Source organism: Rhodanobacter sp. A1T4 (assembly GCF_014207185.1).
Classification (GTDB): domain Bacteria; phylum Pseudomonadota; class Gammaproteobacteria; order Xanthomonadales; family Rhodanobacteraceae; genus Rhodanobacter.
In genome coordinates this window covers 1-115,343 of record NZ_JACHCP010000011.1, presented here as the reverse complement: position 1 = coordinate 115,343, position 115,343 = coordinate 1, and the positions used below count along the sequence as shown (strand labels likewise).

106 protein-coding genes, 1 tRNA gene, 1 pseudogene and 1 riboswitch are annotated in these 115,343 nt (G+C 57.9%); of the genes and pseudogenes, 48 read left to right on the top strand and 60 right to left on the bottom strand.

Annotation, left to right across the window (positions count from 1 at the left end; all coding sequences use genetic code 11):
* Window positions 1-24: 24 nt before the first annotated feature.
* The 5 genes from HDE80_RS19950 to HDE80_RS19930 all read right to left on the bottom strand — a co-directional run bounded on the left by HDE80_RS19950 (window position 25) and on the right by HDE80_RS19930 (window position 3,826).
* Window positions 25-210: a CsbD family protein gene (locus HDE80_RS19950; RefSeq protein ID WP_184673772.1), complete on the bottom strand. Its 186-nt coding sequence runs from the start codon at window positions 208-210 to the stop codon at window positions 25-27.
* 458 nt (window positions 211-668) lie between these two features.
* Window positions 669-1,985, bottom strand: a complete 1,317-nt coding sequence (locus HDE80_RS19945; RefSeq protein WP_184673770.1) for a sorbosone dehydrogenase family protein — start codon at window positions 1,983-1,985, stop codon at window positions 669-671.
* On the bottom strand, window positions 1,978-2,421 hold the full coding sequence (locus HDE80_RS19940; RefSeq protein WP_184673768.1) for a hypothetical protein: 444 nt from the start codon (window positions 2,419-2,421) through the stop codon (window positions 1,978-1,980). The genes HDE80_RS19945 and HDE80_RS19940 overlap by 8 nt, the downstream gene beginning before the upstream one ends.
* A gap of 123 nt (window positions 2,422-2,544) precedes the next feature.
* Window positions 2,545-3,057, bottom strand: coding sequence for a DUF4142 domain-containing protein (locus tag HDE80_RS19935; RefSeq protein WP_184673766.1), 513 nt, complete (start codon window positions 3,055-3,057; stop codon window positions 2,545-2,547).
* Window positions 3,058-3,409: 352 nt separating this feature from the next.
* A complete protein-coding gene (locus HDE80_RS19930) occupies window positions 3,410-3,826 on the bottom strand; it encodes a hypothetical protein (protein WP_184673764.1) in 417 nt (138 codons plus the stop codon).
* A gap of 346 nt (window positions 3,827-4,172) precedes the next feature.
* On the opposite strand from HDE80_RS19930, the gene HDE80_RS19925 reads away from it, so the two are divergent.
* Window positions 4,173-4,616: a hypothetical protein gene (locus HDE80_RS19925; RefSeq protein WP_255483994.1), complete on the top strand. Its 444-nt coding sequence runs from the start codon at window positions 4,173-4,175 to the stop codon at window positions 4,614-4,616.
* A 151-nt stretch (window positions 4,617-4,767) separates the two neighbouring features.
* Here the strand turns inward: HDE80_RS19925 and HDE80_RS19920 are convergent, their stop codons facing one another.
* The 5 genes from HDE80_RS19920 to HDE80_RS19900 all read right to left on the bottom strand — a co-directional run bounded on the left by HDE80_RS19920 (window position 4,768) and on the right by HDE80_RS19900 (window position 9,602).
* Window positions 4,768-5,178: a host attachment family protein gene (locus HDE80_RS19920; RefSeq protein ID WP_184673760.1), complete on the bottom strand. Its 411-nt coding sequence runs from the start codon at window positions 5,176-5,178 to the stop codon at window positions 4,768-4,770.
* Window positions 5,179-5,273: 95 nt separating this feature from the next.
* Window positions 5,274-5,462 (bottom strand): hypothetical protein, encoded by a 189-nt coding sequence (locus tag HDE80_RS19915; RefSeq protein WP_184673758.1) that lies wholly within the window; start codon window positions 5,460-5,462, stop codon window positions 5,274-5,276.
* A gap of 188 nt (window positions 5,463-5,650) precedes the next feature.
* Window positions 5,651-5,938: a hypothetical protein gene (locus HDE80_RS19910; RefSeq protein WP_221437735.1), complete on the bottom strand. Its 288-nt coding sequence runs from the start codon at window positions 5,936-5,938 to the stop codon at window positions 5,651-5,653.
* 161 nt (window positions 5,939-6,099) lie between these two features.
* Window positions 6,100-6,462: a response regulator gene (locus tag HDE80_RS19905; RefSeq protein ID WP_184673754.1), complete on the bottom strand. Its 363-nt coding sequence runs from the start codon at window positions 6,460-6,462 to the stop codon at window positions 6,100-6,102.
* The gene (locus HDE80_RS19900) at window positions 6,459-9,602 is read right to left on the bottom strand and encodes a chemotaxis protein CheB (RefSeq protein ID WP_184673752.1); all 3,144 of its coding nucleotides are present in this window, start codon (window positions 9,600-9,602) and stop codon (window positions 6,459-6,461) included. Before HDE80_RS19900 ends, HDE80_RS19905 begins: the two co-directional genes overlap by 4 nt.
* A 330-nt stretch (window positions 9,603-9,932) precedes the next feature.
* Here HDE80_RS19900 and HDE80_RS19895 point away from each other — a divergent pair, with 330 nt between their 5' ends.
* From HDE80_RS19895 to HDE80_RS19875, 5 genes are all read left to right on the top strand, one after another.
* Window positions 9,933-11,450: an efflux transporter outer membrane subunit gene (locus tag HDE80_RS19895; protein ID WP_184673750.1), complete on the top strand. Its 1,518-nt coding sequence runs from the start codon at window positions 9,933-9,935 to the stop codon at window positions 11,448-11,450.
* The gene (locus HDE80_RS19890) at window positions 11,447-12,904 is read left to right on the top strand and encodes an efflux RND transporter periplasmic adaptor subunit (RefSeq protein WP_184673748.1); all 1,458 of its coding nucleotides are present in this window, start codon (window positions 11,447-11,449) and stop codon (window positions 12,902-12,904) included. The genes HDE80_RS19895 and HDE80_RS19890 overlap by 4 nt, the downstream gene beginning before the upstream one ends.
* A gap of 3 nt (window positions 12,905-12,907) precedes the next feature.
* Window positions 12,908-14,455, top strand: coding sequence for a DHA2 family efflux MFS transporter permease subunit (locus tag HDE80_RS19885; protein ID WP_345776483.1), 1,548 nt, complete (start codon window positions 12,908-12,910; stop codon window positions 14,453-14,455).
* A gap of 403 nt (window positions 14,456-14,858) precedes the next feature.
* Window positions 14,859-17,252, top strand: coding sequence for a phosphoketolase family protein (locus tag HDE80_RS19880; protein ID WP_184673747.1), 2,394 nt, complete (start codon window positions 14,859-14,861; stop codon window positions 17,250-17,252).
* On the top strand, window positions 17,252-18,370 hold the full coding sequence (locus tag HDE80_RS19875) for an acetate kinase (RefSeq protein WP_184673745.1): 1,119 nt from the start codon (window positions 17,252-17,254) through the stop codon (window positions 18,368-18,370). Before HDE80_RS19880 ends, HDE80_RS19875 begins: the two co-directional genes overlap by 1 nt.
* Window positions 18,371-18,576: 206 nt before the next feature.
* On the opposite strand, the gene HDE80_RS19870 is transcribed toward HDE80_RS19875, so the two are convergent.
* The 5 genes from HDE80_RS19870 to lexA all read right to left on the bottom strand — a co-directional run bounded on the left by HDE80_RS19870 (window position 18,577) and on the right by lexA (window position 24,983).
* Window positions 18,577-19,059: a DUF6496 domain-containing protein gene (locus HDE80_RS19870; protein WP_184673743.1), complete on the bottom strand. Its 483-nt coding sequence runs from the start codon at window positions 19,057-19,059 to the stop codon at window positions 18,577-18,579.
* A 193-nt stretch (window positions 19,060-19,252) separates the two neighbouring features.
* Entirely contained in the window at window positions 19,253-22,333 is a 3,081-nt protein-coding gene (locus HDE80_RS19865) for an error-prone DNA polymerase (protein WP_184673741.1), read from the bottom strand.
* A complete protein-coding gene (locus tag HDE80_RS19860) occupies window positions 22,330-23,730 on the bottom strand; it encodes a DNA polymerase Y family protein (protein ID WP_184673739.1) in 1,401 nt (466 codons plus the stop codon). The genes HDE80_RS19865 and HDE80_RS19860 overlap by 4 nt, the downstream gene beginning before the upstream one ends.
* 9 nt (window positions 23,731-23,739) lie before the next feature.
* A complete protein-coding gene (gene imuA, locus HDE80_RS19855; protein ID WP_184673737.1) occupies window positions 23,740-24,363 on the bottom strand; it encodes a translesion DNA synthesis-associated protein ImuA in 624 nt (207 codons plus the stop codon).
* Window positions 24,363-24,983, bottom strand: coding sequence for a transcriptional repressor LexA (lexA, locus tag HDE80_RS19850; protein WP_184673735.1), 621 nt, complete (start codon window positions 24,981-24,983; stop codon window positions 24,363-24,365). Before lexA ends, imuA begins: the two co-directional genes overlap by 1 nt.
* 260 nt (window positions 24,984-25,243) lie before the next feature.
* Here lexA and HDE80_RS19845 point away from each other — a divergent pair.
* From HDE80_RS19845 to HDE80_RS19820, 6 genes and pseudogenes are all read left to right on the top strand, one after another.
* Window positions 25,244-27,595: pseudogene (locus HDE80_RS19845) on the top strand (DEAD/DEAH box helicase); the annotation flags it as partial.
* Window positions 27,592-28,419 carry a ribonuclease H-like domain-containing protein gene (locus tag HDE80_RS19840; RefSeq protein ID WP_184673731.1) on the top strand — a complete coding sequence of 276 codons (828 nt, stop codon included), beginning with the start codon at window positions 27,592-27,594 and terminating at the stop codon, window positions 28,417-28,419. The pseudogene HDE80_RS19845 and the gene HDE80_RS19840, both read left to right, overlap by 4 nt.
* A gap of 132 nt (window positions 28,420-28,551) precedes the next feature.
* Window positions 28,552-29,157, top strand: a complete 606-nt coding sequence (locus tag HDE80_RS19835; RefSeq protein ID WP_184673728.1) for an NAD(P)H-dependent oxidoreductase — start codon at window positions 28,552-28,554, stop codon at window positions 29,155-29,157.
* A gap of 57 nt (window positions 29,158-29,214) precedes the next feature.
* On the top strand, window positions 29,215-29,415 hold the full coding sequence (locus HDE80_RS19830; RefSeq protein WP_184673726.1) for a hypothetical protein: 201 nt from the start codon (window positions 29,215-29,217) through the stop codon (window positions 29,413-29,415).
* A gap of 85 nt (window positions 29,416-29,500) precedes the next feature.
* The gene (locus HDE80_RS19825) at window positions 29,501-30,136 is read left to right on the top strand and encodes a GIY-YIG nuclease family protein (protein ID WP_184673724.1); all 636 of its coding nucleotides are present in this window, start codon (window positions 29,501-29,503) and stop codon (window positions 30,134-30,136) included.
* Window positions 30,137-30,166: 30 nt separating this feature from the next.
* Entirely contained in the window at window positions 30,167-30,766 is a 600-nt protein-coding gene (locus tag HDE80_RS19820; protein ID WP_221437733.1) for an alpha-ketoglutarate-dependent dioxygenase AlkB, read from the top strand.
* A gap of 8 nt (window positions 30,767-30,774) precedes the next feature.
* Here HDE80_RS19820 and HDE80_RS19815 read toward each other — a convergent pair whose 3' ends face one another.
* Entirely contained in the window at window positions 30,775-31,758 is a 984-nt protein-coding gene (locus HDE80_RS19815) for an SDR family oxidoreductase (protein ID WP_255483992.1), read from the bottom strand.
* 285 nt (window positions 31,759-32,043) lie between these two features.
* A complete protein-coding gene (locus HDE80_RS19810; RefSeq protein WP_184673722.1) occupies window positions 32,044-32,190 on the bottom strand; it encodes a hypothetical protein in 147 nt (48 codons plus the stop codon).
* Between the two features lie 356 nt (window positions 32,191-32,546).
* On the opposite strand from HDE80_RS19810, the gene HDE80_RS22285 reads away from it, so the two are divergent.
* A complete protein-coding gene (locus tag HDE80_RS22285) occupies window positions 32,547-32,816 on the top strand; it encodes a hypothetical protein (RefSeq protein ID WP_184673720.1) in 270 nt (89 codons plus the stop codon).
* A complete protein-coding gene (ligD, locus tag HDE80_RS19800) occupies window positions 32,813-35,374 on the top strand; it encodes a DNA ligase D (RefSeq protein ID WP_184673718.1) in 2,562 nt (853 codons plus the stop codon). The genes HDE80_RS22285 and ligD overlap by 4 nt, the downstream gene beginning before the upstream one ends.
* Window positions 35,375-35,383: 9 nt before the next feature.
* Here ligD and HDE80_RS19795 read toward each other — a convergent pair whose 3' ends face one another.
* On the bottom strand, window positions 35,384-36,316 hold the full coding sequence (locus tag HDE80_RS19795; protein WP_184673716.1) for a Ku protein: 933 nt from the start codon (window positions 36,314-36,316) through the stop codon (window positions 35,384-35,386).
* A gap of 1,045 nt (window positions 36,317-37,361) precedes the next feature.
* On the opposite strand from HDE80_RS19795, the gene HDE80_RS19790 reads away from it, so the two are divergent.
* On the top strand, window positions 37,362-38,501 hold the full coding sequence (locus HDE80_RS19790) for a glutathione-independent formaldehyde dehydrogenase (protein WP_184673715.1): 1,140 nt from the start codon (window positions 37,362-37,364) through the stop codon (window positions 38,499-38,501).
* 53 nt (window positions 38,502-38,554) lie between these two features.
* Window positions 38,555-38,767 (top strand): DUF3606 domain-containing protein, encoded by a 213-nt coding sequence (locus HDE80_RS19785; RefSeq protein ID WP_184673713.1) that lies wholly within the window; start codon window positions 38,555-38,557, stop codon window positions 38,765-38,767.
* 297 nt (window positions 38,768-39,064) lie between these two features.
* On the opposite strand, the gene HDE80_RS19780 is transcribed toward HDE80_RS19785, so the two are convergent.
* The 4 genes from HDE80_RS19780 to HDE80_RS19765 all read right to left on the bottom strand — a co-directional run bounded on the left by HDE80_RS19780 (window position 39,065) and on the right by HDE80_RS19765 (window position 41,826).
* Window positions 39,065-39,910, bottom strand: a complete 846-nt coding sequence (locus HDE80_RS19780; RefSeq protein WP_184673711.1) for an autotransporter outer membrane beta-barrel domain-containing protein — start codon at window positions 39,908-39,910, stop codon at window positions 39,065-39,067.
* Between the two features lie 209 nt (window positions 39,911-40,119).
* Window positions 40,120-40,989 carry a DUF72 domain-containing protein gene (locus HDE80_RS19775; protein ID WP_184673709.1) on the bottom strand — a complete coding sequence of 290 codons (870 nt, stop codon included), beginning with the start codon at window positions 40,987-40,989 and terminating at the stop codon, window positions 40,120-40,122.
* A gap of 231 nt (window positions 40,990-41,220) precedes the next feature.
* Complete coding sequence (locus HDE80_RS19770; protein WP_184673707.1) at window positions 41,221-41,445, bottom strand: hypothetical protein; 225 nt, start codon at window positions 41,443-41,445, stop codon at window positions 41,221-41,223.
* Window positions 41,446-41,517: 72 nt separating this feature from the next.
* Window positions 41,518-41,826, bottom strand: coding sequence for a DUF3247 family protein (locus HDE80_RS19765; RefSeq protein WP_184673705.1), 309 nt, complete (start codon window positions 41,824-41,826; stop codon window positions 41,518-41,520).
* A 492-nt stretch (window positions 41,827-42,318) separates the two neighbouring features.
* Between HDE80_RS19765 and HDE80_RS19760 the strand changes: the two genes are divergently transcribed.
* Window positions 42,319-42,540 carry a hypothetical protein gene (locus HDE80_RS19760; RefSeq protein ID WP_184673703.1) on the top strand — a complete coding sequence of 74 codons (222 nt, stop codon included), beginning with the start codon at window positions 42,319-42,321 and terminating at the stop codon, window positions 42,538-42,540.
* A gap of 67 nt (window positions 42,541-42,607) precedes the next feature.
* Here the strand turns inward: HDE80_RS19760 and HDE80_RS19755 are convergent, their stop codons facing one another.
* Together HDE80_RS19755 and HDE80_RS19750 are read right to left on the bottom strand one after the other, a co-directional pair.
* A complete protein-coding gene (locus HDE80_RS19755) occupies window positions 42,608-43,327 on the bottom strand; it encodes a response regulator (protein WP_184673701.1) in 720 nt (239 codons plus the stop codon).
* Between the two features lie 330 nt (window positions 43,328-43,657).
* On the bottom strand, window positions 43,658-43,840 hold the full coding sequence (locus tag HDE80_RS19750; protein WP_184673699.1) for a hypothetical protein: 183 nt from the start codon (window positions 43,838-43,840) through the stop codon (window positions 43,658-43,660).
* Window positions 43,841-43,908: 68 nt separating this feature from the next.
* Between HDE80_RS19750 and HDE80_RS19745 the strand changes: the two genes are divergently transcribed.
* Window positions 43,909-44,223 (top strand): DUF3761 domain-containing protein, encoded by a 315-nt coding sequence (locus HDE80_RS19745; protein ID WP_221437731.1) that lies wholly within the window; start codon window positions 43,909-43,911, stop codon window positions 44,221-44,223.
* A gap of 36 nt (window positions 44,224-44,259) precedes the next feature.
* On the opposite strand, the gene HDE80_RS19740 is transcribed toward HDE80_RS19745, so the two are convergent.
* Window positions 44,260-44,445 (bottom strand): hypothetical protein, encoded by a 186-nt coding sequence (locus tag HDE80_RS19740; RefSeq protein WP_184673697.1) that lies wholly within the window; start codon window positions 44,443-44,445, stop codon window positions 44,260-44,262.
* Between the two features lie 363 nt (window positions 44,446-44,808).
* On the opposite strand from HDE80_RS19740, the gene HDE80_RS19735 reads away from it, so the two are divergent.
* Complete coding sequence (locus tag HDE80_RS19735) at window positions 44,809-45,186, top strand: response regulator (protein ID WP_184673696.1); 378 nt, start codon at window positions 44,809-44,811, stop codon at window positions 45,184-45,186.
* Window positions 45,187-45,994: 808 nt separating this feature from the next.
* Window positions 45,995-46,369 carry a hypothetical protein gene (locus HDE80_RS19730; RefSeq protein ID WP_184673694.1) on the top strand — a complete coding sequence of 125 codons (375 nt, stop codon included), beginning with the start codon at window positions 45,995-45,997 and terminating at the stop codon, window positions 46,367-46,369.
* A 262-nt stretch (window positions 46,370-46,631) separates the two neighbouring features.
* On the opposite strand, the gene HDE80_RS19725 is transcribed toward HDE80_RS19730, so the two are convergent.
* The 3 genes from HDE80_RS19725 to HDE80_RS19715 all read right to left on the bottom strand — a co-directional run bounded on the left by HDE80_RS19725 (window position 46,632) and on the right by HDE80_RS19715 (window position 49,096).
* A complete protein-coding gene (locus HDE80_RS19725) occupies window positions 46,632-47,471 on the bottom strand; it encodes an alpha/beta hydrolase (RefSeq protein WP_255483990.1) in 840 nt (279 codons plus the stop codon).
* Between the two features lie 280 nt (window positions 47,472-47,751).
* Window positions 47,752-48,186 (bottom strand): nuclear transport factor 2 family protein, encoded by a 435-nt coding sequence (locus tag HDE80_RS19720; RefSeq protein WP_184673690.1) that lies wholly within the window; start codon window positions 48,184-48,186, stop codon window positions 47,752-47,754.
* Window positions 48,187-48,256: 70 nt separating this feature from the next.
* A complete protein-coding gene (locus tag HDE80_RS19715; RefSeq protein ID WP_184673688.1) occupies window positions 48,257-49,096 on the bottom strand; it encodes an NmrA family NAD(P)-binding protein in 840 nt (279 codons plus the stop codon).
* Window positions 49,097-49,198: 102 nt separating this feature from the next.
* Here HDE80_RS19715 and HDE80_RS19710 point away from each other — a divergent pair, with 102 nt between their 5' ends.
* Window positions 49,199-50,122 (top strand): AraC family transcriptional regulator, encoded by a 924-nt coding sequence (locus HDE80_RS19710; protein ID WP_184673686.1) that lies wholly within the window; start codon window positions 49,199-49,201, stop codon window positions 50,120-50,122.
* A 904-nt stretch (window positions 50,123-51,026) separates the two neighbouring features.
* Window positions 51,027-51,512 (top strand): JAB domain-containing protein, encoded by a 486-nt coding sequence (locus HDE80_RS19705; RefSeq protein WP_184673684.1) that lies wholly within the window; start codon window positions 51,027-51,029, stop codon window positions 51,510-51,512.
* Window positions 51,513-51,635: 123 nt separating this feature from the next.
* Here the strand turns inward: HDE80_RS19705 and HDE80_RS19700 are convergent, their stop codons facing one another.
* Window positions 51,636-51,914: a helix-turn-helix transcriptional regulator gene (locus HDE80_RS19700; RefSeq protein WP_184673827.1), complete on the bottom strand. Its 279-nt coding sequence runs from the start codon at window positions 51,912-51,914 to the stop codon at window positions 51,636-51,638.
* 268 nt (window positions 51,915-52,182) lie between these two features.
* On the opposite strand from HDE80_RS19700, the gene HDE80_RS19695 reads away from it, so the two are divergent.
* Together HDE80_RS19695 and HDE80_RS19690 are read left to right on the top strand one after the other, a co-directional pair.
* A complete protein-coding gene (locus HDE80_RS19695) occupies window positions 52,183-53,220 on the top strand; it encodes a toxin-antitoxin system YwqK family antitoxin (RefSeq protein WP_184673682.1) in 1,038 nt (345 codons plus the stop codon).
* A 126-nt stretch (window positions 53,221-53,346) separates the two neighbouring features.
* Window positions 53,347-54,588: a hypothetical protein gene (locus tag HDE80_RS19690; RefSeq protein ID WP_184673680.1), complete on the top strand. Its 1,242-nt coding sequence runs from the start codon at window positions 53,347-53,349 to the stop codon at window positions 54,586-54,588.
* A gap of 434 nt (window positions 54,589-55,022) precedes the next feature.
* Here HDE80_RS19690 and HDE80_RS19685 read toward each other — a convergent pair whose 3' ends face one another.
* Window positions 55,023-55,781, bottom strand: coding sequence for a hypothetical protein (locus HDE80_RS19685; RefSeq protein WP_255483986.1), 759 nt, complete (start codon window positions 55,779-55,781; stop codon window positions 55,023-55,025).
* Window positions 55,782-56,661: 880 nt separating this feature from the next.
* Here HDE80_RS19685 and HDE80_RS19680 point away from each other — a divergent pair.
* Complete coding sequence (locus HDE80_RS19680; protein WP_184673678.1) at window positions 56,662-57,495, top strand: hypothetical protein; 834 nt, start codon at window positions 56,662-56,664, stop codon at window positions 57,493-57,495.
* A gap of 64 nt (window positions 57,496-57,559) precedes the next feature.
* Here HDE80_RS19680 and HDE80_RS19675 read toward each other — a convergent pair whose 3' ends face one another.
* Window positions 57,560-58,663, bottom strand: a complete 1,104-nt coding sequence (locus HDE80_RS19675) for an inovirus-type Gp2 protein (protein WP_184673676.1) — start codon at window positions 58,661-58,663, stop codon at window positions 57,560-57,562.
* 507 nt (window positions 58,664-59,170) lie between these two features.
* Window positions 59,171-59,416, bottom strand: coding sequence for a helix-turn-helix domain-containing protein (locus HDE80_RS19670; protein ID WP_255483985.1), 246 nt, complete (start codon window positions 59,414-59,416; stop codon window positions 59,171-59,173).
* Between the two features lie 1,062 nt (window positions 59,417-60,478).
* On the opposite strand from HDE80_RS19670, the gene HDE80_RS19665 reads away from it, so the two are divergent.
* Complete coding sequence (locus HDE80_RS19665) at window positions 60,479-61,957, top strand: YfjI family protein (protein WP_184673674.1); 1,479 nt, start codon at window positions 60,479-60,481, stop codon at window positions 61,955-61,957.
* 250 nt (window positions 61,958-62,207) lie between these two features.
* Here HDE80_RS19665 and HDE80_RS19660 read toward each other — a convergent pair whose 3' ends face one another.
* The 9 genes from HDE80_RS19660 to HDE80_RS19620 form a co-directional block, all read right to left on the bottom strand.
* Window positions 62,208-62,450: a hypothetical protein gene (locus tag HDE80_RS19660; RefSeq protein WP_184673673.1), complete on the bottom strand. Its 243-nt coding sequence runs from the start codon at window positions 62,448-62,450 to the stop codon at window positions 62,208-62,210.
* A gap of 443 nt (window positions 62,451-62,893) precedes the next feature.
* A tRNA-Ser gene (locus HDE80_RS19655) sits at window positions 62,894-62,986 on the bottom strand.
* A 73-nt stretch (window positions 62,987-63,059) separates the two neighbouring features.
* Window positions 63,060-63,263 carry a carbon storage regulator CsrA gene (gene csrA / locus HDE80_RS19650; RefSeq protein WP_184601337.1) on the bottom strand — a complete coding sequence of 68 codons (204 nt, stop codon included), beginning with the start codon at window positions 63,261-63,263 and terminating at the stop codon, window positions 63,060-63,062.
* Window positions 63,264-63,536: 273 nt separating this feature from the next.
* Window positions 63,537-66,164, bottom strand: coding sequence for an alanine--tRNA ligase (gene alaS, locus HDE80_RS19645; RefSeq protein ID WP_184673672.1), 2,628 nt, complete (start codon window positions 66,162-66,164; stop codon window positions 63,537-63,539).
* 85 nt (window positions 66,165-66,249) lie between these two features.
* On the bottom strand, window positions 66,250-66,750 hold the full coding sequence (locus HDE80_RS19640) for a regulatory protein RecX (protein ID WP_184673671.1): 501 nt from the start codon (window positions 66,748-66,750) through the stop codon (window positions 66,250-66,252).
* A 3-nt stretch (window positions 66,751-66,753) separates the two neighbouring features.
* Window positions 66,754-66,930: a hypothetical protein gene (locus HDE80_RS19635; protein ID WP_184673670.1), complete on the bottom strand. Its 177-nt coding sequence runs from the start codon at window positions 66,928-66,930 to the stop codon at window positions 66,754-66,756.
* 11 nt (window positions 66,931-66,941) lie between these two features.
* Window positions 66,942-67,490 carry a sulfur transferase domain-containing protein gene (locus tag HDE80_RS19630; protein WP_184673669.1) on the bottom strand — a complete coding sequence of 183 codons (549 nt, stop codon included), beginning with the start codon at window positions 67,488-67,490 and terminating at the stop codon, window positions 66,942-66,944.
* Window positions 67,491-67,512: 22 nt separating this feature from the next.
* Window positions 67,513-68,547 (bottom strand): recombinase RecA, encoded by a 1,035-nt coding sequence (gene recA, locus HDE80_RS19625; RefSeq protein ID WP_184673668.1) that lies wholly within the window; start codon window positions 68,545-68,547, stop codon window positions 67,513-67,515.
* Between the two features lie 152 nt (window positions 68,548-68,699).
* Entirely contained in the window at window positions 68,700-69,197 is a 498-nt protein-coding gene (locus HDE80_RS19620; protein WP_184673667.1) for a CinA family protein, read from the bottom strand.
* A 208-nt stretch (window positions 69,198-69,405) separates the two neighbouring features.
* Between HDE80_RS19620 and HDE80_RS19615 the strand changes: the two genes are divergently transcribed.
* From HDE80_RS19615 to katG, 11 genes are all read left to right on the top strand, one after another.
* Window positions 69,406-70,512: a calcium:proton antiporter gene (locus tag HDE80_RS19615; protein WP_184673664.1), complete on the top strand. Its 1,107-nt coding sequence runs from the start codon at window positions 69,406-69,408 to the stop codon at window positions 70,510-70,512.
* 150 nt (window positions 70,513-70,662) lie between these two features.
* Complete coding sequence (mutS, locus tag HDE80_RS19610) at window positions 70,663-73,338, top strand: DNA mismatch repair protein MutS (protein WP_184673663.1); 2,676 nt, start codon at window positions 70,663-70,665, stop codon at window positions 73,336-73,338.
* A 33-nt stretch (window positions 73,339-73,371) separates the two neighbouring features.
* Entirely contained in the window at window positions 73,372-74,277 is a 906-nt protein-coding gene (locus HDE80_RS19605; RefSeq protein ID WP_184673661.1) for an urease accessory protein UreD, read from the top strand.
* A 50-nt stretch (window positions 74,278-74,327) separates the two neighbouring features.
* Window positions 74,328-74,630, top strand: coding sequence for an urease subunit gamma (gene ureA, locus HDE80_RS19600; protein WP_184673660.1), 303 nt, complete (start codon window positions 74,328-74,330; stop codon window positions 74,628-74,630).
* 100 nt (window positions 74,631-74,730) lie between these two features.
* Entirely contained in the window at window positions 74,731-75,069 is a 339-nt protein-coding gene (locus HDE80_RS19595) for an urease subunit beta (protein WP_345776482.1), read from the top strand.
* Window positions 75,066-76,769: an urease subunit alpha gene (gene ureC, locus HDE80_RS19590; protein WP_184673659.1), complete on the top strand. Its 1,704-nt coding sequence runs from the start codon at window positions 75,066-75,068 to the stop codon at window positions 76,767-76,769. The genes HDE80_RS19595 and ureC overlap by 4 nt, the downstream gene beginning before the upstream one ends.
* A 62-nt stretch (window positions 76,770-76,831) precedes the next feature.
* A complete protein-coding gene (locus HDE80_RS19585) occupies window positions 76,832-77,362 on the top strand; it encodes a GNAT family N-acetyltransferase (RefSeq protein ID WP_184673658.1) in 531 nt (176 codons plus the stop codon).
* Between the two features lie 34 nt (window positions 77,363-77,396).
* Window positions 77,397-77,921, top strand: coding sequence for an urease accessory protein UreE (gene ureE, locus HDE80_RS19580; protein WP_255483984.1), 525 nt, complete (start codon window positions 77,397-77,399; stop codon window positions 77,919-77,921).
* The gene (locus HDE80_RS19575; protein ID WP_184673657.1) at window positions 77,911-78,609 is read left to right on the top strand and encodes an urease accessory UreF family protein; all 699 of its coding nucleotides are present in this window, start codon (window positions 77,911-77,913) and stop codon (window positions 78,607-78,609) included. Before ureE ends, HDE80_RS19575 begins: the two co-directional genes overlap by 11 nt.
* Window positions 78,606-79,271, top strand: a complete 666-nt coding sequence (gene ureG / locus HDE80_RS19570; RefSeq protein ID WP_184601349.1) for an urease accessory protein UreG — start codon at window positions 78,606-78,608, stop codon at window positions 79,269-79,271. The genes HDE80_RS19575 and ureG overlap by 4 nt, the downstream gene beginning before the upstream one ends.
* 523 nt (window positions 79,272-79,794) lie before the next feature.
* Window positions 79,795-82,050 (top strand): catalase/peroxidase HPI, encoded by a 2,256-nt coding sequence (katG, locus tag HDE80_RS19565; protein ID WP_184673656.1) that lies wholly within the window; start codon window positions 79,795-79,797, stop codon window positions 82,048-82,050.
* A 163-nt stretch (window positions 82,051-82,213) separates the two neighbouring features.
* Here the strand turns inward: katG and HDE80_RS19560 are convergent, their stop codons facing one another.
* Both HDE80_RS19560 and HDE80_RS19555 read right to left on the bottom strand, forming a co-directional pair.
* A complete protein-coding gene (locus HDE80_RS19560) occupies window positions 82,214-82,840 on the bottom strand; it encodes a response regulator (RefSeq protein ID WP_184673655.1) in 627 nt (208 codons plus the stop codon).
* A 111-nt stretch (window positions 82,841-82,951) separates the two neighbouring features.
* Window positions 82,952-83,332: a S4 domain-containing protein gene (locus tag HDE80_RS19555; protein ID WP_184601353.1), complete on the bottom strand. Its 381-nt coding sequence runs from the start codon at window positions 83,330-83,332 to the stop codon at window positions 82,952-82,954.
* 68 nt (window positions 83,333-83,400) lie between these two features.
* Between HDE80_RS19555 and HDE80_RS19550 the strand changes: the two genes are divergently transcribed.
* Window positions 83,401-83,676, top strand: coding sequence for a hypothetical protein (locus tag HDE80_RS19550; RefSeq protein ID WP_184673654.1), 276 nt, complete (start codon window positions 83,401-83,403; stop codon window positions 83,674-83,676).
* A gap of 38 nt (window positions 83,677-83,714) precedes the next feature.
* On the opposite strand, the gene HDE80_RS19545 is transcribed toward HDE80_RS19550, so the two are convergent.
* Both HDE80_RS19545 and HDE80_RS19540 read right to left on the bottom strand, forming a co-directional pair.
* Entirely contained in the window at window positions 83,715-84,281 is a 567-nt protein-coding gene (locus tag HDE80_RS19545) for a response regulator (RefSeq protein ID WP_184673652.1), read from the bottom strand.
* A 72-nt stretch (window positions 84,282-84,353) separates the two neighbouring features.
* Window positions 84,354-85,256, bottom strand: a complete 903-nt coding sequence (locus HDE80_RS19540) for an AEC family transporter (RefSeq protein ID WP_184673650.1) — start codon at window positions 85,254-85,256, stop codon at window positions 84,354-84,356.
* A gap of 130 nt (window positions 85,257-85,386) precedes the next feature.
* On the opposite strand from HDE80_RS19540, the gene HDE80_RS19535 reads away from it, so the two are divergent.
* From HDE80_RS19535 to pnuC, 3 genes are all read left to right on the top strand, one after another.
* Window positions 85,387-86,523, top strand: a complete 1,137-nt coding sequence (locus tag HDE80_RS19535) for a phosphotransferase (RefSeq protein WP_184673648.1) — start codon at window positions 85,387-85,389, stop codon at window positions 86,521-86,523.
* Window positions 86,524-86,554: 31 nt separating this feature from the next.
* Window positions 86,555-86,651: riboswitch (TPP riboswitch) on the top strand.
* Window positions 86,652-86,711: 60 nt separating this feature from the next.
* Window positions 86,712-88,907 (top strand): TonB-dependent siderophore receptor, encoded by a 2,196-nt coding sequence (locus HDE80_RS19530; protein WP_184673647.1) that lies wholly within the window; start codon window positions 86,712-86,714, stop codon window positions 88,905-88,907.
* 16 nt (window positions 88,908-88,923) lie between these two features.
* Window positions 88,924-89,511, top strand: coding sequence for a nicotinamide riboside transporter PnuC (gene pnuC / locus HDE80_RS19525; protein WP_184673822.1), 588 nt, complete (start codon window positions 88,924-88,926; stop codon window positions 89,509-89,511).
* Window positions 89,512-89,617: 106 nt separating this feature from the next.
* Here pnuC and HDE80_RS19520 read toward each other — a convergent pair whose 3' ends face one another.
* From HDE80_RS19520 to HDE80_RS19510, 3 genes are all read right to left on the bottom strand, one after another.
* Entirely contained in the window at window positions 89,618-90,193 is a 576-nt protein-coding gene (locus HDE80_RS19520; RefSeq protein WP_184601359.1) for a hypothetical protein, read from the bottom strand.
* A 73-nt stretch (window positions 90,194-90,266) separates the two neighbouring features.
* Window positions 90,267-91,871, bottom strand: a complete 1,605-nt coding sequence (locus HDE80_RS19515) for a DUF2235 domain-containing protein (protein WP_184673645.1) — start codon at window positions 91,869-91,871, stop codon at window positions 90,267-90,269.
* 15 nt (window positions 91,872-91,886) lie between these two features.
* Window positions 91,887-92,414 (bottom strand): hypothetical protein, encoded by a 528-nt coding sequence (locus tag HDE80_RS19510; RefSeq protein WP_255483983.1) that lies wholly within the window; start codon window positions 92,412-92,414, stop codon window positions 91,887-91,889.
* Between the two features lie 321 nt (window positions 92,415-92,735).
* On the opposite strand from HDE80_RS19510, the gene cynS reads away from it, so the two are divergent.
* Window positions 92,736-93,242, top strand: coding sequence for a cyanase (gene cynS, locus HDE80_RS19505; protein WP_221437740.1), 507 nt, complete (start codon window positions 92,736-92,738; stop codon window positions 93,240-93,242).
* Window positions 93,243-93,475: 233 nt separating this feature from the next.
* On the opposite strand, the gene HDE80_RS19500 is transcribed toward cynS, so the two are convergent.
* The 3 genes from HDE80_RS19500 to HDE80_RS19490 form a co-directional block, all read right to left on the bottom strand.
* Window positions 93,476-94,984, bottom strand: a complete 1,509-nt coding sequence (locus HDE80_RS19500) for a SulP family inorganic anion transporter (protein WP_184673643.1) — start codon at window positions 94,982-94,984, stop codon at window positions 93,476-93,478.
* A gap of 9 nt (window positions 94,985-94,993) precedes the next feature.
* Window positions 94,994-95,677 carry a carbonic anhydrase gene (locus HDE80_RS19495; RefSeq protein ID WP_184601364.1) on the bottom strand — a complete coding sequence of 228 codons (684 nt, stop codon included), beginning with the start codon at window positions 95,675-95,677 and terminating at the stop codon, window positions 94,994-94,996.
* Between the two features lie 137 nt (window positions 95,678-95,814).
* Window positions 95,815-96,150: a hypothetical protein gene (locus tag HDE80_RS19490; protein WP_184673641.1), complete on the bottom strand. Its 336-nt coding sequence runs from the start codon at window positions 96,148-96,150 to the stop codon at window positions 95,815-95,817.
* A 51-nt stretch (window positions 96,151-96,201) separates the two neighbouring features.
* On the opposite strand from HDE80_RS19490, the gene HDE80_RS19485 reads away from it, so the two are divergent.
* Complete coding sequence (locus tag HDE80_RS19485) at window positions 96,202-96,378, top strand: hypothetical protein (protein WP_184673639.1); 177 nt, start codon at window positions 96,202-96,204, stop codon at window positions 96,376-96,378.
* Window positions 96,379-96,419: 41 nt separating this feature from the next.
* On the opposite strand, the gene HDE80_RS19480 is transcribed toward HDE80_RS19485, so the two are convergent.
* Window positions 96,420-96,824 (bottom strand): DoxX family protein, encoded by a 405-nt coding sequence (locus tag HDE80_RS19480; protein WP_184673637.1) that lies wholly within the window; start codon window positions 96,822-96,824, stop codon window positions 96,420-96,422.
* A 317-nt stretch (window positions 96,825-97,141) separates the two neighbouring features.
* On the opposite strand from HDE80_RS19480, the gene HDE80_RS19475 reads away from it, so the two are divergent.
* Both HDE80_RS19475 and HDE80_RS19470 read left to right on the top strand, forming a co-directional pair.
* Window positions 97,142-97,774: a DUF4124 domain-containing protein gene (locus tag HDE80_RS19475; protein WP_184673635.1), complete on the top strand. Its 633-nt coding sequence runs from the start codon at window positions 97,142-97,144 to the stop codon at window positions 97,772-97,774.
* A 266-nt stretch (window positions 97,775-98,040) separates the two neighbouring features.
* The gene (locus tag HDE80_RS19470) at window positions 98,041-100,440 is read left to right on the top strand and encodes a glucose/quinate/shikimate family membrane-bound PQQ-dependent dehydrogenase (RefSeq protein WP_184673634.1); all 2,400 of its coding nucleotides are present in this window, start codon (window positions 98,041-98,043) and stop codon (window positions 100,438-100,440) included.
* Window positions 100,441-100,555: 115 nt separating this feature from the next.
* Here the strand turns inward: HDE80_RS19470 and HDE80_RS19465 are convergent, their stop codons facing one another.
* Complete coding sequence (locus HDE80_RS19465; RefSeq protein WP_184601368.1) at window positions 100,556-100,990, bottom strand: helix-turn-helix domain-containing protein; 435 nt, start codon at window positions 100,988-100,990, stop codon at window positions 100,556-100,558.
* Between the two features lie 83 nt (window positions 100,991-101,073).
* Between HDE80_RS19465 and HDE80_RS19460 the strand changes: the two genes are divergently transcribed.
* Window positions 101,074-101,937 carry an SDR family oxidoreductase gene (locus HDE80_RS19460; protein WP_184673632.1) on the top strand — a complete coding sequence of 288 codons (864 nt, stop codon included), beginning with the start codon at window positions 101,074-101,076 and terminating at the stop codon, window positions 101,935-101,937.
* 105 nt (window positions 101,938-102,042) lie between these two features.
* Here HDE80_RS19460 and HDE80_RS19455 read toward each other — a convergent pair whose 3' ends face one another.
* The 6 genes from HDE80_RS19455 to HDE80_RS19430 all read right to left on the bottom strand — a co-directional run bounded on the left by HDE80_RS19455 (window position 102,043) and on the right by HDE80_RS19430 (window position 110,168).
* Entirely contained in the window at window positions 102,043-103,062 is a 1,020-nt protein-coding gene (locus HDE80_RS19455; protein ID WP_184673630.1) for a GYF domain-containing protein, read from the bottom strand.
* The gene (locus tag HDE80_RS19450) at window positions 103,062-103,883 is read right to left on the bottom strand and encodes an RDD family protein (RefSeq protein ID WP_184673622.1); all 822 of its coding nucleotides are present in this window, start codon (window positions 103,881-103,883) and stop codon (window positions 103,062-103,064) included. The genes HDE80_RS19455 and HDE80_RS19450 overlap by 1 nt, the downstream gene beginning before the upstream one ends.
* A 190-nt stretch (window positions 103,884-104,073) precedes the next feature.
* Entirely contained in the window at window positions 104,074-105,873 is a 1,800-nt protein-coding gene (locus HDE80_RS19445; RefSeq protein WP_184673815.1) for a DUF885 domain-containing protein, read from the bottom strand.
* Between the two features lie 202 nt (window positions 105,874-106,075).
* Window positions 106,076-107,440, bottom strand: a complete 1,365-nt coding sequence (locus HDE80_RS19440; RefSeq protein WP_221437729.1) for a dipeptidase — start codon at window positions 107,438-107,440, stop codon at window positions 106,076-106,078.
* A gap of 92 nt (window positions 107,441-107,532) precedes the next feature.
* Complete coding sequence (locus HDE80_RS19435; RefSeq protein ID WP_184673620.1) at window positions 107,533-108,339, bottom strand: isocitrate lyase/phosphoenolpyruvate mutase family protein; 807 nt, start codon at window positions 108,337-108,339, stop codon at window positions 107,533-107,535.
* A 671-nt stretch (window positions 108,340-109,010) separates the two neighbouring features.
* The gene (locus HDE80_RS19430; protein ID WP_184673618.1) at window positions 109,011-110,168 is read right to left on the bottom strand and encodes a GGDEF domain-containing protein; all 1,158 of its coding nucleotides are present in this window, start codon (window positions 110,166-110,168) and stop codon (window positions 109,011-109,013) included.
* Between the two features lie 423 nt (window positions 110,169-110,591).
* Here HDE80_RS19430 and HDE80_RS19425 point away from each other — a divergent pair, with 423 nt between their 5' ends.
* Window positions 110,592-112,340: an alkaline phosphatase family protein gene (locus HDE80_RS19425; protein ID WP_184673616.1), complete on the top strand. Its 1,749-nt coding sequence runs from the start codon at window positions 110,592-110,594 to the stop codon at window positions 112,338-112,340.
* A 180-nt stretch (window positions 112,341-112,520) separates the two neighbouring features.
* Window positions 112,521-113,957 carry a cytochrome c peroxidase gene (locus HDE80_RS19420; protein ID WP_221437728.1) on the top strand — a complete coding sequence of 479 codons (1,437 nt, stop codon included), beginning with the start codon at window positions 112,521-112,523 and terminating at the stop codon, window positions 113,955-113,957.
* Between the two features lie 265 nt (window positions 113,958-114,222).
* Here HDE80_RS19420 and HDE80_RS19415 read toward each other — a convergent pair whose 3' ends face one another.
* Window positions 114,223-115,044, bottom strand: coding sequence for an isocitrate lyase/phosphoenolpyruvate mutase family protein (locus tag HDE80_RS19415; protein ID WP_184673615.1), 822 nt, complete (start codon window positions 115,042-115,044; stop codon window positions 114,223-114,225).
* Window positions 115,045-115,343 lie beyond the last annotated feature (299 nt).

Here is a 115,343-nt window from a genome sequence, read left to right as displayed (position 1 = left end):
TTTCTTTGGATGCTTCGCATGAAATCAGTGCTTTTTGGCTGCATCACGCTCTTTGTCTGCGGCTTTACCAGCGGCGTTCTGAACCTTGCCGGCGTTCTTCTCGATGTTGCCGGCCGCTTCTTTGGTTTTATTGCCAGTCACCTTGCCAATCCCTTCTTTAACGGCACCTTTGACTTCGTGCTTCGTGCCTTCGGTTCTATTCTTGTCCATCGTGCGGATCCTAGGAGTTGCCGCAACGTTGCGGCAACTTGTTATAGGCACGCGACAGTCGTGCTGACGTGAACTTTAGGCCAAAAAATGTCGATTTCTGGAAGCGGCAAATCACCGGCTTACTGTGTAACGATTGCAGCGCCGCTCTCCATCATGCGTCGCTATGCACGTCATTGTTCAATGGTCGATCCGCATCGCTGTTACGGACGATGTTTCCGTCGCAATGTGAGGTCCCGCTTAACCCGGATCTCGAGAAGCTTCTACGCCGACGTTTCGCTTCAGATCGCTCTTGGTTCGTTTGATCCGTTCGTCGGCGATCTCAATAACATCCAATCGATCACAATTTGGTACTAATCCAGTGACTCGGCATGACAAAATAATCGAGGCTAATATCTTCTCTTCCAATGCACTTTTAACCGGATGATGCAACGTGGACCATTGCCGGACCCCAGTCGGCCTTAGCGCTTGTCTGTGGTCACGCGCCATACGGTGTTGCCGACATCGTCCGCGATCAGTAAGGCACCTTCTTTATCCTGTACCAGCCCGACCGGCGCGCCGTAGAGCTTTGATTCGTCGTCCGAGTAGAAGCCCGTAACCACAGGCTGAGGAATGCCAACCGGCTTACCCTGCTGGAAGGCCACAAAGACGACGGCGTAACCGCTCAGTGGTGAGCGATCCCAGCTGCCATGTTCACTAATAAACGCACCGTTGTGATACTTACCCGGCAAGGCGTTGTTGCTAGACATCAGCAGACCCAGTGGGGCGACATGCGAGCCGATCGCGTAATCCGGCTTGATCGCCTTTTTGACGAGGTCCGGCCTCTGCGGCATCACACGGGTATCAACGTGCTGGCCGTAATAACCGTAGGGCCAGCCATAGAAGCCGCCTTCCTGGATGGCGGTTAGATAGTCCGGCACCAAGTCGGCACCGATCTCATCGCGTTCGTTGGCGATCGCCCAGAGCTTGCCGGTCTGCGGCTCCCACTGGAGCCCTGTCGGATTGCGTAGACCTGAGGCATAGATACGACTGGCGCCGGTAACGACATCAACCTCAAGCACATCAGCACGTCGATATTCCACCTCCAGCCCGTTCTCAGTGATGTTGCTGTTGGAGCCGATACCGACATACAACTTCTTGCCATCGGGACTCGCCAGCAGTGGCTTAGTCCAATGGTGATTGATCGTGTTCGGCAGGTCCGTGAACGCCTCGGCGGGTGTCGTTATCTGCGTTTCCCCCGTCATGTAGGGAAACTTCACAATGCCGTCGGTGTTGGCGACATAGAGAGAATCACCAATCAGCTGTACACCGAAGGGCGAGTTCAGATTCTCGAGAAAGATATGTTTCTCCCATTCGCCAGTTGCGCCGCTTTTGCGTAGAAGCGTGATTCTGTTGCCGCCCTTGGCACCTTTACCTGAGCGATTCTTGATTAGGCCGGCAATCCATTGCTTAGGCGTCGTTACCGGTTCCGTGCCAGGGCTATTGGATTCCACCACGAGTATGTCGTCGTTGGGGAGCACGTAGAGCTGGCGGGGGTGTTTCAAACCGCTGGCGATCTCTTCGATCTTCAATCCAGCCGCCACCTTAGGCGCCTGCCCTTGTTTCCAACCTACGCCGTCGGGAACTTGCATGGGTGGCTTCAGGAAGTTCTGAGCCTTGGGTAGTGAGGGATCACTGCCCGACTGCTGCGCCTGATTCAGTGACGCCTTTTCGTCGCACCCAGCCAGAATAGACACGAGTGCCAACGTGAGCACGCTGCGGTAGATGATCTTATTCACGGATGAAATCTCTCGGTGCGTCGCGCTGCAAAGCGATGACGATGTGGCCGATGGCTAGCAGGATGACGGTGCAGGCCGAGAGCCAGACGCCCTCGGGAATCACGCCGTAAGCATCGCGGCTATGCACGAATGCATTGAAGATCGCCGCGACAATGCCCAACAGGTTGAGCCAGAAGTCGAGCTTGTCGGAGCGCGTGGCAAAACCGCGAGGGGTCATCCAAACCTGCACTAGATTGATTAGACGCGGGATGACCGCAAACAGCAGGCCGATCGCGATGAGCCAGGCGGCACTTTTTCCCCACAGCACCACGGCCGTACGTGCATAGATGATGTCGAAGACTAACGCGGCGACAAAAAATCCGAACGGGATCGGATTGAGAAGTCCGTAGAGGGCTCTCACGACGACAGAGCGACGCGGTGCGGGGTGGGAGCTCATGGGCTGTTGCTCTCTATGAAGGGCGGAAAGTGCTACAGAAATTTTCTGGATAAAAAACTCAGCACGCTAGGCGCTTTGTTTCCTCTAGATCCAATCAAACGTCGCAATCATGGCTTGCTGCGATCAGAGTTTTTTCGCCATCGTCATATGTTGCTGGAGTGTGGGCAATGTCTGCGAAGCAAACGCCTTTAAATCGTCGTTCTTGCCCGCCGTGGCCTCTTTCTTGAAAAGCGCAATCGTCTCGCGGTGATCTTTCAACATCATGGCGCTATATGTTTTATCGAAGGCTGGGCCATTCAGCGTCTCAAGCTGCGCCAACTCCTTTTGTTGCATCGGCATAGGCGCGGTGGATGGCGTGAATCCATCCTTCTGAGCGATGGAGGAAAGCATGTCGCCAGCTTTGGTGTGGTCAGTCACCATGGTCGAGGCGAAGCTCTTAATGGCGGCGGACTGTGCGTGGGAATCAGCCAACTGGCTTGCCTGGATTTCTGTCATGCCTCCCGCCGATGCTTTGGCGACAAACATGGTGTCCTGCTTCGACGAAGCGGCTGCACCTGTCTGCGCCATTACTAAGGGGCTGAGCACCAAAGCGCCAACCGTCGCCAAGGTTCCCACTAGCTTATTTTTAATTTGCATTAGCATGTCTCCAGCATTATTTGAGATTGCATCGTGAGCGCGAGACCGTGATGGCTCAGTGTGGGTGGTCGATTAAAAACACCGCCTGGCAAACCGCCAAGACTTTGGGCATCGAATATCTAACGTCCGTCCCCGCCTATCGCTTAGCTTGTCTATATCGATCTAGCGAAGCGTTAGAACACTCATCACTGACCCCTCACAGGGCGTTCATTGCTTAAGTCGCGTAATGCATCGGCGCTTGTTGATAAAAGAGATTTAAGCGCAGGATAAAGCGATGCGGATGCGCCTCCGTACCGCCTCACTGAAGGCGCTTTCTCGGAGGATGAACCATGCATTCAATCAAACCAGTACTTCAATCGATGGCTATCTGTTGCGCTCTTATTTCGGGAGCGGCGTTTGCGCAATCGACGCCACCCACATCGCCACAAACACCCCCATCAACAACCAATGGCAGCATGCAGCAGGACTCAATGAAGAGCGGTAATTCGATGTCCAGCGATAGCATGAAAAAAGATAGCGCGAAGCCGATGAAACACAAAAAATCAACGAACCAGGGTTCCATGAGCAACGGTTCCATGAAAAGTGGCGATTCCATGAAATCCGATGATTCAATGAAGAGCAAGGATTCCATGGGCAATCCCACTTCAAGCAGCTCCACACATTGAGTGATTAAGGTGCGCAGGTACTGTGCATCGAAGCAAAAGGCGCTCTCGGGCGCCTTTCTATTTGCAGGAAATCTCGGCGCGCAGTCGCAGCGCCAAATTTTCATTTATTGACGCCCAAGCCGATTCAGTGATCTTCATTGTCGTCAAAACGATTGTCTCAACGCACGCTTGTCGGGACCATCAGTTGTCTGAAGTGTTTACAGGTTTCTGCATCAGCGTACGCAGGAATAGTCGGCAGTGCTGAGTTGGCGCAAAAAGCCCGACGCAGCTATTCGGTCGAGGGCAGATGCGGAGGTTACAGACGACTATCTCCGGACTGGCGCCGAAACAATCCTATGAACTTGAGTGAGCTGCTTAAATCAGGCATGCGGTGAGATGGCAGCCACAGGAGCACATCATGAAACCCGTTGCGTATTCAGTACACCCGATCTAAAAACAGCAAGAGCTGCGATGAATGCGGCGCGTGGGGCAAATATACCCGACAAGGATATTTCGCTCGTGGCCCGCGACGACATCGAGCTGGAAAAGATTCCCGACCACCGATTGACCGACCACCACGATTCTAGTCCCGGTGCCTTGCGTGGTGTGACGCTGGGCGTAGGCAGCGGCTTGCTGCTGGGTTTGATAGCCATAGCCGTGCCGCCGCTGGGATTGACTATCGCGGTTGTCGGCGCGATGGCTGTGGTCGGTGCGGCCATGGGCGCCTGGACCGGTGCACTGGTAGGAATGAATGTACCCGACTCCATCAGCCGCAAGTTTGAGGACGAAATCGCTTCCGGACGCATCCTGGTGGTACTTGATGGCGAGCAGGTTCCACTAGACGCGGCCACCTCAGCGATCGTCAGCACGGATGCGGTGGCACTGCCTTTCAGTACACCTACGGCAATGACCTGATCGTTTCGCTACTCGCCCGTTTGGCAATGGCAGACTCACTCAACCAGCTACTTCGCCACTAAGCTTTGAAGCATGAGTAGCAGACCTAGGATGCGGCATGAAAACATTTCGCCAGCATTGAGGAAAAGAGCTAAAGAATGTGGTGTCTTGGTTAATCGTTTGCTTTCAGGATTTTCTCGATATCCTCCAAGGTCGAGTTGGTAAGCGTCTTAGCAAATTCGCCGATGATGCGCTTGGTTGTTTCGACATGGAGCTGTGGCCGAATCTCGCCCAACGTCTTCGGGTCCGCAATCAAGAACAGATGCTCGAACTCTTGCTTTAGTGCATCCGCATTGAGGCGATGGACAAGTTGCTTAGCAAAGGTCGCTTCATCGTTCTGCTCAGGGCTTTCCTCAGGCGGCCGATGACCCGAGGGTCCTTGCCCCTGCTCGTCAATAGCTTCGAACTTCATGATGTCTTCCTGCATCAAGCGAAGTGCGTCTTGTTTGCCAACGTTTTTGAATAAGCGGGCATGCGTGCCATCGGCCACGACGACCCAAGTACCAGCGGGAATCCTGCGCATCGATATCTCCTTATGATTGGCGGCGCAGCAAAAGCGTTGCGCTACTTTCCCGACCTTAGCGATCGATGCGTGACAGCTTTGGTAACAGATCATCGCTAGTGAAAATCTCTCGACCGTGTGTCGAGCGATCCGAGTAAATGGGTCAGATCGTGCAAGTGATGAGCGATCAAGTGGCAAACGCCCTCCTGCACTTCCCACTGCCCGTCGATGGCCAGCAGTTGGGATTTCAGCAAGACGCGACGCTGCCGTTTGGCAATCGTGCGCCACACCACGACATTGACCATGCCGTGCTCGTCCTCGATGGGTCACGAAGGTAATCTCGCTGGCCGTTTGGGAACGTCGACGCATGGCCGCCGGCAATACACGCGGTCATGCTTTGCCATGAGAGCTCATAAACCGAACCACGCTCAGCGATTTTCAGAAGCTCAAAGGTGCATATATAGCTGGCACACGTCGAGATAAACGAGAATCGTCAGCTTATCGCGCCAATTTTCGTCATCGCCTGCCGTAATGACTCGAGCGCATACGGCTTAATCACGCGCGGCGCGTGCTGATAGCGCGCGGGAATATTCCTTTCGGCCGCGCCGGTTGCCACAATGTAAGGAATGCCGCGTTGCGTCAGAGTGTCGATTACCTCGTATGCCATCGCGCCACGAAGATCTAGGTCAACGATCGCCACGTCGCTGTCCGAGCTAATAGCGGCCCGTAATGCGCTATCGATATTACCTACGCAGGCTTCGACAACGAAGCCAAGTTGCATGACCGCATCGCTCAACGCGCCGGCAAGCAGAAAGTCATCTTCGCAGATGAAAACCTTTGGACTACGTATGCTCACATCGACACCGGTGACTTCATAAATTCAGTCTATCTTCAATATCGAGGTTTTAGTCAATATTTTTTTGCATCTCAGAATCGAGAACGTTAAACACTTATCAGCTTTTCCAGCGCCTGCATCAACGTATTCAGTCGAAAAGGTTTTTCGAGCTTGGTGTACTCAGAATAGGCTGGCGGCAATTGGTCAGGGTTATACCCGGTCAGCACACATACGGAGACCTGCAAAGAGTCCAACGACGGAAGCAGCGCCTCAGTAGTCGTGGTCGCAAGCCGATAATCGATCAATGCGATATTGGGCGTCGCGGTTTCCAGCAGCGCCAATGCCTCGCTCACCGTCGCCACTGGGCCAAGTACCCGATAGCCCTTCGATTCGAGAGCAAACTCGAGGGTAGTGGCGATCATCAGCTCATCTTCCACCACCATGACCAGTAGCTGCTGGTCATGGTTCACGGGGTGCTACCTTTATTCAAAGCAGCTTGGGCCAGACGGGGGATGTCTAGCGAAACTATCAGACCGTCCGGGGTGAAGTCCAACACGCTTTTGCCGTCGAGTTCATAGGCAAGCTGGCGTTCAATGAGGATCGAACCGAATCCGCGCCGCGTGGCCGGTACCACCGTAGGTCCACCCTTTTCCTGCCAGCGAACGGCGATGGCTGCATTCGGCGATTCCATAAGTTTCCAGCTCACCGCGACCATGCCTTCATCGTTGGAGAGCGCACCGTGCTTCAGTGCATTGGTCGCCAACTCGTGTACCACCATACCCAGCGCCAGCGCCTCGCGAGGTAGAAGTTTCACCGGTGGCCCAGTCAGCACATAACGGTTCGGACTGCCGATTACACTGAGTTCCTCGCGAAATAGCTCGCTGAGCGACATGTAAGACCAATCGGTTTCGGTGAGCAACTTGTACGTGCGCGCCATCGAATGCAATCGATCGAGAAAATGGTCGAGCGATCCGTCTGTGTTGGCCGATTGCAATGTCTGGGTCGCCATAGCACTCACCACGGCCAGCATGTTGCGCACGCGATGATTAAGCTCGCCAATCATCGTCTTGTGACGCGCGTCGGCCTCGGCAAGCGGAGTGATGTCGACAAACGTCATTACCACTCCGCCACGCTCATCAGCTGCGCCATAAGGAAGCAGCGACATCAGATAATGCCTTTGACTGTCCTTGCGACTGACGGATATTTCGGCGGGTTTTCCTTTCATCAATGCAGTTTGAAGGCTCTCCAGCATGTTGACGTCGCTCAGCTGATGTGACAGATCCGTAATCAGCCGACCGCGATCCGTGGGAATAAGCGTAAATATTTCGGTCGCCGCCGGAGTGAAGCTGCGAATCGCTAAATCCTTATCTAAAAAAACAGTAGCAATGCGCGTGCTCTCCAGCAAACCGCGCAGATCGGCATTAGATTGGTCCAGCGCCGCTACGTGATGGGACATCTCGGTGTTGATGGTCTGCATTTCCTCGTTCACAGACTGCAGTTCTTCCTTCGAGGTTTCTAACTCTTCGTTCGACGACTGCAGTTCCTCGTTGACCGACATCAACTCTTCGTTGGATACGCGTAGTTCTTCGATCGCCGTTTCGAACTCCTCGTAGGTCGACTGCAGTTGTTCGCGCGCGTCGTGTAGTTCGTGCTGTAGCTGTTCGGTGTTCTGCGAGTCGCCACGGAATGGCAGATCAGGCGGAGTGGTAACCGCGCCATGATCATGGAATAGCACTAGGTATAGAGGCGCATTGTCCTGATCAAACGGTTCAATACTTATCTGAATACGGCGCTGGCCCTCATCGGAATGCACCGCAGCTTCCGGCAGATGGACCAGTAATTGGGTTTCCACCGCTTCGTGTAGACCACGTCGAAGCAGCAGCCGAAGCTCTTTGCGCGCATTGTTCAACAGATTCTTGCTCGGCGCACCAGGTGCAAACTCGAGAAAGTTGCCGGTACGTCCGGAATAGAACAGTGCGTCCCCTTGTCCGTTGACCAGCACATACGGCGGTGCATGTGCCGTCAGAATGCGCGCCTCGATTTGCGTACGCAGCGACTTACTCGACATGTCATTCCAGCCTGTTTCGAAATGTCGAGGAATTGTGGGACCCAAGCCCTTCGCCAACAATGGCGCCGGCGCATGCGGCGTTGCGCTAGGCAACCGGCGAAAAACGCGGTGCTCGCGACTGATCGGCGTAAACAAAGTGCTGTGCCGGGTTGCGCCTTCAGCCACGCCGACGAATAAAAATCCCTCGGGCCGCAAGGCATAATGCAGAATCGGCAGGATGCGATCCTGAAATTCAGCGGCGAGATATATAAGCAGGTTGCGACAAGAGACTAGGTCAATGCGCGAAAACGGCGGGTCACGCAGTGCGTTGTGATCAGAAAAAGTGACTATCTCGCGCAACGACTTCTGAACCGTAAAGTAGCGGCGATCCTCGACGAAGAAGTTTCCACGACGCTCTGCGGTGACACCCTCTAGCAATACCGACGGGTAGCGGCCCTTGCGTGCGATGGCAAGCGCCCGCCCGTCAATATCCGAAGCAAACACGCGAATGTCTGGCGACTTGCGCCCTAAGCGCTGGGCATGTTCCAGCAACAGCATGCCAAGCGAGTAGGCCTCTTCACCGGTGGCACAGCCTGGCACCCAGACCCGTACTTCGTCGTTTTCACTCTTGCCTTCGAAAAGCAGTGGAACAATCTGCTGTTCGAGCATGGCGAACGCCGCAGAGTCACGAAAGAAACTGGTCACGCTGATCAACAGGTCGTGGAATAACAGTGTCACCTCCGTCGGCGTGTGCTTCAGGCAATCAAGATAGCTGTCCAGCGACTCGATCTGTAGCACCTGCATACGACGCTGCACACGACGGAAAAACGTATTTGATTTGTAACCACTGAAATCGTGACCGACCTGTATCTGCAGCAACGCGCATATTTCCTGACGAATACCATCGTTCAGCGCGTCCGACTTAGTCAGTCCGCTTCCCGATGCGTTTTCCATCGAAGCGATCAAGCTCGACAGCCGTGTCGCGATATCTTCCACCGGCAGTTGTAGATCGACGACTCCTGTTGCCATTGCGCTTCGCGGCATACCGGAAAACATCGGCACTGACCCATCCTCGCCCTGCGCAATCGTCAAACCGCCTCGCTCCTTGATCGCTTTCAGTCCCAGCGCACCATCGGCCCCGGTGCCCGATAACACCACGCCGATGGCGTTTTCCGCATAGTCTTCCGCCAACGAATTGAACAATCGATCCACTGCTGAAGGGAGCCGCTCAATGACATTGATCGGTGAAAGCTGCAACTTTTTGTCCTTGACCGAAAGCACCTGCCCTGGGGTTATGACGTAGATCGTGCCCGTTTCAATCGGCATATCCTGTTCGGCGCGCAGAACACGCAGCGTCGTTCGTCGTGAAAGGATCTCTGGCAGTTGGCTTTCACGGTGCGCGGAAAGATGCATGGCGATTACGAAGGCAACATTGACATCGAGTAGCGCCGCATCAAAACGCCCGTGATCGAAAAAGCCACTCAATGCCTCGACGCCACCGGCAGAGGCACCAATTCCAACGACCACGGTGGCGGAACTGATCGATGGGGTCGATATAGACATGAAGTCCTTAGGGATTGACTGCGCGGTTTATTCGATAGTGAATTTGGTAGCTACCACATCGATGTTACGGCACTACACACCCTTTGCCGCGAAGATCGTGCGAATACAACAAGTTGTTTATAGAGTTTGTTTGGGCCTCGCTGATTCGGATTCGGATTCGGCGAATGCTTTTTCAGACGTTGATTCCAATCTATTTGATGACGTCTATCTCGATGAGGCCACCGCAGCGCAGGCTGCCATCACGCTTTGCCGACATTTTTCGATTTAGTTTCGCACTTCGGCCTGCTACTGCGGCGCCATCGAATCCCCCGCTCTCATGCCGGAATTTAAATGGCCCGCTCTCTCGAGGTATCTGTAAATCGCTTGAGAAGTTTTGGAGCGTTTATAGCAGCAACAGTATTTCTCGTGACGGGATGCGCGCCTGCGGTGAGGCCAGCGGCCTTCACGCCACGCGACGAGGTTCCTCTGGCTGGTCTGCCCACCGGTCTGCGAGGTTGGCCCCAGTCCTCTTGGTGGAAAATATACAACGACCACCAACTGGACCGGTTAGTCGATCTGGCCATGAGAGGAGCGCCCGATCTTGAGGTGGCTGAAGCACGTTATCGAAGCGCCGAACGCGCCATTGACGTACAGAGAGCCCAGCTAAATCCGCAAGCAAAAGGATATGTTGACGCGGCTCATGGATATAGTGACGCCGGTTTGCAAGGACAGGTTCCAAGCCCAGGCGGATCAGGGACGAACCAAGGCATTCAACTGAAGCCCGGCAGCAGCTATAGCAACACGGGCGTTGCCGCCGCATTGCTAACCTGGGATCTGGACCTTTGGGGCAAGCAAAAGGCCGCAGTCGCTGCAGCGGTAGGTCAGGCCAATGCCGCTAGAGCAGATCGAGCCACGGCGGAAAATTCCTTGCAGTACAACCTGGTCTCCACTTACTTCAATTGGCAGGCGACGCAGGCAAGACTTGCGGTCGCGGGCGAATCGGAAAGATCGGCAACTACCTATAGAACACTGGTAGAAGCGCGTGTACACGCCGGCCTAGACGATCCGCAACTGCTCGACACGGCGGATTCTCAACTCGCACAACAAAGGGGCAATGTTGCGATGCTTTCCGGGTCGAGCGAACTCGACATTGCTCAGATGGCCGCCATTGCAGGCGTTTCGCCTCAGGAAATAGGCCATCTTCGCGCCCTGCCCTTACCTGCAGTAAGCAGCCAACTGCCGGGCGGTGCGCGGCTCGGACTCATTGCGCGACGTCCGGACATTGTTTCGGCGCGATGGCAAATCGAAGCCGCTGCGCACGGCATCGACGAAGCTCGTGCTGCCTATTATCCCGATGTCAGCCTGATGGGTCTGGGAGGCTATCTGCGAGCCTATCCCAACTTGGGTTCGGGCACGCGAACCGATTTGACATTGGGCAGCATCGGGCCGTCTATCTCATTGCCCATCTTTTCGGGTGGCCGATTGAAAGCCGAATTTGAAACGAGTCAGGTGCAACTCGATACCGCGGTGGCCAACTACAACCGAGCCGTTGTGCAAGCCGCGCACGACGTAGCCCAGCAAATTCTCACGCTCCAGCAACTCGACGCGGAGCGCGTCCAACAAGATCGTGAATTGCTAGACAGCTCATCACAACTTCGTCGTACCGGCCAGCGGCGCAAAGAAGGCATTGAAGATGATCGCACCTATCTGAACGCACAAATGCAACGAGACCAGAAAATCGACGCGCAACTTCAGCTGCAAGGTCAACAGCTGGCGACTGATCTCTCCCTGATTCATGCCTTGGGCGGCGGCTATCGCGCCGACTATGTGCCTCCCGTAACTGCTGTCGCGAAGGACAATTCACGATGACAATGGCCGACGACGACGACACAAAGGGCGGACCTGACAGCGACGCGCCGCCGCAGCAATATCGATATCGCTTCAAGTATTTGCACAAATACGGCGACGCAGCGCCGGGTTCTGATGGCCACGGTGAAACTGACGCCCAGCAGCCAGAAGACGATCCGGCCAAAGGCGATTCGAACGAGAACGATGTGGGAGACGGTAAGGAAGCCGACGACAAGAAGGACGACGACAAAAATAAAGATGGTGACGGCGACAAGAAAAAAAGCCCGGAAGAAAAGCGCAAGGAGAAGAAAAAGAAGATCTTGGTGATGTCGATCATTGCGGCAGTTTTCGTGCTGGCCGCGCTGACATGGCTGCTGCTCTATATCTTCGTTTTCAGTCAGCGTGAAACGACCGACGATTCCTACGTCAAAGGCGACATGGTGACGATCTCTTCGCGCGTCGCCGGTACCGTCGTGGAATTCACGGCTGAGGAGACCGATCGCGTGCACGCCGGTCAGGTGCTTGTTCGGCTCGATCCGGCCGATGCCGAGGTGGCTTTGATGAATGCGCAAGGTCAGCTTGCGCAGGCCGTTCGGGAAGCCGAGACAAACATTCAAAAGGCCAAAGAGGCCGATGCCGCCGTCGCTCAGCGCCGAGCGCAATACCAGAACCAGCGCGACGACTACGCGCGGCGACATCCTCTCCTCGATCTGCACGCCGTGGCCAAAGAAGACGTTGACAACAGTCGCAAGCAGACCGAAGCCGCTCTCGCGGCCCTGCAGCAGGCACAGAGCCAGGCGGCCGGTGCGCATGCGCAGGTCGACGGCGTCGAAGTCCGTGATGTACCTGCGGTTGTTCAAGCACGATCATCATTCCGCAACGCCTGGATCAACAGCGGTCGTAACGCCATCGTGTCACCCATCGACGGTTATGCGGCACGTCGCCAAGTGCAAGTGGGTCAGCGTGTGCAGGCTGGGCAAGATCTTCTGACGATCGTCCCGCTTTCCGATCTTTGGGTAGACGCCAATTTCAAGGAGACCCAACTTGAACATATCCGCATCGGCCAGCCAGTAAAGATCACCACGGATATCTATTCGGACATGACCTACCACGGCAAGGTGGTGGGGTTAAACGCTGGCACGGGTAGCGCGTTTTCGTTGCTGCCCGCCGAAAACGCGACGGGTAACTGGATCAAAGTGGTACAGCGATTGCCCGTGCGAATTGCGCTGAATCCAGATGATCTTAGACGCCATCCGTTGCGGATCGGCTTATCCGCCGACGTGAATGTCGATACCCATGACCGAGATGGCAGCGTACTGGTTACTCAAACCCGTGAAAAACCGCTTGCCAGCACGGACGTATACGAGCGTGAGGTAAAGAATGCCGACTCCCACGCCGAAGCCATCATTCGGGCAAACATGATTCCGACACCGCCGTCCAGCACCGCAGCAGATCGTTCCGACCGTAATCGCTGAACCGTGGCCAAGCCATCCTCTCAAACAAGCAACGCAAAGCCTCTGGCCGGAGGTGCGCTTGTTTTACTAACCGCGGCGGTCGCGCTGGCTACCTTCATGGAGGTGCTGGACATCTCTATCGTCAATGTGTCTGTGTACACGATTTCCGGAAACCTTGGCGTAAGTCGTACCGAGGGTACGATTGCCATCAGCGCCTACTCCATGGCCAGTGCTGTCATGCAGCCGTTGACGGGATGGATAGCGAAACGATTTGGCGAGGTGCGGACGTTCTGTATTTCCATTTTACTTTTTGCGGTCTTTTCGATCATGTGCGGCTTGTCCGTGAGCATGCCCATGCTGATAGTGTTTCGCCTTTTGCAGGGCGCCGTTTCCGGTCCCATGGTTCCGCTTTCACAAACGCTTTTGCTGAACAACTATCCGGTCGCCAGACGTTCGATAGCCATGGCACTGTGGGCGATGACTGTCGTGGTCGCACCCGTCTTCGGGCCCATTCTCGGCGGATGGATTACGGACAACTACAGTTGGTCGTGGATCTTTTTTATCAACGTTCCCGTAGGCCTATTTGCCGTCACAGTTACATTTTTCTTATTACGTGGTCGGGAAAGCAAGACATCCCGCATCCCTATCGATGGGTTGGGACTCTTTCTGCTCGCCGTCGGCATCGGGTGCCTTCAATTCATGCTCGACAACGGCAACGATTACGACTGGTTTTCGTCAAACATGATATTGACGCTTGGCATCGTCGCGGCGGTTTGTTTGACGTTTCTGATTGCGTGGGAATTGATGCATGACAATCCCGTGATCAATCTCAAATTATTCAAACAACGTAACTTCACTGTGGGCGTGACTTGTCTGTCATTAGGCATGTTCGCCTTTTTTGGGGGTACCGTCGTGTTGCCGACCTGGGTCCAAGAGGTCATGAATTACACAGCGACTTGGGCAGGTTTTGCCGTGGCCCCGGTTGGTCTTCTGGCCATCTTTCTGTCACCGCTAGTTGGCGTTTTCCAGAACAAAGTTGATCTGCGAATACTCAATTCAGTCGGCTTTGCGATCTTCTGTGCATGTTCGTTCTGGATGGCGGGCTTCGACACGAACGCCTCTTATTGGCATCTGGCAATGCCTCGACTGGTCATGGGCGCAGGCATCGCGCTGTTTTTTGTACCAGTCAATCAAATCATTCTCTCTGGCTTGCCCGATAGCGAAGTTGCGAGTGCCTCGGGCATGGCAAATTTTTTCCGCACAATCGCCAGCAGCGTTGCCACTGCTGTCAGCACCACGATGTATACCCAGCGCAGCACGTATCACCACTCAATCCTGACAGCGAACATCGACGCTGGCAGTCGAACGACGATGGAATACTTGGATAAGCTCAAGCCGCTCGGGCTGCAGGGTCAAACCGCCGCCGCTGCCATGAATCAAGTGGTCAACATGCAGGCCGCCACTCTAGCCGTCAATGATGTTTTCTGGGTGTTTGGGTTGATCTTCGGTGTCGCGATGATTGTAATCTGGTTTGCCAAGCCACCGTTCAATTCCGGTGGCCCGGGCGGCTAATCGTAGGAACGATTCGCTAACTTAAATCGCCAGCGCGATAACACGCCGAAATTAAGCGTCATCGATTCCAAAGTTTGGGCTCTTAGTGGACTTCCTAATTGTCGTTATCGCTTCGTCTGATCATGTACACGTTCACGCCGCGCTCGCTCCCATGCGACATCCCCTTCATGCGCGCTACTCAATGATGTAGGCGATGTCCGCACCAAGGCTATTCAAGTCAAATGTCCTGGTGACTAAAGAAGACAACGATGCTTACCAAAAGGTGATCGATAGCGACGTTCACTTTCGCTACGCCATCGACATGAGCTCGCTGAAAAAGCTTCTTAACAGTTGACGAGCGATCGGTGTCAATGGATTAAACAAACAGGCAGTGACAGGGTGTTAAAGCAACAGCTCTCCTTCAATGAGCTCGCAACGGAACTCAACGATGAAAGCGATAAATTCGTCTCTACGAACTCGTATGCACCGGTACTGGTGCGCTGCCAACTATCTGACCGTTGGCCAGATCTATCTTAAGGACAATCCCCTACTGGCGAAGCCGCTGACGCTTGAGCACATCAAGCCGCGATTGCTGGGGCACTGGGGCACGACAGTCGGCCTGAATTTCATTTACACCCATTTGAATCGCGCCATCTGCCAGTTCGATTTAAACGTGGTTTTCATTGCTGGCCCGGGGCATGGCGGCCCAGGTTTAGTAGCGCACACTTATCTGGAAGGCTCATACAGTGAAATTTATCCGCGAGTCGAACGCAACGCGGCGGGGATGAGGCAGTTGTTTCGCCAATTTTCCTGGCCTTACGGTATTCCGAGCCATGCCGCCCCCGACACTCCTGGATCGATTCATGAAGGCGGCGAGCTTGGTTATTCGCTCTCCCATGCGTATGGCGCTGCGTTCGACAATCCCGATCTGATTGTTGCTTGCGTTGTTGGCGACGGCGAAGCGGAGACAGGTCCGTTAGCCACAAGTTGGCATTCCAATAAATTTCTCAACCCGAAGCGCGATGGAGCCGTGCTTCCAATTCTTCATCTCAACGGTTACAAAATCGCCAATCCCACCTTGCTCGCTCGCATCAGTGAAACAGAGTTATTGCAGCTCTTCCAAGGCTATGGCTATGAACCTATCGTCGTGGCAGGCGACGACCCGATGAAAATGCACGACGCCTTCGCCGAAGCCCTGGACAAGGCAATAACGAAGATTCGACATATTCAGCGTGACGCTAGAAATACCGATGATCCCGCGACACGCCCCTTCTGGCCGTTGATTATTTTGCGCTCCCCCAAAGGGTGGACCGGTCCAAAGCGTGTCGATGGATTACCCGTAGAAGGCAGTTGGCGATCACACCAAGTTCCTATCGCACATCTGGAGAAGAAATCGCATCTCAAAGCGTTGGAAAAGTGGATGCGTAGCTATTCACCCAAAACACTTTTTGATGCAGATGGTCGATTGTCGGCAGAGCTTCAAGAGCTCGCGCCCAAGGGGCATCGTCGCATGGGAATGAATCCTCATGCGAACGGCGGCTATCTGATGACGCCATTGGTACTGGCGGACTTCCGGTCCCACGCCGTGCCGGTTGAAAATCCAGGGGACCAGAAGGCCGAAGCGACGAAGATCCTAGGTACCTGGCTGCGCGACGTGATGCGATTGAATGAGGCCACAGCGAACTTTCGTCTATTCGGTCCGGACGAAACCGCGTCGAATCGGCTCGACGCGGTGTATGAGGCGACTCAAAAGACATGGATGGCTGAAACCGTCGAAACAGATACGGATTTAGCAACAACAGGCCGTGTCATGGAAGTTCTGAGTGAGCACCAGTGCCAAGGCTGGCTCGAAGGGTACCTGCTGACGGGGCGACATGGACTTTTCAATTGCTATGAAGCCTTCATCCATATCATCGACTCGATGTTCAACCAGCACGCAAAATGGTTGAAGGTGACGCGTTCCATGCCGTGGCGACCGCATCTGGCATCGCTTAATTATTTGCTGTCATCCCACGTTTGGCATCAGGATCACAATGGCTTTTCGCATCAGGATCCCGGCTTCATTGATCATGCCGCCAACAAGACCTCCGCTGTGGTCCGAATCTATCTTCCCCCGGATGCTAACTGCCTTCTTTACGTTGCAGACCACTGCCTGCGCAGCCGTCACCTCATCAATGTGATAGTTGCGGGCAAGCAACCCGACTGGCAGTGGTTGAACATCGAGGACGCTTCAGCGCATTGCGCGGCCGGCGCTGGCGTCTGGCGTTGGGCAAGCACGGACTCAGAAGATCCTGAGCTCGTCATGGCCTGCGCTGGCGATGCCCCTACGGTCGAGGTACTCGCTGCGGTAATGCTGTTGCGCACTTACGAACCTGATCTACGTATCCGCGTAGTCAACGTGGTTGATCTACTGATTCTTCAACCCACAAGCGATCAGCCCCACGGGCTGGATGATGACCAGTTCGACCGCCTTTTTACCAAAGACAAGCCGGTCATTTTTGCCTTCCATGGTTATCCCGGTATCGTGCATCGATTGACCTATCGCCGAGACAACCACGAAAACATCCATGTTCGTGGTTATCGCGATGAGGGCACAACGACGACCGCGTTGGACATGATGGTGAAAAATCACATGGACCGCTTCCAGCTGGCGCTCGACGCGGTTGAACGAGTCCCACGGCTGAAAGGACATATCGAGGCCGCGCAACAACGCTATTGGGCCGATATCGAACGACACCATCTCTATGTCAGCGAAAACGGAATCGACCTTCCCGAAATTGTGAACTGGCAGTGGGAGCCATCAAAGGCAAACCACTGATGAAACCGCATAGGGAAAAAAACGGGATCATTATTTGCCTCAATGTCGGCTCCAGTTCCCTAAAGTTTTCCATTTATCGATCGGATTCAGGGGCATTGGGCGAAATTGGGTCGGGTACGGTCGACAGTGACGAAACAGGGCCGGCTCGACTGTCCTTCGACTATTTTCAAGGACGGAAACCGTCGATCAAGCAAAGGTCCGTATCCGGTTCTGCAGTTGCCGCACTTCGAGAACTCGCTGCGTCTGAAGATCAGATCATCGCTGTTGGGCATCGCCTTGTGCATGGGGGTCTGACGATCCGCGATCACCTCAAGTTATCACCGGACGTCATTGCAGCACTTAGGCGCGCGACGCCGTTTGCGCCACTGCACCTGCCTCCATCGCTTGACCTGATCGATGAATGCTTAGATAGCTTTCCCGGAATCCCACAAGTCGGCTGCCTTGACACGACCTTTCATAAGGACCTACCTCCTCTCGCGGCGACCCTTCCGCTCCCGAAGCAGATTCGAGATATCGGCCTGCGTCGCTTTGGTTTTCACGGTCTGTCTTGTGAGTCGGTCCTGAAACAACTTGAAAAGCAACCGGTGAGAAGATTAGTGGTAGCGCATCTAGGCGGAGGCTCTAGCGTCACAGCAATCACGAACGGACATTCGGTGGACACGTCCATGAGCCTTACGCCGATGGGCGGAGCCATTATGAGTCACCGACCCGGCGATCTCGATCCAGGCATACTTTTTTATCTACTACGCGAAAAGTATTACGACCTGGATGCGCTGGAAGACCTGCTAGAGCATCAGGCGGGAGTTGCCGGCGTATCGCAAACCAACGGTGATATGCGCGACCTTCAAAACGCGTCTGATCGTGGCGATGCCTATGCAAAGCTCGCACTGGACATGTTTGTACGTTCTATCGCCAAGCAGATTGCAGGGATGTGCGTCGTGCTCGGTGGTATCGACCTGTTGGTGTTCACCGGTGGTGTGGGCGAGCACGCTACCGCCGTGCGGGAGCGCATCGTTCAAATGATCGAGTCGTCACTGGGCTCGCCAAGCCAAATGGTGCTCCCTTCTCAGGAAAACGAGCGCATTGCATTCCACACACTTAACCTGATTGAATCCTGACTGTTTGAGAACTGATGCCTCACACCCATCTCATCTTTCTACCGCGCGCGGTCGGCGCTTGCGCCACCCACTCGTATCGAATGGGTATATTCCTGCGGCTATCCAAATCGACGACACTTTGTTAGCCGGTCACTACTCAGAGCGGAAGCCCAATCCGCGCCGCTGCAAAAAACGTAGAGTCGAAGCATCTTTTTCGCTATGAGCACTTACTTTTTTCTCGAATGAGCAGCCTTTTTTGCTGCGGCTGATCGGCCTGCCGCGCCTTTTGTATGTGCCGCCTTTTTCGCTGCCGTAGAGCGCGACGCGGCGGATCGTTTGGCGCTAGCCTTTTTGCTTTGCGAACTCAACGCCTTCTTGGTCGCTGCATGCCCTCCCTCGTTCTTGAGCGCGGCGCTCGACGCTTTGGATCGCTTCGAAGAGGTCTTATGAGTGTGATCTGCTGCTTTTTCGTCTGTTGCGGCCTTTTTTTTCGTCGCCTTACTCGCCGATTTTTTTACCGGGGCTTTAATTCCAGCGCGTCTCGCTTTGGACAAGCCTATGGCGATAGCTTGCTTGGCCGACCGCGCCCCGTGCTTGCCTTTTTTTACGTGTTCAATTTCTTCATGTACATATTCACTGGCTTGTGTGCTCGCTGCTTTTCCCTGCTTCTTATCTTTGCTTGCGGCTGCTTGTGTGCGTTTCTCCGGCATGTTGTTCTCCTCGTTGAGTGGCGCTCGGATTTAGCTCGCACGCTTGTCTACGAACCGTCAAGCCGACGCCTTCATCAAAAGAGATATGTTGGTAAGACTAAGCGCTTCGTTCTTCATCGCTCTGAAAATATTTATTAAAGACTAGAAACCGAGCCGCATGAATCATCTACGCGTTCGCATCATTGCTGCGCATTCAATGAAAATCTCTCGATCGTGTGTCGAGCGATCCGAGCAAGTGGGACAGATCGCGCAAGTAATGGGCGATCAAGTGGCAGACGCCATCCTGGACTTCCCACTGCCCGTCGATCGCCAGCAGTTGGGATTCCAGCAGGACGCGTCGCTGCCGTTCAGCAATCGTGCGCCACACCACGACGTTGACCATGCCGTGCTCATCCTCAATGGTCACGAAGGTGATTCCGCTGGCCGTTTGGGGACGTTGGCGCATGGTCACCATACCAGCGATACGCACATGGCTTTTATCCGGACGCATGCGCAGTGCCTTCGAATCGGTGCAACGTGCTGCCTTCAATCGCGCACGAATTTGGTGCAGCGGGTGTGGTCCCAAGCTCAGTCCGGTACGCGCATAGTCCGCCAAAGTGTTTTCCGCTTGGCTTGGTGCGGGCAACACAATCACCCGCTCCTCAGGACTGGCGTTACCAAATAACGGCAACTGCGCCTCCACCCCGGTGGTCGCCCATCGCGCACGATGACGATGACCGGCCAACCCGCGCAGCGCGGAGGCGTCGGCCAATCGCTCCTGATGGGGCTTGTCCAACTGAGCACGTGCGCACAGGTCGGGAATGTCATCGAACGCTCGCTGTTGTCGGGCCGCTTCAATGCGCCGCGCGACGTCTTCGCGAAAGCCGCGCACCTGCCGGAAGCCCAGTCGAATAAGCGGCGAGCCATCGGTCTGCCGAGGATCCTTTTCCAACGTGCAATCCCAGTCGCTGTAACGCACATCCACGGGATGAACACGAATACGATGTCGCTGCGCATCCTGGACGATCTGACTCGCCGAGTAAAAACCCATCGGTTGGCTGTTCAACAGTGCACAGGCGAATGCGGCGGGTTCATGTGCTTTGAGCCAGCACGAGGCATACACGATGCCGGCAAAACTGGCGGAGTGCGACTCGGGAAAACCGTAGGAACCGAAGCCCTTGATCTGCTCGAACAGCTGCGCCGCAAATTCGGCCGTATAGCCGCGTTCGACCATGCCGGTCATGATGCGTTCGCGGTGTTTTTCCATGCCACCGTGACGCTTCCACGCGGCCATCGCGCGTCGCAACTGATCGGCTTCGCCAGGCGTATAGCCGGCCGCCACGATCGCCAGCTTCATCACCTGTTCCTGGAACAGCGGTACACCTAACGTGCGCTCGAAAACTTCTTTCAGGTCGTCGGAGGGATACGTCACAGGTTCTTCGCCGCGCCTCCGCCGCAGATACGGATGCACCATATCGCCTTGAATAGGGCCGGGTCGCACAATGGCCACCTGGATCACCAGATCGTAGAACCTCTCGGGGCGATGCCGTGGCAACATCGCCATCTGCGCCCGGCTCTCGATCTGAAAAACGCCCAGGGTGTCAGCGCGCTGGATCATTTCATACGTCTGGGGATCTTCCGGCGGCAGCGTTGCCATCGTGTAGTCCTGCCCGCGATGGCTGCGCAACAGGTTCAGACATTTACGAACGCAGGTCAGCATGCCCAAGGCCAGGCAATCGACCTTGAGCAGCTTCATGGTGTCCAGATCGTCCTTGTCCCACTGAAGGATCGTGCGATCAGGCATCGCCGCGTTTTCTATCGGCACCAATTCGCTCAATGGCGCATCGGCGATCACAAAACCGCCCACATGCTGCGACAGATGCCGCGGTTTGTTCAACAATTCGCCGGTAAGCCGAAGGACCCGACGGATCACGGCACTGCCGGGATCAAAGCCACGCTCGCGAAGAAGGTCGTCGATATCCGCCTCACCATCCCACCAAGCAAACACGCAGCTGAGCTGGTTCACCTGATCCAACGGCAGCCCCAAAGTCTTGGCCACATCGCGCACCGCACTCTTGCCGCGATAGCAAATGACGGTGGCGGCCAGCGCTGCCCGGTCACGGCCGTATTTGGCATAGATGTATTGAATGACTTCTTCGCGCCGTTCGTGCTCGAAGTCGATATCGATGTCCGGCGGTTCGTTGCGCTCTTTGCTGATGAAGCGTTCGACCAGCAGGTTCATGCGCGCTGGGTCCACTTCGGTCACACCCAGCACAAAGCAGATCACGGAATTGGCCGCCGATCCCCTGCCCTGACACAGAATGCCGACGCTTCGTGCGAAGCGCACGATGTCTTGAACGGTCAGGAAATACGATTCGTAATGAAGGTCCTCGATAAGGGCGAGCTCGTGTTCAATCTGCAGGCGCACCTTTTCAGTCGCACCCTCAGGCCATCGCCAGTGCGTGCCTGCCTCGGTTAACTGACGCAACCAGCTGATGCCTGTGTGTCCCTCAGGAACCAGTTCGGCGGGGTAGCGGTAGCGCAACTCGGCGAGCGTAAAGGTGCAGCGCGCGGCGATGATCGCGCTCTCCGCTAACAGCGCTTCGGGGTAGATCGACGCCAGCTTCGGCAAAGCACGCAGGTGCCGTTCACCGTTGCGCGCCAGCACGGCGCCCGCTTCGGCAATCGGCAGGCGGTGGCGAATCGCGGTGAGGGTATGTTGCAGCGCCAAGCGCTTGCGGATATGCATGTGAACATCGCCCGTCGCCACCATAGGCAGGTTCAGCACATGACTGAGGCGTTCGAGCTCGCGCAGCCGCTTGGCATCATCGGGGCCATGATGGAGTTCAACCGCCAGCCATGCGCGATCCCCAAATCGATCGCGTACCCAACGCCCCTGCTCCACCACTAGCTCGGCATCGGGCACCCACACGATCAACGTGCCGGGCAGTCCGTTGTCGAGATCCGCGCAATGCAATCGATACGTGCCTTTTTCAGAAGCACGCCGTCCCGTAGTGATGAGCTGACACAGCGAGGTATAGCCCTGCTTGGTCTCGCATAACACAACAATCTTGGGGCCATCGAGCAACTGGATTTCGCTCCCGACGATGAGCGGTATCCCGGTATCGCGTGACGCCTCGAATGCTCGCACGATGCCCGCCAGTGAACACTCGTCGGTGATGGCCAACGCGCTGTAGCCACACGCCTTGGCACGCTCAAACAACTCGCGCGCACTCGACGCGCCACGTCCGAACGAAAAGTCGGACAGGCAGTGCAGTTCCGCATACGTGCTCACGCAAACCAGCCGTGGATCATCCAGCCGACTTGCTCCCCCGGCGGGCAAAATGCCCACGCCTGTTGGCCCTGTGCGGTCTCGACCACGTAGTAATCGCGGCACACCTCACCGTCGTCCCACCACCCCGTTTCGAGCCGTTCGGGTCCCGATAAAATCAGGGGAGCCATGCCACGCAGCGGAATGGGTCGATCAAGCAACCAGGTGGGGCGCGGATGCGCTTCAAGGGCCACATTCGCCGTCGCGGCGACCTGCTGTGCTCGCTCCGGTCGTGGGTCGGTCGTGCTCCCCAGTTGGTAGACCGCCGAGTCTCCCAGGCGAGCACGTAGCCTCTCACGCAATTGCGCCATGGGCAGCGCGTTCGCGGGACGTTCGTCAAACAGGTCTCGGCCGGTCGGGACGAACGCGGGCAAATCACGTGCGATCAAACGCAACGCGATCACCGGCTCCGGTAGCACCACGTGTTCCAGTCGACCTCGCGCAAATTCAAACAACAGGCCGGCATCGCGCTCGGCGGCGAGTAAGCCGACCGGCACATCGGTGTAGCGTCCATCACGGTGTTCAAGCCGCAACAGAAACCGCTGGACGCCGCCATCGCGACCGGCCAAATACGCCGCCAGGTCAGCCGTCATACGGCGCACAGGAAAGACCAGCATCGCCTGGTTTTCCACGTCATGAAGTAACTCGACGCGCAGATCAAACACATCCGGCGGTCGGAAGTTTTCCAGTCCCGACGGGATGTCACCGGTCAGACGATCCAGCGTCGCTAAGAGTTCGGCACCGAAACGTCGGCGAAGGCCATCACGCGGAAGCGCCATGAGTTGGCCAAGGGTTCGAATCCCCATCCCCGGCAAGCTGGCGGCGGATGCGGGGAGACGACTTTTGAGGATGGGCACGTGGCGAAGCGCACGCCGCATAACGTCGGCCGTCAACACCGCTTGCCCATCGCTCACACCGGCCAGGACATAGGCCGTATGCGGTGTCGGTGCAGCGGCAATGCGGTGGCGAAAACCTAAATCCGTGAGGTCCGCACGTAGCAGCGATTCGAGTCGGGGCCATGGGCCAAACAGCCCCATACTTTTGCTGACCTCGAGCACGATGGCATGAGGCAGCAAGCAAACCTCGGAGCTGTAACGGTAAGCGATGGCTGCGAGAAACCGATGCCACTTCTCGACGCCTTGCGGATCATAGGGCACCGCATCAAACTGGGCCAGTAATGCCTGCGCAGCGGTCAGCCGCTGGCCGACGCGCAACCCCGCCGCACGCGCCGAGTCATTAGCCGCAACGACGGTACGCGCATTGGCGGCCCCATCCACCAACACCAACGGTCCGTTGGTGGATCGACGTCGGAGAATTCCATCCAGCGCAAGATGCGGCAGTAAGAGGCACGCCCACATCACCGGCCGCCATCAATGCACGTAGCGCGTGAGGGGAATGGGCTGGCTAGGCACGTTGGCGCCGCGACATTTTCGCACCCAGATCTGAGCACATGGCATTGCTTCCAGTTCCAACCGCAGGGCGGCGGGCGACGCATTGGACAGATGGCGACGGTCGCGAAAGACAAAGGCCAAGGCCTTACCGGTATCCGCCGCCACCTGAAGTCGGCGCAGCGCGCGATCGTCCGCTTGATGCGGCCACGCCAGCACCGCCGAACAGCTGCCCGAACGCAGACACTGCTCCGTGGTCCAGAGCCCCTCTTTTTCTATGGCGCTCACGATCTCGACGCGGCGCATATCCACGCCGTGCTGGCGCCAACCGGCCACGCACGGCACATACGGCGGCGCCACGATCACCACGCTGCGCTTGTGCTTGGTCAAACGCGCCAGCGTCGGCAGCACCAGTTGGAGTTCACCCACACCATCCACTGGCAACAGGATTTCCGACAACGATGCATCCGGCCAGCCGCCCGCCGGCAAGATCGCATCCAATGCTTTCCATCCGGTCGGTTGATCGCCGACCCGCGCTGGCGCCTCCCTTCCCCGCCAGATCTGACGGGCTTCGATCAGACTGGACAGGGCCAGGATGGCGGCCATCACCCGGTCCTCAACAAGCCTGCAAACAGACCTTCAATCGCGAAGTCTTCCGTGGGGTCCACGTCGATGGGTTTGAAGCCCGGACTGTTCGGCATCAACCGAATCACATCGCCCTTCCAGTGCAGCCGCTTGATCGTGAAACGGTCGCCATCCAGGCGCGCGGCGACCACCTGCCCGTGCCTCGCCACCGGCGTGGCATGGATAGCCACCAGATCACCGTCCAGAATTCCTTCGTCACGCATCGAATCGCCGACCACCTTCACCAGGTAATCCGGTCGTAACCGGAACAGCGAACGGGAGACGCGCAGGCTGCGATCGACCCGTGACTCTGAAAACAACGGCTCACCGGCCGCGATGCGACCGATCAGCGGCAGCTCCAACGTGTCGGCATCCATCGGATCAGCTTCGCGCACCAGCCGAATGCTGCGGGCGTGGTTGGGTTCGATCGTCAGCCGGCCTTTCGCTTCCAATGACCGGACGTGCTTGAGCACCGCACTGACGTTGCCGATCCCCATGGCCTCGCCGATTTCTTCAAGGGTGGGCGATTGCCCGTCCCGCTCCATCCGGGCGCGGATGAAGGCGAGGACGTTCGATTGACGGTGCGTGATCTGGATGGTCATAGTTCGCATAGTTTCACCTAAATAGGTGAAAATGAAAGAGGTAAAAAAAGCTGCGCCAGATCACTGAGACAGATCAAGGGCTTAGCTCGCGGTGATCGCCTGTGGCTTCGATGGCGACTTCAGCGCCAGCGTCACCCGGAGCCATCTCACGGGATGAGATGGCTCCGCGATTCACTGCTCCCCTCACCCGCCAAGGCCAACACATGAACGCCCTTCCTGATCGCTACGCTTCCGATGAATTGGTCCTGCGTGACCCAAGCGATGGCCGTACGCTCGCCCAACGCCTGTCGAAGCGATATGCGGCGAGGATCACCTGTGCCTTCGTGGTGCCCGGACGGGAAGGGTCATTTGCCCCGTTGCCGGACGACCTGCCGCCGACGCTTACGCACGCCTTGCGATCGCGTGGCATCGACCAGTTGTATAGCCACCAAGCGGAGGCGTGGTCGGCGACACAATCCGGTGCGCATGTCGCCATCGTCACGCCGACCGCTTCCGGCAAGTCGCTCTGCTACACGCTGCCTGTCATTACCGCCGCCATGACGCAGCATGCCAAGGCGCTGTATCTCTTTCCGACAAAAGCGCTGGCCCAGGATCAAGTGGCTGAGCTGCTCGAACTCAACCAGGCCGGCGCGTTGGGCGTCAAAGCGTTTACCTTCGATGGCGACACGCCCGGTGACGCGCGCCAAGCCATCCGGCTGCATGGCGACATCGTGGTCAGCAATCCGGACATGCTGCATCAGGCGATCCTGCCGCATCACACGAAGTGGGCGCAGTTCTTTGAGAACCTGCGCTATGTCGTGATTGACGAGGTGCATACCTACCGCGGCGTGTTCGGCTCGCACGTCGCCAATGTCATCCGACGGCTCAAGCGTGTATGTGCGTTCTATGGGGTGACGCCGCAGTTCATCCTTTGCTCCGCCACGATCGGCAATCCGAAGGAACACGCCGAAGCGCTGATCGAAGATGCGGTCACTGCGATCACGGAAAGCGGTGCACCCACCGGGGACAAGCACGTGCTGCTGTGGAACCCGCCGGTGGTGAATCCGGATCTTGGCCTGCGCGCCTCGGCGCGGTCGCAGACCAACCGCATCGCACGCCTCGCGATCAAGTCGGGGATGAAGACGTTGGTGTTCGCACAGAGCCGCACGATGGTCGAAGTGCTGACCAAGTATCTGAAAGACGTGTTCGACAGCGATCCGCGCAAACCCGCGCGGATCCGTGCTTACCGCGGCGGTTACCTGCCAAAGGAACGACGTGCGGCGGAACGCGAAATGCGCGCCGGCACCATCGACGGCATCGTGAGCACCTCGGCCTTGGAACTGGGTGTGGACATCGGCAGCCTCGATGTCGTCGTGCTCAATGGCTACCCCGGCTCCGTCGCCGCCACCTGGCAACGGTTCGGGCGCGCCGGCCGTCGGCAGCAGTCGGCGTTGGGGGTGCTGGTGGCCAGCTCCGATCCGCTCGATCAATATCTCGTGCGGCACCCGGAGTTTTTCCAGGGCGCGCCGCCGGAGCACGCCCGTATCCAACCCGATCAACCGCTGATCCTGCTCGACCACATTCGCTGTGCTGCGTTCGAACTGCCCTTCATCGGTGACGAGATGTTCGGCACCGAAATTGCGGCGCCGTGGCTCGACGTGCTGGGCGAGGAAGGTGTGCTGCATCGCGAAGGCGATCGCTGGGAATGGATCGCGGACAGCTACCCGGCGATTGCCGTGTCTCTGCGCTCGGTAGCCGACGGTAATTTCGTGGTGGTCGATCGCACCAGCGGGCGCCAGACGATCATCGCCGAAGTGGATTACACCGCCGCACCGGTGACGCTCTACGAGGGCGCCATCCACATGATCCAGTCCGTGCCCTATCAGGTGGAACGGCTCGACTGGGAAGGTCGCAAGGCTTACGTCACGCGCACCCACGTGGACTACTACACCGATGCCATCGACTATACGAAACTCAAGGTGCTCGATTGCTTCGACACGTCCAACGCCGGATGTGGGCAGGCCCATCATGGCGAAGTGCATGTCGTGCGCCGTGTGCCGGGCTACAAGAAGATCCGGTTCTACTCACACGAGAACATCGGCTACGGCCCGGTCAACCTGCCCGATCAGGAATTACACACGACGGCCGTGTGGTGGCAGCTCGCGCAAGTTGTGCTTAATGCCGCCTTCGAGAATCGCCAGCAAGCGCTCGACGGTTTTCTCGGCGCCGCTTACGCACTCCACATCGTGGCGACCGTGGCCGTAATGGCGGAAGCGCGCGACCTGCAGAAGTCCGTGGGCAGCGGCGATGGCGCGTGGTTCGTCAGTGCCGACGTCACCGGTCGCGGACAGATCCGCGGCACCGATGGTCAACCAGCCACACTGGCGCCGGATGCCCCGTTCACGCCGACGGTCTATCTCTACGATGCGTTCCCCGGCGGTATCGGCCAGAGCGAACCGTTGTTCAACCGGCGCGAGGATCTGGTGGCGCAATCGGTGAGCCTCATCGAACGCTGCGATTGTCGTGGTGGTTGTCCGGGTTGCGTGGGGCCGGTGCTGGCTGCCGATGAGGATGCAGCCACGACACCGAAGGCCTTGGCGCTGCGCGTGCTGGCGTTGCTGGTGGCCTTATGAGCGTCGCGGTCGACAGGCTGCGCTTGCTTCGTGCACAAGCCGGCCAGGTAACAATAAAGAAAATCGTCAAGCCGACAATGCCGGCCAATGTGCGCTTGCTGCTCCAGCGGCATGCTCAGATTAAGCATGGATCGGGGGTCGCGACATTGTCATCGCGCGACCGTGACATGGCTGGCGATGAAATCGCCCCGGGCCTGCGCTACACCGAAGTGTTCATGGATTGGTTACAACCTCCCCCATGGATCGACACGACCTTTGCTCGATGGATCGATCCCGTTCATCACGGCAGACTTTTACACTTCGATACGGAAACCACGGGCTTGGCCGGTGGTACGGGTACACGTGCCTTTATGATCGGTGCGGCCGATTGGGTCGATGGGCGATTTCGGTTGAGACAACTCACCATCACTTCGATGGCGGCGGAAGTTGCCATGCTGCGGGTGTTCGCCGGATGGCTCAACGAAGACACAGTGCTGGTGAGCTACAACGGCAAGAGCTATGACGCACCGTTGTTGTCTACCCGTTATCGCCTCGCACGACTGCAAAATCCCCTACAAGGCCTAGGTCACCTGGACCTGCTTCATCCTGTTCGCCGGCGTTGGAAAGGAGAATGGAACAACTGCAAGTTGGCCACAGCTGAGCGGCAGCTGTTGGGCGTGGTGAGAGAGGATGATTTACCAGGGTCTGAAGCACCCGCCGCATGGCTGACGTATCTGCGAGGGGGCTCTGCTGCCAACCTGCGCCGGGTCGCCCAGCACAACGCGCAAGATCTAAAAAGCCTCGCGGGGATTTTGCTCCACTTGGCAACAATGTCTCAAACGTAGATGGCTAATTCTCGCGATGCCATTAGCGATGGCCGTCAGAAAGGTGCAGGCTCGTAAAGTTTGTCCCAATGACATCCGCTCCACGGACGGCGGAGCAGTCTGGATTTTCATTGACGATTAGGAGGCATCACGATGGCGCTAAAAGCTTACGGTTTGAACTGCACCCTCAAAGCAGGACCCAAAACATCGTCCACGCAAAAACTATTGGACCAGTTGCTGAGCTCTCTGGAAGAGCACGGAGTCAAATGCTCGTATGACCGGGTTGTGGATCACGACATCAAACCCGGTGTCAGCAAGGATGAAGGTAGCGGCGATGCGTGGCCGGCGATGCTCAAAAAGATTATGGATGCGGACATTTTCGTTGTAGCTACACCGATATGGATGGGCCAGCCCTCCAGCGTGAGCAAACGCGTGATGGAGCGCCTGGACGCCGTGCTCGATGACATTGATGAGCAGGGTCGCTATCCAACGTTCGGCAAGGTCGGCATTGTCGCCGTGGTCGGCAATGAAGATGGCGCTCACCATGTCACCGCCGAGATTTATCAAGCGCTCGCTGACGTCGGATTTACGATACCGGGAGGGAGCAGCACCTATTGGGTGGGCGAAGCCATGGGCAGTCAAAATTACAAAGATCTCAAGAGCACGCCAAAGAAAGTCGCGGAGGCCACGAAGACGTTGGCAAGCAATGCCGCACACCTCGCGAAGCTTTTGAAAAAGTCACCTTATCCGGCACCCTGAACACCTCGAAATTACCTCCTTAGGTTTAGATATCGCGGTTAATAGGAGAATTGTCCTTTGGAAATTTTCTATATTCCGTTAAACGCCGAAGCGAAGCATGGATGGACGATTCCCATACCGCGGGACGGTGAAAAGGAGTTTTCCAATCGCTTGGACGCGCCCGCCTTTGCCCGCAAGCTTGCTCAGGAGGAGAGTTCTATCAAGCGCGAAAGTAACTACCAAGCGCGAAAGCAACTGCCTTTGCGTGGAGGGTGGTGACAAGAAAATGGCGGCTATTTACGTCTGACCTCATGCCGATCATCAAGCAGATGTGAGAGGCCGCTACTGCGAATAGAAGGAGACGATGTCAGAGCCTGCGCAAGAGACTTTCTTTACCCTTCCCCGCCGAGCGCATCAGGGGCGCACATTCGTGTACGTGCTTCAATGCAAGGGGGAAGATTTACTCAAGGTCGGTTTTTCCCATGATCCAATAAGTCGATTTTATACACTGCATCCAAAGTTCTACACATTCTTCGACCTCAACGAAAGCTTGTTGATCGAAACCGATCGAATTAAGGAAGCTCGCCGGCTTGAGCGACTCTTTATCGAGCGTTGGCCTGAGCATCGCGCACCGGCGCCACTGACGATTAATCCTAAGGCCGGTGGACACACTGAGTGGTTCCGCGGTGTTGGCGACTTCATCACTGTGGTTGCGGAACGGCTGACCGATCGTTACGGGCATCGCATGTATTCACCATTGAATGGCTGGATTCGTGATCGAATGCTAGAGCGAACCGATTTGCTCTTTGCATGGTCCGACCGCATGTATCAGATCATCGACTGGCAACTGCAAAATCAGCATGCACTGATGCGAGATACAAGCTATGCCAACAGGCTCTGCGAAGCGCTTGATGCTATCGAAGCAGTTGGCATAGATAGCGAAGCTCTGGTGCCCGAATCTGTTTATCAATGGTATCTGGCGCACCGTTTAGTTCCATGACGCCACGTAGACTCGGCTTTAAGTCTTGATATGAACAATGCGCAAACTAAATCCATGGTCCAGACCTCTCTCTTCGGAGCAAATTCCGCATCTCTATTGAGCGGTGACGAGGGAGAAGTTAGCTACTATCCAAACGTCATATCGCCGGAAAAGGCAGCTCGCTGGTTTGCTTATTTCCACGAACGCACTACCTGGCAGGCCGAGCGTCGCCAAATGTATGACCGAGAGATTGACGTCCCAAGGCTCCATATCCATTTTTCGCTGGACGACAACGTGGCTCCGCCGCTACGTGAGGCCTTCAGCCTGGTAACCCACTATCTCCGCACCCCATTCAATAGTGTCGGATTGAATCTGTATCGAGATAAGCACGACAGTGTGGCTCCGCATAACGACAAACTCGAATTCCTCCGAGCGGGCCCTCCTATCGCGCTTCTTTCACTGGGCGCTACACGTCGAATGATTATCCGCCAAAAGAAAGCACCTCGTCAGCGCCTAAACGTCGATCTTGAAGCCGGAAGTCTTCTTGTGATGTCATGGACAAGCCAGTTGCATTACGACCATGGCATACCCAAGGAACGCGACACAGTTGGGCCACGAATTAGCTTGGCGTTCCGTGTAAGTAGAACTTAAAGCAGCACTTAGTTGGAGGGGCCGCCCATCACGGGAAGTATGGCTCCAGAAATGTAGCTGGAGCAGGATGGCGCAGCGAGAAAAACATACGCCGGCGCAATTTCCTCGGGCTGTGCCGGGCGGCCCATAGGACTCGATTTGCCAAAATCCTTGATCTTCTTGGCGGATTGATCAGCGGGGTTGAGCGGTGTCCACACGGGCCCTGGTGCCACCGCATTCACGCGAATGCCTTTGGCGACGAGATTTCGTGCAAGCGCTTTGGTAAAAGCGTGGATGCCACCTTTCGTCATCGAGTAGTCGAGTAAGTTTTCATTACCGAAAAGCCCCGTCTCGGAGCCGGTGTTGATAATACAGTCGCCGCTGGTCAGATGGGGAAGCGATGCCTTGGCCATATGGAAGTAGCCGAACAGGTTTGTTCGCAACGTGAGCTCGAAATGCTTTTCGGTGATGTCTTCCAGTTGGGCTGCGTGTTCCTGAAAAGCCGCGTTATTGACCAGAATGGATAATTTGCCGAGCTTCTTGATCGTCTTTGCGACCGCCTTCTTGCAAAAACTGAAATCTCGCACGTCACCGTCGATCAATAGGCATCGGCGACCTTCCGCTTCGATGTGATCACGCGTCTCACGGGCATCCTTATGCTCGTTCAAATACACGATAGCGACATCAGCCCCTTCCCGCGCGAACAGCACGGCAACGGCGCGTCCAATCCCGGAATCACCGCCAGTAATAATGGCGACACGTCCGTCCAGCTTACCGCTGCCGTGATAGGTGGACGCCTCAAACTGAGGCGCGAGAACAAGATCAGCTTCCAGTCCAGGTTTCCGCAGGTGATTCTTGGGTAGCGGATTGGTCGGATACTTTTTTGCACCAGCTTGCGCCGGCTTGCGCGCCTTTTTTCGGGTGCTTTTAGCCGCATCTTTTGCATCAGTTGCGCTCTGAATACGACGTTGTAGGCGAGCCGCAGGTGAGCCAGTCTTTTTTACCGGTGCCATGATCATCTCCGAAGTTTTGCAATGAACTCGTAATGAGTCCTGTTTGATATAGCTACGCATTTACCGTTTGAAAGATCCGGACTAGTACTCCCTTGGATACGGGTGCCTTCGATGTCTCGTCGTAATACGAGAGTTGTATCGATGGATTCATTTCAGGTAGTAACCACCCAGACAACGCGTCTGAAGGCATGGGCTCCCCCTTCGTCACTCATCGTTGTTCAACCGTTGGCATCCCTGACATACCGCCAAAAAAGATTGCATTTGATTCGAGCCGTTGAATGGGGACTACTTTCCGTGGTGATTGTCTTCACCTGTTCCGTTGAGCGCATCGCCACTGGCATCGGTATCTTCCGGTTTGGATGGGATGCGGGATTTGTCGGCCGATTCTTTTTTCTTATCATCGTCGGATTTTGAATTTTCAGGTTGGTTCATGGACTTCTCCACATGACGCTAACGAATGACGTTAACGAGTTCGGTTGCAAAAAATAGATCAAAGTTCGGGCCGTGCGATCCACGAATTTCTGACCTGAGCACCTGCTTAAGAGCCGGACATGTCAAACGAGATATGGGAATCCAAGTACTTTGCCCAAGCATGCGCGACAAGCACTGAGGAATAGTCGACTAGCAGAAATGAAAGCCACGTAGCCCCTGTGAGACAAGGGCGTGAAGCGTCACGCATCCGACGAAATACGGGGCGTGGGGAAATGCTCGGGGCACGCTACACCTGAAGGTTCTCAACCTCTTCACAGCGACGGCTGCACTTTATCCATCGCCGCCGGAGGCCACCCATGATTCAACTCAACCCACCCATTCCGATGAACACCCCCAAGGGCGAAGGGTTTGCCCATGTGATGCTCGATTACGGCCCCGAATCTGACCTTTACTGGGTCGTGCTGATCACGGAAACCGGTGAAATCTGGACGTATGCCAATCGCTATGTGCGCGCGTCCAAAAACATCACCTTGGGTCGAACCCATCCCACGCTCCCCGTTGCGCCGGCGGTGACCGAACGCATACCGATGAGGCCGCGCGCTGTGGAAACAGCGGACAACACGTGAATCTTCACGACTACCAACGCAAGCGCGATTTCACGAAAACCTCGGAGCCCAACGCTGACGGATCCAAGGGAATAACAAGTCGTGCCATCTTTGTTGTCCAACTCCATCACGCCCGTAGTCGTCATTTTGACTTTCGGCTGCAAGTGGGCAACACGTTGAAGAGTTGGGCTGTGCCAAAAGGCCCGAGCTTCGATCCGGCCGTCAAGCGTCTTGCCGTCCAGGTGGAAGATCACCCCGTGTCGTATGCGGATTTTCGAGGTGATATTGACGAAGGCTACGGCAAGGGCCATGTCGATCAGTTCGACAAAGGGGTATGGGCAACGCAGGGTGATCCAGAGGCCCAGCTGCAAAAAGGCCACCTTGAATTCGAACTGTTCGGCAAACGCCTCAAAGGACGCTGGCACTTGGTCCGCAGTGGACGCAAAGAACGTCAGCCCGCGTGGTTCCTGATCAAAGCGAAAGATGCCTTTGCCGGAGACGTCGAAGCTAACGACCTTTTGGATGCGACCATGAAAGCGAGCACCCGCAAGGCGGCAAAAACGCCGGCGACGAAGGCCGCGGCGAAGAAAGTGATCTCCCAAAAAAAGACGACGCCGAAGCCGAAGGCAGTGGGACGTTCCATGCTTGCCAAGTTAGCGGCTGGGCTCGAAGGGGCCGCCAAGAGGCGGCCCACGTCAGACTTCTTCAAACCCCAGCTAGCAAAGCTGCGCGAGCATCCCCCCACCGGAAAAGAATGGATCCACGAAGTCAAATGGGATGGTTACCGCATCCTCACCACCATTGCCGACGGGAAAGTCTATCTTTGGTCACGCAATGGCCTACCTTGGAATGACAAGCTTCCTGACGTTGTCCAGGCCATCGAGGGGCTAGGCTTGTCTTCAGCGCGGCTGGACGGTGAGCTGATCGCGCTGGATAGTAAAGGTCATAGCGATTTTAACGGATTACAAAAAACGCTTTCAGGCGATGCGCAACGGCCATTGGCTTACATGATCTTCGACCTGCCCGCCTTTGAAGGTTTTGATTTGGCAAATGTGCCCTTGATCGATCGAAAGGGATTGCTGAAACGCATGCTGACACGCGCGCCGCACCCACTGGCCTTCAGCAGCCATAGCGTGGGCAATGGCGAGGCGGCCTTTGAGATGGCCAACGAGCAGAAACTGGAGGGCATCATCTCTAAGCGCGCAGATGCGGGTTATCACACTGGTCGAGGCGACGATTGGTTAAAAATCAAACGACTGGAAAGTGATGAATTCGCCGTTGTCGGTTACACCCCACCGAAAGGCAGCCGCACAGGCTTCGGGTCGCTCCTCTTAGCGAAACCTGATCCAAAAGCAAAAAACGCGTGGGTGTATGTAGGCCGTGTTGGCACTGGCTTCACGCAAGCTCAGTTGGGGGATCTGGCCAAGACACTCGCCGCGAAGGGTTCCAAGAAACCACCCATGCCGCTCAGCACCATCGACCCGCTACTGAGGGGCGCGCTGTGGATCAAGCCGACCGCGGTGGCCGAAGTGTTCTACCGTGGCTTGGGCAATCACCACCTGCTTCGACAGCCAAGCCTCAAAACGCTGCGCACCGACAAAACCCCTTCTGATCTAAGCAACTCCGATCGCAGTGCACCGGCCAAGAAATCGCCAAGCCGCTCCTCAAAAAGCGCGAAAGCCGCAGCGTCGGATGTCATCACGATTACCCATCCTGATCGAGTGGTCTACGCCGATGAAGGCATCACGAAGCAGGACGTCGCCGACTACTACACCAACGTCATGGATTGGTTTTTGCCCGGTGTGATCAATCGGCCCACCTCGGTCATTCGCTGTCCCGAGGGCACGGCCAAGGCGTGCTTTTTTCAGAAACATCTGATTCAAGGCTTACACCACGTGGGCACCGCCAAACTCAAAGAAGAAAGCGGCACACAGGCGGTTTACATTTATCCGGAAAGCGCCACATCCGTGATCGAGCTGGTCCAATTTGGTGCTTTGGAGTTTCATCCATGGGGAAGCCTTGTGGCCGACGCCGACCACGCCGACCGCATCGTGTTCGACCTCGATCCTGGACCCCATGTGTCATGGACGCGCGTGGTCGCCGCCGCGCGACTGGTGCGCAAGCTCCTCGCTCAAATGGGTTTGGAATCGCTGGTCCGCACCACCGGCGGCAAAGGCCTGCACGTCGTGGTCCCATTGAAACCCAGCTGTGCTTGGGACATCGTGCGCGCTTTTGCGGAGGCATTTGCCAACACGCTCGCGAACGCTCATCCACTGGAATTTGTGGCCACCGCCACCAAAGCCAAACGTGGCGGAAAAATCTATGTGGATTACCTGCGCAACGGCCGAGGGGCCACGAGTGTCGCCTCGTATTCGCTTCGTGCGCGCTCGCGCGCGCCCGTAGCGACGCCGTTGCGGTGGGCGGAACTGGGCAAAGTGAAAAGCGGTGACGCCTTCACGATCAAAAATCTTGCCGCGCGTCTGGCTAAACTGCGCGCCGATCCGTGGAAAGAGCTGACCACGCTCAAGCAGGACTTGCCCGCGGTGATGAAAAAGCTGGGACGTTCGCGCAAAGCTTGAAACGTCGCTCTATCCTGCTTTTCTCACCACCTTTCTGACTGACTTTTTTGCCGCCTTTTTAGACGGCGCGGCTTTTTTAGCGGTCTTCTTTGCGGTGGATTTGGCGCCGCCTGTCGCTGCTTTCTTCGCTGGCGTTCGTTTATTCGACGCCAGGCTCTTTTCCAGGAGCGCCATGAAATCCACCACATTGGTGGAGGTGCCCACCGGGGCATCGTCGCTCTCGTCGTCCTTAGCCGGTGTGACCAGGCCCTTCGATTTCATGCGTTTCTCAATCACCTTCTGCAGTCGCTCACGAAATTCGTCGCGGAAGTCACCTGGCTTCCATTCACCCGACATGGACTCAATCAACTTTTCGGCCATGTCGAGTTCTTTGGGCGCGATCCGATAGTGGGATATCGCACCTTCGGGAATCTTGTATTCCGACACATCGACCAGCTCTTGTGGAAAGCGCAAGATCATCAGGATAAGTGCCTTATCTTTGGGCATGACAGCAGATAGATATTCTCGCGTGCGAATGACAACACGAGCGATGCCTATTTTTCCGGTTCGCTTCAGTGTTTCACGCAGCAAAACATAGCCTTTCTCGGCCTTCTTGCCCGGCACCAGAATGTAAGGCTTCTCGTAATACTCCGGACCAATCGAAGCGGCGTCCACGAAGGCTTCGACCTCCACGGCTTCTCGGCCTTCAGAAGCAGCAGATTTAAGATCCTCCTTTTCTAACACGACATAGCTGCCCTTCTTGTATTCGAAGGCTTTGACGATGTCCTTCCAAGGCACCTCGTCCCCCGTCTCGGCATTGACTCGCTCATAGCGGATAGGCGTCTTGCTGCGGCTATCAAGCATCCGAAAATGCAGGTCAACACTCCGAGATCCAGTCATAAGAGAGACCGGCACATTCAGCAATCCGAACGATAAGGTGCCTGTCCAAATGGGGCGCGCCATGGCCAATCTCCGTAAGGTATCGCCAGAGTTAAGAAGCAACGGCGTGAACCGGCTGTGACATACCGCATTGCCGTGCCTATCGAGGTTTCACTGAGATCCGACACGACACGCTTTAGCTTGGCATACACACGCTTGCTCTTTTTAAGCATCGTTGTGTATCTGAGGGACTTCTATGAAACAGCCGACCGATCACGGAAAAGCGCGATGGCCCAATTCTAATGGATATCTTCCGGTCATCCCGCATGCACCTGGCGACCCAGAGAAACTACCTTGCACATGTGGATTTGCATGCTTGGAACCCGACTGTAAAGGGTCCTGTGGCTGCGAAGCATGCTGGTTGGCATGGCTCGTCTACAACGACGACCATGCGGTCTGGGATGAACATGGGAACCTAGTTTTACCCGCCGAAAAACAGTTAGACAGCCCGTGGTGCCAGATCAAAGATCCAAATCTGGTACATGCTAGATGCCATCCGATGTCGAAGCCTGCATGAAAAAATTGAATATTCGCAGTTAGCGACCAAAAGCGGCCGTGAGTCCGCCCGATAAAGTAAGTGCCCAGCGTCCATTGGCAATTTTGGTGATGAGGCCTTGGGCTTCAAGGCGGCGACAGATTTTTTCATCATCTGGGCCTGGTGGTGTAAGTACTCCCCACCGAAGTTGGCTTAGGATCAAGCGCTCTTCTGCTGTTGGAACGTCAGTAGACATACAGACCTCATTGTTCGAGTTGGGCAGCGCGCCGAATACTCATACCCAGCCGTTGTGTAATCTCGTCGATGTCCTGCCACGGCATTGTGAAAATTGGTTTCGCCCCGTTGAGCTCCGCTTTCGATTCCAACGGCGGCAGGAAACATGCGCTTCAAACCGCGGGCGCAAGTCTTCGCCCCTGTTCACCTCTCAAAGACGGGAAGTTGCCGCGTTGAGCACGCTCTCATGGGTAGCTTGATCTTTCTAGCATTGCCCCGTGCAGATTCGCGCATCGATTCACGGGCGTTCTTTTTTGAAGTTCTTTGCGCTCCATCCCCAGATACCACCCAGGAGAGATCATGAAAGCCCTTGTTTACAACGGACCACGCGATGTGAGTGTCGTTGAGGTCCCAGATGCCCGAATTGAGAAACACACGGACGTTCTGGTTCGAATCACTACCACCAATATTTGTGGCTCTGACTTACACATGTATGACGGTCGCACGGACGTGGAGTCAGGCCAGGTCCTTGGCCACGAAAACATGGGAGAGGTCATTGAGGTCGGCAAAGCTGTCGACCGCATCAAAGTGGGTGACATGGTCTGCCTGCCGTTTAACGTAGCTTGCGGTTTCTGTGAAAACTGCGAGCGCGGCTTGACGGGATTTTGTCTGACGGTCAATCCGGGCAAGGCGGGAGGTGCTTACGGCTACTCCGGTATGGGACCGTACCGAGGTGGCCAAGCTGAACTTCTTCGAGTGCCTTACGGTGATTTCAATTGCCTGGTCCTTCCGGAAAACGCCAGGGAAAAAGAAAACGACTACGTCATGCTCTCAGACATTTTTCCAACCGGCTATCACGCCACCGAACTCGCCGGCGTGTTGCCCGGCGAGACTGTAGTCGTCTATGGCGCGGGGCCCGTGGGCTTAATGGCAGCCTGTTCGGCAATTTTAAAAGGGGCGAGCAAAGTGATGGTGGTCGACAGCCAAAAAGATCGTTTGGCGCTGGCCGAGCAGATTGGTGCCATCCCGATCTACGACGTGGAAGACAGCGGCGCCGAACAGGTATTGGAATTAACCAACGGCAAGGGTGCGGACCGGGGATGCGAGTGCGTAGGCTTCCAATGCTTGAATTGCAAAGGCCACGAGGTGCCGAATCTCACCATGAACAATCTGGTCAAGGCAGTGAAGGCGACAGGCAGTATCGGTGTGGTGGGCGTGTTTGTGGCGAAGGATCCGAAAAGCGCCGACGAACTCGCGAAAAAGGGACAGATTGCTTTCGACCTTGGCGAGTTCTTCACCAAGGGCCAGCGCATCGGCACCGGTCAAGCCAATGTGAAAGCCTACAACCGCCAGCTCTGCAAATTAATTGAGGCGGACAAAGCCTCGCCTTCTTTCATTGTGTCGCATGAGTTACCTCTGGACGAAGCCCCAGATGGTTACAAACACTTCGACGCGCGTGAAGAAGGATGGACGAAGATTGTGTTAAAGCCTGGCGCCTAACGGACCACTCACTTCAGCCCCTCCTTCCACCAGATCCATACCAGAGAATGTCCATGCCAGAGTCCTTTGAATCTCAGGAATTTGTGCGTACCCGCATCAACGTCAACGACAAATATGAAATTGCGCATTGGACCGCACGACTCAATATTTCGGAACAGCACCTGCAGGATGCCGTATCCAAAGTAGGTGTCATGGTTGTAGATGTTGAGCGAGAGATAAGAAACAACAATTGGATATCAGAGACCAAAAGGGTCAGACAAGGCTGACGAAGCCAGGGCCGTGAAAACGGCCCTGGCTTTTGTCGGGGCGCTTTAATTGCTTCATGCATCCACTTTTCTGACGAACGCTTGTGCCTAGATACGTTTCAAGTGTGCTCGCAAGCGGAGAACGCTCACACGTACACGTACACGTGCATGTATCTTCCGCTTAAGCGGCGTATGGGCTTTTAAGCAGGCAACATCGATCATTCCGCAGGAGCACTCCCGCTTCCGAAAATGGTTACCAACGCCCAAGACTTGAACTTGATCAAATTCTGGACGTTGATGCCACTCAAAGCCAAAGGATCAGAAGCGGAACTTTACAAACGCCGAGGGACCATGAAGCTTCAGATCCAGATTGGCGTTGTAGTCACTCTGCACGTCATTAAGTTTGATGCGGGTATAGGCGTACTCCGCGCCAAATCCAAGATTTTTCCAGGGATACCATTCAAGGCCCAGCGCAGCGTTGTAGATATGACCGTTCAGATCACCACCGTTCTTCTTGACGCCCGACGCATCGAAGTACACGCGCAAGCTATCGTTGAAGGCGTGACGCCAGCCTAGCTGCAGCAGGGGTGCGCCAGCGGTTTCGCTATAGCTGGTCGAAGCTTGGGCGCTTTCGCCATCCAGCGTGGCAATGCCACTGATACCAGCACGCACGCGGTAGTAAGCCGCACCAACGCCCAGACCGAAGACATCGTTGCCGCTACCAAACCACCACCGATACGCCGCACTGCCGAAATCGAAATCGAGCTTACCGCGTACTGAAGCCGATGCGTCGTAGTCATTGCCGCCGTAGCTGATATCGTCACTGAGCGTTTTGGTTCTCGAACGATTAATGCTGAAGTAGTCGAAGGAAAAACCCTGATGATCACCGATGAGAAAATCGAGTTTCACACGCGGCACCGTCTTGTGATCTTCAAAGCCGAGATCACGCTCGAGATTGACATTGCCCTTGGCGCTGAACTGACCACTTCTGGCACCTGCACCGATCGTGGTGTCTGTGTTGGCGTAGTAGCCGCCGAGCGACAGATCAAAACGATCTAACGCGGGCGACACGTCAGCAAAGGATGCCGAGCTGGCTAAAAGAAGGGGCGCGATCAAGAAATAGCGGCGGCGCACGACAGGTTGCTTAGGGTTTAGGGAATTCATTTGGCCTTCCGCACTCGACGTTGATAGGGCGTGTGACCTTAGAGAAAACTGTGTGCAAAATTTGTAGAGATATCACCCTTATTCATTCCGCTATGTTCGCTTGCGAGCAACTGCAATTACGTACATTACTTTGCGAACATCGAACAACTTTTGGTGATCTCACTCGCCCTCGAAGTGCAGTCAAGAATGCGAGCCTGCGCTCGTACTGGCTAGACACCAAGCCGAGCCGACAAACTCATTGCGTCCCGCGGCGCTTTGACTTTGACGTCGTTGTCGAAGTAGCAGTAGATATCGCGAGAAGCACATGGGCGCGGCGCCTTTTTGCTCACTCGCTCCGCGTCTCTCGGCTGCGAGCCCCGTGCCCAGGCCCGAATGCGACGCGTCCACGATGCCAATGCCTCATCGCTGTAGCCGCTGGCGTAGATCTTCTTGTCCCCGTGTAATCGCAGATACATGAATCCAGCAGTGACGTCCTCCAGAAGTGGCCACTTACCTGCTGTGTCGGCCACCACCAGGGCGATATGATGTTTGCGAAGCATTGTGATGAATTGATCGTCGATGAAGCTTTCATGCCGAATCTCAACTGCATGCCGTATACGGTGGTTTCTCTCGGGAAACGTCCGACTAGGGTGCTTCAGATGAGAATCGCTGTGTTGAGCAAGCTTGATAGCCTGCTTCGTCGTCTTTGGTAGAAGTGCCAAGAATGCATCGAATGTTTCAGCATCAAAAGCGAAACTTGGGGGAAACTGCCACAACAAAGGGCCAAGTTTCTCTTTGAGATTCAACACGCCAGAAGCAAAGAAATTGGCCAAAGGTTGCTTGATATGGCGCAACCTGCGCACGTGTGTGATGAATCGAGGACCCTTGACGGAAAAGACGAACGACTTAGGTGAGTCATCGTACCAACGAACATAGCTTTCTGGACGCTGCAGCGCATAGAAGGACCCGTTGACCTCAATGGTGTTCACCTTGCGCGACGCATAACTGAGCTCTTGCTTGTGTACCAGCGCTTTGGGGTAAAACCGTCCGCGCCAGGGCGCGTAACGCCAACCAGAAATGCCAATACGGACCTTGCTCATTCGTGTTTCATCACCTCTTACTATCTATATAGCGATGCAACCGATGCAACGTACAACTTTCCTACTCTCTGCAATGACCTCCCGCTTCCACGTTTCCGCTTGCATCATGGCGACCAAATCTTTGCTAGGTTTCCAGACCAATGGAGCAAGAGAAGTATCCAATAGAAGTTCCAAATAGAAACTCAAGCGTTTCGAGTCATCAGGCGCAGAACGACCTATCCTTCAGCTTGCTCATGCCTCGCGACCTAAATCTGCCGCGAACAAGCGTGCAGCATTCACCGCCTCAGCTGTCGAGTAAAACACTTCGTACGGCTCGGTGATCGTGACAATCTTACCGCTGGGTAACCTGAGAGAAACCAGAACACCATCAGGATCAGCGTCGCTCAAAATCGCGGTGTATTCGGCATCATTTATTTCAAATGCAAATTCTGAGGGGGATCTGTTTGTAGATGGCATCGCTAATTTTCTTCGGGTTATCGATGGCGCACGCAATAGCTCAAGCGGAATGGCGATGGGAAGTAAGCAGCCCTAAGCTCTGCTCACACCCTTTCTCACCGAATCTAGGTGCGTAAGCTCACGGATGTCACCGAGCCAAACCACGCGATCGTGATTGGGCAACTCCATGTTTTCGAGCTTAACGACACCGTTAAGCCCTTCGACATCGTCGTGATCTCGGAATACTTGGACGGTCGGCGTCACCATCACTAAACCTTCCACAACCTCGCCTTCGTGTATCGTTATTCGTACCTGTGCGTTGACCGCCAGCTCTGTTATCCATTGGTCCAATCGGTCAATATCAGTCCGCTCGGTGAATACTCGTTTTACGATCTGAGTCATAACAGCACTTTTAGAAGTGACCGGAGCTCAGGTTCGACCCAATCGTGTAAAGAGCGCGTCCAATTGGCGTCACTGAATTGTGCAGCGTGACGCTAGGCCACTTGGCCATGCATCACCCATCTATTCATCTCAAATTTCTTGACTGGTTTTATACGTAGGCTGCTATTGCGGATCCCAGAAGATTGCTTGCTCATGTGCTGCGCGGTGTCGGGAGACACATTAGGAATGGACGAAATCCGGATCTGCACACAACTACTCAAGTGGCGCGTTTCATTCGCATTTTTCGACGCCGGAACTCGACCCGATAGACAGAAGAGGAATCTCCTTGCGATTGCGCCTTGATAGCGCACGTTCTCTCGGCCAGGCGCGGAGAGATATAAAATCTTCCCATATTGTGATTTTCATCACGGGCCTCGTACCAATCTTTTCGCCTTAATTGATCAAATAGGGCAATCCGAACCTTTGCTGTCGATTCAAGGAACGAGGTGTCTGATGATTAAGCGAGAAATATTGGGTGGGAAAACGAAGAGCGGCACACCTTATGTGCTTCATGTCCGTGAATACGGCGATGGACGATGCGGCCTAAGCGCCCTCTACGTCGGCGAAGATTTTATCGACGTGAACCTGGATTCGGTTTTTGGAAGCGAATCCGAACTTTTCGATGCGGCGAGGAGGATTCTTTGTTCTGAAGGGTACATGCTTCGACTCTCCTAGCGCCCGCACACGCCAGTTTTGTTAAATGGATGCTGTACTTTTAATCCTATCCGCCCTGCCATGGTCTTCACCACTTCTTCTGCCCAGTCAGGGTTCTAATCGCTTCGATTAACTTCTCTATGCCGTAAGGTTTGATAAGTGTTTTGCTCTGGCCACTGAGCGCGACCGGCGGATCATCGAAGCGACTGATCGCAAAGATGAATAGCAAATCGGGTGCTTTTTCCCGAATCATCCGTGCATGTTCGACGCCTGAGATGTCCAGCAATCCAATATAAGTAATGAGGATGTCGGCTTCGTGGATAGTCCAAAGGCGAAGAGCTTCGACGGCAGACCCGGCATCGGTTACCGCGTAGCTCCGGAACTCCAACATGTCCTTCACGGTAGACCGAATGAGGTCGTCATCCTCGCAAAGCAAAACATGCAATCCAGCAGGCGCCGGATCTGAAACCCGCTTTTTGTCGACAACAATGGCCGACGGCTGAGGGATGTGCGCTGCCGCAGTTGCGTTGCGCTTTTGTTGCGTCTCCAAGACCTGCTGCACTTTTCTCGCCAACGCATCGCTACCGTAAGCCACTGTCCAGGCTCCCGCCTGCACGATAACCGACTTATTGTCCTTATCGTCGAGGACGATCCCGCGGCATTGGATTCGCTCAAGCTGTTTATCACGTCGTTTCCAGACGTCGAGATTCTTTCCGCTGATGGCTTTCTTTCGACTGCAACATGGATTAACGCCGTACCTTACGGAGGCACTGTAACGTCCCGTATATGACTTGAGCGCCCACTGCATTAATCATTGAACGGTCATCGAGTCTTGACACGTTTTTAATGGTGAGCGCGGCAATCTTCGGAAACCCCAAATCTGGCGCCTTGGAGCATCCGATGGGACAAACCTCATTTATGGTTAGCTGCTCTAAAAAAGGGCAAAAACTGCGATCTGCCTGCTTCAGTAGCGAGCGGCAAGCACGCAAGCATGCGGCCTATATGGCGAAAGACTTTGATTGCGTGGTCCTGACTAAAGTTGAGTCAGAGGCATCGATGTCCGCAGCGCGGTCGGTGCCGCCGGTGTTAGCCCGGCGAGCTTAGATCAGCGAAAATGCCCATGGTTTGCTGTCGGCCATCAACGTTTCCGTAGCTCATCGTCCAACAGCGGCAGGCCGCGCAAAGAAAGCATGTTGTTGATCCGCTGAAACGCCCACGCTTGATCGTCAGAATCGACGCTTTCCAACAGTTTATCCGCATAACTGACGACTTCAGCCCGGAAGGTAACTGGGTCGGGATTTTCCCGTTTCAAAAAGGCCAAATTTAGATCCGACCGCTGCTCAAAGCGGGGGGACGTCGATCCCTTTGCCAAAAACGAAAGGGGTCCACATGTTGAAGCACATCGGCTTGTCTTTATCGCTATGCCTACTGGCGATGGGGCTCAACAACCTTCTGGTGACATCGAGCGACGCGCAGCAGCAGACTCAGCAGAGCGCGCAGAACGTCACGAATGCCTTGACCACGCTTATCGAGCAGGGCAGCTATATCAACCACGATGGTTATTCAGTGCGCCGCACGGCGCATACGGTTTCCGGTGCTGCGCCTACAGGCGCTTCGGCTCAATGCCGCGACGCTAGCTACAGCTTCAGCATGAATCACCGGGGGACGTGTTCCCGCCATTGTGGCGTGGCGCGGTGGCTTTAAGTCAATCCACGCACAACACCGTGATTCGCTTGGAGCTTATCTGCGCTCGGTCCGGCTAACAACCGGACGTATAACCGGACCGAGGCCATGCGACGACTCGGCTATCACCAGCTCGGCCACAAGTTCGGCGGCCTCTTCCCTGCTATCAAACCGCATGATCGCCTCTTGCTCGTCGGTGTCGAACAAGATGAAGCCTTCGGGCGTTGGTCGGATCTCAAGCATGTGCGTCCCACATCCTGCTTCACCTGACCCGCTGTGTCGGTTTAAAAAGAGAAAGGCCCCCTTTCGGAGGCCAGTGAACCGCGCAAGGGGGATCGCTAACGGTTCATGGTGCTCGGTGCATCTGTGAGGAACCGGACTTCCCGTGCAGGGACAGATTGCTGCCGTGGCAATAGGACGCCTAGCGGGCAGTAACCCGTGACTGTGTAGGCGTCTACTGAGGCGTTGTAGGTGGAAGCATCGACGTCAGCCACAGAATGCGCTCAAGACTGCATAGGCCGACCTCACAGCACTAAACCACCCCGTGCCGTCCAATAAAGGCTAGTCTCTGGCGAGGTGAGCTCCATGCCACCGCCGGAGGTTCGAATGAATAGCCAGCTTGTTGTCCTCATCGTCGAGGACCATCCAGTTGTGCTGGATTCGCTCAAATTCTTTGTTGAGTCTTTTCCAAATGTTCAAATCCTGTCTGCCGACAGCTTCGTCTCGGCCGCCGTGTGGATCAATGCCACGAAGCGTATCGACCTACTTCTATGCGATGTCCTACTGCCTGGCGCTATGGACGGCATTGATGTGGCGGAGGCTGCCGTAAACACGCATTCGGATATCGCGGTGGTGTTGCTGTCCGCCGACCCGATGGATGAAATTAAGGGCCTTACCGATCGATATAGCTTCCTGCAAAAGCCATTCGGGCGCGACGCGATCACGCAGCACATCGACAGCGCCTTTTTGCGTTTACGCGCATAGAAGGCATCACAGATCCTTGTCTTAGGCCGCTGCCCGACATGCCGCTGCAGCATATTGTTATAAACAATCGTCCTTTGCGGGCATGCGGCACATCCATAATCCTGTACCCATCGCCCTAGACGCGTCGGTGTCCTCCCCGGAGCTCCCATCCTCCCTTAGGGAGCTGAAGCCTGCTACGTCTAGGGCGAACTACTTCCCACCCGACACGAAGCCCGCGCAGTGCGGACTTTTTGTTGCCACTAAGACCTCGCCAAAATTAGGCGATGGAAGTGCCCCGCTCGTCGGTTCCACCAGACGTTGCAGCGTCCTCGCGGGCATCTTCAAATTGCCCGCTTGATCTCAAGGACAACACCAGCAAGCACCGCGAGCTTTCGTAGGTGTTCGCCCAATTTGCTGTTGGCTTCAATGACAAGTAGATCACCGCAAGCTGGTCAAGTTCGGTTAGCACCTGGTCCGCATGCGGCGGTGCACATACTTGTGACCGCATCGTCTAAATGAAAATATCGCGACCGCGCATCCAACCCTCCGAGCAGCTCGAGTAGGTACAGGAGATCACTTCGGTGGATCCAAAGTATCTCCACATCCATATCACCACAACGGACAAGGATTTCCTTGTTCCTTCCGTTCGCCTGCGCAACGGATGCCCCTGTCCAAGGAGTACTGGTGATGCTTGATAGATCGTGGATTGGTTGCCCCTGCCCCTCGCTGTTCGAATGTCTGATCGTGTTCGGCATTCTCTTTCTGATCGGGACCCTCTGGGCGTCCGGTGTCCGTTGCTATATCGGGTACCGAATGAAGGCGAACGCCCATGAATGAACTGCAATTCGGGAGTGAGTGGCACGACGACAACGACGTCATGGATGTGACGCCACATTGCCCTAAGTGTCGATCAGCCAGCATCGAGACACGCAATCTGGCCCGACGGTTCGGGGGTGCCATTGGAGCCATCGCTGGCACCACCAGTGGTGTGGCGTTGGCACTGACGGGCGCTGAAATCGGCTTATTGGCAGGTCCGGTCGGGGCCATGTTCGGTGCAGCCGCGGGCGTGGTCATCGACGGCATCATCGGTGGTGCGACAGGCTGTGCCGCAGGTTCGCGTCTGGGCGCTGCCATTGACCAGAACATCCTGCACAACCATCACTGCCGTTCGTGCGGTTATACCTTCAGCGACAAGCCCTCGTAGGCCATCGCTGCTCTCTCAATCTTTCTTTTCAACCTCTGTACGCAAGCATAAGGCCCGGCTTTCGCCGGGCCTTATGCGTTTATGCCGTCCAATCAAGGAGTCTTTATGCATCTCATGCGATCTATGGCCTATACCCGCTACAAACTCACCGGCAAAACTACCGAGCAAGATGTGCTCGCCGCTGCTGAAGGTAGTCGGCATGAGGATGAGGCGCCGCACACGTGGCTGCGACCTCCCCATGCCGGGGAGGTCGCTCTCGCCGCTAACTCTTGATGAACTTCAGAATGTCGGCATTGATGACATCCGCATGCGTGGTCATCAACCCGTGTGGGTAGCCCGGGTAAATCTTGAGCGTGGCATTCCTGAGCAACTTGGCCTGCAGCAGCGAGGCATCCTTGTAAGGTACGACCTGGTCATCGTCACCCTGCATCACGAGGGTTGGCACCGTGATCGCTTTCAGGTCATCCGTCTGGTCCGTCTCGGAAAAGGCCTTGATGCCTTCGTAATGGGCGAGCGCACTACCCATCATTCCCTGGCGCCACCAGTTCTGGATGATCCCCTGCGAGACCTTCGCACCGGGCCGGTTGAAGCCATAGAACGGCCCCTCAGGAACATCGAGGAAGAACTGTGCGCGATTGGCGGCCAATGCCTTGCGAAAGCCGTCGAACACTTCGATCGGAGTGCCGTCCGGGTTGCTACCTGTCTTGAGCATGAGTGGAGGAACGGCAGCGATAAGCACCGCCTTGGCGACGCGTCCCTGAGACTCACCGTACTTCGCGACGTAGCGCGCCACCTCGCCACCGCCCGTCGAATGGCCGATGTGGACAGCGTTCTTCAAGTTGAGATGTTCGAACACCGCCGCGGCGTCGGCCGCATAATGATCCATGTCGTGACCGGTGCCCACCTGCGAGGAGCGGCCGTGGCCCCGTCGGTCATGCGCGACGACACGGTAACCGTTGGCTAGGAAGAACAGCAGCTGCGCATCCCAGTCGTCCGACGACAGGGGCCAACCGTGATGAAACACGATGGGCTGAGCGTCCTTCGGGCCCAAGTCCTTGTAGAAGATCTCGACGCCATCTTTCGTGACAATCTTGCTGCTCATCTGTTGATCTCCAATGGTTGGGTGGGCTGACTTCCCGGATGCGGCGGCACTCGCCGTTGCTTTTGAAGCGAGCAGAGGCATCGTCACTGAGGCAGCAACTATGGCGCCGACTCCGATGACTACCTTGCGACGCGACTGGCTGACGACGTCGACTTCATCTTTGCTACTCATGACAACACCTCCAGTTATGCATGCGTGCTCCATCACCCTTCGCCATCTTCATTCTTTTACCGAAGTTGACGTTTGAATGGCGCGCAATCCCCGTGGATCGCACGCCCTGTCAACGGGTGTCGGCGCTCAACGCGTTCCAGGCCGCGAGGGAGTCCATGTAATCCCTCCAGTGCGCAACTTTTCGATTTTCGACCCTGATGATCGAGCAGAACCGGTTGTTGTATTTGACACCGGTCGCAAGGATCGTCCCGTGGACTTCATACTCGATCACCACGACCTGTCCATCGTCTGCCGCGTGCTTAAGCAAATGATCCGCCGCCTGGAGCTCGATGTGATCGCCATACCCGCGGAAGCTTTCCATCAGGTCCGTTCGACCCCGGATGATCCGAGGCCACCCGGGAAAGTCGTAGAGAACCTCGTAGGCGATGTCGCCGGCGACGACATCGAAGAAGTGCTCCCCATCGACGAGGTCCCCCAGTGCACCGCGCACCAGGTCGAAGTAGGGCCTCACAGGCTCGTAGATGGCATATTTCTCGTTCGACATGTCGGACCTCATGGCGTGGGGATGTTTGGGACGACGGCGGAATGAACATTTGCCGCTGGCGGCGGGTCACCTATCTGCATGCAGGAGCGGCCTTGGCGACGAACTGCTCGAAGCGGATCGGCGCTTCGCCAGTGGCTAGAAGCACATCGTCGTTCGGTCGAGAGCCGTGGCCGCTGGCGATCGTCTCGGTCAGGGAGCGAAGTACCTCGCCGTACTCGGCTGGCACGCCGGCCCGGACCATTGCGTCGATCCACGCATTACGATCCACGTCCCGGTATCGGATCTTCCGGCCAACGGCGACGGAGATGAGCCTTGCCGCATCGTCAAAGCTCAGTGCTTCCGGTCCTGTCGGGGCATACGCACGGCCTGCGTGTCGCACAGGATCACTCAGTGTCGCCACGGCGACCGATGCGATGTCCTCGGCGTTCACGAATGCTTCGGCTCCGGTTCCGCAAGGCACGACGATCTCGTCGTTTACGGGTTTGACGAACGTCTCGCTGAAGTTCTGCATGAACCATGCAGGGCGCAGGATCGAGTGGGAGAGTGACGTACGCGCGGCAAGATCCAGTTCCACGGCGCGCAGCGCCATCTCGGCCGGCGCGTGTTCTACACCGTAAGCACTGAGATAGGTGATGTTTCGTACACCGGCCCGCTCAGCCTCGTCGAGAAAGCGCGAAACCACGCCCGCGAAGTCTACGCGCATCACTGGGGAGACGAGGTACACGCCTGAGACACCACGTAACGCGGACTCAAACGTCGCTGGTTCATTCCAGTCAAAGTGGATATCCGCACCGGTGCGAGCGGCCCCGCGGACGGCGATGCCTTGGTTAGCCAACTTCTTGGCGACCCGGGATCCCGTTTTGCCGGTGGCACCGAGGACGAGGATGCGGTTTTGGGGGGCTTCGTTCATCACGCTATTCCTTGGCTGTTTCGCTGGTGAGCCACTTTAGGATCATCCAGTGAGCGCGAAAATGATTAATTGACTCAAATTTTTGTGTAGTACGCTCAAGACATGGACGTACTGCAAGAGCATCTGGTCAGGGCCCGTGCTTCTGGAGGCGTGTTCGCGCGGTCTATTGCCGTCGCGCCGTGGGGCCTGCGATTGCCGGGAACGATCCAGCTGGCCGTCCACGCGATGGTGCAAGGGCATGCCTGGTTGTGGACAGAGGGCGATGGTCATCGACTAGAACTCAAGCCCGGTGACCTCGCGCTCGTACGAGGCGGCCCCGACCACTTCGTCGCCCACGAGCTGGGCGCACGCTGCGTCTTGCCGGAAGACTTCCGCTCTCTGCATGCCTCAGACGAGGCAAAACTTGATCCGCGCGCAGCCGTATTCCTCTGCGGAGCCTATCGCTTCGCCGGAGATATTGGGGCGGGCCTGGTCAGCGCGCTGCCGCCCGTGCTCTCGCTGCCCTCAAGCATCGACAATCCGATCCACGGAGTGGTCGCCCTGCTTTCCAGAGAACTTGCGAATTGCGAGCCGGGTCGCCAGACAGTACTCGATCGATTGCTAGATGTCCTCGTGGTTCTAGGCCTCCGCGCCGGCCTCGCCAGTAGTGCGAATGCCCCCGCATGGTTCCGGGCGGCCTCGGATCCGCGTCTATCGCGTGCCTTGCAGGCGATGCATGAAGACGCAAGCAAACCATGGACGGTTGATGAGCTTGCAAGGCTCAGCAACATGTCCCGCGCTACGTTTGCACGCGTATTCCAGGTGCTTCTCGGTCAAACACCCATGAAGTACCTCACGGAATGGCGAATGACGGTCGCACGCGATCTGTTGCGGGCGCAGGAGGTACCACTGGCCGACGTCGCCGAACGGGCGGGATACTCATCCCTCTATGCATTCGCTACGGCATTCCGCCGGCACCATGGACAGCCTCCGGGGCGTTGGCGACAGCATGGGCTGAACCAGCCTTCGGGTACGCTGGAGCACTAACTTCGCAAGCTTGGATGGGAAGGCGCCAAGGTCAACCGGAGACTAGGTTGAATCCTTGCCGGGCACGCTGTGCCGCGGTCCAAGTCAGACGCCGAGGGTGGATGCCAGCTGGGTTAAATACCGATTCGAGTCGTGGCTGACACATCACCGGTATGACCGATGCAGTTCAAAGGATCACGCGCTGCGATCAGATCGCATCCCGCCACGCGTACTTTCATGCTTATCTCTCCACACGGTGCCCCACGGCATCGACGGATTGCGTCCGATGACGTTGGGGCATACACAGAATTTTGTGTAACCGGAACTGTGGACGCAGGTGGCTCCCATAGATGCTACATAGCGATGTCATATCCCGTGCATACCCCTTCCTGCCATAACTGGCTTGAAGGTCGCAAGGAGGTAGGCATGCCCCGCGGTCTCCGAACATATTTGAGTCATTTCCAAAAGTCTTGTCGACTTAGTTCAACTGATTGCAAGGCAACACTTTGCACCCCGTATGTTCCGAAGCAGTAACGAATCTTCATTACGGAAACATTTCGCTATAGCGGTTCGTTCCGAATCGAAAAAGCGCCAGATCCACATCACCCCCGCTGATTAGCTATTTAGGCCGCTCCATCCGTGCCGCTAACCGACGGATGCCTTATTCAAAGGAGTTTCAGTGATAGTCATCGATGGCATCGTCGGCGGTGCGACAGGCTGTGCCGCAGGTTCGCGTCTGGGCAGTGCCATCGATGGGAACATTCTGCACAACCATCACTGCCGTGCGTGCGGTCACACCTTCAGCGATAAGCCCACTTAGTCATTCGCTTTTTCCTTAGCCTTTTTTCTAGCCACCCGCACACGCGCACAAGGCCCGGCTTTCGCCGGGCCTTGTGCGTTTATGCCGTCCAATCAAGGAGTTTTTATGCAGCTCATGCAATCTATGGCCTATACCCGCTACAAACTCGCCGGCGAGACGACGGAGCGAGACGTACTCGCCGCTGCCGAAGGCATCCTAAGAGGGAAGCTTGAACGACAGGGCAGCATCAGCCGTCCGACCGATGCCGCCGACTTCCTGCGGATGCGTTTAGGTGCGCTGTTGCACGAAGAGTTTCACGTGCTGTGGTTAGACAACCGCCACCGCATTCTTGGTTGTCAGAAACTCTTCACCGGCACTATCGACGGCGCCAGTGTCTATCCAAGGGAGGTCGTGCGGGCGGCGTTGAGCATCAATGCCTGTGCCGCCATCTTGGCGCACAACCATCCCAGCGGGGTTGCGGAACCCAGTGCTGCAGACAGGGCCATCACAAAAGAACTTCGTGAGGCGTTGAGTCTCGTCGGCGTGCGAATTCTGGACCACATCATCGTGGGCGCTGAGTGCGTGAGTATGGCTGGTCGAGGCCTTATTTGAGTTGGATGAGTCCGCAAATAGCGCAGCCATGGGCTTGGCCATCGTTCCTCTTAATAAGCGCCACAAACCTGCCAGACAACCCTGTACGGAAGTCCCTCGGATCTGACATACCCGAGCAATGCGTTATCGGTTTGCGCGGCGCGAAGGCTTTACAAGCTTCTTCAGCCGTTTATCTAACTCGACCGAAAACGCAGGAAGCGACACGTCGTAGGCTTCGCAGAGATCCAGCACCTGAAGCAAATCCAGACCTCGCTTGCCTTTCTCAATATCGGACACGTAGGTCTGCGGCCTGCCAATAGCTTCGGCCACTTCAGCCTGCGTGAGGTGGCGAAGCACCCTCAGCTCGCGCAGATAGTCAACAAGCACGGCGTGCCTTTCGCTGTAGAGGGATGTTCGCTTCATGACCGGGCCTGGGGGGTCGGTCAATCAAGCTATACCTGCCTAATCGTTATATATAATTCAGGATTTATACCTGTTTAATAGGTATTCTTGTCCCAACATACGGCCTCACTTTCGCAGGGATGCCATACGCCATCGATGGCATTACAACCAGCGCAGTCTCGTGCCAAACCCCGCCGTTAGCGGGCTTGCTTAGTGCGGGCAGCCGACAAGCAAGCGTGACGCCGTAGGGTGTTGGTGAACAATATTTAGGACTACAGGGGAATTTCTCATGCGTAAAACAGTTACAGCATTTGCCTCAATCGCGCTCGCCTGCGCGTTTCTCACAGCATGTGGTCAAGAGACACTGGACTCTCGCCAGCTCGATGAAAACAGTGGGCTGGCGTACAAGCACGGGAGCACCACCCCTTTTACGGGAACTGTTGAATGGGCAAATCAGATTCCAGATGCGCTACAGCAATATTGGACAAATGCAGTAGGCCAGACGCTCAGTAACAACCTCGCAACTTGCAAGACACAGTACAAAAATGGCGTCATGGATGGGCTGGCAACATGCTCCACATCAAGCGGGCAAAAAGCTTTCGAGCTTACCTATCAACATGAAGCCTACGAGGGAGACTCGAAGCTTTACAACCCTAATAGTGGCGTGCTGATACGCGAATTCCATTGGTCGGCCGGACGGCTTAACGGGACAGCAAAGATTTATACCGACGATGGTAAGCAACTACTGCAGGAGGTTTCTTGGAAAGATGGAGCCCAAAACGGACGAGTCCGAACGTGGGATGTCAATGGAACACCGATTTCTGACTCAATCTGGAGTAACGGCAAAATTGTGTCGGGTAAATATGCCCAGAACACCGGGGTAGCCGAGTACAAGGATGGACAGCTTGACGGTCCGGCTACGTGGACTCTTCCTAACAGCCAAGCAATGTTCGCCAAGGGCTCTTATTCAGCGGGTCAAAGGGTTGGGACTTGGGATGACTGGGGGCAATCGATTGGGAACACCGTAGGACCTAGTGGCATTGCCTCTCTGACTTTCGAGCCAGCACTTGCGGGCCCCGGCGATGAATTCTTGGCAAAAGTGTCTCATCTCGTTAGCAACTGGATTAATGGGCGTGTTGATGGCGCTGTCCGAGGCTATGACGGAAATGACCACTTAGTCTTTTCCTGTCACGTGAAGAATGGCCTACTTGACGGTCCGTTTGAGTACATATCTCCGGTATATGGCAAGGTTCTTTTGACCTTCCAAAATGGTGCGCAGACTTCGACAGTTAGGACTGTTCTTGATCCAAACGCGACATCGCTTTAAGTCACTCAGTAGTCAGTGACTCTGCACTAAGAGAGCGCAACTCCAGACGCCGTCGTTCGCCCCGATCCGGTCGGACGACGGCGTATATGTGCCATTGATCATTGAGCAGGGAAATTGAAATTCACTATGGACATCTTTACTGAAAGCTTCAGCATCTTCAGCAAACTTCGAACGGCACAAAAGCTGGTGTTCCTTCGCGTGTTCATTGTCATAAACGTGTCTGCGTTTTTTCTAGCAACGAGAGCGCGTTTTGAAAGCGACACGGCCAATTCCATTTCGATGTTTGTTATCTACGCGTTGGAAACATGCTTCATGCTTTGGCTCGGTTTCAAGCGTGGTCAACGCTATCATTACGAGGTAGGCACCGGGACATCTGCCTTACCTACTGCGCGTAAAGTCCCTATGGCGAAATGGTACGGCAGCGCTGCTGCCGTCTCGCTCTTAGTGTCAGCCATTACCACCGTCATCGTAGGTAACACGAGCGATGATCTGACGACCGTGGAAATGATAATTTTCTTTGTGGTGGAAGTCGCGATTATGGGCCTCTCCCTCCTGCAAGGCCTTCGCATTGGCTGGAACACGGTATCCGTGGATAGCTCGATTCCCGTACCTTCGGCCGCCACCACGATAAGCGCATCGTCAGCGACGATCGGAATCTCGCCTAACGTACCGTTGCCACCGGAAGACGAAGCCAAGGCCAAGAAGAGAGCGCAGAACATCAGGCGTGGACAAATTGCACTTGGCTGCATATCCGTTATATGCGCCGTGCTTGCCGTTTATTTTCACATCGTTGCTCATGAGATGACTCAGCCCGATCCTGAGGGCGATGCGGCTGCGCAAGTCGTGTCACAAGCCCTTGGTGGCGGTACCGCGTCGTCACCATCAGCTCAGCTCTCTCCAACCGCACAAGCACCGGTACAAGCTGCTGCCCCATCTTCGAGCGACGTCACTCAAGACACTTCCAGCCAAACCACAGTGGCTTCTGCGGCACTACCCAATGCTCTGCCGCCTGATGATCCCAAGGCCCTCTGGGCGCTTCAGAATGCGGGAGCAGCAGATCCCGATGGTGGGGCTGTCAATCTCGACACCTTTCCCTTTGCCACGAGTTCAGGGGCCAAGTCCAAGGACGGCTATCCGATCTATCTGATCGAATGCAATGTTGGGTCCCATCAATGTGTCGGTGAGACCGGCCAGTCGATTGGTAGTACTGCGCAGGTCGCCGATACCATCACTCCGGTACGTAATACTGACGCGTTGCGTTATAGCTGCCCGGATTCGGTCTGTATTGATTTTCAGGGCAACGTGGTCGGCTCAGTTGCGCCAGCGATGCGTCCTTACCTCGCTAAAACACACAGTGCGGCACCATGAAAAATTGAAGCAAATAGTGAAGAGCGTGCGCCCCTCGGGGCGCACGCTCTTCTTGTAATGGCGCTCTTTATTTTTTGTTGCAGTGCCTCGCTCGTCGGTTCCACCAGACACTCTGGGTCGGCGCATGCCTTGACACCTAGTCGGCTCGGGCCAGACTCACGTGGCAATCTAAGATTGCCGGTTCAGACGCACTACGTGAATCGGGCAATGGATCGTAGACATGTAGGTGCCGACCTGCAGCTCCACTCCGGCAAGCCTAAGTGCGCTTTGCGTTCAAACCATCTGTCGAGCACGTAATGCTCGTAGCCGAGTCACCGGCCGGTGCGACCAACTACCGTGGGGAGTTGGAGGGCTGAAGCGGCCGGTCACTGAGTGGTTAATGACGTCAGATGAGGCTTGGTATGGGGCGATCTCGGCCGTGGTCCAGACCTTTCTTAGCGGTTGCAGGAACTTGGCACGCAGGAGAGTTTAGTGTCGCTACCGACTTGATATGACCGCGATTTAAACGTCATGCGAAGCCATGCCATAGCCTCATTAAGATCCAAGTTGGAGCTGGCGTAGCTTTGCCGCAATAGATGCGGCGAAAGCAATCCGTCCCATTTTTCGCGGGCAAGATTGCTTGCTTTCGCGAGCAATTCGTCCACAGGTGCCGCGGGCTCCGAACCGATGTCCCCACCAAGCAAGTGTTCGATCTCTTCGAGACTATGGTTGGCGCGCTGGATCTCAACTCCCAACCTGCCTGTGAATGCCCGCAGGCCGCGCGACATGAGCAGGCAAGCGATTGCCTCGTTGGCCGCGTCGCCCAGCCAAGTCAACAGGATCGCGTGGCTTCCCTGATCAAGCAGCAAGCGATCGGCCAGCGCCAGCGTGGTGAACGTCTCGCGGCCTTCTCCCAAGAAGCGTTGTGCCGTAGGGTCTAGGAACGGAAGCGTGTCTTGTGCAAGATAAATATCGCGCATGCGCTCCCGCACTCGGGTATGCACGCGCCCGCCGCCTCCATTGAACAGCGGGGGAGCGCCGCCCTTGGCGGGCGCGACATGGATCGCCTTATGTTCTTCGTCGATGACTTCAATGAGCCAAGTACGTCCTCCAAACAGAATTCGCTGGCCGGGCGTCATCATTTGCGAAACAGGTACGAAAGCCTGCCCAACAAAGCTCAACAAGATAGAACCAGAAACAACAACGGCCGGCATACCCAATGGCATACCAGCCGCTCTGCCTCACAGATGTATTTAGTTAAATCAATAACTTATGTAGATTTATTGACGGACAGAGGTCCTCGAGAGGACATGGTCGGCGCAGTTGCGCCAGCGTAGGTCCTTACCTCGCTAAAACACCCCAGGCAGCACCATGGAACAATTCAAGTAGCCGTAAAGAAGAGCGTGCACCCTCATGGGTGCACGCTTTTCACGTAATGGCCTTCTTGATTTTTATTGTTGCGGTGCTCTGCGTCGGTTCCACCAAGTACTTTGAGTCATAGGCGGAAGGTGCTTAAGATCCAGAGGACAGTCCAGAAAGGAATATATCGTGCCCACTGAACCCGGTGCGTTGGAACAACTAAATCAGCGCGTCGCCCAGATGCTCCAGAGCGCGGACGCGAACGCGGAAATGGGAGGCGTACATTCCGGATCTAGAAAGTCCAAGCGACCGGCGTCAGATCGATGTATTAATTATTGGCTCCGACGGAAAGCGCACGTGCGTAGAATGCCGATGTCGAATCTGGATCATCACTGCGTCCACTGCGGCCAATCCTCCATCTGGATTTTGCGCGCGAAGCGCTAGCGTCGTCCCCCACAGTGAATTTTCTATGGGCGTCATCAGGCCCCATGTGGGCTCCAAATTGAATACGGACAGATGACTCTTGGCTAGTCAGCCTTCGCCGCCGCAACCCACTTCGAGCCTACAAGCTCGTACGTAAGAAGAAACACTGTCAATTTTCTCCGCATCCGTGCATACGACCAAAGTTTATGGCCAGGTTTCCAGACTCTTCGCGTAGCTCGCTTGCATTTCGCAGCGACGCGTTCCCAGAATGCACGTCTACTTGCCTCAGCCACCTCATGATCTTTAAAGACGATGCAATTCGAGGTACACGAGCTCAAACCACAAGGAACTCTTTCTGTGATGCCAACTGATGCACCATTCATCCAGTTCACTGGCTCTCCAAAACTTCGAGACGCCATCCAACTGACGCAGAAAATGTTGATCAACACGCTGGATCTAGGTCTACGTCAGAACAAAATGCGCGGCAACACGCTAGCAAAAGTCCCTGGCTCGAATTTATTTGGCTCGTACCCTGACACTTTGCGTCCAGACGCCGAGAAGGAATTTAAGAGTATTGAAGATAGTGTCCAGAAGTACCTGGAAACGGGCAATACAGCCAAGGACCTTGCCAACGACTGGAAGGCATCCGACCCTGCACAAATGAACAGCGGAGATATCTCTAAGCCGATTGCGATTTCCATAGCGTATTGCCTACAAGCCAAGAAAAATGGGTTAAAGACAGCAAACTACGACGATGCCTGGCTCGCCTGGGGAGAAGCGGAACGGTACCGCGGCATTGCTACGGGAATCGCGATGCGCCTGCATATTCCGACCATCTACCATCGTACTCAGGGAGCCATGCAGGAAAACAAAAATCAGGCCAACCGTGCCAAGGTACATGCGAAGAAGTTAATCTTTAGCTACTTTTCTAATAACCCGCGCAATAGTAAATTCATCGTGCTAGATGCGATTAAAGACGAATTATATTCATACTGCGAAAGTGAGTCCCTTAGAAAATACATTGGAACAAGCCAAAAGGGCATTAATCGCGATGCAGAGAAATTGAGGGTTACAATCGATAAATGGTTTACGTCTGGAGAAATCAACAAGATCGCTAATGACGTAAAGGGAACCAAGCCGATCTAGTCGTCTATGGCTGTAAAATACAAATACTTCCCTTCAATGCAACCCAAATTAAATCTGATCGGATCTATGGCTTCGCTCGATCATTCTTGCTCAATAAGACCTCGTTCCTAGGCCTGCCGAGCCGATTAGCCAGTTGAACCGGTGCGTTACCCTTTCCGAACGTCCTGTCACCGTCTGGCATCACCAGTTCAATATACATATCAGGTTTTATTAAATAGCTCGCGGCGTACTCCATGTTGCCGCGCATGAACCAGTCGTCATGGCAAACCAGACCGATGCCAAGCCGCTTGTAAGCCCGCTTATCGCGATTGCAGTTAAAGCTGAAGCCCTTCCCTGCCGTGACGACGTTGCTCCAGTGGTCGCCTATGATTCCAGCGTAGACAACATCCTGACGGGCCTTCTGTCCGTCCAACAGGATCATGACGTGCACATGGAAGCCTGAGAGCACGGAGTACTCCAGCTTCCACACATACCCGACGTAGTGAACCGGCAATGTTCTACGCAGGTCACGTAGGAACCGCTCCCGGTATTCCTTCACCTCAGCATAGGTCACGCAGTCCTCGGTACCCGGGAGTCGCCACTGCTCCAGAAAGTTCAACTCAATACGAAGAACTAGGATTTTTGAATACACGGCGAACACCTCCCGAAAGTATTCACAGACACTGACTAGGTTATCTGCTGAGCGCCGTTTGTGGCTCCGCAGCCAATACCTGAAATCCTTGGCATTGCCTTCTTGGCGGATCCGCCGGACGGCCTCGTTATAGCGGTCTACGCGATTCAACAGGTTGCCCTCTTCCGGCAGCTCCCACTGGCCGATCTCCGACGTATTTCGGTCAAGCATCTGGAAGTACGGATTGAAGGTGTGCAATGGGTAATGCGCATGCGCACGCTGTATGTCGCTGACGCGACGTAAGAGTTGCTTACCCAGCGGTTTGGCGAACGCCCAGAGCGACCCGTGCGCCGGATGGGGCTTTACGTAATACAAATCTCCCTTTGAGTAGATGACATCTTCCATACAGGTATCGATCAGGGTTCCGGCCCCTACTACGTCGAACTCGTCCGTGAATCCTTGCCACGATGTTTGATTACGCCTATCCGGTGACACGATCACCGGTCCACCCGCTGAATTCCTTAAGGCGTAGTCAGTCTCTTCAATACTGTCGTACATGATCATTACCTCTGTGCCGTAGGTGGCCTAGGTGGTCAAAAAGAAGTTCTGAGGCTCTGGAGGCGAACTTTCCGTTGCCGCGGCGCTAGGGCTACACGACTCTCCCCCTCTCTGCTTGCCGGTTAAAGCGTTCGTTGCGCGAACGCGAAGATGCACCAAGCGCTCGATCTACTGACGTAGACGAACGTTGAGCCATGGGTCATGGTGGGTTGCGCATCATTGGTTGCACTGATTGCTTTGAAGCATGCGATCGAGGCGCCTCGACACAACATGATGTCAATCAATAAATTATTTACACGTGTATCGCGTAGGGACAGTCCCTCTCCCCATAACATTTACGCCACTACCGCTGTCTCAAATGCCTGTAACCATGGTTAAACCTGAAAGGCAGACCCTGAAAGCCATGCTGTTACCGATTAATCCTCCGGTAGAACGGCGGTATCGTCAGTTCCGACACCTGTCGGGTTAGCGCTTTCCACATTCTTGGTTCATCGCGGAGACGGCGGATCAAAGACGCCCTTTCGGCAACCCTTTTTCCTTCTGCTTACGCAGGTATTCTTCGACGTCAACCGGGTCGAAGCGCACTGCTTTGATACCCACTAGAACCTTCTTCGGAAAATCCGGCAGGTGGTGAGGGCCTGCCTGGTTGACATAGTCATGGATCGTCGAAACACCAATGTCGAGATAGTCAGCCAAGCGTTCCACGGTGTAGTACTTATCTTTGCCTTTCTTGCAACAGTTGCAATCGCACATTGGCGCGGTCCTTCTGGTTGGGGTGCGACCGAATCTAGGCGACGCCGCAATCGTTGAGAATTGCGTTCCCTAGGAATTGGATTTCATTTCCTAGGGAAATGATTAAAAAGAACAGAGCTCAGCGGCCGCAGCTCTAAACCAATGTTCAGGCTGCAACGCATGCCTCGCCGCGTTTCCCGGCCCTTTGAGGACGACCGGGTCTGGCCACCAAATCATCGTGTACGTGCCACCAGCGCGGTCAACAGCCGCTAGGTTCTACGACACCTAAAGCGCTCCATACCTTCATCGAAGACTGCGCATGGCTCGAGTGTTCATCGAGCAATTGTTGAGCCCACGGCACGCGCTGTCAGTCGCGTGCCCATGATCGTCTAAAGGTGTGAAGCAGGCTTTGGCAGCACGAGATAACGGGCAGGCCCAAGACCCCGAGAGGCCAGCCCACAGCCCTTGACGATCAAAAGCGCAATCTCGAATTCCACGAGATTCGACAAATACCGTCGGTGGAAGCGTTTGCGACGATTGCGAACTTGCTAATCGTCGCAACTTCGCAATCGTCGCAACACTGGCAAGGCGTGCATCAATTGCCGATGGCCCTCGGCCGCGTTATGCGCATTCCCGCAGTGAAGGCGACCGTGCGGGATAAGTTGGCGCACGCCACATTCCTCCATGTTCGCCTCTGCCCGCTGCCTAAACTGCGGGTACCCAAACAGCGGGCACCCCACCATCGCTACGATTTGAGTCATCTTGCTTGTCTGACGCGCGTTCTCTCCCCATGCCACTTCGGACGCCAACACGTGCTGCGCGTTGCTCATTGGCAGCGGGCCAAAATGTGCCAGTTCGCTAATTATTTTCATTGTCCCATTTCGTCTTTAGATGTCTGATAACGACCGATTAATAACCTTATCGTACGATTTTTAAAATAATAAAATCTGGCAGACCATTAAATTTGATGAAATAATACATTTGCAACGTTCGAATGAGACCTTCAATCCATGGATTGAAAGTTTACCAACCTGTTTGAAGCAAATTTATAAATAATTAAAATAATCCATCTTAGAGATATTCATGTACCGCTCCGCACGACAATTTCCGATCAATGCGTTGCCACTGATCCTGAGAGACGCCTTACTCGATTTGCAAGAAAAGACTAAAGTGCCTATCGAATTGTGTTTTGCTGCCCTTCTTGGTTCTTTATCGCTGGCCTTTGCGGGACACATCAACGTGCAGCGGTATAAATGCAAGCCATCCTCCGTTGGCTTGTTCATATTTGCGATCGCTGAATCAGGCGAGCGTAAGTCGGCACTTATCGATGGGGCTTTTGCGGTTCACGAGACATTTATCCGTTTTGTTCGCAAAAAAACATCCGAGCAAAAGGAGGCCGGCAAGGCAGCCGAAGTTGTATGGAAAATTAAACTAAAATCCATTACCGACGAAATAAAGGTCGCCGCAAAAAAAGGGGCGCCGACCGAATCATTGCAGGAGAAGCTCGAAGAGCACTTTAAGAAGCAGATCCCCAGACCTTTCGTCCCCGAAATGCGATTCAAAGATGTTAGCCCGGAGAGGCTGGCAAAAGCAGTGAAAGAGTGGCCATCTGTAGGAATCATTGCTGGCGAAGGAGAGAAGCCGGTAAATGGCCGAGCATTCCAAGATTTGTCGCTACTCACTGAGGCCTGGGATGGAGCTCCTTTGAAAGCAGACCGCGTCGACGACGAAGCCGATTACGGGGATGAACCGATCAGTCAAACAAGCATGACGATCATGGTCATGCTTCAGGCTAGTGCGTTTGAGAAATTCATGCGCAAAAAGGGCGAGCAGGCCTTGGGGTTGGGCCTCTTTGCACGACCGTTATTTTGTAACCCCCCTTCGACACAGGGCACCCGCTACATTGATATGGGTTTCCCCTACTTCAACGGCATGAAAGAGTTCGATGAGCGTCTCTTGCATGTTTTGATTGAAAACTGGAAAGCCGTGACCGACGGCGGATTCGAGCGTAAAACTCTGAAATTTAGCCCCGACGCCGAAAAGTACTGGATCATTTACTTCAACAACATCGAGGCGGGTTGCAGCGACTTGGGTGAATTTAGTGACATGAAAGCTGTTGCGTCAAAGCTTGCCGACAACATGGCTAGATTGGCTGCGCTATTCGCTTATCTCAGAGAAGACACACTAGAAATTTCGTTGGAAGACGCTGAAAATGCTGATCAGGTACTCGAATATTTTATTGCCGAGTATCAACTCATTTTCTGTAGGCCGCCACCGGTGCCGGTGCCCCAAGACCAAGCAGATGCGACCCGCTTTGATCATTGGTTTAGGGATCGCATCGGTAAGCGTACGGACCTGGAGCGCGAAGATGTTGCAAAATACAATCTCTCCGAACTTCAGCGATGCGGTCCATACCCCGAGCGAAAATCCCCTGGCCGTGTGGATGCAGCGCTTCGACGCCTGAAGAATCAAGACAAAATCTGGATTGTCCGAGACGGGAAATCCGTTGAGATCCTCTGCAACCCGCGTTACTTTGGGCACATCAACAACTTTGTGCTCTGAGTAAAAGAACGTGCTGGCTAAGCCATGGGCTGAACGAGATAACTAGCAACTCCCAGACCGCAGATTGCCAGCTTGTTAACCAATCATTGCAGGCACAACTGACCAAGCGCGCAACACAACTTGACCGGCATCGCCAACCAACGGACCATCCGACTGAAGGTCGCATGTCGACCCAAAGAAGACTCGGCTGTCCGCTTAAGCAAGGGAGTATCCAGCGCCAGCTCTAGCTATGGCTCTGAACTCGTTCGCTCTAATCGTGAACCAGCGGCGCGATCTGCGTCTTCAGCACCTGGAACTGTGCATCGACCATGAGCGGATTGGGGTCGTGGCCGACCTTGTCGAGCAGAATGTATTTCTTGGTCGGCGCTTTGATGCGGTCGAAGTATGCCTTGGTCACGGTCGGCATGGTGAGGAGGTCTTCTTTGCCTTGGATGATGAAGACCGGCATGGGAAAGGTCGTGCCAAGGGCCGGCAAGTCGATGTGCGAGAGCATGCCATCTCCAACGACCAAGGGGATATGAATCCCGGTCTCACCGATCGGGTCAGAGATACCTGCCACTGGCACGCCGTCCACCTAGCCTATGCAAAAGAGCTCGCGCAGTCCTACTGTGACGAGGTCGGGATCCAGCTGGCTCGCTTTGAGTCGCTGGATTCCCCGGGGTTTTACAACTTCGAGACGGATCGCCTGTTCATCGAACTGCCCCGGGAAGAGATACCGCGTCTCAGGCGCGCAACCTCGACGACGTCACTCGACCAGGTAGCCGCTGAGCGCCATACCTCCCGCAGCGGCTTCATCTCCTTTTACTCGCCCGACTGGAGGCTTCACCAACCCAGCTACGACACACCCCAAGGGTCATGTTCATTGTGGGTAGATTCATGGGTAGATAAATTTCTCCCACAAAAAAGCCCCATATTTCAGGGGCTTAGTTGCATATCTGGCGGAGAGAGAGGGATTCGAACCCTCGATAAGGCTTTTGACCCTATACTCCCTTAGCAGGGGAGCCCCTTCGGCCACTCGGGCATCTCTCCAAATTTCTCCGCATTGCTGCAGAGCCGGCAAGGATACCGATCGGTGCGATCAAGGTAAAGCCTTGATCGTCAATCAGCTCTCGGCGGCTTCGTCAGATGCGCTATCTGTACCGTTTTCGCCTTTGATGCGCTGATAGATTTCTTCGCGATGCACTGCGACGGTCTTGGGGGCATTGATGCCTATGCGCACCTGATTGCCCTTGACGCCCAGAACGGTGACGGTCACCTCGTCGCCGATCATCAGGGTTTCGCCGACCCTGCGGGTCAGAATCAACATGGTTGTAACTCCATAAATGTTTGGTCATGGGCCTGTGGATTGAGGGCGCCTCACCCCTGAGCCTCCATCCATCCACAGTTCGACGATTGATCCATCGAAGGCCCTTCCGCCTTCCCGGCTCACAGCCCTGACACTGGTTAGCTGTCATGACTGGTGACTCCACCGTTGCCCCGGCAGCGTACACATTACGTTGATACTAGCCGAGCGCCGCCCCCCCGCGCAATGCGTCCGAACGATGACAAGGGGCGCGGCACGCCGCAACTCAGCGCCGACTTACTGGCTCGAAATCCACGCCGGCAAGGCGGCCAGGAGTGCAGGCAACTGGGGTGTATCCGAACCGCCGCCTTGCGCCATGTCCGGCCGACCACCGCCCTTACCATCAATCTGTGCAGCGATATGGGCAACGACACTACCAGCCTTGATCCTGCCCAGCGCCTTGCCATGCACACCAGCGATCAGCGATACGCGCCCATCGGCCGCGCCCGCCAGCAGCACCACGCAGTCGCCGAGTTGCTGCTTGAGTTGATCGACACCATCGCGCAACGACTTGGCGTCGAGACCTTCCAGCCGTGCCGCAACGACCTTGATGCCATCAACGTCCTGGGCCGTACCGGCAAGATCGGCGATGGCCGAGCCGGCCGACTTGCTGCGCAACGACTCCAGCTCGCGCTCGAGCTTTTTCTGGCGCTCGAAGATCTGCCGCAATTTTTCGATCGCATCGTCACCGCTGCTCGAAAGCAGGTGCGACAGTTCACCGAGGCGACGCTCTTCATCCGTCACGTAGGCCAAGGCGCCATCGCCAGTCACCGCTTCGATACGACGCACGCCAGAAGCCACGCCGGCCTCGCTGACGATCTTGAACAGGCCAATGTCACCGGTGCGGCTGACATGCGTACCGCCGCATAATTCGGTGGAAAAATCGCCCATCTTCAACACGCGCACTTCGGCGCCGTATTTCTCGCCGAACAGGGCCATGGCGCCAAACTCGATTGCCTCATCGTAAGCCATGTTATGGATTTCGGCGGCGGCGTTACGGCGCACTTCGGCATTCACCATCGCCTCGACCGTAGCCAGCTCCTCGCGGCTCATCGGCTTGAAGTGCGAGAAGTCGAAACGCAGCCGCTCAGCCGCGACCAGCGAGCCTTTCTGGGTGACGTGATCGCCCAGCACCTTGCGCAAGGCCGCGTGCAGCAGATGGGTGGCCGAATGATTGAGCACGATCGATTGACGACGTGCCGCATTTACGCTGGCCTCGACCACATCACCGGTACGCAGCGGCTGCGCGCCGTGCCAGCGGCCAGCGTGACCAAAGAACACGCCGCCCATCTTCAGCGTATCGCGCACATCGAGCCGGCCGGCGGCATTGATCAACTCGCCGGTATCCCCCACCTGCCCGCCCGATTCGGCATAGAACGGTGTGCGATCGAGAATCAGCAAGCCCTCCTCACCCTCGCCAAGCTCGCTGACCTGCTTGCCGTCACGGACGATGCCGACGACCTTGCTGGCCTCACTGTACAGAGCGTCATAGCCGAGAAAGATCGTGGGCTTCAGCAGACTCGCCAGATCTGCCGGCATGAGCCCCTTGGCCTCGAAACGACCGGCAGCGCGGGCTCGCTCGCGCTGCTCGTTCATGGCCTTGTCGAAGCCCTCCATGTCCACTTCCAGGCCGCGCTCACGCGCGATGTCGGCGGTGAGGTCGACGGGAAAACCGTAAGTGTCATAGAGACGAAACGCGTCGGCGCCAGGGATGGTTATGCCCGATTTACCCGCCACATCGTCGAACACGCGCATGCCATGTTCCAGCGTTTCGCCAAAGCGCTGTTCCTCGGTACGCAAGGCGTCCTCGACAAATGCCTGCTTCGCGGCAAGCTCGGGATACGCCTCGCCCATTTCCTCGACCAGCGGCTGCACCATCTTCCAGAAGAAATCGCCACGCACGCCAAGCATCCAGCCATGGCGAAGCGCGCGACGGATGATCCGGCGCAGCACGTAGCCACGGCCTTCGTTGGACGGCAGCACACCATCGACGATGAGGAACGAACAGGCACGGATGTGATCAGCGATCACGCGCAACGACTTGTTGCCCAGGTCGCTGGTGCCGGTGAATTTGCCGGCTTCAGCGATCAGATGCGCAAACAGGTCGATCTCGTAGTTGGAGTGCACGTGCTGCAGCACGGCGGCCAGACGCTCCAGGCCCATGCCGGTATCCACACAAGGCGCTGGCAGCGGGCTCAGCGTGCCGTCAGGCGCGCGATCGAATTGCATGAACACCAGGTTCCAGATTTCGATGTAGCGGTCACCGTCTTCATCCGGCGAACCGGGCGGGCCACCGGCGATATCGGCGCCGTGATCGAAAAAGATCTCCGTGCACGGACCACACGGGCCGGTGTCGGCCATCTGCCAGAAGTTGTCCGACGCGAACGGTGCGCCCTTGTTGTCACCAATGCGCACGATGCGCTCGGCCGGTACGCCGATCTGCGTGTTCCAGATATCGAAGGCCTCGTCGTCGGTTTGATAGACAGTGACCCACAGCTTGTTGGCCGGCAGTTTGAACACGCCGGTCAGTAGCTCCCACGCGTAATGGATCGCGTCGCGCTTGAAATAGTCGCCGAACGACCAGTTGCCCAGCATCTCGAAGAATGTGTGGTGGCGCGCGGTATAGCCCACAGCATCCAGATCGTTGTGCTTGCCGCCGGCACGCAGGCAGCGCTGCACGTCCGCTGCCCGGACGTAACCAGGTTTTTCGCTGCCGAGAAACACGTTCTTGAACTGCACCATGCCCGAGTTGGTGAACAGCAGCGTCGGGTCACTGGCTGGCACCAGCGAGCTGGACGGCACGATGGTATGACCCTTGGAGCGAAAGTAGTCGAGAAAGGTCGAGCGGATTTCGGAGGTTTTCATGCGGATCGTAATGGCCATCGGTCAGGAGGCCACGCCCCGGTCGAACCACGCGATGAACCCCTGCATCATCGGTGGATGATGGATCTCAGGGGCTGTCGTCGGCGGCTTCGTCCACGTCGGCGTGGGTAACACTCCGTACTGTGGAGCCGTCAAAGCCCCGGCGCAAGAGGAACTGCGCCCGTTTGGCGCGTTCAGCAGGATCGGATACGCCCACATTGCCGTAGCGGCGGCGCAATTGGGATGATGCCGAAGCGACCCAGTCGACCTCGGCGTCGTTCAACAATTCACGGATCCGGGCATCGCTGAGCCCGTGACTCTTGAGCTCCACGCGCAGCCGCATCGGACCATAACCCTGGGCAATACGGCTGCGCAGCAGCACTTCGCCGAAGCGGTCATCGTCTTGGTATTGCTGCTCACCAAGGCGATCGATCGCCTCGGTGGTTTCCTCGCCTTCGTAGCCGCCCTGGCGCAGCTTGGTTTTCAGCTCGCGCTTCGAATGCTCGCGCCGCGCCAGTAGGCCCAGCGCCTTGTCATAGGCACTGCGCTTGGGCTTGGCGGGATCATCGGAGCCGGGACGGCGTTTCATGCATCAGCAACTGATGCTTATAAAGTCGAGGAAAAACGCCACTATCATCCCGATAAATGCTCCTATAACCAACCCGAGAGCAATAACAGCACCGTAAGAAAATATCCTCGAAAAGCGTCCGCGCACCGTCATATCGACTTCTGTGCGGCCACTGTATTGAAGTGGATCGATTGTCGCCATGCGTGACGCTCCTAATGAACCACTGATCTCGACGCAATACGCGCCGCGATTTGTCCATGTAGATCATCGGCGGATTGCCCGACCTGGCGAACCGCAGACTCAATCTCCAAAACGCCCAGGCCTCCCGGACGGGAAGCCTCTGCTAGCGCCCATGTACGTGCGGCGCGATGCCCGCTGCGGCAGTAAAGAAGAATCGGCCTGCTTGACTGGGCGAGCAACTGCCCAAGTGCATCGACGGACGCGGCAGGAATGTCTCCATGCTGAACTGGAACATAACCGAACGTTAGCCCTACGCCCTGCGCTGCACGCGCTACATCCGTCGAGGCTGGCTGATTGGAAACTTCGCCATCAGGGCGTAAGTCGACAATAGAGCGAAACCCTTGCGACTTGATGCCTGCCAGTTGGCTGGCATCGATCTGCTCCGTCACCCATACCGAACCTGCGAGTGGTCTCGCCAAAACATGGTGTTGCGTTTCAGGCCGGTTGATGGCTGCAACAGACACAACCACCACCAAGCCAAGCAACACCGCCAACAAAAAAGTCCATTTCAAGCTCGGCATTTCTCTTCCCCCCGCTTAAGGCTTAGGCCTCTTCAACTTCCTCTGCGGAAATCGGTGCCGGCTTGCCGACTGGTACCAGCAGTCGCTCGCGCAGCAAGGTATCGATCTCGTTGGTCATGGCGGGATTGTCGCGCAGGAACTGGCGCACGTTTTCCTTGCCCTGGCCGATGCGGTCGCCCTTGTAGCTGTACCAGGCGCCGGACTTGTCGATCAGGTTCTGAGCCACGCCCAGCTCGATGATCTCGCCTTCGCGCGAGGTGCCTTCGCCGTAGAGGATTTCGAACTCGGCCTGACGGAACGGCGGCGCCACCTTGTTCTTGACGACCTTGACGCGGGTTTCCGAACCGATGATCTCGTCACCGCGCTTCACCGCGCCGATGCGGCGGATATCCAGGCGCACCGAGGCATAGAACTTCAGCGCGTTACCGCCGGTGGTGGTTTCCGGGCTACCAAACATCACGCCGATCTTCATCCGGATCTGGTTGATGAAAATCACCAGCGTGCCGGATTTCTTGATGTTGGCGGTCAGCTTGCGCAGCGCCTGGCTCATCAGGCGAGCATGCAGGCCGACGTGGGAGTCGCCCATCTCGCCCTCGATTTCCGCCTTGGGCGTCAGTGCGGCGACCGAGTCGACCACCACCATGTCGACTGCGCCTGAGCGCACCAGCATGTCGGCGATTTCCAGCGCCTGCTCACCGGTATCCGGCTGCGACACCAGCAGATCGTCGACCTTGACGCCCAGCTTTTCGGCGTAGGTGGGGTCGAGCGCATGCTCGGCATCGATGAACGCCGCGGTGCCGCCGGCGCGCTGGCAGCTGGCGATGGCCTGCAGGGTCATGGTGGTTTTGCCAGACGACTCCGGTCCGTAGATTTCGACCACGCGGCCACGCGGCAGGCCGCCGACGCCGAGGGCAATATCCAGGCCCAGCGAGCCGGTGGAGACGGTTTCAATGGCTTCATTGACGCGATCGCCCATGCGCATGATCGCGCCCTTGCCGAACTGCTTTTCGATCTGGCCTAGGGCGGAGGTCAGTGCCTTGCGCTTGTTGTCATCCATCGTCTTGAATTCCGGTTGGGCTGAAAGGTTGTCTGAGAACTGGGTAGCATCATGCCCGGAGCGGGTCTCACGGGCTGCGATCACGCGAATATCGATTCGCTACCGTCGAAGTATCCCATACCGGTCAAGCTGATCAGGCGGGCTGCGTCGCTTTAATCCGTCAGGGTTTTGCGCAAACCGATGAGCGCGGCGGCCACGGTCTGCCGTCGCACGGCCTCGCGGTCGCCTGGAAAGTGGAACAACTGCGCGCGACCGTAGCCACCACGCCGCTTCCAGCTGATCCAGACCGTGCCGACCGGTTTTTCCACCGTGCCCCCGGATGGCCCGGCGATACCGGTCACCGCCACCGCCACGCCTGCGCCGAAGCGGGCCAGCGCGCCGGAGACCATTTCCAGTGCAGTTTCCTCGCTGACCGCGCCGGTTCGCTCCAACGTGCGCGGATTGACCCCCAACAGGGATTCCTTGGCTTGGTAGCTATAGGTCACCACACCCGTGTCAAACCAGGTCGAGCTGCCCGGCAGATCGGTCAGCGTCTTGGCGATCCAGCCGCCGGTGCACGACTCGGCGGTTACCAACATCAGCTTGTGCGCCATCACGATGGCTGCCACGTCCTGGGCCAGCTCATTCAGATGCCTATCGGAAAAATCCATCGCTGAACTCGCCATCGTTGAACTCGATCTGCACAGAGGCGCGAATTATGCCATGGCGTCTCACAGCGCCCTTCGGCACATCGTGTTTGACCCGTGCAATGGAATATCGCGCAAGGCGAGAGCTCGCAGCGCATCTATCGCATAAACTCGACGGCATCATTCCGCCGCCCCTTGGGCATGGATTCCCATCGTCGTCCGGAGCAACACCATGAAAGTTTTCATTCGCCCGACCATCGCCTGGCTTTCCGTCGTCCTGTTTCTGGTGTTCGGCGCAAGCTGGATGAGCGCACTGGCCAGTCCAGCCGTGAGCATAGGCCTGTTCGCATGGCTGTTCCTGGTGATCATCTGGGTCGCCTTTGGCGTTGTGCACGAGGCTGAGGAACTGGCCGAGATGTTGGGCGAGCCGTTCGGCACCCTGATCCTCACCTTGTCGATCGTGCTGATCGAGGTGGCGCTGATCTCCGCCGTGATGATCAGCGCGCAGGATGCCTCCACGCTGGCGCGCGACACCATGTTCGCCGTGCTGATGATCGTGCTGAACGGTGTGGTCGGGCTGGGGCTGCTGATCGGCGGCGCACGCCATCACGAACAGTCCTACAACCTGCAGGGCGCGTCGGCTTACCTGGCGGTGGTCATACCGCTGTCGACGATTGCGCTGGTGCTGCCGAAGTTCACTGCATCCACGTCCGACAGCACGCTTACCTCGCTGCAAGCGACAGCTTTTTCGGTGTTGACGATTGGTCTCTACGGCATCTTTTTATGGCTGCAGACCGGCCGACACAAGGGGTTTTTTGTGGAGCCTGCCAATAGCGACGAGCCCGTCGTCATCGAGGCTCAGGCTGTATCGCCACCGCTTTCCAGGCGCAAGCTGATCGGACACGTGGTCATGCTGCTGGTCAATATTCTGCCTATCGTCATTCTCTCCAAAAGCCTGGCCAAAGTGCTGGATCACGGCATCGCCGCGATGGGTGCGCCCCCAGCCCTGGGTGGCGTGGTGATTGCCATGCTGGTGTTCACACCGGAAGGTATTTCCGCGCTGATCGCCATCCGCAGAAACCAGCTGACACGAGCGATCAATCTTTGCCTGGGTGGGGCGACTTCGACGGTCGGGCTGACGGTTCCCGCGGTACTCATCATCGGGCTGATTACCGGGCAGAAAGTCGTTCTGGGCCTACCTCCCGCGAGCATCGTGCTGCTGGCGGCCACCCTGATTCTGAGCGGACTGACTTTTTCAGGCTCGCGCACCACGATGCTGGAAGGTGCGGTTCACCTGTCGCTCTTCGCGGTCTTCCTGGTGCTGGTTTTCAGCCCTTGAAAGTCCGTGATTGGCAATAGACGCCAACGCCAGCATGGGTAGGAACGAAGAACAGCTCCATGCGAGACTGATGGACTTGAATCCGTTTTGCTTCACGCGCAAAACCGCCGCCCGCTCCGTTCGACACGACCACGCCAAGACCTGCACCGCATGACCCAAGACGATCTTTCACAGCACACCCCGTTCATGCGCCAGTATCTGGGTGCCAAGGCGGCGCATCCGGACGTGCTGCTGTTTTTCCGAATGGGCGATTTCTACGAGCTTTTTTTCGACGATGCGCGCAAGGCGGCGCGGCTGCTGGATATCACCCTGACTCAGCGTGGACAGTCGGGCGGCGCGCCGATTCCGATGGCTGGCGTGCCCTACCACGCGGCGGAAAATTATCTGGCGCGACTGGTGCGGTTGGGCGAATCGGTGGCGATCTGCGAGCAGATCGGCGATCCGGCGCTGGCCAAGGGCATCGTCGAGCGCAAGGTGGTGCGCATCGTCACACCCGGCACGGTAACCGACGCCGCGCTGCTGGAGGAACGTCGGGACAATCTGCTGCTGGCGATCGCTGGCGGCACACGCGACAACTACGGGCTGGCCTGGGTCGATCTGACCAGCGGCCGCTTTCTGCTCAGCGAAGTACCCAACGCCGAAGCGCTGGCGGCCGAACTGGCGCGACTGCAACCTGCCGAAACATTGGTCGACGAAAACATCGCCTGGCCGAAATTCGTCAGCGGCCTGCCCGGCTTGCGCAAGCGGCCGCCATGGCATTTCGATATCGACACGGCTACGCGCGAACTCAACCGCTTTTTCGGCACGCGCGACCTCGGCGGCTTCGGCGCACGCGATTTGCCCTTGGCCATCGCCGCTGCCGGCTGCCTGCTCAGCTATGTCGAAGAAACCCAGAAAAGTGCGTTGCCGCATCTTTCGGGCATGGCGGTGGAAAGCGCCAGCGAGACGATTGCGATGGATGCGGCCACGCGACGCAATCTGGAAATCGATACGCACCCCAGCGGCCGCACCGAGCACACGCTGCTGGGTGTGCTCGATGAAACGGTGACGCCGATGGGCGCGCGTCTGCTGCGCCGCTGGCTCAACCGACCGCTGCGCTCGCGCGACGTACTACGCCTTCGCCACCAGGCCATCGGCACCTTGATCGACGCCCGCCGCTACGAATCGCTGCGCGAACAGCTGCGTGGCATCGGCGATCTGGAACGCATTCTCGCCCGCGTGGCGCTGCGCTCGGCGCGGCCACGCGACCTGTCCACGTTGCGCGACGGGCTGGCGGCCGCGCCTAGTATTAGTGCGCTCATTCATGAGCGCGAAGATCAAGAAGCGGCCATCCATGGCCGCACTCCTCGAGAAGCGTCGCCCTTGCTGGGTTCCCTCGCGGAGCGCATCGGCGACCATGCCGACATCGCCGACTTGCTGGCGCGCGCCGTGGTCGCGCAGCCACCCGTATTGCAGCGCGACGGCGGCGTCATTGCCGACGGCTACGACGGGGAACTGGACGAACTTCGCCGGCTGTCGACGCATGCCGATCAGTACCTGGTTGAACTCGAGGAGCGCGAAAAAGCCGCCAGTGGTATCACCACGCTGAAGGTCGGTTACAACCGCGTGCATGGCTACTACATCGAGATCACCAAGGCGCAGGCCGACAAGGCGCCGACGCATTACACGCGTCGGCAGACCACCAAGAACGCCGAGCGCTACATCACCGAAGAGCTGAAAAATTTCGAGGACAAGGTGCTCTCCGCGAAAGAGCGCTCACTGATGCGTGAGCGTGCCCTGTACGAAGCGCTGCTCGACACACTCACCGGACAGCTCGAACCGCTGAAATCCGCCGCCAGCGCGATGGCTGAACTCGACGTACTGGCCACGTTGGCCGAACGCGCCGAAGCGCTGGACTGGAGCGCACCCGAACTGACCGACGAACCCGGCATCGCGATCGAGCGTGGCCGTCATCCGGTGGTGGAAAAGGTCCGCGACGAGCCGTTCGAGCCGAACGACCTGATTCTTGATGACGTGGCAGGTCGCGGCGGTCGCCGCATGCTGGTGATCACCGGACCGAACATGGGCGGTAAGTCCACCTATATGCGCCAGAACGCGCTGATCGTGCTGCTCGCCCACATCGGCAGCTATGTGCCGGCCAAGCAGGCGGTGATCGGCCCGATCGACCGCATCTTCACCCGCATCGGCGCGGGCGACGACCTGTCGCGCGGACAATCCACCTTCATGGTGGAAATGAGCGAAACGGCCAACATCCTGCACAACGCCACCGAGCACAGTCTGGTGCTGATGGACGAAGTCGGTCGGGGCACCAGCACCTACGACGGCCTGTCGTTGGCGCGCGCAGCAGCCGTACACCTGGCTGCTAGCAGCCGCGCCTACACGCTGTTCGCCACCCATTATTTCGAGCTGACCGAGCTGGCCGGCGAATACCCGTCCATCGCCAATGTGCATCTGGACGCCGTCGAATTTCACGATAAAAAGCTGGGCGAGCAACTGGTCTTCATGCACGCGGTGAAGGACGGCCCTGCCAACCGCAGCTTTGGCCTGCAGGTGGCCGCACTGGCCGGCCTGCCGAAATCAGTGATTGCCGACGCGCGGCGTACGCTGGCAGAGCTGGAGCGTGGTGGCGCCGATCACGATCCGTCACGCAAGAAGCGTGGCTCCGCCCATTCACCACAGTTAGGTCTTTTCGGTGCATCTACACCAGCCGTGCCAGAGCCCTCGGCGCTCGACCGCGCCATGGCCGATATCGATCCCGATGCGCTGACGCCGCGCGAAGCATTGGAGGCGCTATACCGACTGAAAGGTCTGCTAACGTCGGGCTGACCGTTTCACCACTTTCGTGCAGGGATTTCTTCGTTGTCCTACCGCTCGATGCCAGATCACGTACCCGACATCGAAGCCAGTCTGCGGGCTTCGTCAGCGGGCGCGTGGTCGGCGCGACTGGAACTGCGCTTTGCCCGTCGCGATACCTGTACTCAGGCCGTGCATCGCAGCCATCGCGGACCGCTGCGCGTGCAACGCATGCTGTACCCGGAAGGCCCTGGCTGCTGCCACGCACTGCTGCTGCACCCACCCGGCGGTATCGCCGGTGGCGACAAGCTTGAAATAGACGTCCAGATGGAACGTGGTGCGCATGCCCTGCTCACCACGCCGGGCGCAGCCAAATGGTATCGCGCAGGCCACGCCGCACCGGCGCAACAGTCGCTACACCTGACCGTCGCTGACGACGCCTGCCTTGAGTGGTTGCCACAGGAGTCGATCCTGTTCGACGGCGCACAGGTTATTCAGCAGTGCGAGATCGACCTGGCACCGCGGGCGGCGATGTTCGGCTGGGACATCGTGCAACTCGGGAGGTTGGCTGCGGGTGAACGATGGAAGCACGGCTTCTGGCAACAGCGTCTCGCGCTGCTTCGTGACGATCATCCGGTGTGGTTGGAACAGGCCCATCTGGCGGCCGATGATCCGCTGCGCGATTCATTACTGCGGCTAGCGGGCCACAACGTCTTTGCCACGGCCTGGGCGTGTTCGCCACGGCTATCGGCCAACCACGTCGAGGCGCTGGCCGCCGCGCGCGCCACGGCGACCCGATTCGACCTGCCCTGTGGCATCACCTGGCTTGCCGCTCCCGCGGAGTTACTCGTGATTCGCGCACTCGGCGCCAGCGGTCACACGGTGCGTGAATTATTCGAAGCGTTGTGGCATACCTTGAGACCATGGACAGCGGCCATGCCATCGCAGCGACCGCGCATCTGGTCTACCTGACATCGTTCACCTGATTTGACATCACGAAAGCGATTGGACATGAGAGCCGTATGGAACTGACACCCCGCGAAAAGGACAAGCTGCTGATCTTCACCGCCGGCCTGCTGGCCGAACGGCGCAAGGCGCGCGGGCTCAAGCTCAACTATCCCGAGGCGGTGGCGTTTATCAGCGCAGCGATCATGGAAGGCGCGCGCGACGGCCGCAGCGTCGCCGAGTTGATGCACTACGGCACCACCCTGCTCGCTCGCGACGACGTGATGGACGGCATTGCCGAGCTGATCCCGGACATCCAGGTCGAAGCCACCTTTCCCGATGGCACCAAGCTGGTGACCGTGCACGACCCGATCAGCTGAGCTAACCGCAAACTTCGAGGATCGTCATGCGCCGCACGTTCTCCCGTCATCCTACCTTTGCTGTCAACATCCATTCGCTGCCGCCGACGCGGGAGACCACATGAACCCCAGCGCCATGACTCAAGGCCTAAAGATCCCCGGCGAATACCTGATCGACGAGGGCGAGATCGCGCTCAACGTCGGCCGCGAAACGCTCACCCTCACCGTGGCCAACACCGGCGACCGGCCGATCCAGATCGGCTCGCACTACCACTTCGCCGAAACCAATACCGCGCTGCATTTCGACCGCACCGCCGCGCGTGGTTTCCGGCTCGATATCGCCGCCGGTACCGCGGTGCGTTTCGAACCCGGGCAGTCACGTGAGGTCATCCTGGTCGCACTGACTGGCGATCGCCTGGTCTACGGTTTCAATGGTGATGTCATGGGACCGCTCGAATGACCACGCTCAGTCGCCGCGCCTACGCCGAAATGTTCGGTCCCACCACCGGCGACCGCGTGCGGCTGGCCGACACCGACCTGATCATCGAGGTGGAAAAGGATTTCACGACCTACGGCGAAGAAGTGAAGTTCGGCGGCGGCAAGGTGATCCGCGACGGCATGGGCCAGAGCCAGCGGCAGACCGCGGACTGCGCCGACACGGTGATCACCAATGCGCTGATCGTCGATCACTGGGGCATCGTAAAAGCGGATGTCGGCCTCAAGCATGGGCGCATCAGCGGCATCGGCAAGGCCGGCAATCCCGACATCCAGCCCGGCGTGACCATCGTGATTGGACCAGGCACCGAGATCATCGCCGGCGAAGGCCTGATCCTTACTGCCGGCGCGATCGACAGCCATATCCATTTCATCGCCCCACAGCAGATCGAGGAGGCGCTGATGTCCGGCGTCACCACCATGCTCGGCGGCGGCACCGGACCCGCGACGGGAACGAATGCCACCACCTGCACGCCCGGACCGTGGCACATGCAGCGGATGCTCGAAGCGGCCGAGGCGTTTCCGATGAATCTCGGCTTTCTCGGCAAGGGCAACGCCAGCCTGCCCGAAGCACTGCACGAACAAATCGTCGCCGGCGCGATCGGCCTGAAGCTGCATGAGGACTGGGGCACCACGCCTGCGGCGATCGACTGCGCGCTGCGCGTGGCCGATGCCACCGACACACAGGTGGCCATCCATACCGACACGCTCAATGAATCGGGCTTTGTCGAAGTGACGCTGGCCGCGTTCAAGGGTCGCACCATCCACACGTATCACACCGAGGGCGCCGGCGGCGGGCATGCGCCGGACATCATCAAGGCGGCCTCGCTGCCCAACGTGCTGCCCAGCTCGACCAATCCCACCCGGCCGTTCACCGTCAACACGCTGGACGAACACCTGGACATGCTGATGGTCTGCCATCACCTCGACCCAGGCATTGTCGAGGACGTGGCATTCGCCGAGAGCCGCATTCGCCGCGAAACGATTGCGGCGGAAGACATCCTGCACGATCTGGGTGCGTTCTCGATGATCAGCTCCGACTCCCAGGCGATGGGCCGTGTCGGCGAAGTCATCCTGCGAACCTTCCAGACCGCGCACAAAATGAAAGTGCAACGCGGTTCGCTCGCTGGCGATCCGGCGCGACACGACAACGGCCGGGTGAAACGCTACCTGGCCAAGGTCACCATCAATCCGGCGATCACCCATGGCATCAGCCACGAGGTCGGATCGGTCGAAGTCGGCAAGTGGGCCGACCTGGTGCTGTGGAAGCCCGCTTTCTTCGGCGTAAAACCCGCGCTGATCCTCAAGGGCGGCAGCATTGCCGCGGCGCCGATGGGCGATCCGAATGCCTCGATCCCGACGCCGCAGCCGGTGCATTACCGGCCGATGTTCGGTGCGTTCGGGCGCAGCCTGACGCAGAGTTCGCTGACCTTCGTTTCGCAGGCCGCTATTGACGATGGTTTGGGCGAGCGTCTGGGGCTGCAGAAAAATTTGGTCGCCGTGCGCCACTGCCGCACGATCGGCAAGGCCGACATGATCCACAACGCCGCGACACCGGATATCCAGGTCGATCCGCAAACTTACGTGGTGACCGCCGATGGCGAACGCCTGTGGTGCGAACCGGCCGAGGTGTTGCCGATGGCGCAACGCTATTTTCTTTTTTGATATTTCTTTGATATTTCCCGCTTTGCATCGCTGGCGTCTGCTCTGCCTTATTGGAGGTATGCATGATCGAGATCGTTCCCTTTCATGAAAAGTACCAAGCCGCCCTGACCGAATTGATCCTGCCGATTCAACAGGCTGAATTCGGGATTCCAATCACTCTGGAGGCGCAGCCAGATCTGCTCGATATCACCGGTTTTTATCAACGTGGCAGCGGCCAGTTCTGGTTGGCAGTAGCCGACGACGCAGTAATCGGCAGCATCGCCTTGCTTGATATGGGTCATGGTCAGGCGGCGTTGCGCAAGATGTTCGTGGCCAAACCCTTTCGCGGGGCCCAGCATGGCGTTGCCCAACAATTGCTCGACACCTTGTACGAGTGGAGCCGTACGCACGGCATACATACGGTGTTTCTAGGCACCACCACCCAGTTTCTGGCTGCGCAACGCTTCTATGAAAAACAGGGTTTCCAAGTCATCGATCGTGATGACTTGCCCGCTACATTCCCAATCATGAGCGTAGACAGTCGCTTCTACTACCGATCGATCGTCGCGCCGCAGAATAAATCCACACCTGCTTTCAGCGCATGCCGCGAATGAATGGGAGGATCTCGTGCTGATCATGCTGCGTCATATGACTGCAACCGATGCTGACACCGCCGTGCCGGTTCAAACCCTAGAGCTGAGCTTCGACCAGCGCAAGCGCAGCCGGCACCGGCTCACCCTGCCTGACGGCCGCGAGCTGGCCTGGGCGCTGATGCCCGGCCTCATGCTGCGTCCGGGTGACCGGCTAGAGGCCGACGACGATTCGGTGTTTATCGTGGTAGCCGCGGCCGAGCCCGTGCTGCGCGTCACCGCTGCTACGCCGCTGGCTTTGACGCGCGCGGCTTATCACCTGGGCAACCGGCATATCCCAGTGGAAGTCGGCGACGGCTATCTGGCGATCACGCCTGATCCCGTGCTGCGCGACATGCTCGACCAACTTGGCGTGCAGATCGATGCGATCGAGGCACTGTTCCAGCCGGAGACCGGTGCCTACGGCGGCGGTCACAAGCATGGCCACGATGCGACGTTTGCCGAAGACTACGCGCTGGCGCAAGCGGTATTCCGGCGGCACGAACCGGACCTTTCGCCGCTGCGCGATCCGCATGCGCGCTGATCCGTCAAACCTGCCAGCGCTGTTGCAGCTGGCATCAGCAGCACTACCGGTCGGCGCCTTCAGCCATTCGCTGGGGCTGGAGGCCGCGCTGGAAGCTCGCGTAGTGTTCGATGCGGCCAGCGCCGAGCAGTGGATCGCCGATTACCTTGCGCTGGCCTGGGCCGAAGGCGAGGCGCCGCTGTGGCGCGCGCAATATGCCGCCTGGACCGAACTTGATGAGCAGGCGATCGCGACACTCAACGCCCAGCTGATCGCCATGCGCGAAACCGCCGAGCTGCGCATGGAAAGCGAGCAGACCGGGCGTTCGCTGGCCCTATGGCTGCAGGCGCTACCGCAGTTGCATACCTTGACCGACGCCCATCGCGCCGTGCTGGGTTCGCTACACCCGCCAGCCTACGCCAGCGTGCATGCTTGCGCGGCCGTGGTGCTGGGTCTGGCCGATGAGCGCGACGCCCTGTATGCGATGGGATGGAGCCTCGCGGAAAACCTCACCACGGCCGCGGTGAAACTGGTGCCGCTGGGGCAGATTGTGGGACAGGCGATCCTGCGCCGCCTCGCCAACCACCTGCCGGCCTGGGTCGAAGAAACGCTTGCCCGGACACCGGCACAGGCCTGCAACTTCACGCCGATGCTGGGCATTCTTTCCGCGCATCACGAAACTCAATACACGAGGCTGTTCCGCTCATGAGCATCGCATCTGCCGCACACACGCACGCACCTTCTCGCCAGCCCCGCACGCGCACGCTGCCGCCACTGCGCGTGGGCATTGGTGGCCCGGTCGGTTCAGGCAAGACCACCTTGCTGGAAATGCTGTGCAAGGCGATGCGCGATCGTTACGACCTGGTGGTGATCACCAACGACATTTACACCAAGGAAGACCAGCGCCTGCTCACCGTAGCCGGCGCACTGGAACCGGAACGCATCATGGGCGTGGAAACCGGCGGCTGCCCGCATACCGCGATCCGCGAGGATGCCTCGATCAATCTCGAGGCGATCGAACGCATGCTCGACGTGTATCCCGATGCCGATATCGTGTTCATCGAATCCGGTGGCGACAATCTGGCGGCCACGTTTTCGCCGGAGCTATCCGACCTCACCATCTATGTGATCGACGTGGCTGGCGGCGAGAAAATTCCGCGCAAGGGCGGCCCCGGCATCACCCGCTCCGACCTCCTGGTGATCAACAAGACCGATCTCGCCCCTTATGTCGGCGCGTCGCTGGAGGTTATGCGTGAAGACACTTTGCGCATGCGCGGTGACAAGCCGTTCGCGATGACCGACCTGCGCCGACAAGACGGTCTTGATCAGGTCATCCGCTTTATCGAAACGCAGGGCCTGCTACTGCCCTGATAGCGCGCGATCCGGTCGATTGACGCACCAACGCCAACGCAGCAGCTGATGCTCGCCAGACTTCCATTTATGGCGATTGGCCACCAGCCGCTCTGGAACAAGACCGCCCCGAGCGGAACTGATCGGCCTCACTGCCGTCCCATGACGTAGAACAACAAAACTGTCATAGGCCAGCACTATCGTTTGCATAAGAATAATCAAATTCTATTGATGATAAGCAGCGCGTAGATTCAAAGAACCACGCGTCATCCGCCAGCCACTCTTGTCCGCAACTCGCAAGGAGCCCGCACCATGAGCAACGATCGAAAAACGTCTGAGCAGCGATGCCTGTGTTTCGGTATCCGACAACCAGAACAGCCCCTCACCGCCATCCCCCGCGGTCCTTTACTGGTTGAGCACTAACAGCCCCTCAAGAAGCTGGCGCATCACTCGATGCCATTAGCAAAAACCATTTCATTTATCGGTGCCCGGGCTCCAAACCGGACCGGGTAGCCAGATTCAAACGACCAAAGGTGGAGAACACATGTCAACCGAAGCGAAATGCCCGTTCAATCACGCCGCAGGTAGTGGCACATCCAACCGCGACTGGTGGCCGAACCAGCTGAACCTTAAGATCCTGCACCAGCAATCGTCCCTGTCCGATCCCATGGGCGAGAGCTTCGACTACGCCAAAGAATTCAAGAGCCTCGACCTCGCAGCCGTGAAGAAGGATCTGCTGGCGGTGATGACCAATTCGCAGGATTGGTGGCCGGCGGACTTCGGTCACTACGGTCCTTTCTTCATTCGCATGGCGTGGCATAGCGCCGGCACGTACCGCACCGGCGACGGTCGCGGAGGTGCAGGTGCAGGCCAACAACGCTTCGCGCCACTGAACAGTTGGCCGGACAACGTGAGCCTCGACAAGGCGCGGCGCCTGATCTGGCCGGTCAAGCAGAAGTATGGCCGCAAGATTTCCTGGGCCGACCTGATCATCCTCACTGGCAACGTCGCGCTGGAATCGATGAACTTCAAGACCTTCGGCTTCGCGGGTGGCCGTGAGGACGTGTGGGAGCCGGAAGAAGACGTTTATTGGGGCTCGGAAAAGAAATGGCTGGGCGGCGACTCGCGTTATGGCACGGAAAAGCCGGGTGACGGTGTGATCGTCGCCGAGGCGGAGCTGCATGGCAGCGAAAAGAGCCGTACCGACAATGGGCGCAACCTGGAGAATCCGCTCGCTGCAGTACAGATGGGCCTGATCTACGTGAATCCGGAAGGCCCGGATGGCAATCCGGACCCGGTCGCGTCGGCAAAGGACATCCGCGAGACCTTCGGTCGCATGGCAATGGATGACGAAGAAACCGTCGCGCTCATCGCGGGCGGCCACGCCTTCGGCAAGACCCACGGTGCCGGTCCTGCCGATAACGTAGGGCCCGAGCCCGAAGCTGCACCCATTGAGCAGCAAGGTTTCGGATGGAAGAACAGCTATGGCACGGGCAAAGGCGCTGATGCGATTACCAGCGGTCTGGAAGTCACCTGGACCAGCACGCCGACGAAGTGGAGCAACGAGTATTTCGAGAACATGTTCCGTTACGACTGGGAGCTGACCAAGAGCCCGGCCGGTGCGAATCAGTGGACACCGAAGAACGGCGGCGGTGCCGGCACCATTCCGGATGCTTTCGACTCGTCGAAGCGTCGCGCGCCAACCATGCTGACCTCGGATCTCGCCCTGCGCTTCGACCCGATCTATGAAAAGATTTCGCGCCGCTTCCTCGAGAATCCGGACCAGTTGGCCGACGCGTTCGCCCGCGCCTGGTTCAAGCTGACGCACCGCGACATGGGACCGCTCGCACGCTACCTCGGCCCGGAAGTTCCTTCCGAAGAGCTGCTCTGGCAAGACCCGATTCCCGCGCTCGACCATCCAGTGATCGACGAAAAGGATATCGCTGCACTCAAGAGCAAGGTCCTTGCTTCAGGCCTGTCTGTATCGCAACTGGTATCGACCGCATGGGAGTCCGCATCCACCTTCCGCGGCTCCGACAAGCGCGGCGGCGCGAATGGTGGCCGTATCCGCCTGGCACCGCAGAAAGACTGGAAGTCCAACCAGCCGGAGCAACTGGCGAAAGTGCTGAAAACGCTCGAAGGTATCCAGAGCGAGTTCAATGGCGCACAGTCGGGCGGCAAGAAGGTCTCGTTCGCCGACCTGGTTGTGCTGGCCGGTTGCGCGGGCGTCGAGCAGGCGGCGAAGAATGCCGGTCACTCCACGACGGTTCCGTTCACGCCGGGACGCACAGATGCCTCGCAGGAGCAGACTGATGTGCACTCCTTCGGCTTTCTCGAGCCGATCGCTGATGGTTTCCGCAACTATCTCAAGGGCAAGTACAGCGTATCGGCCGAGGCGTTGCTGGTCGACAAGGCTCAGCTGTTGAACCTGACAGCACCCGAAATGACCGTGCTCGTTGGCGGCTTGCGCGTGCTGAACACCAACGTCGGACAGACCAAGCATGGCGTCTTTACCAAGCAGCCTGAAGCACTGACCAACGACTTCTTCTTGAACCTGCTCGACATGGGCACCGAGTGGAAGGCAGTATCGGGCGGCACAGATGAGTTTGAAGGTCGCGATCGCAAGACCGGTGAAGTCAAATGGACCGGCACCCGTGTCGATCTCGTCTTCGGCTCACACGCTCAGCTGCGTGCCTTGTCTGAAGTCTATGGGAGCTCCGACGCAAAGGAGAAGTTTGTCAAAGACTTCGTCGCAGCCTGGAACAAGGTGATGAACCTTGATCGCTTCGAGCTTGCCTGATCTTGGGCAGAAAGGTATTCGATCGAGGGCATCTCGATCGAATACCTGCTGAAAACGTCTAAATGCAAAACGGCGGCTCGCGAGAGTCGCCGTTTTTCTTTCCATCGAACGCATTGTTTGCATCGCAACCTTGTTCAGGTTTATGGATCGCAGGTTCTGCGCTTCAGTCCACGTTATGCGGCACGGCAAGTCTGCCCAACATGGGTTGAGTGGATACCTTGGCATAGTCGGCGTCCGGCAGCGCAACATCCGGAATCGCGGCCAGCGCCGCGGCGACCGAGGGGGGCTTGCGCAGGCTGACCGGTGGCGGCAACGCAGCCGAACGCGGAGCGAGTCGAGCGGACAGCACCAGCTGGCCGATGCGGTGATAGACCTCGTCACGACCGAACGGCTTTTTCATGAAGTCGTCGGCACCGAAGCGTTGCAGATAAAATTGCTCGGTCGCCTGCGCATTGCCGCTGATCATCACGATGGGAATGTGCTGTGTACGCGGGTCATGCCGGAGGGCGCGCAGCACGTCGAAACCGTTGAGTCCAGGCATCACCACGTCGAGAAAAATCAGCGCGGGCTGCTCCCTGATGGCCATGATGATCGCGCTATGGCCATCGGTCGCCTTCAGCACTTCGTAATCGTCCTGCACCAACATCTTGCCGAGTACCGCGCAGATCGTCGGCGAATCGTCGACCACCAGAATACGTGCACCGATCGCGGCCTGCGGACGCGCACCGGAGCCTACGCTGTTGAGCAGGCGCTGGAGAAAGCTCACTTTGGCAAAGCCGGCCGCGCTCATGGGTTCATCCCTTTACATGCAAATCCACTCATGAAGAAACGGCGTAGCACCGTGGCAGTGGATGTATTGGGATAGTTCCGCAAATTTCGCTGGCAGAATGCGATGCACTGCTCAGCGTGAGTCCTTCATCCTGCGCAGATCGCGGCGCGCATGCTTGTCGGGGCGCGATGGCGGATGGTCAAAGGCTGCACCGCTCAATCGCCGCTGTTCCTTGAGCGCCTCGCGCGTGGTGCGGCTGGCGTCGGTTTCCCGATAAAGCGTCTGCGCCATGCTCGCCGGGCCACGCTTGTCGGACAGCGCCAGCACTTGCACTTCCATCCGCTCGTCACCGCGGACAATCTTCACCAGATCCCCAACGTGCAGGGCCTTGGCCGGTTTGCAGCCGAGATCATTCACGTCGATCTTGCCGCCCTCGATCGCCTGCTTGGCGAGGCTGCGCGTCTTGAAAAAGCGGGCGGCCCACAGCCAGATATCGGCACGCATTTCACCCATGCAGTTGCTCTCTCGGTCACTCATGGCGGATAGTGTTATCTCATCGACGTCATGGATGGAAGAAAACCATGGATTGGAATACCCCCGGTATTTTCATCGGCGGACTGCTCTTTATCGGTGGCTACGTGCTCGGCCGTATGAGCAAGACTTTCGAAACGATGCGCGATTCGCGTCTCCGATGGACGCCTGACCTCACCATCGACGATGCCGATATCGAAGCAGCCGTTCGCGCCAGGAAGAAAGTCGAAGCCATCAAGCTCTACCGCCAGCGTACCGGTGCCGACCTGAAAGAAGCCAAGCAGGCCATCGAAACGCTGGCGCAGCGGATCAATATCCGACTCTGAGGCGTGCTGCCCGCAGGCAGCATGTCGGAATTCCGCTCCTATTTCAGCAGGTCGTTCTCATCAGGCATGGCGATATCAGGGATGGCGTCATGCATCGCCTGATCTACCGGCTCCGTCACCATCGTTTCGCCGACGCGTTCACGCACGATCAGTCGTCCGCTCTTCGACAACTCCTGAAGCCGCGCAAACACCTCGCCACGGCCAAACGGCTTCTTCATGAAATCGTCAGCGCCGAAACGCTGCACGTAAAACTGCTCGGTCGCCTGCAGATTGCCGCTGATCATCACGATCGGAATATCGTGTGTCATCGGCTCACGGCGCAGCGCCCGCAACACGGCAAAGCCGTTCATGCCCGGCATCACAATGTCGAGAAAGATCAGGTCCGGCAATTCGCTGCTGGCCAGCGCGATAGCCTCCTCGCCAGAGGTCGCCCGGATAACCACGTGTCCATCCTGGCTGAGCATCTTGTCCAGTACCGCGCAAATCGTGGGCGAGTCGTCGACCACCAACACATGTACACCTTTCGGCACACCGCTTCGAGGCTCCGCGCGTCGCTCGGTCTGGCCGCTGGCAAAGATCCGCTTGATCCGTTCGAACGTGGCCATGAAACGACACTCCCCTGAGTATCCGGTCAGTCTCGGCGCAGCCGTGCCAACACGCAAGCGTCGCCAACGCGTCTAGCTGCCCAGCATCCAGTTGCCCAGCGGTATGGTGGCCAGCGACAACACGATCCCGACGCTGAGGATGGTATTGGCCAGCGCCGGATCGAGATCATATTCGTCGGCAAGAATCGCCGCGGAAATCATTGGTGCCATTGCCGCCTGCAACACGCCGATCGTCAGCACCAGCCCGTGCACGCCAGCCAGCCGGCCGATTGCCAGACACAGCAATGGCGCCAGCAAAAGCTTCCAGCCCAAACCTGCGCTCACCGCGCCGAGCTCGTGCTTACCCAGACGAAACTTGAACTGCAAGCCGACGGAAAACAGCGCCAGCGGCGTCAACGTGGCACCCAGCGGAACGAGCACGCTGTCCAAGCCCGCAGGCCAGCCGCCCAGGCGACCGACCACGATACCGATCACCAGCGAGACGAAAGCGGGAAAGGTCAGGATGCGCTTGACGATCGTCCCCGGCTGCGGCGTGCGTCCGGCGTAGATCGACGCGACTATCACGCCTGCCGATGCCAGCAGCGGAAAGCAGCCCAGCTGATCAGCCACCACGGCCAGCGTCAAACCCTCCCTGCCGTGCAGCGCCTGCATCAGCGGGTAGCCCATGAACGAGGTATTGCCCAGCCCGCAGACCAGGATCAGCGCACCGATGCGTCCCCTCGACCAGCCCAGTCGAGGCCCCAGCAAGCCAAATACCAGCCACACACCGAAAAACGTGATCCACATGGTCGCGACCAGAAACCACAGCTGCGGGTCGAATGTGACTTTGGGTATCAGCTCCAGCACCAGCGCCGGCAGCGCTACGTTGATCACCCACCAGTTGATGCCCGGCACGATGCCGGCGGGCGGCTTTGCGAAGCGCGCGACAAGTACGCCAAGCACAAGGCAGACGAACAGCAGCAGCAAGGCACTCATTAGGATCTCGCTTGGCAGCGACAATAGCGGCCATTAGACGCGATGCCGCAGCCAGCCGGAAGCATCCTCCGCAACGTTCGGGGATAATCCCCCAGCCAACCACGATTCGCGCGACCCGCGCTCACTGCCAATGCCTGATACGACCCACCGCGTGCACGGCCTGGCCGATGACAGCGTGATGCCCGACTGGCCAGCGCTGTGCACGGACGAGATCATCGAGCTGCTGCAGCGCTATCCGTCACTGGGTACGCCCCTGCACATTCGCTGGCATAGCCCGCGTCCGCTGTCGGCAGCGGCACTGGTCGACACCACGGCAGGCACGATCTTCGTCAAACGCCACCATCGGCGCGTGCGCTCGGTCGTCACGCTGACCGAGGAACATCGCTTCATCGCGCATCTGCGCACCGGCGACATGCCGTTACCTGAGGTGTTTGTGGGTTTGGACGGCCAAACGGCCGCAGCAATAGGCGACTGGGTCTACGAAGTACACGCCACCGCCGACGGCATCGACCTTTATCGCGATGCCGTATCGTGGTCACCGTTGAGTGAACGCGGGCACGCGCTGGCCGCCGGTCGCATGCTGGCCATCCTGCACGATGCCGCCGCCGGATACGACGCGGACCAGCGCCACACGCACATTCTGGTCGCCCGCAGTGAACTGATTGCCGCTACCGATCCCATCACCACGCTGCGACTGCAATTGCCCAATCGGCAGGGCCTCGCCGACTACCTTCGCCAACGTGACTGGCCGGCCGAGCTGCAGCGCATGCTGGCGCCGTGGCATCCGACGCTGTCGACGCGACTGGTGCGGCAACCCTCGCTATGGACGCACAACGACTGGCATGCGTCCAACCTGTGCTGGAGTGGGGCTGGCCACAACGCCTGTGTCACTGCGGTGCTCGACTTCGGGCTGGCCTCGCGCACGTTCGCCCTGTTCGACCTAGCCACCGCGATCGAGCGCAATGCGATCGCTTGGCTGGCGCTTGAAGGCGGAGGCGACGCCGTGCACGCGGACATGGCGCTGGCGCTGATCGACGGTTACCGTCAAGTGCGCCGACTGACCGCCGACGATATCCATCTGCTGGCCGATCTTTTACCGCTGGTGCACCTCGATTTCGCGTTGTCCGAAGTGGAATATTTTCACGCCGTCACCGGCTCGCGCGCCAATGCGGACATCGCCTACGACACTTTTCTGCTCGGCCACACCGCATGGTTCGGTACGCCGCCGGGACAGGCGTTATTGCAGGCCATTCGCGACCAGGCCTGACGCATGACTCACATTTCGTGATTCAATAGCTGTCTTGAAGCGGGGGTGCCCGGCGTTTGCCGGGCTGAGAGAGTCCCTTGGAACCTGATCCGGTTAGTACCGGCGTAGGGAGCTTGCTGAGTCGTTGGCGTCCATCCGGGCGCATAGCTGGCCGTCGCTTCGTGTGTATACCCACGAGACGATGATCAATGACGCTTATCCGTACCCCTCTTATGTTCGCTCTGCTGTCAGTCCTGACGCTCGCCAACGCGTCCATCGCATTGGGCGATGACACCGTGCCGAACGAATCGCAAGCCACGCCGCTGGCGACGATCAAGGTCAAGGCCAAAGCTGACAAGGGGTACCGTGCCGAGAGCTCGCAAGTCGACACCTTTGGTAGCTTCGGTAACGCGCCGCTGCACGATACGCCGGCCGCGGTCACGGTGATTACCCGCGACCAGCTCGACGACCGCCAGCCGCGCACGCTCAGCGAGATCGCCCACTCCGATGCGGCACTCGGCGACAACTACGCGCCGGTCGGTTACTACCAGGACATTTCCATCCGCGGCTTTCCGCTGGACCTGGCCACCGGCTTTCGCCTCAATGACATGACGATTACCGCCGAGCAGCTGACCCCACTGGAAGACAAGCAGCAGGTGGAAATCCTGAAGGGACTGGCCGGTCTTGAAGCTGGCGTGGTGGCGCCCGGCGGCCTGGTCAACTACGTCAGCAAGCGGCCTGCCGACGTGCACACCGTCACCGTCGGTACCGATTCGCATGGTTCGCGCTACACCGCGGTGGATGTCGGCGGCTGGCTCACGCCAACGTTCGGCGTGCGAGTGAATGCGGCGCACGAAGACATGCACTCTTATGTCGACCATACCAACGGCCGGCGCAGTTTCATCTCGCTGGCGGCGGATTGGAAGATCAGTTCCAACGCCACCTTGCAACTGGATACCGACTACCAGACCAGCAGCCAACGTTCGGTTTCCGGTTACCAGCTACTCGGCGGTACCACACTGCCGCCGCATCCGAGCAGCACGCAGCTGCTGGGTTACGAACCGTGGCAGCAGCCGGTGGGCATCCACGCCAGCAACACCACGCTGCGCTTCAATTACCGCTTCAGCGACAACTGGAGCGCACAGCTTTCCGGCAGCCACAGTCACAGCGTGATCGATGACAACGTGGCTTACGCGTACGGCTGTTTTTATGCCGCTGCCTGCGCGAGCGGCGCCCCCCCCGGCTATTTCTTCGCGCCCAACGGTGACTACGACATCTACGACTACCGCAGCCCCGACGACACGCGTGAGAACGACGAAGCGCGCGCCGTGCTCAAGGGCAGTTTCGACATCGGCAGCGTAAGCAACGAGGTCAGTCTGGGCACCAGCGCCTTCCGTCGTACGCTCGATCAGCGCCCGTATGTTTACGACTATGTCGGCACGGCCAATATCAGCGAGTTCAACCCGCCCTACTACGCGATGTCGCCCGACGAGCCCGGTCCGTCCGCGCGCACGCTGACCAGCTGGCAGCATTCGGTGTTCGGGCTCGATCGCATGCACTTTGGCGAGCAGTGGCAGGTTCTTCTGGGCGGCCGCTTCGTGCACCTGCAGGAGCGCGCCTACGATCCGTACGGCGTGCTTCAGCGCGATACGCGCTTGAGCAAGGTACTGCCGCAGGCCGCCGTGATGTGGCAGCCGACGGCGCCGCTGACGTTCTACGTGAGCTATAGCGAAAATCTTTCACTCGGCGCACAGGCGCCGTACTGGACTTCCAACGGCAACGCCGTGCTGCCGCCGCTGCTGTCGCGGCAGGTCGAAGCCGGCGTGAAGTACGCCTGGAGTGATGCCTTGGATCTCACCGCCGCGCTCTACCGCATCCGCCAGCCGTACCAGTTCGCGCAACCCAGCGATACCACCGCCGGCTTCACCTTCGTGCAGGAGGGCATCGAAGAGCACACCGGGCTGGAGCTCAACGCTGACGGTCGCCTCACCGACAATCTGCGCCTCACGGCCAGCTTCAACTTTATCAAGGCTGAGGCGCATGACACCGGCACGCCTGCGTACGAAGGCCATCAGGTGGTCAACGTGCCACGCGCGCGTTCGGCCGTCTATCTGGACTACCGCTTGCCGTTCGCCAACAACCTCAGCGTGCTCGGTGGCTGGCGCTACGCCAGCGCCAATCCCGCCACACCCAACGGCCTGGTCAGCGTGCCGGCGTATAACGTGTTCGATGCCGGCCTGCGCTATACCACTGCACTGGACGGCCATGCGCTGACCTGGCGGCTGAATATCGACAACCTGTTCAACCATTTCTACTGGCGCGATACCGGCACCTCTGGCGGCGACAGCTTCCTGTTTCCGGGTGCGCCGCGACTGGCACGGCTCTCCGCGACCCTGGCGTTTTGAGGCTGCCTTGATGGAAATATCCTGGATCGAACTCTTTGGCGCACTGCTCAGCGCGTGGGCTGTGTGGCTTACTGCGCAGCGCCGACCGTGGTGCTGGCCGATCGGCTTGCTTTCGGTCGCGGTTTACGTCGGGATCTTCGCCGAGGCGAAACTGTACTCCGACGCGCTGCTGCAGGTCGCCTTCGCCGTGCTGATCGTCTACGGCTGGCTGCGCTGGCTACGCAATCTCGATGACGACGGCCGTGTGCAGGTCGCTCCGCTGCCAACCAGCGAGGCCGCCGCGCATATCGCACTCGGCGTCATCGGATCACTGATGCTCGGCTTCGCCATGCATCGCTGGACCGACGCTGCCTTGCCGTGGCTCGACTCGGCACTCACCGCATTCAGCCTCGTCGCACAGTGGTGGCAGGCGCGCCGTCATATCGCCGCATGGTGGCTATGGATCGTGGTGGATGTGATCTACGTGGGCGAATACGTCTACAAGCACCTGCTGATTACCTCGGTGCTGTACGCGGGATTTATCGTGCTGGCGGCGATCGGCTTGCGCAGCTGGCGGCAAGCCGGTCGGGCGCATGCGTTGAATTCAAAAGCAGCGGCGGCCTGACATCGTGGCAACCACGAGTCATCTGTGAAACTGATTTGTCAGATGGATCAATGGTGAGGCGATCGGCTTTCATCATGTGATCGAGAAATGTGCTGCCGAGAATTATTTATTCCGACAGCAGCACGTAGTCACCGTCATTGCCGTAACGCTTGATCTGTTTACCGACCTTGGCGCAAAGCGCCTCACCGCAGCGGGTCAGCGCACCGGTCTGCGTGGCATGCAAGACATCCTGATCGAACTGGGCAATCTTGATCTCGCGCATGCTGTCCCACACGACGAAACCTGCGCCACCGACGGCGAACAGCGCACCGATAAACAGCGCGAGCAAGCCCTTCCACACCAGTGCATGCTGCACGATAGACAAGCCTTTGCGCTGCTCGTCCATCGCCTGCGCCGCCCACTGTGCCGCCCGCGTGCTCGACTGCAGCTGCTTGTCGAATTCGCCGACGGCTTTCGAGGCACCTTGCAGAACGGCCTGATGGACGTGCTCTCCGATAAGCCGCGTGACCTCTTCGACAAATTGTTCGCTATTGCCGTCCAGTCGACGCAACCCTTCGTCCAGGGCCTCGGTACTGGCCTCGACCCGTTGCACCGCTTGTTCGCTTCTGTCATCCAGCCAGCTGGTGATGGTCGCCATTTGCAGCAGTTGCTGCTTTAGCTCGTCAATATCTATGGCTTCCATGGTCCACTCTTGAGAAAGTCTAAAAATCCGGCCTCACGTTCTGGCCTAGCGCCTCGCCTGACATGATTCATCGTCAACGTCTTGGTTGCCCCGCATTTTGGGTAGGCGGCGTCGGCTCCCGCTGTGGCTGGGGCTCAGCAGATTGTTGAGCCTGCTGCCGTTGCGAAGCTTGCGCTTGCGCACCTTGTTCCCGAGCAGCCAAAGCCGGATTGGAGGAATTGCTGAGCACGGCTTGCGCCATGTTCATGTCATTGCTGCTGGCTGCTCTAGACAAAGTATTAAGAACGGAATCGGTTGACTCTCTGGAGGTACCTTGACGTGGCGCCTGATCATTGCGAGCGTTGGTTGCCTCGGGCCTCGATGCATTGCCCATTTCCTGTGGCGGCTTGGAATTGTGCGTTATTGACCCAGTAAACGCATACTTACTACTCAAAGCCGGATTCACCGGATCGGGACGTTCTTGGTTGACGTAGGCTCGCGAGCCCGGAGTAGTATCTTTCCGATCGATTGGCCCAGTCCAGTGCCGATACATACTCCCGGTGTTGTTTGCCTTGTACAACGTCCAGACCATCGAAGAACCACCGGCGTCCATCGAGTTATGCCTGTACGTATCCTCTCGCGCAGGCTCCTTGATGTTACTAATAAACGGTTTGTCGCTCAGGCTGTTCAGATAGTCGACGCCGAAATTTCCCGCACGAGCCGAAGCACCGTTGAGGGCATAACTGCCGCCGACGTCCGAATGTGAACCGGGCATCATCAAGCCGACTAAACGACTCTGTGGCCCTGTTCCCTCTACATGTTCTTTAGGCGCGGGGTCACCTGGCTTAACCGCTGGAATGATGGGATCGCCTTTGAACAAGTTACGCTTTTCGTCGCCCGCATAAAGCTGGATACCCGAAATGACCGAAGACGGTAGATGGCGATCCAGCCTCTCTGTTGTACCGGTGGCTACAGGATCGAAAAGCACAACTGTCTGAGCCGTTTGACCATACGGTTTGGGAGGCACTAGGTACGCGCCGTCGGCTTTTACATCAGTAACATTCATGTTCCTGATACCGCGCTCATGTACCAAGCGGGTAAATAGCGCGGCCTCTTCTGCACCACGACTGAACCCTACACTGGAGACCGCGATTTCACACTTTGGATGTTCACTTTTCCACACTGTCGCCTGCGTGCAAAACTTGTCATACATCCTCTCTGCTCGCTCTTGCGTCGTCGAGCCTCTCATGCTGTCCCTAGTCGCAGAAACCGATGCCCCAACGGCGCGATCTTCGTGTCCGAGCGGCAATGCATTGCCTTGAGTCCCCGGGCCGCGGAGGTAACCAACCGCCACATTGCCGTTTGTCGCTCCGCTGGTGCGGCTAGCCTCAATCTCCTTGCGGATGTGCGCAACATTGGTCTGATTCTTCACAGGGTCGTTGTCGGCATCGTTACCCGTTCCATCAAAAGCCGCAACAAACAACCTGCTGCCCGGCCGCTCGGCAGTTGGTTCAACCAGTGACACCAACTTTGGCGTTTGAAAATCTGATAGCGTCGTTCGAGCCTGCGTATAAAGATGCATATCTTTATCGGTAAGCTGATAGACGCGATTACCTTCACTCATCGTCCGCAGTTCTTCGCTCGGGTTTCCGCCCCCGCTCTCGCCTTCGCTTCCGTTCCCTCTGCGCATACCGCCCATATTCTTTGCTCCTGATTAGAAAGTGTGGCTCCAGGCCAGAATCAGATCATTGCGGAATTTGCTGTATTCATTTCCCGGCACGCGCTCGGTTTTGGTGGGAATGAAAGCCTTCATATAAACATTGATGGTGTGATCGTTCACCTCCAGAAACACCCCTGGATCGTTCTCCAAAGAGTTTTGCAGGACTTCCGAATCGGGCACGCTATAAAGGACTCGTTCGCCCTGGAAGATCGCGCCAATATCCACCTTGGCTTCGTGCTCAACGCCGTCAAGCGACGCCCAGCTCACTTCTGCAGGAGCAGGAAAATTACGAACGCTCATATAGGAAGCTTCACCCCAGCGGTCTTTGTAATCAGCGGAGGGAGGGGGCGGCGACGGATGATCCTCTGCGTTCGAGGGGCTGAGGTTTGACTCGTCGTAAATCACTCTGCAGCGAATCGTGTTGTAGCAATACACCTCAAAGTCATGCACATTGAATCGCAGAGAAGATGCGCTGGACATCAACTCGTGCGTGGTGTCGGCGTCTGTAGAGGGGATAGTCATGGCGGCTCGGCATCCTGTCGTGGATAGGGGAAAAACCAGCAAAGGCGAGGATATGGATCAATTGGTCGAGCCGTTTCCACCGACACCCGTTCTTTTTATCGACCGGTTTTGATCCTAGGGCCCTGAAGCTGATGACACAATATCAATGCCGATAATTCGGCTTATCTTGATACTACAAGGTAGCTGATGGCAGGCGCTTCTGCTGCGGTAGATCGTCAAAAGTGCGGGCCACAGTCACATCTTCTGTCATAAGTTTTTCAAATGCATTGCGGCCGCCGCATGCGGCGTGCGAAGGAACCCCGTTGAAATCGCAACGACGATCTGACCAATCTGCCATTCCCGCATAGGAGAAAAATCACGCCGCATTCGCAAGTCAGCCAGGATCTACGCCTCGATCTCACCGACACAATCATCGACGCCAAGACGCGTAAAAATCTTACCTGGCAGCAACTGGCTGAAGGCACCGGCCTGAGTCTCGCTTACGTCACTGCCGCCCTGCTCGGACAGCATCCGTTACCGAGCGATGCAGCGAAACTGGTCGCGCAACGGCTCGATCTCGATCAAGACGACATCACGCTGCTACAAACAATACCCATGCGCGGCAGCATTCCAGGCGGCATTCCTACGGACCCGACCATTTATCGTTTCTATGAAATGGTGCAGGTATACGGCACCACCTTGCGCGCTTTGGTGCACGAGCAATTTGGCGACGGCATCATCAGCGCCATCAACTTCAAGATAGATATCAAGAAAGTCGAAGACCCCGATGGTGGCTCACGCGCAGTCATTACTCTCGACGGCAAGTTCCTGCCGTACAACCCGTTCTGATATGAGCAAGCTGAAAGCACGTATCAGAATATATCCCGCACCAAACATTGGCACGGGCATAAAGCTATCTAATCAAATCTGAAGCCATGAATCGATGGCAATGACCCTGATATTCGTCAAGGTCTCGCCACCATCGAAGTATCAAAGGTCACGGCAAGAACGATCCTCGACCATGAACATCGGACTTTAAGAGTCATTTGTTCGCAATCAAGAATCGCTCCTGCCTTCCCTGGTTACGCCGCCACGCGCCGTCCCTCGACACGCGCATCCAGTGCCTTCCAGTCGACCACCAGCTCACAGCCGCGCGTCGACGCGTTCCGCGACCATTCGCGCAACATTTCCAAACACGCCTGATCGACATGCAAAAGGCGATCGAGCACCAGTGTCAGCCGCGTGTTGTTGGGCACACGCTCCAAGGTACGGGCCATGCTTGGCACCTTGAGAAACGTCGCCGAGCCTTCCAGATGCAGCGATGCCTCACCTGGCGTGGCATGGTCCTGCAGGCCGATTTTCAGCTTGGACGACAGCAGCGCCAGGCGGAACAGCGACAGACCGAAGCCTATGATCACGCCTGCCAGCAAGTCGGTGGCGACAATCGCGATCGTGGTAGCCAGGTAGATTGCCGCGGTGCCCTTGCCGTAAGTAGCGAGGTCCTTCACTTGCCCCAGATTCACCATTTTCACACCGGTATACACCAGAATGCCGGCCAGACACGACACCGGCGTCATGCGCAGCAGCCACGGCAGCAGCATCGCCAGCACCAGCAACCAGGCACCGTGCATAATCGTCGCGCCACGCGTGGCGGAACCGGCCTGTACGTTCGCGGCACTGCGCACGATCACGCCGGTCATTGGCAGCGCGCCGAAAAAACCACACAGCATGTTGCCGATGCCCTGCGCCGTAAGCTCGCGGTCGTAGCGGGTGCGTTCGCCGTTATGCATGCGATCAACCGCTGCAGCCGACAGCAGCGTTTCCGCGCTCGCAATAAACGCGAACGTGACCGCGGCAATCAGCAGGGTGGGATCGAACACATCCGCCAAGCCCGTCCACGTCGGAAACGTAATCGCCGAGAACAAATTCGACGGCACGTCGACCTTTTTCACGGCAATGCCCGCCATCTGTACAACACCTGTCACGGCAACCACGGCCAGCAAGGCGCCCGGGACAAACTTCAGCTTGGTCGGCCGCAGCTTTTCCCACGCCAGCATGATCACGATGGTCGCCACGCCAACGGCCAGCGCTGCCTTACCGGTACCACCAGCGAAGGCATCCATCAGTGCACCCGGCAACGCGGCAAAGTTCTGCAGACCCTTCGCCGCCGGGCTGGCATCGAGTATCACGTGCGCCTGGGAAGCGATGATAAGAATGCCGATACCCGACAACATGCCAGCGACCACCGCAGGCGAAGTCATGCGAAACCAGATGCCGACGCGGCACAGTCCTGCCGCCACCTGGATCAAGCCCGCCAACAAAATCACCGGACCCAACGCCGCAACACCATGCGTGCGCACCAGTTCGAACACCAGCACCGCCAGACCTGCTGCCGGGCCACTGACCTGCAATGGCGAACCGGAGATAAAGCCAACCACCAGACCTCCAACAATGCCGGTAATCAGACCGGCGGCGGGCGGCATACCCGAGGCAATGGCGATGCCCATGCACAGCGGCAACGCCACCAGGAACACCACGACCGATCCCAACAGGTCGCGGCCAAACAGACCTTGCGAAAAGTAGTTTTTCATCGGGGCACCTTACGCGGCCGTGGCAACAAGCGAGGCAAAGCGAGTCCTCGGCGACGCCTCGGGCATGGCAGAGCCCGATAGCGGCACATCGACAAACTTGCCCTTGGTACCATCGAACACGCGCAGCTTGGCGTCAGGAATTTCGAAGATCCAGCCGTGGATAGTCAAACTGCCTTTGGCCATGCCGACGGCCACCGCTGGCAACGTGCGCAAATGCTCAAGCTGAGCGACCACGTTCTCCTCGGTGAGGCAACGCAAGTAATCCTCCCCGTGCAAATGCGCACATTTCTCGGCAGTGACATGCTGCGCCACATCCGCATGCTTGAGCCAGGTTTCCACCGATGGCATGCCTTCGAGTTTTTCAGGATGTTGCAAGGCTTTCATCGCGCCGCAATCCGAGTGTCCACAGATCACGATGTGCTGCACCTTGAGCACCTTCACGGCGTACTCCACCGCAGCGACCACGCCGCTGACGTGCTGCGCATACGGCGGCACGATGTTGCCGATGTTGCGATAGACGAACAGCTCACCCGGCTGCGCCGAAAACATCATCTCGGGCATCACCCGCGAATCGGCGCAGGTAATGAACATCGTGTGTGGACTCTGGCCGTTGGCCAGGCGCTCGAATACCTCGCGCTGCTCGGGAAAAACTTCACGGCGGAAACGGGCAAAACCATCAATCATGCGTTCCATGGGATATCTCCGGAAATAGGTGGCCGCGCCGCGAAAGCGGCGAAGCGAAAACAGATGCCCGTCTGCGCCGATGGCGCTTCGAAGGGCTGAAAGGAAGAGAAAGGCCGCGTCCGGACAGATGGCGGCAGGCATGGCGCCTAGACGATCGGTGGCCGCAGCTCGGACGTGGCGTGCCACTGCAGCGGGGCTGCATGTGCCGTCGTCGGACGGGACTTTGGAGGTAGTGCCTGCGGCACCGTCAAAGCATCCGGGACATCAAGCGTGTCATTGGGGCCGTTATCCTCCGCCGACACGGTGTCATCAAGCGCGGAGGTATCGAGATCGCCATTGACGGTATCGACAACCGCAGCTACCGAGTGCACAAAGGTGAGACTCGCATGCGTCGCTGCCGCCGTACCCAACAGTCCGGCAAACAGCACCAACGCGATCAACGCGCGGAGCAAAGGACGGCTATGGATGAAGGCAGAAAGCATGCATCTAAAACTACGCAAATTGAATCACGCTGACAAGTGGTGCAGTGCAAAATGATTATCGATCTTCAGCTTGGCTTTTTTGGACGTCCGGACATCGCGCCACTACTGCGTTTCCAAGGAAAACGAAATAGCCGTCTGATTCAGTTAGCAGCAATTTTTGCAATGGCTCTCGATGGTGATCGAACCATCATCAAGTTTAGAGATCGAACGAACGCCATGCTTCAATAACTGGCGTTCGTTCGGTTCATGAGCAGCAAAACGGACACTTGTCAGTTCCAGCGGCCGTTACTGCCACCCACACTGAAACGTCCAGCGCCAAGCAGCGCGATGGCAATGGCGGTGCCCAAGTACATGCCCTGCAATTCCAGCGCCCAGCCGCCTGTATTAGCCAGCGAGATCAACTGACTCACATGCACCAGTGCGAGCGCGACAACCATGTTGATGGCGATGATCACCGCACCCAATCGCGCCAGCAGACCCAGGATGAGCAGCACCGGCGCAACAACCTCGCCGATATAGACGCCGTAGGCGATGAACGATGGCAGGCCAGCCTGGGCCACGACGCCAAGCACATAGCCCGGACCGAGGATCAATTTTGAAACACCATGAAACAAGATCAAGACACCCAGCACAACGCGAAGCACCAACTTGCCCAGATCAGTGGAACCTTGCATGGAAATCTCCTGAGTCCATCGGCATGGACCGTCGGCGATGACGGCGTGGATGACAATACAACCTGGCGACGCCAATCTCCACGCGCAAACCGTGCCCAACATGGCTACTTTGCGCTAATAAATGGCCATCTGAAACGGAGCAGGTAGAGGCGCCGAAATCTGACTTCGGCATGCTCGAAACCAGAACAGCACGAACACGAGCCAGTCATCGTGGCGCCGCCAGGGAAAGCTATGGGGTGATTCAAAAGCAACCGTAATGCGGTATTTTCCACCTCAACGTTTTCATTACGTGGCGTTGGCGCACAATGCACGTGACTATGGAAATTCTGACCCGGGAAAATCGCCTTCTGTGCGTCCTCATTCTGCTGCTGGGCGCTGCGGGATCTGCTGGCGCGCAAGACATCTACAAGTGCACCAAGAATGGGCAGGTCGCTTACACCGACCGACCCTGCCCTGGCGGTAAAGGCGAGTTGCTCCACCAGGCCGACGACAGCGAAATCATTGACCAGTATCTCGACCTGGGTCAGGACGATGTCGCCAAACGCTATGCGGTTTCGCACAATATCGATTCGCTCTATAAACAGCGCCTCGAAGCTCGCAAGCAGCGGATGGAAGCCAAGGCCCAGCAGCAGGCTGACGAAGCCGCCCTGGAAAGACAGCGCGAAGAAGCCGACCGACAGCAGGCACTGATCGATGCCGCAGCCAGCCGCAGCCGGCTGCAAGGTGAGAACGATGCGCTGCGCCAGCAAAACGCCGAGTACCTTGATCAACTGTCCCAGCCGGTCAACAACAATGGGGGGCCGTACTACAACGCTGGCCCTGGCTACTGGGGCGGCGGCCCGCCTTACGGTGGTGGTCACGGCCCCGGCCCAGTTGGCCCGCCCACGCCAGCACCACCGCCCGTCTTCCACCCGTGCGTGCCAATTGCGGGCGGCACAGTGAAGTGTTGAGGGCTGGTAGCTGACTCCCATCACCCTTTACGGAAATTCGATTGCCACTGGTTCGATTGCAGCTGGCGCGAAACTGGCTTGCGCATTTATAGCCCAGGCGATTCGGCTACCACTGAAAACATGACAACCGATAACGCCATGCTGATTATTTGATCGAATAAATGTATCGTCAGTTCGATGCTGACCGGAACCTGGCGGCAACGCCTGAAAGTCAGTGCCATAGCGATCTTTGATCACTTCCAGTGAACGCCAAGCACGAGGCCGCCATGCAATCTCCACGCAGATCGCGAACCATTCCAAGCATTACTGGCATCGTTTTTATCCTGATAGGTTTGGCGCTCGGCGGCGGTGGCGCCTGGCTCATTGCCCTGGGCGGTTCGCCTTTCTATGCCATTGCCGGTCTCGGCATCCTGCTCACCGGCATCCTGCTGCTGGCGGGGCGACGGTCGGCATTGTGGGTCTACGCCATCGTCGTGATCGGCACCCTGGCCTGGTCGATCAGCGACATCGGCTTCGACTGGTGGCCACTGGCAGCTCGCGTCGACATCATCTTTCCGCTGGGCCTGTGGCTGCTGACGCCCTGGATCACCCGCAATCTGGGTCGCGATGATAGTCCGACCACCAGAACTCCGACGTGGCCGTTGTGGATTGCGGCCATCCTCAGCGTCGTCGTATTGGCCATTGGTCTGGGCTCGAACTATCACGATATCAACGGCAACATCGCGGCATCCGTTGCGGGCGCCGTTGCAGGATCGCTTTCGCCGAATGACGACGCTCAGCCGGACGAAGACTGGCGCGATTACGGCCGGACCCAATTCGGTCAACGCTATTCGCCGCTGGCCCAGATCACTCCGGCCAACGTCAAGCATCTGAAAGTGGCGTGGACCTTCCGCACCGGCGACCTGCCTGGCAAGAACGACCCGGTGGAAACCACGTTCGAGGTCACCCCGATCAAGGTGCACGACACGCTCTACCTTTGCTCGCAACATCAGCGCCTGTTCGCGCTCGATGCGAAGACCGGCACGCTGCGCTGGTCCTACGACCCCAAGGTGCAGGACAACCCGACCTTTCAGCATCTGACCTGTCGCGGCGTGTCGTATCACGAAACCGTGGCCGGCGCGCTCAACGCCGATGGCACGCCGGCGCCGACGGACTGCCCGCGCACCATCTTCCTGCCGGTCAACGATGGCCGGATGATTGCGCTCAACGCCGATAGCGGCAAACTGTGCGACAGCTTCGGGGACCACGGCACGCTGAGCCTGGAAGAAGGCATGGGCGAGCACACACCGGGCTTCTACGAGCCGACCTCGCCGCCGATCGTCAGTGACAAGATCCTGGTCGTCGCGGGCGCGGTCATCGACAACTATTCCACACGCGAGCCGTCCGGCGTCATTCGTGGTTTCGACATCCATACCGGCAAGCTGGTCTGGGCCTGGGATTCCGGTGCTCAGGACGAAAATGCCCTGCCTTCGGCGACACACACCTATACCAACAACTCGCCCAATTCCTGGATGACGGCGTCCTACGATCCCAAGCTCGGCCTGGTCTACATGCCGATGGGTGTGCAGACGCCGGATATCTGGGCCGGCAACCGCACGCCGCTGGCCGAACGTTATTCGAGCGCGCTGGTTGCGCTGGACATCAACACCGGCAAGCGCGTCTGGTCGTACCAGACCGTGCACCACGATCTGTGGGACATGGATCTACCCTCCCAGCCGACCCTGGTCGACCTGCCGACAGCCAACGGTGTAGTTCCCGCCGTGATGCAACCGGCCAAGACCGGCAATCTGTTCGTGCTGGATCGCCGCACCGGCCAACCCATCGTGCCGGCCCCCGAGCGCCCAGTACCCCAAGGGGCTGCTCCCGGCGATCGTACATCGCCGACCCAGCCGTTCTCCGAATTGACCTTCCGGCCCGAAGCAAAGCTGACCGGTGCCGATATGTGGGGCGCCACGATCTTCGACCAGCTGGCGTGCCGTATAACCTTCCACCGGCTGCGCTATGAAGGCACCTTCACTCCACCCTCGCTGCAGGGCACGCTGGTCTTCCCCGGCAACCTCGGCATGTTCGAATGGGGCGGCATTGCGGTGGATCCGGTCAGGCAGATTGCCATCGCCAATCCGATGGCGGTTCCCTTCGTATCGACACTGATACCGCGCGGCCCGAACAATCCGGCCGCACCAAACAACGCGCATCCGTCCGGCACCGAAAACGGCGTCCAGCCGATGTACGGCACACCGTATGGCGTCGATCTGCATGCCTTGCTCTCACCGATCGGCATTCCTTGCATGCGGCCACCATGGGGCTACATGGCCGGCATTGACCTGAAGACCAAGAAGATCGTCTGGATGCACAAGAACGGCACCATCCGCGACAGCTCGCCCATCCCGATTCCGTTCAAGCTGGGCGTACCGACCCTGGGCGGCCCGATGACCACGGCCGGTGGCGTCGCCTTCCTCACCTCGACGCTGGACTATTACATTCGTGCGTATGACGTCAGCACCGGCGAACAGCTGTGGCAGGATCGTCTTCCCGCCGGCGGCCAGTCGACGCCGATGAGCTATGCCGTCGATGGTCAGCAATACGTGATTACTGCCGCGGGTGGTCACGGCTCCTTCGGCACCAAGCTTGGCGACTATGTTATCGCCTACAAGTTGTCGAACTGACCTGCCGCGGATATCGCCGCGCATAGGAGGCCCGCATGCTGATCGTCATCAGCTACGGGCGTCCTATGGATGGGTGATTCGCGACGGGCTTGAGTCAGCGACGACTGCAAAGTGCTTATTTGGAAGCATGCATCCTGCTTGCTGATTTGCTGGTGCCCTGGCGGCGAGCCAGCATGATGCGCGGTAGATTGACCTCGATCCACTCGCCCAGCCCACTGACATGCTCGGCAACCTCTCGACCTAACGGCGTCAGCGTGTACTCGACGTGGGGCGGCATCACCGGCAATGACTTGCGCTGAAGAAATCCGTCCCCTTCGAGCAATTGCAGAGTCTGCGACAGCATCTTCTCGCTGACTCCGCCGACTTTTCGTCGTAGTTCGCTGAAGCGATGCATGCCGTCGAGCAACACCAGCAGCACCAGCACGCCCCATCGACTGGTGACATGCATCAGCACCTTGCGAGACGGGCAATCCGTTGAAAGCAGTTCGCCTTGCCGCAGTCGTGACGCCAGCGGCTTCACGTTCTCGGAAAGTTTCTCTCGTGCGCTCATGAATACTTACCTTTATGTCAGTACTTACTGAACGTAAGTATAAAGGTTAACGTGCTCTCACATTCAAACAGAGAGACATCCCCATGATCGTCATCACCGGCGCCACCGGCCAACTTGGCCGACTCGTTATCGACAACCTGCTCAAATCCGTGCCCGTGGCCCAAATCGTTGCCGCCGTACGCAACCCCGACAAGGCGGCTGATCTTGCTGCGTCGGGCCTGCAGGTTCGCAAAGCCGATTACGATGAGCCGTCCACTCTGGATAGCGCTTTCCACGGAGCAACCAAGGTATTGCTGATCTCCTCCAACGATCTCGGCAAGCGGATAACCCAGCATCAAGCCGTGGTGGATGCCGCCAAACGCGCGAAGGTACAGCTCATTGCCTATACCAGCCTCCTGCACGCCGATTCATCGCCCTTGGCACTGGCTGACGAGCATCGCCAGACCGAAGTCAGCATTCTCGCTTCTGGCCTACCCTACGCATTGCTGCGCAACGGTTGGTATACGGAGAACTACGCCCTCGCCATTCCGGCAGCGCTCGCCCACAACGCGCTGATCGGATCTTCCGGCGAAGGCCGTATCTCGTCCGCATCGCGGGACGACTACGCCGCCGCTGCTGCCGCCGTTCTCACGAGCAACCTTCAAGGCAACCACATTTATGAGCTGGCCGGAGACGCCAGCTATACGCTGGCGGAGTTCGCCGCCGAGATCAGCAAACAGTCGAAAAAGCTCGTGTCGTACGTGAACATGCCGGAGCTCGATTACAAGGCTGCGCTGGTTGCCGCTGGCATGCCGGAACACATGGCCGGAGTGCTCGCCGATTCGGGCATCGGCGCCAGCGCTGGCGGCCTCTTCGACGACAGCAAACAGTTGAGCAAGCTCATCGGACGTCCCACCACACCGATGAAAGAAACCGTTGCATGGGCACTGGCAAAGCAGGCCGGATAAATAATCGGGTAACTGGGACAGAGCCCGTTAATGGCAGGTTTCACAACGCACGAAATGGGGCTGCGTGCCTTTTGGTGTAAAGCGCACGCTGACCTCTCTTGTCACTCAAAACTGAACGTGTGGCCCCGGCGCCGTAACGAGATTGAATGCCACACCTTCGGCCTTCGCCTCTGTCACGCTGACCCAGAAAATTTTTTCCGGCGGTGTCGAGCGCCGCTCCCACTGCAGGTGGGGCGAGAAGCCGGCATGATCCAGCGCGGCGACGCTGCGGACCTCAAGCTTCTGCTTGGCTACCTCATTGAGTGCAGGATCGAATTCATGGGACAGGCTGTTCTGGTGCAGGCCGAGGTGTGAACCCGGCGCCATCTCGCGCTGGGGCACGGTGGCCCAAAGCAGCACACAGGCGCTGGCGCAGTAATTGACGACCTCCAGCGGAAGATGCGCGGCGGTGATCACCTCAGCCGTGCGGAACGCATCGTTGACCAGGCCACCCTGGCTTCGAATAAGGATCTTCAATGCATCAGGATGGGCCTTGATCACCATATCCAGATCGTTGGTGAGGTGTGGGCCAATGGCGCCCTTGATGACAATGTCGTGGGAATTTTCATTGAAGGAAACCAGCGCGTTGTCCTGCCGTAACCGATAGGCAAGCAACGACGCGCTCACTTTCGCCAAGCTGACGCCGATCACGGCAGCCAGCACAATCACGAGGCTGCCGAGGACAAACATGAGTCCGGGCGATTGGGCACGACGACGAATTCGCCAGCTGCCAATGCTGATGATGGCCAGTGCCAGCGCGATCAGCGTGCATTCCAACATCCACAGTACGTGTGGTTGCTGCGCTCCCAACGGCAATATGCGAAAACTCCAGGCAGGCACGGCGATGATCACAGCCGAGCCGACCAGTAACAGTCCGGCGAGGATAGCCGGCCACTGTCGGGAGGCCCGACGATGGCCCGGCCAACGTCGTCCCAGCGACTGCCAGCGCGACTCGCCCGAGCACCATGACACGACATCGGCACCGAGTTCGCCGGTGTCATAGCGACGGCGAACCTCCGCCTCCTCGAAAGGACCCAGCGTCTGGCCGTGCTGGCGCAGATGCATCATCTGACTGGCGATACTCATCACCGCACCTTGATATAGATGATGGCGCCTGCCCAGATGATCAGGCCTATGGCAAAGAGTGCTGTAGCCACGCCACCGGGCGGCCGATGCGTCACCACCCATGCACGATGAACATCCCAGCTTGCCTGACGTTCGTTGACCAGGGTGCGGTAGCCAACGATCTGGGTAATCAGCGCGACGATCGGAATCCCCAGACCTACGCCTTTAAGAAATACTTCGAGCTCGCGCGTCAACGCATGCATGACACCGATGGGCTTGCCATCGTGTCGTGTGATGCGCACACCGAACAGCCATTTACCGGCCGTGGTACCCGTCAGGCCTAGCAACAACGCCTGCACAGGAATCACTATCACGAACGTCATGATGCTCGAGAACAGCGGGTTACGCATCAGTCCATCGACGCCGGTCACGCGGTGCAAGGTCGCTGGATCGATGGCTTCGAGCACGAAGCCGACGATCATCCACAGAGCAAGGCCGACAACCAGCGTATCGACATAGCGGGCGAAATATCGACTCCACGGCGAGGGACCAAGATCCTGCCAGCCATCGTCTTCGACTGCGAGATCTGGCGGGCGCACACCGGCGGGCACGTCAATGGATCCATTAGGTGCGCGCCAGTCAACGCTGGCGTACTCGGGCAGCGGTGGAGGAGTGGAGCACCTGAGGCCCGCCTCGGTGAACGACGCCCAAGCCGGCATGCCTTCTCGCCATACCAGTGCCTCGGCATCGAACATACCGTTGGCGAACATGCGCTCAACCGCGTCGCGGTCGTATGGGCCTCTGGGTTGACCGTCCACGCCCACATACCATGCCTCTTCCATCCGCTCCTCCATTGAGGGGATCCTGGGCTGACGCAGCATGCCGGAACGCTTCCCCCCGGCGGCATTCCGGAGTTGATGCTAGCGCAATCGCAGGTACGTTTTGGTGCCGGCGCATCGACAACGAAAAAGTCAGCAATCACCCAGTGACGTCAGCCCAGCAGAAATCTGCTGGGCTGACGTGCCAACCGGATTATTGGAAGCGCTTGCCTCCGTGAGCGGGAATGAATTGCGTGTCGACGGCTTCGGCAAGCTGGTCTGGTGGCAGCAGGCCCTGGGCAATGAGAAAGTCGTTGAACTGTTTCAGGTTGAAGTTGTTGCCGAGTTCGATCTGCGTGTGTGCACGCAGTTCCAGCAAGCGCGAGTAGCCGTAGAAGTAAGCGGTGGCCTGACCCGGCGAGCGGAAGGTGAAGCGGTCGAGTTCTTCGCGGGCAAACGCCTCGGACAGACCCACGTCGTTGACCAGAATGTCGTGCGCACGATCATGTGTGATCAGGCCGAGATTGAGCATCGGATCGAGGAACGCACGCGCCGCACGCAGCAGGCGCAGTTGCAGCGCGATCATCTGCCCGCCCTTTGGTTCGTACGGCATCATCATGTATTCGGAATACAGCGCCCAACCCTCGACGTTGACGCTGTTGAAGGCGAACAGCGATCGCGCGAGCGAAACACCATGCTCCACCATCGCCGAGAACTGCAGCTCGTGCCCCGGCCGCCCTTCGTGCGCGGTGAGCGTCCATGCGCAAGCCTTGCAGGTGAAGTCGTCGTAAGCCTGGTTGTCGCCCTTGCCGTTCGGCGGATTGCCGAGCGGCAACACGAAGGCGCCACGTTCGCCGTGGTTGTTGATCAGCGGCGGCGGGTCCATGTGCGGCGCCGGCTCCGCCGCACTCTCTGCTTCCGAAGCCACGCGCATGATCATCTCGCGGTTGGGCAATGAGACGATGCCCTGCTGGCGGATGATGTCCTGGATCTTGCCGATCACCTGGTGGTAATACGGCTCGATCGAATCGCGATCGAGCTGCTGCTTCTTCAGGCCCTTGATCACGTCGCGGTAGTCGGTGGCATTGATGTTCTCGGCCTTCGCCACGTCCGGCGCCATCATCTGCATCTGCGCCTGGGTTTCCATGAACTCCAGTTCGGCCTTCTTGATCAAGTCCTGCGGACTGATGTCGAGGCCGACCTGCTTGAGATTGTTGGCGTACACCGCCGGCGGCAGGCGGAAGTCGGTACGAGCATGCGGTAACACGGTGGACTTGACCCATGCGTCGTAGTCGTTCAGCTGCTTCTGCATGGCATCCAGTGCGGGACCGGCGCCGTCGATCTTGTACTTGGCGTACAGCTTGCGGATACCGTCGACATAGCGTGTGGTATTGGCCAGATTCTGTTCGACCTCGACCTTGTACGGGCCAATCAGCTTCGGATTGTCCAGCTTCGCCTGGAACAGCGCCTGAGCTTCCTTGGTTACCGGTGTGCAGCCGGCGGTCATGCCGACATAGCACTGCAGGCGCTTGAGCGCGGATGGTCGGCGCGCGGCGGCGACCTGATCCTGCAGCAGGGTGAACTCGCCTTGGAAAACGGTCTGGCCGACGTCGGTGTAAGGCAGCAGATACTGCTCGTTGAGCTTGCTGTCCTCGATGTTGCGATCGGCCGCCTTGATCATGATCTGCAGATCCTGACGCACATCCGCATCGGTTTCCGTCGCCAGATTTTTCTGCAGTTCGTCACGCGCTGCCGTCATCGCGGCACGCGAGCGTTCGCCCACGTTCGGCTTGAGATCGATCGCTTTGTCGTCGTAGCCTGGAAAACCGAACTGCGAGGCAAACTCGGGATTGAAGTCGGCCAGTACTTTCAGCAACGGCTGGGCGTCGGCATCGCTCCTGGCCACCCAGGCCGGTGTGGCTTGAGCGGCGGAAGTGGACGAACTGACGGGCGCAGCCTGTGCGGCGACAGCGCCACTGATGGCCAACGCGATACCTGCAATCAATGGTTTCAACATGGATATAACTCCCCGGTGGATAACCGAGGGTAGACCGTGTGGCGCAATGTCGGATATGCCGAAGGTCATGCAGGGTGCCATCCGGCCCGGCGCTTTCGGCTAACAGAAAGCACAACGCGCAAGGCCTTGTGGGCGGTGCGCGGCGCCCTGCATCGCGGATTCCTGCATGTCATCCGCCTGCCGCTTCATGAGGATTACTTCACGAAGGTTTCTTCGCGACGGCAGCATCCAACTGCTCGATCGTTGCCGATGATGGCGGCTCGCTTGCCTGCAGCTGCGTGGCCACGGCGGCGGCTTCGCGCAGCACCCGCAGCATGTTCCCGCCGGCCAGCTTGCCGAGTTCCTCGTCGGTCCAGCCGCGTCGTGCCAGCTCCACGAGCAGAGCCGGGTACTTGTCGACGCCTTCCAGGCCCTGCGGCGTGTCGGGAATGCCGTCGAAATCGGAACCGATCCCGACGCAGTCGATCCCGGCCACCTGGCGTAGGTGTTCGATGTGATCGGCAACCATCGCCAGCGTGACGACGGGTTTGGGATGCTGGCGGTCCCATTCGGCCAGCGCCGCCTTCGCTCGCTCGGGCTGACCGATGTAGAGGCCGGCGTAAGGTGGTGCGTTGAAGCGGGTCTGCTCGGCAGCGCGATCAGCTTCCCAGCGATTGCGAGCAGTCGACACATAGGACGGCGCAAAGGTCACCATGACGATGCCATGGTTGCGCGCCACCATCTTCAACACATCGTCCGGCACGTCGCGTGGGTGATCGTCCAGTGCACGTGCACCGGAGTGCGAAAACATCACGGGCGCGACCGAGGTAGTCAGGGCAGCGCGCATCGTATCCGGGGATACATGGCTAAGATCGACCAGCATGCCGAGGCGGTTCATCTCATGCACTACCGCGCGTCCGAACGGCGTCAGCCCATGATGCTTCGGCGCATCCGTCGCGGAATCGGCCCAATCGTTGTCCAGCGTGTGGGTCAGCGTCATGTAGCGCGCACCGACGGCGTACATCTGGCGCAGCATCGGCAGCGAATCGTCGATCTGGTGACCGCCCTCGATGCCGATCAGCGATGCCACGCGGCCGGCCTTGAACGCCTGCATGATGTCGTCCGCCGAATAGGCCATCTGCAGATCCTTCGGATAGCGGCCCACCATGGTGTGCACGATATCGATCTGCTCGAGCGTCATCTTCACCGCCGCAGGGCCGGTGACCGTCGGCGGAATCCACACCGACCAGAACTGCGCACCGAGATGACCTTTGTGCAGGCGCGGGATGTCCGTCATCAACGGCGTCTGCATTTCACCGTCTTCCGGCTTCAGCGGAAGGTTCGCCGTACTGACGCTGAGGTCCACGCCAGCAGCATTGGCGAAACGATCGCGAATTTCCCACGCCAGATCGTTGTGGCCGTCGATCAATGGCGTCTTCGCAAGCACATGATCGACGCGCGCAATCAGAGCGGCATCGTCGGGTCGAGCCGCCATCGCCAACGACGTGCACAACGTGGCCAGGATCGTGGCCAGGATCGTGGCCAGGCCGACAATGGCCTGGGTCGAGCGTCTGCTGATCGTCATGTCTTTTCTCTCCATGTTGTTCCGGATGCGCAAAAGGGCTGCTCCCGGCAACGCAGAACTACTGAAACGCGAATCCCACCAGCAACGACGCATCACTTGCCAGCGAACAACGCCTGCAGCTGCGGATAAGGCATCGAGCCTTCGGCCAACGATTCCGAGCGACCTGTGTCGAGGAAATCCCTTGCCAATCTCTCCGCCTGCCCCCAGAGCATCTGTGATATGCCCGAGCCTGCGCTCAGGCGTCGCACGCCCAGCTTGCCCAGCTCATCCGCCGATGCCAGACCAGGGTACGCCATGAGATTGATCGGCAGGCCGACGCCTTCCACGATGGCGATGATCTCGGGCGCATCGCGTAGCCCCGGAACGAACAGGCCATCGGCACCCGCCGCACGATAAGTCGCGCCTCGCGACAGCACTTCGTCGACGCGCTTCGATGCCTCGACCAGGTTCGCCAGGAAAACATCCGTGCGGGCATTGACGAAAATATCCAAACCCGACTTCGACGCGGCATTCTTGATCGCTTCGATCTTCGCCGCGAGTTTGCCTGGCGCGTCCCGCCCGTCCTCGATGTTGATGCCGGCGACGCCCGCATCGAGCAACCGCCTGATGGTTTCGCCCACGACGTTTGCATCGTCCGAGTAGCCGTTCTCCATGTCGACCGACAACGGCACGCTCAGCACTCGCGCCATGCTGGTGGCGGCGCTGATCGCTACGTCGGCAAGCATCTTGCCACCATCGGGATAGCCTAGCGCCCACGCCACGCCCGCGCTGGTGGTGGCGATGGCCAATGCACCGAGGCTTTCGAACAGTCTGGCGCTACCGGCATCCCAGGCATTGGGGAGCCGCAGCGGTTCGGGGCCGCCATGCAACCGGCGGAAGGTGGCTGTTTGCTGGGACATAACGATCTCCATCGAATCCGTCGTGAGTGTCATTCGCAGAATAGCGTCGGGTCCAGGCCGCCGCGCCGAACAAGGATGCCTGCGCCTGCGATGTTGTCAACTTGCAGAATCAGTCGTTATGCAGACCGTGCAGTGTGGGGAGAACACCGAAAATCGGCGCGACATCACTCACCCTGGGACCTTATGGTTATGCCATGGTTATGCCTGGATCGTGTCTACAGAGAATCGACAGGCGGCAAAAATGGCGCTGCAAAGACACCATCACATTTAGATACGTGCCAGCGAATACAGCCACCTGGCCTCTATTCTGGTGAGCAGTACCGGCATACCGGACGTCTCGTTCCATAAGGCACCGCACTGCTTGCATCGCATGAGATAGGTTGGGCCGGCGGGATTCGTCGCCAGCCGATCAAAGCGATCGTAGGGTGCGTGATAACCGGACTGGCAGTCGCTACAAAGCATCGTCGAACTTCAAACGGGTGAATAAAAACAGCGGCAACGAATGATCCCACATGTCGGCTTGGTGCCTGTGGAATATGACGCTCGATACCGGCGACTTGCTGTATCGATGGCAACGACAAGAACGGCGGATTCACTATTACGAACCACTGAAAAATCGATTGTTGATCAGAACCCGCAAAGTGAAATTCCCGGCTTCCAAAGCGAGCGAATCAGACCGGACACGCTCCCGTATCCGTCAATGGCGATGTATCGGCGCGCGTCAATGGCGCCAGCGTCACACGGTTACGGCCATCGGTCTTGCTTCGGTACAACGCGTTGTCGGCGCGGCCGATCGCATCGTCCAGATCTTCCCCCGTGGCCAGTATGGCGACACCCATCGAGAGGGTGAAGGCAATCGTTTCGCCCGCGTGATCGATCAGCATATCGGCGATACCCGCACGTACACGCTCGGCGAAATCCACCGCATCGTCGGGCTCGGTGTTCGGTAGCAGGAAAAGAAACTCCTCACCGCCCCAGCGCGCGATGATGTCCTGCGTCCGGCATGCTTCGCGGAACAGTCGACTAGCCCGCGTCAGGACCAGATCACCCGCCTCGTGACCGTGGCCATCGTTGATCTGCTTGAAATCGTCAATATCGGCGAGCACCAGTGACAGCGTCTCGCTGGCATGTCGCGCCCGCGCGATTTCCGGCAAGGCCAGGTCCATCAGATGTCGCCGGTTGGACAATCCAGTCAGCGCGTCACGGGTCGCCAGTTCGCGCAGCTTGCGCTCGCTCTTGCGCACCAGGCCGTAGTAGAAGCGCGCCGTATAACTGGCCATCGCGAAGAAAATGGAAACGTTGAACACGTTGAGAATCTGCAGCGCCGACTCGCCCAGTGGGGCCAGCGCACCGACAGCATGAGCAGCGGCATGCAGGCCGAGATAGGAAAAGAACAGAACGATCAACGGCGCCATCACCCTGCGCCAGCCGCCGCTGACCACGATGGCGGGAATGAACATAAGCAAGTAGTAGTGAAAACCGCTGTCCCAACCCACCAGCATGGTGCCGATCGCGGCATGTGCGACTACCTCCGTCCATATCAGCAACAGCGCGGGGGAATTTCGGCGTCGCACCAGCAGCCCGTAGGCCGCGGCATACATGCCAATACTGACCACGTTGAGCCACGCCAAGAGTGGCGAATCCACAGCCAGAAAAAACACCAGGAAAGCCACATCAACGCAGGCTGCCAGTATCGTCACGCGGCGAGTCATCACCCAGAAGGCCGAATGCGTGCTGATCAGGCGCTGATCGCCGGATGAAGCACCCACTGCCGACAGCGGCACACCAGGGGAAACCGTATCGGATGCAGCCTTGCGTGTTGCGGACATGCCGAGCAGGCACCTATGTTCGAACTTGACGATGGCAGGAATACGGCTTGAACGCCTATGCGTCCGCAGTGTTGCACCACCGTATCGGTATGGCCAGCTAGACACCAATGAGGCCCGATGCTGCGTGATAGCGGCATCACAGTCGATCACCCTTGCGTGGGTTGCGCCATGCGCTGAGCGGCAGCGGCATTCCCCGTGCAGGGTTCAGCAGCAATACGCCACGGCGCATCGCATCTTCTTGCTGCGAGCGAAGCAGTGCTGACCTGTCTCGGAATGTTCATATCCGGATGATTGAATGGCCCCCGAGCCGTGCGCGCTCCCGACGTGGCTTGCCGTAACCACGGAGGAGATTCACTGAATTTCGCTGCGGCCGCCCTGTCCGGCTAGCCCTGTCTCGTTGCACCTATCAACAGGAGTTCTCCTATGTTCCGCCCTCAACTATTCCGCAAGACGCTGCTGTGCGCTTCGATCGCCTCAGTGGGGTTGGCATTCGCAGTCTCGGCGCAGGTGACTTCGCCTGCGGATCAAACGCTTTCCCCAGACCACGGGATTAACTGGCCATGGCCTGGGCGTACGACTCCCCAGGACGCCGTACGGACCGCCACACCGATCAAGCACTTGGTGGTCATCTTTGGCGAGAACCGTTCCTTCGATCATTATTTCGGCACCTACCCGGTAGCCCAGAATCCGCCTGGTGAGCCGGTGTTCACCGCAAAGCGGTCGACGCCTGCCGTCGAGGGCCTGACACCTGCCCTGTTGACGCATAACCCGAACGCACTCAATCCGGTCAACGGCGTCAACGCAGTCAATCCGTTCCGGCTGGATCGCACGCAGGCCAACACCGAAGGCCAGAACCATTCCTATACGCCGGAACAGCTGGCCTACGATAACGGTGCAGCCGATCGGTTCCCCGCCTACACCGGCAACAACACGGTCAGCAGCACCGGTACCTTTGGCACCAACGGTCTAGTCATGGCCTACTTCGATGGCAACACCGTGACCGCGATGTGGAACTACGCCCAGCACTTTGCGCTTAACGACAATGCCTATACCGACACCTTTGGACCCTCGACACCAGGCGCGCTCGAAGTGGTATCTGGCACTACCAACGGCGCCCAGGCCATCGTCGGCTCGGCGTCGACCGTTCCCGATACCCAGGGCGGCTTGACCCTGATCGGCGACACCGACCCGGCCTACGACAGCTGTTCCTCGACGTCCAGCACGGCCCGGATGACCTCGAAGAACATTGGCGATCTGTTGAACGCCAACAATTTGACCTGGGGCGGCTTCATGGGCGGCTTCGACCTGACCGCCACCAACAGCAACGGAACGACGGGCTGCGCACGTAGCACCTATTCCAGCGTGCTGGCTGCGACCAAGACCGACTACACCCCCCATCACAACTGGTTCCAGTACTACGCATCCACGGCGAACGCATCTCACGCACGCCCGAGCTCAATCAGCAAGATTGGCTATACCGACCCGAAAGACAGCAGCGCAACGCCAGTTCACCACGAATACGACGTGAACGATTTCTTCAGCGCCGTGTCCGCCGGAAACTTCCCCTCGGTGAGCTATCTGAAAGCGCCCGCAGTGGATGATGCGCATCCAGGCAATTCGGATCCTCTGGATGAACAGGAATTCGTCGTCAAGGTCATCAACTTCCTGGAGCACCAGCCCGACTGGAAGGATACGGCGGTCATCATCACTTACGACGATTCCGATGGCTGGTACGACCATCGTTATGCGTCACCCACCACGGCCTCGTTCGATTCAACCACGCCGGAAGGTTCAGTCACGGGCGCCGATCAGCTCAATGGCTCAGGCAAATGCACCGGTCCCAATGCCAAGCCGGGCATCGGCGTGCATGGTGGCGTCGTCAATGGCCGCTGCGGCCCCGGCACGCGCGTTCCGTTCCTGGTTATCTCGCCCTATGCACGCGTCAATTACGTCGACGATACCCGCATCACGCAATCCTCGGTGGTGCGCTTTATCGAAGACAACTGGCTCGGCGGTCAGCGTATCGGCCAGGGTTCGAACGACGCGACAGCCGGTAGCATCATGGGCATGTTCGACTTCCGCCGTAACCCGTTCGATCTGGCACGACCGCTCTTCCTGGACCCTAACCAGGGCACTGTAATCGCCAAGCACACCGATCCCCGCTGGCCGTAAAGCACCACCTTCAGGCAACGCCGTGTAAGCCCTAACGGACTCACCCGTGCCCAGACGTTCCACTGGGCACGGGTGATTTCTCTACGTATGGCCTCACCTGCATGTCGCGATCCCGCTGTAATGAGGGGATCCACGATGATTTATTCTCGCCAATCCCATTGAAGCTACCGGATTCCCGCTTTGCCGTCCGACGCCCGATCATCCCAACGCCCTGCATCTCGCAACCACGCCCATCGGCTGAAAGCCGCTTGCTGTCTGGCTCTCGTTTCCAGTTGCCTGCTCGCCTATGGACTGGCCAATCGTGCCGATGCGCAAACAGGTAAAGGAACGGTTGGTTCGGATGGCGTCAACCCGCATCCTGTGCAATTGAATCTCCCGCCAGTGCAGCCGCTGAGTGCGGTCGCGCAACTGGGCAAGCTGCTGTTTTTTGATGCATCGCTATCAGGCTCGGGGCAGCAATCCTGCGCGTCCTGCCACAGCCCCAAGTACGCCTACAATCCGCCGAACAAACTCACCGTCCAGCCGGGTGGCGCGGATCTGAAAAGCTTCGGCTACCGGCCGCCGCCCTCGCTGGCCTATCTGTACCGGCAACAACCGTTCGGCATCGGCCCGGATACCAGTCCGGACGATGTAACCATCAATCTCAACGCCGTGGCAGCCTCGGCCAGCGGTGACCCCAGGGCACAGAAATCAGCCGGTACCACGCAACCGATAGCCATGGTGCCGCAAGGCGGATTGTTCTGGGACGGTCGTGCCGACTCGCTGCAGCGGCAGGCTTTTTTCCCCGCACTTGATCCGGCCGAAATGGCCAACGTCAGCGTGGTCGCGATCGCCGGGAAATTGACCACCGCCGATTACCGCCAGCGATTTATCCAACTGTTCGGCCCGACCATCTTCAACGATCCGGATCGGCTCGTGTCCGAAGCGATGTTTGCCATCGTGCGCTACCAGATCGAAGACCCGTCCTTCCACGCCTTCACCAGCAAATACGACGCGTGGCTGCAAGGCAAGGCCCGGCTCAACCCCGCCGAAATGCGCGGCCTGCAGGCCTTCAACGATCCACAAAAAGGCAACTGCGCCGCCTGCCACCTGAGTCAGGTGAGCCGCGATGGCCTGCCACCGCTTTTCACCGACACCCAGTACGAAGCCCTCGGCGTACCGCGCAACCCGCACCTGCAACTCAACAAGAATGCCGAGCACTTCGACCTCGGGCTATGCGGCCCCATCCGCAAGGATCTGGCCAGCCAGAAACAATACTGCGGCATGTTCCTCACCCCGACCCTGCGCAACGTCGACCGCCGCTCCGTGTTTTTCCACAACGGCGCGTACAACACGCTGAAACAGGTGATGGACTTCTACAACCTGCGCAGCGTCCAGCCCGAAAAAATCTATCCCCGCGACGCCAGCGGCAAACTCGCGCTCTACAACGACATCCCCAAAGCACTGCAAGGCAACGTCGACATCAAAGATGCTCCCTTCGACCGAAAAGTCGGCGACGCACCAGCAATGTCCGATCTCGACATCCAGGACATCATCGCCTTCGTGCATACGCTGGATGATGGCTATACACCAACACCGCAGCCGGCGGAAACGAGCAACACTAAAGATACTCAGTAGCCTGACCATACGGGGTCACCGCAGCGACTAGGCTCGGCGACGGCCGTTTCCTCTTTAGCCTAACCTCTGTAACCTGCTTTTACGGCTGCGAGCCTTTGTCGATTTTATTCGCGAGAGCTGATGGCGAATTTCACTGGCTATTTCTTCCGAGCAGCCGACGGAGATCAGCCATCGCGCATGTTCTTCCATCGACCGGGGGACTACCGTTAGAAGGCCAGCGGCAACCCGTTAGAGTTTGAAGACCTAAAAGAATCGCGGCAGAGATTCAAGCGAAGCCGGCGAAGATATCGTTCAGTTGCCTGCCTGGCGTTCCATTGGCCAGACCCTTAAACGAACCGGTCCTGATCTGTTCGGCAGCCACCAATGCCGCGCCCCAGGCAGCCCGTGCCAACGCACCGCCGATACTGATGCGTCGCACGCCGAGATCGGCCAGTTCGGCGACGCTCCATCCGGTGTCCATGACCAGAACATTGAGCGGCTTGGGTGCCACCGCACGGACCATCGTCGCGATATGGGCCTTGTCGCGTACGCCCGGCGCATACAGGCAGTCGGCCCCCGCCATGGCAAAAGCAACCAGCTTGTCGATGGCCGGCGTGATGGCATCGGCATCGTGCAGCAGGCCCTCGGTACGAGCCACCAGTATGACGTCCTCGCCTGACCGATCGATCGCTGCACGGGCAGCACGGATGCGTTCCACCGCAAAGGCGCTGTCGTAGAGGCCGAATGGGGCCTCGATATCACGATCCTCAATCGAGAGGCCCGCCACACCCGCCTGCACGGCGAGCCCGACATTGACCGCTACCCCTTCGGGATCGGATGCAAAACCGGACTCGAAATCGGCGTTCACCGGCAGATCAACCGCTTCGCACAGAGAAGCCAGATGCTGTAGTACATCCGTAAGCGTCACCGCATAGTCGGGGCGACCTGTTGACCAGGCATAACCCGAACTAGTCGAGGCCAGCGCTGCAAAGCCTAGGTGCTGCAACATCCGTGCACTGCCCACATCCCAGGGATTGGGCAGCACGAAACAACCTTGCTGGTGCAGGGCGCGAAAGATGGTGCGTTTGTCAGCAACTGTACGAGTCATCGGAGCCTCATCTTGGTATGCGCGAAGAACCGGGTATCGAATGGTGGTCAACTTTCCCATTGCCAAATAAAGGCGATAATCGCCCAGATTAACTATCTCCGTCCCCTTTGCTGCCAACTGTTGGTCCGACCCAAACAGACGGCCCACAAAGGCCGCCAGCCGCCATGCACACTAATTGCCGATCGCGTCGGCCGCAACGTTGCCGGATCCGGCAACGCTCGCGGGCCATCCACGCCTACGACTTCTTCAACGCGCTGACCGATCCTGATCTGCTGGACGTCGTCGACCAGCAGTTGCCC

Coding starts and splice junctions, on each gene's coding strand:
- HDE80_RS19735 (WP_184673696.1), top strand. CDS start 44,809: ATGAATAGCCAGCTTGTTGTCCTCATCGTCGAGGACCATCCAGTTGTG.
- ureC (WP_184673659.1), top strand. CDS start 75,066: ATGACCACGCTCAGTCGCCGCGCCTACGCCGAAATGTTCGGTCCCACC.
- HDE80_RS19620 (WP_184673667.1), bottom strand. CDS start 69,197: ATGGATTTTTCCGATAGGCATCTGAATGAGCTGGCCCAGGACGTGGCA.
- HDE80_RS19585 (WP_184673658.1), top strand. CDS start 76,832: ATGATCGAGATCGTTCCCTTTCATGAAAAGTACCAAGCCGCCCTGACC.
- HDE80_RS19720 (WP_184673690.1), bottom strand. CDS start 48,186: ATGTCGAACGAGAAATATGCCATCTACGAGCCTGTGAGGCCCTACTTC.
- ureA (WP_184673660.1), top strand. CDS start 74,328: ATGGAACTGACACCCCGCGAAAAGGACAAGCTGCTGATCTTCACCGCC.
- HDE80_RS19770 (WP_184673707.1), bottom strand. CDS start 41,445: ATGCCATCTACAAACAGATCCCCCTCAGAATTTGCATTTGAAATAAAT.
- HDE80_RS19725 (WP_255483990.1), bottom strand. CDS start 47,471: ATGAGCAGCAAGATTGTCACGAAAGATGGCGTCGAGATCTTCTACAAG.
- HDE80_RS19715 (WP_184673688.1), bottom strand. CDS start 49,096: ATGAACGAAGCCCCCCAAAACCGCATCCTCGTCCTCGGTGCCACCGGC.
- HDE80_RS19480 (WP_184673637.1), bottom strand. CDS start 96,824: ATGCAAGGTTCCACTGATCTGGGCAAGTTGGTGCTTCGCGTTGTGCTG.
- HDE80_RS19895 (WP_184673750.1), top strand. CDS start 9,933: ATGGCCCGCTCTCTCGAGGTATCTGTAAATCGCTTGAGAAGTTTTGGA.
- HDE80_RS19900 (WP_184673752.1), bottom strand. CDS start 9,602: ATGTCTATATCGACCCCATCGATCAGTTCCGCCACCGTGGTCGTTGGA.
- HDE80_RS19630 (WP_184673669.1), bottom strand. CDS start 67,490: ATGCCGAGCTTGAAATGGACTTTTTTGTTGGCGGTGTTGCTTGGCTTG.
- alaS (WP_184673672.1), bottom strand. CDS start 66,164: ATGAAAACCTCCGAAATCCGCTCGACCTTTCTCGACTACTTTCGCTCC.
- HDE80_RS19825 (WP_184673724.1), top strand. CDS start 29,501: ATGTCAGAGCCTGCGCAAGAGACTTTCTTTACCCTTCCCCGCCGAGCG.
- HDE80_RS19665 (WP_184673674.1), top strand. CDS start 60,479: ATGTACCGCTCCGCACGACAATTTCCGATCAATGCGTTGCCACTGATC.
- HDE80_RS19465 (WP_184601368.1), bottom strand. CDS start 100,990: ATGAGCGCACGAGAGAAACTTTCCGAGAACGTGAAGCCGCTGGCGTCA.
- HDE80_RS19935 (WP_184673766.1), bottom strand. CDS start 3,057: ATGCAAATTAAAAATAAGCTAGTGGGAACCTTGGCGACGGTTGGCGCT.
- lexA (WP_184673735.1), bottom strand. CDS start 24,983: ATGACCATCCAGATCACGCACCGTCAATCGAACGTCCTCGCCTTCATC.
- HDE80_RS19460 (WP_184673632.1), top strand. CDS start 101,074: ATGATCGTCATCACCGGCGCCACCGGCCAACTTGGCCGACTCGTTATC.
- HDE80_RS19930 (WP_184673764.1), bottom strand. CDS start 3,826: ATGAAAATTTGGCGCTGCGACTGCGCGCCGAGATTTCCTGCAAATAGA.
- HDE80_RS19820 (WP_221437733.1), top strand. CDS start 30,167: ATGAACAATGCGCAAACTAAATCCATGGTCCAGACCTCTCTCTTCGGA.
- HDE80_RS19495 (WP_184601364.1), bottom strand. CDS start 95,677: ATGGAACGCATGATTGATGGTTTTGCCCGTTTCCGCCGTGAAGTTTTT.
- HDE80_RS19755 (WP_184673701.1), bottom strand. CDS start 43,327: ATGCAGTGGGCGCTCAAGTCATATACGGGACGTTACAGTGCCTCCGTA.
- HDE80_RS19435 (WP_184673620.1), bottom strand. CDS start 108,339: ATGTCCCAGCAAACAGCCACCTTCCGCCGGTTGCATGGCGGCCCCGAA.
- HDE80_RS19835 (WP_184673728.1), top strand. CDS start 28,552: ATGGCGCTAAAAGCTTACGGTTTGAACTGCACCCTCAAAGCAGGACCC.
- HDE80_RS19710 (WP_184673686.1), top strand. CDS start 49,199: ATGGACGTACTGCAAGAGCATCTGGTCAGGGCCCGTGCTTCTGGAGGC.
- HDE80_RS19740 (WP_184673697.1), bottom strand. CDS start 44,445: ATGCTTGAGATCCGACCAACGCCCGAAGGCTTCATCTTGTTCGACACC.
- HDE80_RS19660 (WP_184673673.1), bottom strand. CDS start 62,450: ATGCTCTCGCACATCGACTTGCCGGCCCTTGGCACGACCTTTCCCATG.
- HDE80_RS19550 (WP_184673654.1), top strand. CDS start 83,401: ATGGATTGGAATACCCCCGGTATTTTCATCGGCGGACTGCTCTTTATC.
- csrA (WP_184601337.1), bottom strand. CDS start 63,263: ATGTTGATTCTGACCCGCAGGGTCGGCGAAACCCTGATGATCGGCGAC.
- HDE80_RS19785 (WP_184673713.1), top strand. CDS start 38,555: ATGCCAGAGTCCTTTGAATCTCAGGAATTTGTGCGTACCCGCATCAAC.
- HDE80_RS19510 (WP_255483983.1), bottom strand. CDS start 92,414: ATGACTATCCCCTCTACAGACGCCGACACCACGCACGAGTTGATGTCC.
- HDE80_RS19700 (WP_184673827.1), bottom strand. CDS start 51,914: ATGAAGCGAACATCCCTCTACAGCGAAAGGCACGCCGTGCTTGTTGAC.
- katG (WP_184673656.1), top strand. CDS start 79,795: ATGTCAACCGAAGCGAAATGCCCGTTCAATCACGCCGCAGGTAGTGGC.
- HDE80_RS19915 (WP_184673758.1), bottom strand. CDS start 5,462: ATGGTCAATGTCGTGGTGTGGCGCACGATTGCCAAACGGCAGCGTCGC.
- HDE80_RS19690 (WP_184673680.1), top strand. CDS start 53,347: ATGGACATCTTTACTGAAAGCTTCAGCATCTTCAGCAAACTTCGAACG.
- HDE80_RS19705 (WP_184673684.1), top strand. CDS start 51,027: ATGCAGCTCATGCAATCTATGGCCTATACCCGCTACAAACTCGCCGGC.
- HDE80_RS19635 (WP_184673670.1), bottom strand. CDS start 66,930: ATGGCGACAATCGATCCACTTCAATACAGTGGCCGCACAGAAGTCGAT.
- HDE80_RS19810 (WP_184673722.1), bottom strand. CDS start 32,190: ATGAACCAACCTGAAAATTCAAAATCCGACGATGATAAGAAAAAAGAA.
- HDE80_RS19795 (WP_184673716.1), bottom strand. CDS start 36,316: ATGGCGCGCCCCATTTGGACAGGCACCTTATCGTTCGGATTGCTGAAT.
- HDE80_RS19430 (WP_184673618.1), bottom strand. CDS start 110,168: ATGTCCGCAACACGCAAGGCTGCATCCGATACGGTTTCCCCTGGTGTG.
- HDE80_RS19520 (WP_184601359.1), bottom strand. CDS start 90,193: ATGGAAGCCATAGATATTGACGAGCTAAAGCAGCAACTGCTGCAAATG.
- HDE80_RS19765 (WP_184673705.1), bottom strand. CDS start 41,826: ATGACTCAGATCGTAAAACGAGTATTCACCGAGCGGACTGATATTGAC.
- HDE80_RS19515 (WP_184673645.1), bottom strand. CDS start 91,871: ATGGGCGGTATGCGCAGAGGGAACGGAAGCGAAGGCGAGAGCGGGGGC.
- recA (WP_184673668.1), bottom strand. CDS start 68,547: ATGGATGACAACAAGCGCAAGGCACTGACCTCCGCCCTAGGCCAGATC.
- HDE80_RS19730 (WP_184673694.1), top strand. CDS start 45,995: ATGAATGAACTGCAATTCGGGAGTGAGTGGCACGACGACAACGACGTC.
- HDE80_RS19880 (WP_184673747.1), top strand. CDS start 14,859: ATGAGCTCGCAACGGAACTCAACGATGAAAGCGATAAATTCGTCTCTA.
- mutS (WP_184673663.1), top strand. CDS start 70,663: ATGACCCAAGACGATCTTTCACAGCACACCCCGTTCATGCGCCAGTAT.
- HDE80_RS19920 (WP_184673760.1), bottom strand. CDS start 5,178: ATGCGCAGGATTCCCGCTGGTACTTGGGTCGTCGTGGCCGATGGCACG.
- HDE80_RS19560 (WP_184673655.1), bottom strand. CDS start 82,840: ATGAGCGCGGCCGGCTTTGCCAAAGTGAGCTTTCTCCAGCGCCTGCTC.
- ureG (WP_184601349.1), top strand. CDS start 78,606: ATGAGCATCGCATCTGCCGCACACACGCACGCACCTTCTCGCCAGCCC.
- HDE80_RS22285 (WP_184673720.1), top strand. CDS start 32,547: ATGATTCAACTCAACCCACCCATTCCGATGAACACCCCCAAGGGCGAA.
- HDE80_RS19675 (WP_184673676.1), bottom strand. CDS start 58,663: ATGTACGACAGTATTGAAGAGACTGACTACGCCTTAAGGAATTCAGCG.
- HDE80_RS19415 (WP_184673615.1), bottom strand. CDS start 115,044: ATGACTCGTACAGTTGCTGACAAACGCACCATCTTTCGCGCCCTGCAC.
- HDE80_RS19640 (WP_184673671.1), bottom strand. CDS start 66,750: ATGAAACGCCGTCCCGGCTCCGATGATCCCGCCAAGCCCAAGCGCAGT.
- HDE80_RS19790 (WP_184673715.1), top strand. CDS start 37,362: ATGAAAGCCCTTGTTTACAACGGACCACGCGATGTGAGTGTCGTTGAG.
- HDE80_RS19540 (WP_184673650.1), bottom strand. CDS start 85,256: ATGAGTGCCTTGCTGCTGCTGTTCGTCTGCCTTGTGCTTGGCGTACTT.
- HDE80_RS19685 (WP_255483986.1), bottom strand. CDS start 55,781: ATGCCGGCCGTTGTTGTTTCTGGTTCTATCTTGTTGAGCTTTGTTGGG.
- HDE80_RS19870 (WP_184673743.1), bottom strand. CDS start 19,059: ATGCCGGAGAAACGCACACAAGCAGCCGCAAGCAAAGATAAGAAGCAG.
- HDE80_RS19875 (WP_184673745.1), top strand. CDS start 17,252: ATGAAACCGCATAGGGAAAAAAACGGGATCATTATTTGCCTCAATGTC.
- HDE80_RS19780 (WP_184673711.1), bottom strand. CDS start 39,910: ATGAATTCCCTAAACCCTAAGCAACCTGTCGTGCGCCGCCGCTATTTC.
- HDE80_RS19450 (WP_184673622.1), bottom strand. CDS start 103,883: ATGGAAGAGGCATGGTATGTGGGCGTGGACGGTCAACCCAGAGGCCCA.
- HDE80_RS19500 (WP_184673643.1), bottom strand. CDS start 94,984: ATGAAAAACTACTTTTCGCAAGGTCTGTTTGGCCGCGACCTGTTGGGA.
- HDE80_RS19530 (WP_184673647.1), top strand. CDS start 86,712: ATGACGCTTATCCGTACCCCTCTTATGTTCGCTCTGCTGTCAGTCCTG.
- HDE80_RS19775 (WP_184673709.1), bottom strand. CDS start 40,989: ATGAGCAAGGTCCGTATTGGCATTTCTGGTTGGCGTTACGCGCCCTGG.
- HDE80_RS19760 (WP_184673703.1), top strand. CDS start 42,319: ATGATTAAGCGAGAAATATTGGGTGGGAAAACGAAGAGCGGCACACCT.
- HDE80_RS19670 (WP_255483985.1), bottom strand. CDS start 59,416: ATGTGCGATTGCAACTGTTGCAAGAAAGGCAAAGATAAGTACTACACC.
- HDE80_RS19840 (WP_184673731.1), top strand. CDS start 27,592: ATGAGCGTCGCGGTCGACAGGCTGCGCTTGCTTCGTGCACAAGCCGGC.
- HDE80_RS19425 (WP_184673616.1), top strand. CDS start 110,592: ATGTTCCGCCCTCAACTATTCCGCAAGACGCTGCTGTGCGCTTCGATC.
- HDE80_RS19940 (WP_184673768.1), bottom strand. CDS start 2,421: ATGAGCTCCCACCCCGCACCGCGTCGCTCTGTCGTCGTGAGAGCCCTC.
- HDE80_RS19475 (WP_184673635.1), top strand. CDS start 97,142: ATGGAAATTCTGACCCGGGAAAATCGCCTTCTGTGCGTCCTCATTCTG.
- HDE80_RS19950 (WP_184673772.1), bottom strand. CDS start 210: ATGGACAAGAATAGAACCGAAGGCACGAAGCACGAAGTCAAAGGTGCC.
- HDE80_RS19485 (WP_184673639.1), top strand. CDS start 96,202: ATGATTATCGATCTTCAGCTTGGCTTTTTTGGACGTCCGGACATCGCG.
- HDE80_RS19555 (WP_184601353.1), bottom strand. CDS start 83,332: ATGGGTGAAATGCGTGCCGATATCTGGCTGTGGGCCGCCCGCTTTTTC.
- HDE80_RS19595 (WP_345776482.1), top strand. CDS start 74,731: ATGAACCCCAGCGCCATGACTCAAGGCCTAAAGATCCCCGGCGAATAC.
- HDE80_RS19490 (WP_184673641.1), bottom strand. CDS start 96,150: ATGCTTTCTGCCTTCATCCATAGCCGTCCTTTGCTCCGCGCGTTGATC.
- HDE80_RS19535 (WP_184673648.1), top strand. CDS start 85,387: ATGCCTGATACGACCCACCGCGTGCACGGCCTGGCCGATGACAGCGTG.
- HDE80_RS19910 (WP_221437735.1), bottom strand. CDS start 5,938: ATGCAACTTGGCTTCGTTGTCGAAGCCTGCGTAGGTAATATCGATAGC.
- HDE80_RS19615 (WP_184673664.1), top strand. CDS start 69,406: ATGAAAGTTTTCATTCGCCCGACCATCGCCTGGCTTTCCGTCGTCCTG.
- HDE80_RS19890 (WP_184673748.1), top strand. CDS start 11,447: ATGACAATGGCCGACGACGACGACACAAAGGGCGGACCTGACAGCGAC.
- ureE (WP_255483984.1), top strand. CDS start 77,397: ATGACTGCAACCGATGCTGACACCGCCGTGCCGGTTCAAACCCTAGAG.
- HDE80_RS19680 (WP_184673678.1), top strand. CDS start 56,662: ATGCAATTCGAGGTACACGAGCTCAAACCACAAGGAACTCTTTCTGTG.
- HDE80_RS19745 (WP_221437731.1), top strand. CDS start 43,909: ATGTTGAAGCACATCGGCTTGTCTTTATCGCTATGCCTACTGGCGATG.
- HDE80_RS19440 (WP_221437729.1), bottom strand. CDS start 107,440: ATGACGATCAGCAGACGCTCGACCCAGGCCATTGTCGGCCTGGCCACG.
- HDE80_RS19695 (WP_184673682.1), top strand. CDS start 52,183: ATGCGTAAAACAGTTACAGCATTTGCCTCAATCGCGCTCGCCTGCGCG.
- HDE80_RS19545 (WP_184673652.1), bottom strand. CDS start 84,281: ATGGCCACGTTCGAACGGATCAAGCGGATCTTTGCCAGCGGCCAGACC.
- HDE80_RS19815 (WP_255483992.1), bottom strand. CDS start 31,758: ATGGCACCGGTAAAAAAGACTGGCTCACCTGCGGCTCGCCTACAACGT.
- HDE80_RS19575 (WP_184673657.1), top strand. CDS start 77,911: ATGCGCGCTGATCCGTCAAACCTGCCAGCGCTGTTGCAGCTGGCATCA.
- HDE80_RS19455 (WP_184673630.1), bottom strand. CDS start 103,062: ATGAGTATCGCCAGTCAGATGATGCATCTGCGCCAGCACGGCCAGACG.
- HDE80_RS19470 (WP_184673634.1), top strand. CDS start 98,041: ATGCAATCTCCACGCAGATCGCGAACCATTCCAAGCATTACTGGCATC.
- HDE80_RS19925 (WP_255483994.1), top strand. CDS start 4,173: ATGAATGCGGCGCGTGGGGCAAATATACCCGACAAGGATATTTCGCTC.
- imuA (WP_184673737.1), bottom strand. CDS start 24,363: ATGGCCGCCATCCTGGCCCTGTCCAGTCTGATCGAAGCCCGTCAGATC.